A 113002-nucleotide genomic window follows, 5' to 3' on the forward strand; every position below is an offset into this window, starting at 1 on the left:
AGCTCGGGGGTCTCGTCCGACGCGTAGCCGAACATCAGGCCCTGGTCGCCGGCGCCCTGCTTGTCCAGCTCGTCCTCGTCGCCCTCGACCCGCTGCTCGTACGCGGTGTCCACGCCCTGGGCGATGTCCGGGGACTGAGACCCGATGGACACCGACACGCCGCAGGAGGCGCCGTCGAAGCCCTTCTTCGAGGAGTCGTAACCGATCTCGAGGATCTTGTTCCGGACGAGGGTCGGGATGTCCGCCCACGCCTTGGTGGTCACCTCACCGGCGACGTGCACGAGGCCGGTGGTGATCAGCGTCTCGACGGCGACGCGCGAGGTGGGGTCCTCTCGCAGGAGTGCGTCGAGGATGGTGTCGCTGATCTGGTCAGCGATCTTGTCGGGGTGTCCCTCGGTGACGGACTCCGAGGTGAACAGACGACGGGACACAACGCTCCCTGGGGTTGCAGCGGCTGCTGGCTCTTCTCTGTCGGACCGGCAGGGGGCTGCGCCCCAAGACGTTCCGCGGACAGTCTATCGGTCGTGGTCGCGGGATGGACCAGGTGTCTCGCCTGGCGAATGCCCTGAGCGGGTGAATCCGGCCGCTTCACGGCGGGCGAACGCCCTGATGGGGCGTACATCACACGCGTCCCGCTGGATTCACGGTCCTCGTGGGGCCGGATGCGTCAGGTCGTGGCCCGCAGCCTCGGCAGGACCAGGTCCCAGACCGTCTCGGCGAGCGCTTCCTTCGGACCGTACGGCACGGGGGTCTCGGCGCCGTCCGAGGCGAGCACGACGGCCTCGTTCTCCTCGGAGCCGAAGGTCTTGCGCTCCCCCACCTCGTTGACGACGAGGAGGTCGCAGCCCTTGCGGCGGAGCTTCTCCCGGCCGTTGGCGAGGACGTCGTCGGTCTCGGCGGCGAAGCCGACGACCACCTGGCCCGGCAGGGCCCGGTCGGCGGAGAGCTCGGCGAGGATGTCGGGGTTGCGGACGAGCTCGACGGTGGGCGCTCCACCGTCGTCCTTCTTCTTGATCTTCCCGGTGGCGTAGACGGCCGGGCGGAAGTCGGCGACGGCGGCCGCCATGACCACGGCGTCGGCGTCGGCGACGGCCTTGAGCACGGCCTCGCGGAGCTGGAGGGCGGTGCCGACGTGGACGACGTCGACGCCGGCCGGGTCGGGGATGCCGGTGTTGGCCTCGACGAGGGTGACCCGGGCCCCCCGGGCGGCGGCGGCCCGCGCGAGCGCGTACCCCTGCTTCCCCGAGGAGCGGTTGCCCAGGTAGCGGACCGGGTCGAGGGGCTCACGGGTGCCGCCGGCGCTGACCACGACGTGCCGTCCGGCGAGGTCGGGGGCGGCGGTGCCGCCGGTGAGACCCTGCCGATTCAGGATGTGCCGGCAGATCTCGAAGATCTCCGCCGGGTCGGGCAGCCGGCCCTTGCCGGTGTCGACGCCGGTGAGGCGGCCGACGGCGGGCTCGATGACGACGGCGCCGCGCCGGCGCAGGGTGGCCACGTTCTCCTGGGTCGCCGGGTGCTCCCACATCTCGGTGTGCATGGCGGGGGCGAAGACGACGGGACAGCGCGCGGTGAGCAGCGTGTTGGTGAGCAGGTCGTCCGCGAGGCCGTGGGCGGCCTTGGCGAGCATGTCGGCGGTGGCGGGGGCGACCACGACGAGGTCGGCGGCCTGGCCGATCCGGACGTGCGGCACCTCGTGGACGCTCTCCCATACCTCGGTCGAGACGGGGTTGCCGGAGAGCGCGGACCAGGTGGCGGCGCCGACGAAGTGGAGGGCGGAGTCGGTGGGGACGACGCGGACGTCGTGGCCCGACTCGGTGAGCCGTCTGAGCAGCTCGCAGGCCTTGTAGGCGGCGATGCCGCCGCTGACGCCCAGAACGACCTTCGGCTTGGTCACCACTGCCACTCCCCGCACTCGGATGCCTACGACTCCATGAGACACCACAGGCCCGGCGGATGTTCCGCCGGGCCTGTGGTGAAGGAACGTGACGTGCTTACGTGGCCGGGCCCTCGATGGCCTCGGACGTCAGCAGACCCGCGTTGATCTCGCGCAGGGCGATCGAGAGCGGCTTCTCGTGGACGTGGGTGTCGACCAGCGGACCCACGTACTCCAGCAGGCCCTCGCCGAGCTGGGAGTAGTACGCATTGATCTGACGCGCGCGCTTGGCCGCGTAGATCACGAGGCTGTACTTCGAGTCCGTGGCCTCGAGCAGCTCGTCGATCGGCGGGTTGATGATGCCCTCGGGCGCGGTGATGGAAGAGGACACGCTCTACCTTCCGAAGATGGAAAAAGGATCGGACAGCCGAGTGGGTGTCCGGGGGAACAAGTGGATCATTCCCCAGAAGTCAACAGCATCAACGTTAGCAGCTCGCGCGCAACGTCCTCGACGGAGGTGTTGACGAGCGTGGTGTCGAACTCCGACTCGGCGGCCAGCTCGACCTTCGCGGCGGCCAGCCGGCGCTCGATGACCTCGGGGGACTCGGTGCCGCGGCCGGTGAGGCGGCGGACCAGTTCCTCCCAGCTCGGCGGGGCCAGGAAGACCAGCTGGGACTCGGACATCGAGTCCTTCACCTGGCGGGCGCCCTGGAGGTCGATCTCCAGGAGCACGGGCTCGCCGGCGTCGAGGCGGTCGAGGACCGCGCGGCGCGGGGTGCCGTACCGGTTGCCCGCGAACTCGGCCCATTCGAGGAGTTCACCGTTGGCGATCAGCTTGTCGAACTCGTCGTCCGTCACGAAGAAGTAGTGGACGCCGTGCTTCTCGCCGGGGCGGGGCTTCCGTGTCGTCGCCGACACCGAGAGCCAGACCTCGGGGTGGACCTTGCGCATATGAGCGACGACCGTGCTCTTGCCGACCCCTGAGGGGCCGGAGAGCACGGTCAGCCGCGGACGTACCTCTGCTGCCATGCAGCGATTATTCCAGCTTTACCGGGGTGCCCGGGACGCGTGTCCCGGATCGGTGGCCGGACCGGTCGCCGGATCAGGCGCCGGTGCTGCCGAACTCGCGCTCCAGGGAGGCGATCTGGTTGGAGCCGAGACCGCGCACCCGGCGGCTCTCGGAGATGCCGAGCCGCTCCATGATCTGCTTGGCGCGGACCTTGCCCACGCCGGGCAGGGACTCGAGCAGCGCGGAGACCTTCATCTTGCCGATGACGTCGTTCTCCTGGCCGGTCTTGATGACCTCGTGGAGGGAGGCGCCGGAGTGCTTGAGTCGATTCTTGACCTCGGCCCGCTCCCGGCGAGCCGCGGCGGCCTTCTCGAGCGCGGCTGCGCGCTGTTCAGGGGTAAGGGGCGGAAGAGCCACGCCTACGTCACCTCGGATGTCGATCTGTCGGATACGGACCGGTGAGGAACCTCGCGCCCCACACCAGTGGAGCAACGCTCAACGGAGTGGTCGTTGAACGCCTGCTCTGCCCCGGAGACTAGCGGCCGAGGCCGCTCCAGTCAGCGAGAACGAAGGAAAAGTCCTGGTCAGCATCGACCGACCGGGACTTTTCCGGCAAAACGACCCGGTTTTGAGCCAAGATTTCGTCAAGTAGTGAGACGGCCCGGCGGGACGGGTCGTCCCACCGGGCCGAAACAGTGCCGACATCCGGGTCGATCCGCTCCGACCTGCGGAGAGACCGTGATGCTCGTTACCCGCCGACGGCCGCGCGGATCTCGTCCGCGTACCGGTGCGCCGAGTCCCGCAGGGCGCTCGCGTCCGGTCCGTGCCGCAGGACCCCGCGGCTGACGTTCGGGACGACGTTGCCGACGGCCGCGCCGAAGACCGCCGGGAGGTCGGCCGGGGTCGCGCCCTGGGCACCGATGCCGGGAGCCAGGAGGGGACCGTTGATGTCCAGGTCGAACGAGGACAGGTCGCCGAGGGTGGCACCGACGACCGCGCCGAAGGAGCCCATCGGGCTCTCCCCCGCGTTCTCCGCGGCGAGGTGGCCCAGCATGGTCGCGCCGATGGTGCGGCCGTCCGGGTCGTCGGTGCGGACGGCCCGCTGGACCTCCGCGCCCTCCGGGTTGGACGTCAGGGCCAGGACGAAGAGTCCGGCGCCGGACTCGCGCGCCAGGTCCACGGCCGGCTTCAGGGAGCCGTAGCCGAGGTACGGGGAGACCGTGAGCGCGTCGGAGAAGAGCGGGGAGTCCTTGCGCAGGTAGGTCTCGGCGTACGCGGCCATGGTCGAGCCGATGTCGCCGCGCTTGGCGTCCATGACGACCAGGCCGCCCGCCGCGCGCAGATCGGCGGTGGCGCGCTCCAGGACGGCGACACCGCGCGAGCCGAAGCGCTCGAAGAAGGCGGACTGCGGCTTGAAGACGGCCACGGTGTCCGCGAGCGCCTCGACGACGGTGAAGGTGAACCGCTCGAGACCGGCGATGTCGTCGGTCAGGCCCCAGGAGTCGAGCAGCGCCGCGTGCGGATCGATGCCGACGCAGAGCGGGCCGCGCTCGTCCATGGCGGAGCGCAGGCGGGTGCCGAAGGAGAGAGTCATCGGGCGGCCTTTCGGTTGGCTGCGCCGACGGCCTCGGCGAGGGTGGCGTACGGGGAGGCCGCGAGGCGCGCGGCGAGGCCCTTGTGGATCGCGCGGGCGTAGAACGGGCCCTCGTAGATGAAGGCGCTGTAGCCCTGGACCAGGGTGGCGCCGGCCAGGATGCGCTGCCAGGCGTCCTCGGCGTTCTCGATGCCGCCGACGCCCACGAGGACCAGCCGGTCGCCCACGCGCGCGTGGAGGCGCCTGAGGACCGCGAGGGAGCGCTCCTTGACGGGCGCGCCGGACAGGCCGCCGGTCTCCTTGACGAGCGCGGGGTCGGACTTCAGGCCGAGGCCCTCGCGCGCGATGGTGGTGTTGGTGGCGATGATGCCGTCGAGGCCGAGCTCCAGGGCGAGGTCGGCGACCGCGTCGACGTCCTCGTCGGCCAGGTCGGGGGCGATCTTGACGAGGAGGGGGACCCGGCGGTCGGTGACCGTGCGGTCGGCGGCTTCGCGCACGGCCGTGAGGAGCGGTCGCAGGGACTCGGTGGCCTGGAGGTTGCGCAGGCCGGGGGTGTTCGGCGAGGAGACGTTCACGACGAGGTAGTCGGCGTGCGCGGCGAGGCGCTCGGTGGACTTCACGTAGTCGGCGGCGGCGTCGGCCTCGGGGACGACCTTGGTCTTGCCGATGTTGACGCCGACGACGGTGCGGAAGACCGGCGTGCGGGCGGCCAGGCGGGCGGCGACGGCGGCGGAGCCCTCGTTGTTGAAGCCCATGCGGTTGATCAGGGCGCGGTCCGGCACGAGCCGGAAGAGGCGCTTCTTGGGGTTGCCGGGCTGGGCCTCGCCGGTGACCGTGCCGATCTCGATGTGGTCGAAGCCGAGCATCGACATGCCGTCGATGGCGACGGCGTTCTTGTCGAAGCCGGCGGCGAGCCCGAAGGGGCCGTGCATCCGCAGGCCCAGGGCCTCGGTGCGCAGCTCCTTGTACCGGGGCGCGAGGACGGCGGCGGCGAAGGTCCGCAGCACGGGGACGCGGGCGGCCAGCCGGATCCAGCGGAAGGCCAGGTAGTGGGCCTCCTCGGGGTCCATGCGCTTGAAGACGACGTTGAAGAAGAACTTGTACATGTGCTCCGGTCCGGGTCTGCTCATGACGAGGGGGACACCGCAGATCCTGCCGGTGTCCCCCTCCTCTGACGGGCTGCTAGTCGCGGGCCGCGGTCAGGTGTTCCGCGTGCTCCTGGAGCGAGCGGACCCCGACGTCGCCCCGGTTGAGCGCGTCGATGCCCTGGACGGCCGCGGCGAGCGCCTGGACCGTGGTGAGGCACGGGACGCTGCGCGCCACCGCGGCCGTGCGGATCTCGTAGCCGTCGAGGCGGCCGCCGGTGCCGTACGGCGTGTTGACGATCAGGTCGACCTGGCCGTCGTGGATGAGCTGGACGATCGTCTTCTCGCCGTTCGGGCCCTCGCCCTCGCTCAGCTTGCGCACGACCGTGGCGTTGAGGCCGTTGCGCTTGAGGACCTCGGCGGTACCGGAGGTGGCGAGCAGCTCGAAGCCGTGGGCGACCAGCTCGCGCGCCGGGAAGATCATCGAGCGCTTGTCGCGGTTGGCGACCGAGATGAACGCGCGGCCCTTGGTGGGCAGCGGGCCGTAGGCGCCGGCCTGCGACTTGGCGTACGCCGTGCCGAAGACCGCGTCGATGCCCATGACCTCGCCGGTGGAGCGCATCTCCGGGCCGAGGACCGTGTCGACGCCGCGGCCGTGCACGTCGCGGAAGCGCGACCACGGCATCACGGCCTCCTTGACGGAGATCGGCGCGTCGAGCGGCAGGGTGCCGCCGTCGCCGGTCTTCGGCAGCAGGCCCTCGGTCCGCAGCTCGGCGATGGTGGCGCCGAGCGAGATGCGGGCGGCGGCCTTCGCCAGCGGGACGGCGGTCGCCTTCGAGGTGAAGGGGACGGTCCGGGAGGCCCGCGGGTTCGCCTCGAGGACGTAGAGGATGTCGCCGGCCATTGCGAACTGGATGTTGATCAGGCCGCGCACGCCGACGCCCTTGGCGATGGCCTCGGTGGAGGCGCGCAGGCGCTTGATGTCGAAGCCGCCGAGGGTGATCGGAGGCAGGGCGCAGGCCGAGTCGCCGGAGTGGATGCCGGCTTCCTCGATGTGCTCCATGACGCCGCCGAGGTAGAGCTCGTGGCCGTCGTAGAGGGCGTCGACGTCGATCTCGATGGCGTCGTCGAGGAAGCGGTCGACCAGGACCGGCCGGGTGGGGCTGATCTCGGTGGACTCGGCGATGTACGACTCCAGGCGGGTCTCGTCGTAGACGATCTCCATGCCGCGGCCGCCGAGCACGTACGAGGGGCGGACGAGGACCGGGTAGCCGATCTCGTCGGCGATGGCCTTGGCGCCGGCGAAGGTGGTCGCGGTGCCGTGCTTGGGGGCCGGGAGGCCCGCCTCGGCGAGGACCTGGCCGAAGGCGCCGCGGTCCTCGGCGGCGTGGATGGCCTCCGGCGAGGTGCCGACGACCGGTACGCCGTTGTCCTTGAGGGCCTGCGAGAGGCCCAGCGGGGTCTGGCCGCCGAGCTGGACGACGACACCGGCGACGGGGCCGGCGAGGGTCTCCGCGTGGACGATCTCCAGCACGTCCTCGAGCGTCAGCGGCTCGAAGTACAGGCGGTCGGAGGTGTCGTAGTCGGTGGAGACGGTCTCCGGGTTGCAGTTGACCATCACGGTCTCGTAGCCGGCGTCGCTCAGGGCGAAGGAGGCGTGGACGCAGGAGTAGTCGAACTCGATGCCCTGGCCGATGCGGTTCGGGCCGGAGCCCAGGATGATCACCGCGGGCTTGGTGCGGGGCGCGACCTCGGTCTCCTCGTCGTACGAGGAGTAGAAGTACGGCGTCTTGGCGGCGAACTCGGCGGCGCAGGTGTCGACCGTCTTGTAGACCGGGCGGACGCCGAGGGCGTGCCGGACCTCGCGGACGACGTCCTCGCGCAGACCGCGGATCTCGGCGATCTGGGCGTCGGAGAAGCCGTGGCGCTTGGCCTCGGCGAGGAGCTCGGGCTCGAGCTTCTCGGCGGCGGCCAGCTCGTCGGCGATCTCCTTGATGAGGAAGAGCTGGTCGACGAACCACGGGTCGATCCTCGTGGAGTCGAAGACCTCCTCCGGGGTGGCTCCGGCGCGGATGGCCTGCATGACGGTGTTGATGCGGCCGTCGGTCGGGCGGACCGCTTCGCGGAGCAGCTCGGCCTTGTCGCCGGGCTGGCCGACGAAGGTGAACTGCGAGCCCTTCTTCTCCAGGGAGCGCAGGGCCTTCTGGAGGGCCTCGGTGAAGTTGCGGCCGATCGCCATGGCCTCGCCGACCGACTTCATGGTCGTGGTCAGCGTGGAGTCGGCGGAGGGGAACTTCTCGAAGGCGAACCGCGGGGCCTTGACGACGACGTAGTCGAGCGTGGGCTCGAAGGACGCCGGGGTCTTCTCCGTGATGTCGTTCGGGATCTCGTCCAGCGTGTAGCCGACGGCGAGACGGGCCGCGATCTTGGCGATCGGGAAGCCGGTCGCCTTGGAGGCGAGCGCCGAGGAGCGGGAGACGCGCGGGTTCATCTCGATGACGATGATCCGGCCGTCGGCCGGGTCGATCGCGAACTGGATGTTGCAGCCGCCGGTGTCGACGCCGACCTCGCGGATGATCGCGATGCCGATGTCGCGCAGCCGCTGGTACTCGCGGTCGGTGAGGGTCATCGCCGGGGCGACGGTGATCGAGTCACCGGTGTGGACGCCCATCGGGTCGAAGTTCTCGATGGAGCAGACGACCACGACGTTGTCGTTCTTGTCGCGCATCAGCTCCAGCTCGTACTCCTTCCAGCCGAGGATGGACTCCTCCAGGAGCACCTCGGTGGTCGGGGAGAGCGTGAGGCCCTGGCCGGCGATGCGGCGCAGCTCCTCCTCGTCGTGGGCGAAGCCGGAGCCGGCGCCGCCCATGGTGAAGGAGGGGCGGACGACGACGGGGTAGCCGCCGAGGGTGTCGACGCCCTTGATGACGTCGTCCATCGAGTGGCAGATGACCGAGCGGGCGGACTCGCCGTAGCCGATCTTGGCCTTGACGGCCTCGACGACGCCCTTGAAGAGGTCGCGGTCCTCGCCCTTGTTGATGGCCTCGACGTTGGCGCCGATGAGCTCGACGCCGTACTTCTCCAGGACGCCCTGCTCGTGCATGGAGATCGCGGTGTTGAGCGCGGTCTGGCCGCCGAGGGTGGGCAGGAGGGCGTCGGGGCGCTCCTTGGCGATGATCTTCTCAACGAACTCGGGGGTGATCGGCTCGACGTACGTGGCGTCGGCGATCTCCGGGTCGGTCATGATCGTCGCCGGGTTGGAGTTGACCAGGATCACCCGCAGGCCCTCGGCCTTGAGGATGCGGCAGGCCTGGGTTCCGGAGTAGTCGAACTCGGCGGCCTGGCCGATGACGATCGGGCCGGAGCCGATGACCAGGACGGACTGGATATCGGTGCGCTTAGGCACGCTCGGCCTCCATCAGGGATACGAAACGGTCGAAGAGGTACGCGGCGTCGTGCGGGCCCGCGGCCGCCTCGGGGTGGTACTGGACGGAGAAGGCCGGCTGGTCGAGCAGCTGGAGGCCTTCCACGACGTCGTCGTTCAGGCAGACGTGCGAGACCTCGGCACGCCCGAAGGGGGTCTCGGAGACCTTGTCGAGGGGCGCGTCGACGGCGAAGCCGTGGTTGTGCGCGGTGATCTCGACCTTGCCGGTCGTGCGGTCCTGGACCGGCTGGTTGATGCCCCGGTGGCCGTACTTCAGCTTGTAGGTGCCGAAGCCGAGCGCGCGGCCGAGGATCTGGTTGCCGAAGCAGATACCGAAGAGCGGGGTCTTCCGCTCCAGGACGGCCTGCATGAGGGCGACGGGGCCGTCCGCGGTGGCCGGGTCGCCCGGGCCGTTGGAGAAGAACACGCCGTCCGGGGCGACCGCGTACACGTCCTCGACGGTCGCGGTGGCGGGCAGCACGTGGACCTCGATGCCGCGCTCGGCCATCCGGTGCGGGGTCATGCCCTTGATGCCGAGGTCGACCGCGGCGACGGTGAACTTCTTCGTGCCGATCGCGGGGACGACGTAGGTCTCCTTGGTGGCGACCTCGGCGGAGAGGTTCGCGCCCTTCATCTGCGGCTGGGCCTTGACCTTGTCGAGGAGGGCCTCGTCGCGGATGCCGGTCCAGGCGTCGCCGGAGAAGATGCCGACGCGCATGGCGCCGCGCTCGCGCAGGTGGCGGGTGAGGGCGCGGGTGTCGATGCCGGAGATGCCGACGACGCCCTGGCGCTCCAGCTCCTCGTCCAGCGAGCGCCGGGCGCGCCAGTTGGAGGAGACGCGGGCGGGGTCGCGGACGACGTAGCCGGAGACCCAGATCCGCTCGGACTCGGGGTCCTCGTCGTTGACGCCCGTGTTGCCGACGTGCGGGGCGGTCATGACGACGACCTGGCGGTGGTACGACGGGTCGGTGAGGGTCTCCTGGTAGCCGCTCATGCCGGTGGAGAACACGGCCTCGCCGAAGGTCTCCCCCACGGCCCCGTAGGCGCGACCGCGGAAGATGCGGCCGTCCTCCAGGACGAGTACGGCGGGAACCTTGCTGGTTCCCCGGGTGGAGGTCGTCATCGTGCGATGCCTTCCGTCGTGGTGGTCATGGAGTTGATGGCCTCGACCCAGGCGGTGTGTTCGGCCGCCCGGTCGGACCGGAAGCCGGAGTCGAGCAGGGTGCCGCCGTGCGTCCAGGTGACGATCAGCAGGCCGCCCTCGGCGAGGACCTTGCCCGCGATGCCCTTGTCGAGGCGGGCCTCGCGCAGGGCTTCGGCCGGGACGAAGAAGTCGTTCGCCCCGGGGCGTACGACCGCGAGCCCGGCGTCGGTGAGCGTGAGCTCGACGCGGCTGCGGGTGCCGAGCCCGTGGGCCACGATCCGGTCGAGCCACTGCCCGGCGGTCGTGGAGCCGTGGTAGCGCCCGCTGAGAGTCAGTTTCTCCACACCGGCGGCCTCGGGCGCGGTGGGGAGCTCGGGGAGGTCCGACTGGAGGCTGCCGCGCCACTTCCAGCCCTGGCGCATCAGCCAGTACACGAAGGCGATGAAGAGCAGCAGTCCGGCGACCCAGCCGAGCCGTCCGGCCCAGTCGGTCACCTCCGCCGACTTCTGCTCGGCAGCCTCTGCGGCGATTGCGATGAGTGGTGTCACGCCAGCTTCCCGTCCACGACCGTTGCCCGGCCCCGCAGGAAGGTGTGGGTGACGCGTCCCGGCAGCTCACGGCCCTCGTAGGGGGTGTTGCGGCTGCGGGAGGCGAAGTCCGCGGGGTCCACGACACCACGGTAAGCCGGATCGACCAGCGTCAGGTTCGCGGGCTCACCAGCCGAGACGGGTCGTCCGTGGCCGGTGGCCCGTCCGATGCGGGCGGGCGCGAAGGACATCCGGTCGGCGACGCCGGCCCAGTCGAGGAGTCCGGTCTCGACCATCGTCTGCTGGACGACGGAGAGCGCGGTCTCCAGGCCGACCATGCCCATGGCGGCCGCGGCCCACTCGCAGTCCTTGTCCTCGTGGGGGTGCGGGGCGTGGTCGGTGGCGACGATGTCGATCGTGCCGTCGGCCAGCGCCTCGCGGAGCGCGAGGACGTCCTTCTCGGTGCGCAGCGGCGGGTTGACCTTGTAGACCGGGTTGTAGCTCCGGACCATCTCGTCGGTGAGGAGGAGGTGGTGCGGGGTGACCTCGGCGGTGACGTCGATGCCGCGGGACTTGGCCCAGCGGACGATCTCGACGGAGCCTGCGGTGGAGAGGTGGCAGATGTGGACGCGGGAGCCGACGTGCTCGGCGAGGAGGACGTCGCGGGCGATGATCGACTCCTCGGCGACGGCCGGCCAGCCGCCGAGTCCGAGCTCGGCCGAGACGATGCCCTCGTTCATCTGGGCACCCTCGGTGAGGCGGGGCTCCTGGGCGTGCTGGGCGACGACGCCGCCGAAGGCCTTCACGTACTCCAGGGCGCGGCGCATGATCACGGCGTCGTCGACGCACTTGCCGTCGTCCGAGAAGACGGTGACGCCGGCGGCGGAGTCGTGCATGGCGCCGAGCTCGGCGAGCTTCCTGCCCTCCAGGCCGACGGTGACGGCGCCGATGGGCTGCACGTCGCAGTAGCCGGACTCCTTGCCGAGCCGGTAGACCTGCTCGACGACACCGGCGGTGTCGGCGACCGGGTGGGTGTTGGCCATGGCGAAGACGGCCGTGAAGCCGCCGGAGGCGGCGGCGCGGGTGCCGGTGAGGACGGTCTCGGAGTCCTCGCGGCCGGGCTCGCGCAGGTGGGTGTGGAGGTCGACGAGGCCGGGCAGCAGGATCTGGCCGTCGGCCTCGATCACGGTGGCGGCGTCGGCGGACAGGCCGGTGCCGACCTCGGTGATGGTCTCGCCGTCGATCAGCACGTCCTGGACGGCGCCGCCGAGCACCTTCGCACCGCGGATCAGAGTCTTGCCCATGGTTACTTGTTCTCCTCGGTACGGGGGGTGCTGGGGGCGGGGGCGGCGGAGTCGTTGCCGCCGAGCAGCAGGTAGAGGACCGCCATCCGGACGGAGACGCCGTTGGCGACCTGCTCGACGACCGTGCAGCGGTCGGAGTCGGCGACCTCGGCGGTGATCTCCATGCCGCGGACCATGGGGCCGGGGTGCATGACGATGGCGTGCTCGGGCATCTTCGCCATCCGCTCGCCGTCGAGCCCGTACCGGCGGGAGTACTCGCGCTCGGTGGGGAAGAAGGCGGCGTTCATCCGCTCTCGCTGCACACGCAGCATCATGACGGCGTCGGACTTCGGCAGCACGCGGTCGATGTCGTACGAGATCTCGCAGGGCCAGGTCTCGACGCCGACGGGGACCAGGGTGGGCGGGGCCACCAGGGTGACCTCGGCGCCGAGGGTGTGCAGCAGGTCGACGTTGGAGCGGGCGACCCGGCTGTGCAGGACATCGCCGACGAGCGTGATCCGCTTGCCCGCGAGGTCCTGGCCGAGTCCGGCGTCCCGGCCGACCAGGCGGCGGCGCATGGTGAAGGCGTCCAGGAGGGCCTGGGTGGGGTGCTGGTGGGTGCCGTCGCCGGCGTTGATGACGGGGGCGTCGATCCAGCCGGAGGTGGCGAGGCGGTACGGGGCTCCGGAGGCTCCGTGGCGGATGACGACCGCGTCGACGCCCATGGCCTCCAGGGTCTGCGCGGTGTCCTTGAGGGACTCGCCCTTGGAGACGCTGGAGCCCTTGGCCGCGAAGTTGATGACGTCGGCGGAGAGGCGCTTCTCGGCGGCCTCGAAGGAGATCCGGGTCCGGGTGGAGTCCTCGAAGAACAGGTTGCAGATGGTCCGGCCGCGCAGGGTGGGCAGCTTCCGGATGGGCCGGTCGGCCACCCGGGCCATCTCCTCGGCGGTGTCGAGGATCAGGACGGCGTCGTCGCGGGTGAGGTCGGCGGCCGAGATGAGGTGACGCATCATCGGTGTGTCTCTCCGTGGTGGGGAGGTGTGAGGGCATGCGGGGGCGCAGGGGGGTGCCCCGGCCCCGCGGGGGAAAGCCGGTCCGGCTAGGCGGTGGGCCGGGCGCCGAGCAGCACGGTGTCGCGACCGTCCTCCTCGGCGAGCTGGACCTTGACCGTCTCCCGCAGCGACGTGGGGAGGTTCTTGCCGACGTAGTCGGCGCGGATCGGAAGCTCGCGGTGGCCGCGGTCGACGAGGACGGCGAGCTGGACCGCGCGGGGGCGGCCGATGTCGCCGAGGGCGTCGAGGGCGGCGCGGATGGTGCGACCGGAGAAGAGCACGTCGTCGACGAGGACGACGAGGCGGCCGTCGATGCCGTCACCGGGGATCTCGGTGCGGCCGATGGCGCGGGCCGGCTTCATCCGCAGGTCGTCCCGGTACATGGTGATGTCCAGGGATCCGACGGGGATCTTGGCGCCGGTGATCGATTCGAGCTTCTCGGCCAGCCGGCGGGCGAGGAACACACCGCGGGTGGGGATGCCGAGGAGAACCACGTCGTCCGCGCCCTTGGCGCGCTCGACGATCTCGTGAGCGATGCGGGTCAGGACCCGCGCGATGTCGGGGGCCTCGAGAACGGGCCGCGCGTCGTCGCCGTACTTCTGCTGAGTGTCCATGAAGAAACGGACCTCCTTCTCCGCCTCACGGGACGGTTCTTAAAGGACGTCGGATTTGCGACGTCAACGATACCAGGGGCGGGCGGAGCCCTCCCCCGCACCCCTGGCGCCACTCCGGGCACCGTCCCCCGGGAGTGGGCGGTACGGACCATTCGGCTTGACGGGAAAGAGTAACGCTGCGTAACCTCACAGTGAGTTACCAGCCGCGCGGCGCAGCCGCATGTCGTCACAGCGTCCGGGAGCGTTATGTCCAGCGAATACGCAAAGCAGCTCGGGGCCAAACTCCGTGCCATCCGCACCCAGCAGGGTCTCTCCCTCCACGGGGTGGAGGAGAAGTCCCAGGGCCGCTGGAAGGCGGTCGTGGTCGGTTCGTACGAGCGCGGGGACCGCGCGGTGACCGTGCAGCGTCTTGCCGAGCTGGCCGACTTCTACGGGGTGCCGGTGCAGGAGCTCCTGCCGGGCACCACGCCGGGCGGGGCCGCCGAGCCGCCGCCGAAGCTCGTGCTCGACCTGGAGCGCCTCGCGCACGTCCCCCAGGAGAAGGCGGGCCCGCTCCAGCGCTACGCGGCGACGATCCAGTCGCAGCGCGGCGACTACAACGGCAAGGTGCTGTCGATCCGTCAGGACGACCTGCGCACCCTCGCCGTCATCTACGACCAGTCCCCCTCGGTCCTCACCGAGCAGCTCATCAGCTGGGGCGTGCTGGACGCGGACGCGCGCCGCGCGGTCGCCCACGAGGAGAACTGACCCCTTCCGGGGACCCAGCAGAAACGTACCGCCGGGCCCGTGGACGTCATCCGACGTCCACGGGCCCGCGGCCTTTCCCCGGTGCCGCGACCCGCGGTCCCGCCCGCTCTCGCGACGCCGGCCTTCCTCGCGTCCCGCAGGGGTGCCTCCCCCTCACGCGACGCCTCACGCGACGCCTCACGCGAGGCCTCACGCCCGCCCCGTCGCCTGCCGCTCCCGTGACGTCTCCGCCCGCCCCGACGCCTGCCGCCCACGCCGTCGCGAACGCGATGCGCCGGGGACACGGCGAAGGGGCCCGCAGCACGAGTGCTGCGGGCCCCTTCGACTGCCGGTGACGTCATCCGCCTCAGACGTCGGCGTCCCGGCGCAGACGCGGCTTCAAGTCCTTGAAGCGCGCCAGCAGGCCGTTGACGAAGGTCGGGGACTCGTCCGTGGAGAACTCCTTGGCGAGCTGCACCGCCTCGTCGATCGCGACCGCGTCCGGCGTGCCGTCCTCCCAGATCAGCTCGTACGCACCGAGGCGCACGATGTTCCGGTCGGCGACGGGCATCCGGTCGAGGTCCCAGTCCACCGCGTAGGTCGCGATGAGCTCGTCGATCCGGGCCACGTGGGACGCGTAGCCCTCGACCAGCTGCATGGTGAAGTCGTTCACCGGCGGCTGGCGGTCGTCCGACCGCGCGTGCCGGACCTGGTCCGCGAGAACCTCCTGGACGGAGGCACCGCGCTGGTCCGCCTCGAAGAGGATCTGGAAGGCGCGCTTGCGTGCCTTGCTCCGAGCGGCCACGGTTACTTGTTCACCCGGCCGAGGTAGTCGCTGGTGCGGGTGTCGACCTTGACCTTCTCGCCGGTGGTGACGAAGAGCGGGACCTGGATCTCGTGGCCGGTCTCCAGCGTGGCGGGCTTGGTGCCGCCGGTGGAGCGGTCGCCCTGGACGCCCGGGTCGGTGTGCTTGATCGTCAGCTCGACGGCGGCCGGGAGCTCGACGTAGAGCACCGAGCCCTCGTGCTGCGCGACGGAGGCGGTGAAGCCCTCGATGAGGAAGTTGGCGGCGTCGCCGACGGACTTGCGGTCGACCATGAGCTGGTCGTACGTCTGCTCGTCCATGAAGACGAAGTAGTCGCCATCCATGTAGGAGAACTGCATGTCGCGGCGGTCGATGGTGGCCGTCTCGACCTTCACGCCGGCGTTGAAGGTCTTGTCGACGACCTTGCCGGACAGCACGTTCTTGAGCTTGGTGCGCACGAAGGCCGGGCCCTTGCCGGGCTTGACGTGCTGGAACTCGACGACGGACCAGAGCTGGCCCCCGTCGAGCTTGAGCACCATGCCGTTCTTGAGGTCGTTCGTGGAAGCCACGGTTGCGGAATCTCCTGGACTGACGTGGGACCGCGGATGCGTACGCGCCCTACAGCGCGAGCAGCTCCTTGGTCGTGATGGTGAGTAGCTCGGGTCCGCCGTCCGCCTCCTGGCGCACGACGAGCGTGTCATCGATCCGGACCCCGCCCCGTCCCGGGAGGTGAACCCCCGGTTCGACGGTGACCGGCACACAAGCGTCCAGTTTACCCATGGCCGAGGGTGAGAGCTGCGGGTCCTCGTCGATTTCGAGCCCCACCCCGTGCCCGGTGAGGGGTACGGCGGCCTCCCCGTGCCCCGCCGAGTCCAGAATCTGGCGGGCCGCCCGGTCCACGTCACGGTACTCGGCGCCCGGCACGAGAGACTCCCGGCCGGCCCGCTGAGCGGCGAAGACGAGCTCGTACAGCTCGATCTGCCAGTCGGCCGGCGTCGTGCCGATGACGAAGGTGCGGCCGATCTCGCAGCGGTAGCCGCGGTAGTCGGCGCCGAGACAGACGGAGAGGAAATCGCCCTCCTCCACCCGGCGGTCGGACGGCCGGTGGCCCCGGCGGCCGGAGTGCGGGCCGGTCGCCACCGAGGTCGGGAAGGCGGCCCCGTCGGCGCCGTGGTCGACGAGCCGCCGCTCCAGCTCCAGGGCGAGGTGCCGCTCGGTCCGCCCGACCAGGATCGATTCCAGGAGCTCCCCGAGCGCCTGGTCGGCGATCTCGGCGGCAATGCGGAGACAGGCGATCTCGTCCTCGTCCTTCACGATCCTCAGCTGCTCCACGGCGCACGCGAGGTCGGCGAGCCGCAGCCCCGGCACGACGGAGCCCATGGCACGGTGCCGGGTCACGGTCAGATCGTGCTCCTCGACCGCCAGCGCGTCGGCGCCCGCCCGGCGGGCGAGGTCGACCGCGGCGACGGCGGGATCGCCGCCCCCCGCGGGCAGCACCTGCCGGCGGAGGAGTTCGTCGAGCCGCCCGTCGACCGGTTCACCGGTGGGAGCGACCGGGCAGAGCAGCACGTCCGCGTCGGGTGCGGGCCCGACGAGGAGGACCGCGCCCGGGGGCGAACCGCCCGCGAGATAGCGGACGTTGGCAGGGCGGGAGACCAGGGCCGCCGGGCTGCCCGCGGCCGCGCACCGATCGCGCAGCCGTACACGGCGGTCCGCATACACCTCTGACATGCTCCGAGCCTACGAGCAGCGGGGCGCGGCGGCCTGTTCAGGACGGCCGACCGGGCGGGAACCCCGGCCGGGCCGTGATCGACCCGGCCGTGGGGCCGGGTCGGGCCTCCCCCGACCCCGACCCTCACCCCGACCCGACCCTGCCCGGTGTCACCAGGTGGGCGGGCTGGCGATCGCGCGGGCCAGCACGTCGTCGAGGACGCGGGCGGTGGTCTCGACGTCGTACGTGGAGTTGTCGATGATCGGCAGGCCGGAGCCGTACCAGCCGGCCATCCGGCCGTGGATGGCCGCGACCTCCTCGTCCGAGAGGCGCCGGTTGCCGCTGCGCTCGGCGTTGCGCTCCAGCACGATCTCCAGACCGGGCAGGAGCACCACGGGCAGCAGCCCGGGGCCGACGTGGCGCTTCCAGCCGCCGAGGCCGACGACGGGCCGGTCCGGGAAGACGGCGTCGTCGACGATGCAGGAGATGCCGTTGGCGAGGAAGTTGCGCGCGGCGAACCCGCAGGTGCGGCGGGCGAGCCGGTACTGCGCCTCGGAGTGCTCGTTCCACCCGGACTGCGGGTCGGCGAAGCCGGAGCAGACCCACTCGCGGACGTCGTCGAGGCTGATGTGCGCGGTGGGCACCCGGCGGCGCTGCGCCCAGTGCCGGGCGACGGTGGTCTTGCCGGCGCCCGCGGGGCCGATGAGCAGGACGGCGAGGGTCGCGGCACCGGTACCGCCGCCGTGCTCCACGGCGGGTGCGAGCGGCGCGCTCACGGGCGGCAGGGGCACGTGCCCGGTGAAGTCGGCGCGCGGGGGCTGCCCGCCGGGATACTGCGAGCCGCCCGGGTGCTGCGGACCGCCGCCGGAATGCTGCGGTACGGGACCGGGGCCGCCCCAGCCGGGCGTACCGGGCCCGGTGGGGGGCGCGGACCGCGGAGGCGGGGCGGAGTGCGGCGACGCGGCGTGCGGAGGCCGGGGGGCGCCGCTCGGGACGGTCGGGTGCACACCGAGCCGGGGTCCGGCGGGCGGCCCCGGGTAGGGGGCGCCGGGCGGAGGCGGCGGTATCGGCGGCAGCCCTCCCGGGGCAGTGCCGGGCACGCCGCCGGGGCCGCCACCGGCCGTGCCGGGCACGGGTCCGGTCGGCGCTCCGGTGCCTGCTCCGATGCCGGCTCCCGGGCCGGTGCCGTGCCCAGGCGCGGCCCCCGGCGCGGAAGCGGGATCCGGGACGGGTCCCGGGCCGGTACCGGGGTCGGCCGCCCGGCCCGGTCGCTCCGGCGGTGGCAGCGGACCCCCCACTGCGTGCTGCATCCGGTCCCACTCCGTCTCGTACGCCTGTTGTAGCCGGTGTCTCCGGTGCGCCGGAACGTTACCGCCCCCGGCCCCCGCCAGGGGAACGGCCGGGGCCCCTCACTGGTGCCCGGTCAGCCCGTCAGTTCCTCGGCGAGCGCCCGCAGCGCCAGCCGGTAGGACCCGATCCCGAAGCCGGCGACCGTCCCGGTCGCCACGGCCGCGACGACCGAGGTGTGCCGGAACTCCTCCCGGGCGTACGGGTTCGAGATGTGGACCTCGATCAGCGGCGCGGTCCGCTGGGCGGCCGCGTCCCGCATCCCGTACGAGTAGTGCGTGAACGCCCCCGGGTTGATCACCACCGGTACCGCGCGGTCCGCCGCCTCGTGGAGCCAGCGGATCATCTCGCCCTCGTCGTTCGTCTCCCGCACCTCGACGTCGAAGCCGAGCTCCGCGCCGAGGGCCTTGCAGGACTCGACGAGGCCCTTGTAGGAGGTGGCGCCGTAGATGTCGGGCTCACGGGAGCCGAGCCGGCCCAGGTTGGGGCCGTTGAGCACCAGGACGGGACGGGGCTCGCTCACGCGGACACCTCTCCGTACGCCGCGATCAGGACCGCCGGGTCGGGGCCCTCGAGGACGGTCGGCTTGCCGATCCCGTCGAGCACGATGAAGCGCAGCAGGTCACCGCGGGACTTCTTGTCCACCCGCATGGTCTCCAGCAGCTTGGGCCACTGGTCGCCGCGGTAGCTGAGCGGCAGTCCGACGGACTCCAGGATCGCCCGGTGCCGGTCGGCGGTGGCGTCGTCGAGGCGCCCGGCGAGGCGGCCGAGCTCGGCGGCGAAGACCATGCCGACGGAGACGGCGGCGCCGTGGCGCCACTTGTACCGCTCGTTCTTCTCGATGGCGTGGGCGAGGGTGTGGCCGTAGTTGAGGATCTCGCGGCGGCCGGACTCCTTGAGGTCGCCGGAGACGACCTCGGCCTTGACCCTGATCGAGCGGACGAGCAGCTCGGCCGTGTGGGGACCGGCGGGGGTACGGGCCGCCTGCGGGTCCTCCTCGATGAGGTCGAGGATCACCGGGTCGACGATGAAGCCGGCCTTGATGATCTCCGCGAGGCCGCTGACGTAGTCGTTGACCGGCAGCGAGTCGAGCGCGGCCAGGTCGCAGAGGACCCCGGCGGGCGGGTGGAAGGAGCCGACGAGGTTCTTGCCCTCGGCGGTGTTGATGCCCGTCTTGCCGCCGACGGCCGCGTCGACCATCGCGAGGACGGTGGTGGGCACCGCGATCCAGCGGACACCGCGCAGCCAGGTCGCGGCGACGAAGCCGGCCAGGTCGGTGGTGGCACCGCCGCCGACGCCCACGATGACGTCGCTGCGGGTGAAGCCGGTCTGGCCGAGCGCCTTCCAGCAGTAGGCGGCGACCTCGGCGGTCTTCGCCTCCTCGGCGTTCGGCACCTGGATGGCGACCGCCTCGTAGCCCTGGTCGGCGAGGTCCGCGCGGAGCGCCTCCCCGGTGTCGGCGAGCGCCTCCGGGTGGATCACGGCGACCCGCTTGGCCTGGTTGCCGATGAGGGCCGGGAGCTCGCCCAGCAGCTGCCGGCCGACCAGCACCTCGTACGGATCCGTGCCGGCGCTGCCCGCGACGTGGATACGGGTGACTTCCTGGTCCGTCGTCATGCGTCCTTCTTCAGATCCAGTGCCGCGAGGACCGCGTCCGCGACCTCTTCGGGGGTGCGGTCGTCGGTGGTGACGACGGCCCGCGCGACTTCGGTGTATAGATGGCGGCGCGCCTCCATCAGCTCGCGCCACTGACGGCGCGGGTTGACGGCGAGCAGCGGGCGCGCGGTGTTGAGGCCGACGCGCCGGACCGCCTCGTCGACGTCCATCGAGAGGTACGCGACGGGCAGCCCGGCCAGCAGGGCGCGGGTTCCGGCGTCGAGGACGGCGCCTCCGCCGAGGGCGAGGACTCCCCCGTGCCCGGCGAGGGCCGCGGCGACCGCGTCCCGCTCCAGGGCGCGGAAGTGCTCCTCGCCGTCCTCGATGAAGATGTCGGAGATCTCGCGGCCCTCGGCGGCGACGATGTCGGCGTCGGTGTCCCGGTAGGGCGCGCCGAGCCGGTCGGCCAGGAGCGCGCCCACCGTGGACTTGCCGGAGCCCATGGGCCCGACGAGGACGACCAGGGGACCGCCGGTCACCGGATGTGCAGGTTCTCGAGGTACGACCGCACGTTGCGGCGGGTCTCGGGGACGCTGTCGCCGCCGAACTTCTCGACGACGGCGTCCGCGAGGACGAGCGCGACCATGGCCTCGGCGACGATGCCCGCCGCGGGGACGGCGCAGACGTCGGAGCGCTGGTGGTGGGCCTGGGTGGCCTCGCCGGTGGCGACGTCGACGGTGGCGAGGGCGCGGGGCACGGTCGCGATGGGCTTCATCGCGGCACGGACCCGGAGCAGCTCGCCGGTGGTCAGACCGCCCTCGGTGCCGCCGGAACGGCCGGAGGTGCGCCTGATGCCCTCGTCGGTCTTCACGATCTCGTCGTGGGCCTGGGAGCCGGGCACGCGGGCCAGGTCGAAGCCGTCGCCGACCTCGACGCCCTTGATGGCCTGGATGCCCATGAGCGCGGCGGCGAGCCGCGCGTCGAGGCGCCGGTCCCAGTGGACGTGGGAGCCGAGGCCGACGGGCACGCCGTAGGCGAGGACCTCGACGACACCGCCGAGGGTGTCGCCGTCCTTGTGGGCCTGGTCGATCTCGGCGACCATCGCCTTCGACGCGTCGGCGTCGAGGCAGCGGACCGGGTCGGCGTCGAGCTTCTCGACATCGGCGGGGGTCGGGTAGACGCCGTACGGCGCCTTGGCGGCGGCCAGTTCGACGACGTGCGAGACGATCTCGATGCCCGCGGTCTCCTTGATGAAGGAGCGGGCGATCGCGCCGAGGGCGACACGGGCCGCGGTCTCCCGGGCGCTGGCGCGCTCCAGGATCGGCCGGGCCTCGTCGAAGCCGTACTTCTGCATGCCGGCGAGGTCGGCGTGACCGGGACGCGGCCGGGTCAGGGGGGCGTTGCGGCCCGTCTCCTTGAGCTCGGACGGGTCGACCGGGTCGGCCGCCATGACCTTCTCCCACTTGGGCCACTCGGTGTTGCCGACCATGACGGCGATCGGGGAACCGAGGGAGAGCCCGTGCCGGACTCCGCCCAGGAAGGTGATCTCGTCCTGCTCGAACTTCATCCGGGCGCCGCGCCCATAGCCGAGGCGTCGCCGCGCGAGGTGGTCCGCCACCAGCTCAGTGGTGACCGGGACGCCGGCGGGAAGGCCCTCCAGTGTCGCGACCAGCGCGGGTCCGTGGGATTCCCCAGCGGTCAGCCAACGCAACCTGCTCAACGATGCTCCTCATGCTCGCGCCTGGGTACTGCGACGGCGCGACCGGGTGCGCGGCCCTGGCCCGCCATCCCTGATCCTCCCACGTCCGCGGGACGAACCCGTCCTCCGGTCCAGCTGTCGGACGCGAATCGCGCCGTTCCGGACGTTTCCGGGGGTCTCGGCCGACGCTAGCGGGCCGCCAGGGCCTGCTCCCCCGCCGCGCGCATCGCGGCGAGCGGCGCCCTGGGGACGCCGGTCATCTGCTCGACCTGGAGGACGGCCTGGTGGACGAGGAGGTCGAGGCCGCCGACCACCTTGCCGCCGCGGTCGGACCAGGCCGCGGCGAGCGCGGTCGGCCACGGGTCGTACAGGACGTCGAAGAGGGTGCCGACGGCATCGGGGACGGCGCCCGCGAGGGCGTTCGTCGTGCCGGCGGGGGTGGTCGCGATCACCAGCGGGGAGGCGAAGGCCTCCGCCGCGTCGTCCCAGGCGGCGGTCCGGACCTCCACGCCGAGCCGCTCGCCCCAGCCGCGCATCTCCTCGGCCCGCGCCTCACTGCGTACGTACGCGGTGACGGGCCCGTCGCAGATCCGGGCGAGCGCGGCGAGCGCGGAGGAGGCGGTGGCGCCGGCCCCGAGGACCGCCGCCGACTCCACCTTCTCGACGCCCCGCTCGCGCAGGGCGGCGAGCATGCCGGGGATGTCGGTGTTGTCGCCGACCCGGCGGCCGTCCTCGCGGAGGACGACCGTGTTCACGGCCTCGACCGAGGCGGCCGTGTCGCTGATCCCGTCGAGCAGCGGGATGATCGCCCGCTTCAGCGGCATGGTCAGCGACAGTCCGGCCCAGCTGTCGTCCAGCTCGCGGACGAAGCCGGGCAGCCCGGCCTCGTCGACCTCGAAGCGCTCGTACGACCAGTCGTCGAGACCGAGGGCGGCGTACGCGGCCCGGTGCAGGACCGGGGAGAGCGAGTGCGCGATCGGCGAGCCGAGGACGGCCGCGCGGCGGGACAGGGTCATGTTCAGTTCCCCGCGTTGAACTTGTCGACGAGCTTCTGGTGCTCGACGAGCGTCTTGGCGAATTCGGTCTTGCTCATGCCGTCGGTGGCGACGAAGTAGATCCAGCCGTCCTTCGTCGGGTCGAGCATGGCGGCGAGGGCGTCGTTGCCCGGGTTGCTGATCGGACCGGGCGGCAGGCCCTTGTGCTTGTACGTGTTGTACGGGTCGGTGTTGCTGTTCGCCTCCTTCTCGGAGATCTTGATCTCCGACTGACCCTTCAGGTAGTTGAGGGTCGAGTCGAACTGCAGCAGCTGGAACGTCTCGCGGTTGTCCGGCGCCAGGCGGTTGTAGATGACCTCGGCCATCTTGCGGAAGTCGTCGTGCGTCTTGCCCTCCGCCTGGACCAGGCTGGCCACCGTGAGGAGTTCCCACGGCCCCTCGACGCCGAGGCCCTTGGCCTTCGCCGCCAGGTCGAGCTTCGCGTACTCCTGGTTGGCGCGCGCGACCATCTTGCGGAGCGCGTCCTCCGGCTTGCTGCTCTTGGCCACCGGGTAGCTCGCCGGGTAGAGGAACCCTTCCAGCGGGTCCTTGATGTCGGGGTGCTTCTTGGCCCAGTCGGGCAGTCCGAGGCTGTCCGCCTTGGCGCGGGCGACCTCCTTGGCGGTGCCCGGCTTGAGGTCGAGGCGCTTGTCGAGCTGGTCGTACACCCAGGCGTTGCGCTTGCCCTCGGGAATGACGAGGTTGGCCTGGCTGGCCGGGTCGAGCATCATCTTCACCGCGTTCTCGGCCGACATCTCCTTCTTCAGCGTGTACACGCCCGCCTGGATGGAGAGGCCCTTGGAGTTGCGCCCTTGCGCCGAGACGAAGGCGTCGACGCTCTTGACGACGCCCGCCTTCTTGAGGATGTTGCCGATCTCGTTGCCCAGCGCGCCCTTCGGGATCTCGACCTGGACGTCGCCCGAGCCCGTGCCCGCGTAGTCCTCCGCCGCGCCGAACTGGCCCTGCCAGAACTGGTAGCCGAAGTAGCCGACGCCGCCGACGCCGCCCGCGAGGACGAGGGCGACGACGAGGCAGGCCACGCCGTTCTTGCCCTTGCGCTTGTTCGCCTTGCTCCGGCGTTCGCGGTCGCCGCCGCGGGAGCCCCGGCCGCGGCCCGGCTCCTCGTCGTACGCGTCGTCGTCCGGGTCCTCCTCGCCGGTGAAGAAGGGGTGCTTCTCCTCCTCCGGCTCCGGCTGGGCCTCCTCCTCCGGAGCCCAGTCGATCACCGGCTCCGGCGGGTTCTGCCGGCGGCCGGGGGGCTGGGGCGGGGGGTACGCCTCGGGGGTGCCGTACAGGTCGGGGTTCTGGCCGCCGTACGGATCGGCCGGAGGACCGCCGTACGGCATCGCCGCCTGGCCCGTCTCCCAGTTGCCGTCGTACTGCTGTCCGAGGTGCCCGGGCGTGTCGTACCCGCCCTGACCCTGGTCCTGGTACCCCGTCCCGTACTGCTGCGGCTGCTGGTGCTGCTGTTCGTAAGCCTGCTGGTACTGCTGCTGATGCGCAGCGTGCTGCTGAGCCTGCTGCTGGTACTGCGCCTGCGGATCGACGTACCCCTGCGGCTGCTGCTGGTACTGCTGCGCATGCTGCTGCTGGTGGTTCTGCTGGTACGGGTCGCCTTCGTACGCCTGCGGGACCTGACCGGTCTGGCCGCCCTGCCCGTACGGGTCCTGGTAGCCGTGAGCGCCCTGGCCGTACTGGTTTGCCTGCTGCGGGTGCGGGTAGTGCTGCTGCTGGCCCTCCCACCCCTGGTCCCCGTACAACGGGTCCCCGGGGTGCCACGGTTCGGAGCCGGGGCTCCGGCCATACTCAGTCATCGATCCCCAAAACAGCCGCGAGGCTTCCGGACGATCCGCCTCTACGTAGTGCGGCAGCTGTTCGAACACCGCCGCATCGCGCGGAACGTTACCGTATCGCGATCAGATGACCACTTCGACGCCCTCACCGGGCGGATTACCTGATACCCGTTCGGACTCAAGAGCGTTCTGAAGGATGATCACAGCGGCGGCCTGATCGATGACGGACCGCCCCTTCTTGGCCTTCACACCGGAGGCCCGCAGCCCCTGGGTCGCGGTGACCGTGGTCATCCGCTCGTCCACCAGCCGGACCGGCACCGGGGCGATGCCCTTGGCCATCTCCCCCGCGAAGGCACGGACCTTGGTCGCGGCCGGGCCCTCCCGTCCGCTGAGCGAGCGGGGCAGGCCCACGACGACCTCGATCGGCTCGTACTCCTCGACGATCTGGCGGAGCCGCCGGTGGGCGGCCGGGACGTCACGTCCCGGCACGGTCTCCACCGGCGTGGCGAGGACCCCGTCGGGGTCGCACGAGGCGACCCCGATCCGGGCGTCCCCGACATCGACCGCGAGACGGCGGCCGCGACGCATCGTCACGCCGTCTCCACCACGAGACGCTCGACGGCGGCGATGGCCTCGCCGACGGCCTGCGGGTTCGTACCACCGCCCTGGGCGACGTCCGGCTTGCCGCCGCCACCGCCACCGAGGGTCTTGGCGGCCGTGCGGACCAGCTCGCCGGCCTTGAGACCGCGCTCGCGGGCGGCCTCGTTGGTGGCGATGACGGTGAGCGGCTTGCCGTTGGCCGTGGTGAACAGGGCGACGACGGCCGGGCGGTCGGACGGGAAGCGGCCGCGGATGTCGAGGACCAGCTTGCGCAGGTCGTCGGCACCGGTGCCGTCCTGGACCTGGCCGGTGACGAGGGCGAGGCCGCGGATGTCCTGGGCGGAGTCGACGAGACCGGCGGCGGCCTGGAGGACCTTCTCCGCGCGGAACTTCTCGATCTCCTTCTCGGCGTCCTTCAGCTTGCCGAGCATGGCGGAGATCTTCTCGGGAAGCTCCTCCGGACGGCCCTTGACCAGCTCCTGGAGCTGGGCGACGACCGTGTGCTCGCGGGCGAGGAAGTTGTACGCGTCGACACCCACGAGGGCCTCGATGCGGCGCACGCCGGAGCCGATGGACGACTCGCCGAGCAGCTTCACCAGACCCAGCTGGGCGGTGTTGCCGACGTGCGTACCGCCGCACAGCTCCTTGGAGAAGTCGCCGATGGTGACGACGCGGACCTGCTCGCCGTACTTCTCGCCGAACTCGGCGATGGCGCCCTGGCGCTTGGCCTCGTTGATCGGCATGACCTCGGCGTGGACCTCCAGCTCGCGCGAGAGGACCTCGTTGATCTTCTGCTCGACGTCGGTGAGGACGGCGCCGGGGACGGCGTTCGGCGAACCGAAGTCGAAGCGGAAGCGGCCGGGCTGGTTCTCGGAACCGGCCTGGGCGGCCGTCGGGCCGAGGGCGTCGCGCAGCGCCTGGTGGGTGAGGTGGGTGGCCGAGTGGGCGCGGGCGATGGCCCGGCGGCGGCGCACGTCGATGGTGGCGTAGGCGGTGGCGCCCACGGTCACCTCGCCGACCTGCACGGAACCCTTGTGCACGGAGACACCCGGCACGGGCTGCTGGACGTCACGGATCTCGATGACCGCGCCGCTGTGCAGCTTGATCCGGCCCTGGTCGGCGATCTGGCCGCCGCCCTCGGCGTAGAACGGGGTCCGGTCGAGGACGACCTCGACCTCGTCGCCCTCGGAGGCGGCCGGCGAGGAGACGCCGTTGACCAGGAGGCCGACGACGGTGCTCTCGCCCTCGGTGTTGGTGTAGCCGGTGAACTCGGTGGCGCCGTTGCTGTCGGCGATCTCCCGGTACGAGGTCATGTCGGCGTGGCCGGTCTTCTTCGCCTTGGCGTCGGCCTTGGCGCGGTCCCGCTGCTCCTTCATCAGGCGGCGGAAGCCGTCCTCGTCCACGGAGAGGCCCTGCTCGGAGGCCATCTCGAGGGTGAGGTCGATCGGGAAGCCCCAGGTGTCGTGGAGCAGGAACGCCTTGTCGCCGGAGAGGATCGTGCCGCCGGCGGCCTTCGTCTCGGTGACGGCGGTGTCGAGGATGTTGGTGCCGCCCTTGAGGGCCTTGAGGAAGGCGGCCTCTTCGGCGAGGGCGACGGTCTCGATCCGCTTGCGGTCGGTGACCAGCTCCGGGTACTGCTCGCCCATCGTGTCGATCACGGTGTCGACGAGGTCCTGGACGACCGGACCGGTGGCGCCGAGCAGGCGCATGTTGCGGACGGCGCGGCGCATGATGCGGCGCAGCACGTAGCCGCGGCCCTCGTTGCCCGGGGTGACGCCGTCGCCGATGAGCATGACGGAGGTCCGCATGTGGTCGGCGACCACGCGCAGCGAGACGTCGCTGTCGTGGGCCTTGCCGTAGGCGACGCCGGTGAGCTCGGTGGCCTTGTCGATGACGACCTGGAGGGTGTCCGTCTCGTACATGTTCTGGACGCCCTGGAGGATCATCGCCAGGCGCTCGAGACCGAGGCCCGTGTCGATGTTCTTCGACGGCAGCTCGCCGAGGATCGGGAAGTCGTCCTTCCCGGTGCCCTCGCCGCGCTCGTACTGCATGAAGACCAGGTTCCAGATCTCCACGTACCGCTCGTCGTTGACGGCCGGGCCGCCCTCGACGCCGAACTCGGGGCCGCGGTCGTAGTTGATCTCGGAGCACGGGCCGCAGGGGCCGGGGACGCCCATCGACCAGTAGTTGTCCTTCTTGCCGAGGCGCTGGATGCGCTCGGCGGGGACGCCGACGACGTCGCGCCAGATCTGCTCGGCCTCGTCGTCCTCCTGGTAGACGGTGATCCAGAGCTTCTCCGGCTCCAGCCCGTAGCCGCCGTGCTCCACCGGGGTGGTCAGCAGCTCCCAGGCGAGCTTGATGGCGCCTTCCTTGAAGTAGTCGCCGAAGGAGAAGTTGCCGCACATCTGGAAGAACGTGCCGTGGCGGGTGGTCTTGCCGACCTCTTCGATGTCCGGCGTGCGCACGCACTTCTGCACGCTCGACGCGCGCGTGAACGGCGGCTTGACCTCGCCCAGGAAGTAGGGCTTGAAGGGCACCATGCCGGCGGGGACGAGCAGCAGAGTCGGGTCGTCCGCGATGAGCGACGCCGAAGGGACGACGGTGTGCCCGCGCTCCTCGAAGAAGCTCAGCCAGCGGCGGCGGATTTCAGCCGACTCCATCAGTGGTCCTCATTCCGGTTGTACGAGATCGTGGGAGTGGAATACGTGGTCGGGTGCGGGGTGGGGCCGAGCGCCCCCCGGCGGCGCGGCTCAGGAAGCTCCCGGGCCCGGTCCGGGCCCGGCTCGACGGGTGCGTCGAGGCCGAGCGCCTCCTCCAGTTCGGCCTCCCGCTGGACCATGCCCGCCCTCACGTCGAGGGCGAAGTCCTTGAGGCGGTGGCCGGTCTCGATCGCCTTGTTCGCCGCCTGGGAGGCGAGGCTCTCGGGGGTCAGCTGCTTCAGCTTCCGGTTGACCTTGGCGGTGGCCCACACGCCGGCGGCAGCGCCGGCCGTGAACCAGAACGTGCGGCGGAACATCGCGGCTCAGCCCTTCTGCTTCCGGCGTCGCGAGGACGGCACCGTACGGCCGACGATCACAGTGCGGCGCGAGGAGGTCCGCGGCGCGTCCGTGCCGGCCCCGCCCTCCCCGCCGCGTCCGAGCGCCTTGCGCACCCCGTAGCCGAAGGCCGCGACCTTGACGAGCGGGCCGCCGAAGGTGGAGGCGACGGTGGAGGAGAGCGCGGAGGCGTTGGAGGTGACCTCCTGGACGTCCGACGCGATGGCGTCGACCCGGTCGAGCTGGGTCTGGGCCGAGCGGACGGTCGCGGAGGCGTCGGCCAGCAGGGGCACGGCCTGCTCGGTCACGTCCGCCACCATCCGGGTGGTCGCCCTGAGCGTCTGCGCCAGCCTCACCAGAACCACGGCGAGGAAGGAGACCAGGATCGCCCAGAAGACGGCCACCAGGATCCCGGCAACCTCTCCACCGGTCACTCTGCACCGCTCTCTGCTGTCGTTGGGGCCTTACGAAAAGTCGTTCCCCGAGCCTATCGCGCCCGGGCTGTCGCCCCGCACCCGCATTACCGCCTGTGGGGCGGGAGTTACCGGAACCGATTGTACGGAGCGCGCGGGGGTGAGTACGCTCCGTGTCCCATGCGACGGAGCAATCTACCGGCGGAGCTCAACCGGTTCGTCGGAAGGACCACCGAGCAGGCCGCACTGGCGGCGCTCCTCGACACGTCCCGCCTGGTCACGGTCGTGGGGGTGGGCGGGGTCGGCAAGACCCGGCTCGCCCTGAGGGCTGCCGCGGGCGCGCAGAAACGCTACAGCGACGGGGTACGGCTCGCCGGGCTCGCGCCGCTGCGCGATCCGGAGCTGATCGAGTACGCCCTGGTCGAGGCGCTCGACCTGACCGACCACACGCCCCGGCCCCCGCGCGAGGTGCTCGTCGAACACCTCGCCGAACGGCGGACGCTGCTGGTCGTCGACGGTTTCGAGCACCTCGTGGAGCACTGCGCGCCGCTGGTGCGGGAACTCCTGGAGCACGCGCCCGGGCTCACCGTCCTAGCGAGCGGCCGCCGGGCCCTGCGGGTGGCGGGCGAGGTGGTGTTCCCGCTGGCTCCGCTGGGCGAGGCGGACGCGATGACGCTGCTCGCGGAGCGGGCGGCGGAGGCGGGCGCGCCGAGCCTGCCGTGGCCGGGGGCGGAGTCCGGGGGCGGAGGCGCGGGCGGAGCCGGGGACAGCACCGGAGCGGGCGGATCGGGCGGGACCGGAGCCGGGGGCTCGGGTGGCGTCGGTGCCGTCGGTGCCGTCCACCGTGTTCCGACTCCGGCGGGCGCGCCCGTCCGCCCGGGCGCGGCCGCGGCCCGGCCCGGCGTCCCGGGAGTTCCGGCCGGAGGCCCGGCCCGGGGCGGCGGACGGGACGCCGTGCGGGAGCTGTGCCGGCGCCTCGACGGGATTCCGCTCGCCCTCGAACTGGCGGCCGGGCGACTGCCTCTGCTCTCCGTCGAGCAGATGCTGTACCGCCTCGACGACCGCTTCCGGCTCCTCACGGACGGCGCGCGCGGCGCCCTCCCCCGCCATCAGACGCTGCGCACGGCCATCGGCTGGAGCCATGAGCTGTGCACTCCGGAGGAGCGGCTGCTCTGGGCGCGGCTCTCCGTGTTCCCCGGTCCGTTCGACCTGGAGGCGGTGGAGTACGTCTGCGGGGGCCCGGAGCTGCCGCCGGAGCGGATCCTGGACCTGCTCGGCGGGCTGCTCGCGCAGTCGCTGCTCACCCGGGAGGACACCCCGGCCGGTCCCGCGTACCGGATGCTCGACACGGTCTCGGCGTACGGGGCCGAGTGGCTGGCGGCGCTCGACGACACGGAGCGGATGCGGCGGCGGCACCGCGACTGGTACATGGGCCTGGCCACCTGGTGCGAGCTGGAGTGGTTCAGCCCGCGCCAGCCCGAGGTGGCGGCGCTGACGGAGGCGGCGCTGCCGCATCTGCGGGCGGCCCTCGAACTCTGCCTGGAGCTGCCGGAGGACGCGCATCTCGCCCAGCACCTGGCGGGGACGCTCTGGTTCGCGTGGGTGGGCTGCGGGCGCCTCTCGGAGGGCCGGCACTGGCTGGACCGGGCCCTGGCGCTCGAGTCCGGCCGCGAGGAGGCGCGGCTCAAGGCGCTGTGGGTGCTCGGGTACGTGACGGTGCTGCAGGGCGACGGCACGGCGGCGGTGGCGGCGCTCCACGAGTGCGGGGAGCGGGCCAGGTCCTCGCGGAACGCGCTGGCGGAGGCGTACGCGACGCACCGGATGGGCTGTCTCGCGCTGCTCACGGACGACATGCCGCGGGCCGAGGAGCTGATCGGGCGGGCGCTGGAGGCGTACCGGGAGCTCGGTGAGCTGAACAGCAATGTGCTGATGGCGCAGATCGAGCTGGCGATGGCGCGGGCCTTCCTGGGTGACCAGGAGGGGGCGGGTGCCCTCTCCCGGGAGGTCAGGGAGGTCTGCGAGGAGCGGGGCGAGCTCTGGGCGAGGGCGTACGCCCTCTATGTGCTGGGGTATCTGGCGTGGGCCCGGGGCGCGTTCGGGGAGGCGCGGGAGCTGCTCACCGAGTGCGTGTCGATCAACGACAGCTTCCGCGACCTGGTCGGCCTCGTCCTGGCGATCGAGCTGCTGGCCCTGGTGACGGTGAGCGAGGGCGACGCGGCGGAGGCCGCGGTCCTGCAGGGGGCGGCGGTCCCGGTGTGGGACACGGTGGGGGTCCGGCTCTTCGGCTCGGAGGCGTTCGGCGTGCCGAGGGCGCTGTGCGAGCGGCGGGCCGAGGAGGTGCTCGGCGCGGACGCGTACGGCGCCGCGTTCCGGGCCGGCCAGGGGCTCTCGGCCGCGGAGGCGGTGGAGCGCGCGCTCGCGGCGGGCCGGAGTCCGGCCGTCGGCGTCCCGGCGGAGGAGTCCGCGCCGCGTCCGTTCCGTACGGCCGGCGCGGCGGTCCCGGGAACGCGGAAGCCCGCCGGCTCCCCCACCGGCAAGGGCGGGGAAGCGGCGGGCTGAACACCGCGGAGGTGGTACTACGTCCCCCGGCCTGCGCCGGGGGCCCGGATCAGCGGGCGTAGTACTCGACGACCAGCTGCTCGTCGCAGATGACCGGGATCTCCTTGCGGTTCGGGTCGCGGTCGAGGCGGAAGGCCAGGGCCTTCAGGTTGACCTGCAGGTAGCGCGGGGTCTCACCGTCGGCGGCGAAGCCACCCTCACGGGCGACCTCGAACAGCGGCTTGGTGCGGCTGCGCTCGCGGACCATCACGACGTCGTCGGGACGGACGCGGAACGACGGCTTGTCGACCTTGCCGCCGTTGACCTGGATGTGGCCGTGGACGACCATCTGGCGGGCCTGGTAGATGGTGCGGGCGATGCCCGAACGCAGGACCAGGGCGTCGAGGCGACGCTCGAGCTCGACGACCAGCGCCTCGCCCGTCTTGCCTTCGGCCTTCTTGGCGCGGTCGTAGGCGCGCGCCATCTGGCGCTCGCTGATGTCGTACTGGGCGCGCAGACGCTGCTTCTCGAGCAGACGGACCTTGTAGTCCGAGTTCTGCTTGCGGCCACGGCCGTGCTCGCCCGGCGGGTAGGGGCGGGCCTCGAAGTACTTGACAGCCTTCGGGGTCAGCGCGATGCCGAGGGCACGCGACTTCTTGACCTTGGGACGGGACTGGTTCGGCATGAACCAACCTCTCTACTGGTACGAAACGGCTTCACCAGGGTTAGGGGAGGTCGCATCCGCAGCCGGGAAACCCGTCGGGTCCGTACAGGACGGACCGTGCCGGGCAGCCGCTCCCAGGTCTGGGCACATACGTGCAGCACGCGAACGACCCACCGCCGCTCCCGGAAGCCCGGGTGGTGGTGGGTGGCACGCGACACCTTCGAAGGTGCGCGACGCTCCTGGAAACCCCGCCCGAGGGCCGGGTCTCCGGCTGACTGTCCCGTTCTGGTGGTGCCGACCGGAGCCGGACACGGGACGCAGCAATCCGGACCAGTGTACCGGCTCCGCGGGACTCCCTCGCACGCGGTCCCGCGGCCTCAGCGGCAGGTGTCCAGGAGCTCCTGGACCGCCTTCCTCTCCGGCGGGGACACCGTGAGACCGTACTTGGCCTTGATCCCGGTCCAGCGCCGGCCGTACTCGCACCAGTACGCGCTCCGCGGCGGCCGCCACTTGTCCGGGGTCCTGCTGCTCTTGTCCTGGTTCGTCTGCTTGTCGGTGGCGAGCAGCACGTCCAGGTCGTTGGCGTACGTCAGCCGCCGCTCGGGGGTCCACGCCCAGGCGCCGGCGCGCCAGGCCGCGCCGAGCGCGACGACGTGGTCGGTCTGGATCTGCGAGGCCCTGCGGTACGAGTAGGGCAGTGCCTTGCCGGTGTACGGGTCGTGCAGGACGCCGGAGAGGACGACGCACGGGTTCCGGTCGCCGAGCCGGACGTCGTCGAGGTCCCGGTGCAGCACGTCGTCCCGGGTGTCGCAGCCGTTGCGCCCGCCGGGGGCGTCGGTCGCGTCGGACCAGCCGTTCCCGAACTTCGCGCGCTCGTACGCCTGCCAGTTCTCGCCCCAGGCGACCCGGAGGCCGGCCAGCTGAGTCCTCGCCTGTGCCGGGGTGGGCGGGAAGCCCGGGGAGACGAGCGGGCGGGCGGAGGCCGTGGTCCCGGTCTCCTTCGGCCCGGTCCGCAACGGCCCGGTCTCCGCCGCTCGGCCGGGTGCGCACGCGGCGGCGCTCACCGCCAGGACCAGCACGCCTGCTGTACGGATCATGGGGCGAGGCTAGGTCCCCGAGGTGGTGGTCCGGGCGAAGGGCGCGCCTACTCGTCGCCCTTCAGGCGGGTCCTCACCCGCTCCACCACGTCCGCGTACCGCGCCTCCGCGCCGTAGCGCGTCGGTTCGTAGTACTGGCGGCCGTGGATCGTGTCCGGGGCGTACTGCTGGGCCGCGATGCCGCCCGGGACGTCATGGGGGTAGACGTAGCCCTGGGCGTGGCCGAGCTTGGCCGCGCCCTTGTAGTGGCCGTCGCGCAGATGGGCCGGGACCGATCCCGCGAGGCCGTTGCGCACGTCCGCCAGGGCGGCGCCGATCGCGGTGGTCGCCGCGTTCGACTTGGGGGCCAGGGCCAGGGCGATGGTCGCGTGGCTCAGGGTGAGCGCCGCCTCGGGGAAGCCGATCATGGCGACGGCCTGCGCGGCGGCGACGGCGATCGGCAGCGCGTTCGGGTCGGCGAGTCCGATGTCCTCGCTCGCGGAGATCATGAGGCGCCGGGCGATGAACCGGGGGTCCTCCCCCGCCTCGATCATCCGGGCCAGGTAGTGCAGGGCCGCGTCCACGTCCGAGCCGCGGATCGACTTGATGAGCGCGCTGGCCACGTCGTAGTGCTGGTCGCCGTCCCGGTCGTACTTGACGGCCGCGCGGTCGACGGTCTCCTCGACCGTCTCCAGGGTGATCTCCGGCTCGCCCTTGGCGATGGCCGCGCCCGCGGCGGCCTCCAGGGCGGTCAGGGCGCGCCGGGCGTCGCCGCCGGCGACCCGGAGGAGGTGGGCCTCGGCGTCCTCGGGGAGGGTCACCGCCCCGCCGAGTCCGCGCTCGCCGGTGAGCGCCCGGGCCATCAGGCCGCGCAGGTCGTCGTCGGTCAGCGGCTCCAGGGTGAGGAGCAGGGAGCGGGAGAGGAGCGGGGAGATAATCGAGAAGTACGGGTTCTCGGTGGTGGCGGCGATGAGCGTCACCCAGCGGTTCTCGACGGCGGGCAGCAGCGAGTCCTGCTGGGCCTTGGAGAAGCGGTGGATCTCGTCGAGGAAGAGGACGGTCTCCTTGCCGTAGCCGCCGACCGCGCGGCGGGCTCCGTCGATGACGGCGCGGACCTCCTTGACGCCCGCGGTGATCGCCGAGAGCTCCACGAACCGCTTGTTCGTGGCCTTGGAGACCACGTACGCCAGGGTCGTCTTCCCGATGCCGGGCGGGCCCCAGAGGATCACGGAGGAGGCGCCCGCGGGGCCGCCGTCGCCGTCGCCCACGAGGCGGCGCAGCGGCGAGCCGGGCTTGAGCAGGTGCTTCTGCCCCACCACCTCGTCGAGGGTGCGCGGGCGCATCCGGACGGCCAGCGGGCTGCTGGCGGGGTCCTTCTCCTGGCGGTCTTCGGCTGCTGCGGTAAAGAGGTCGGGCTCCACGTCATGAAGCCTAGGACACGCCACCGACAGCGCGGTCCCCGCCGACTGGGCCCGGCGGGCGGTCAGCCGGTCCGGGGGCGGGCGGTCAGCCGGTCCAGAAGTCCCACCAGCGGGTCAGGATCAGCATGCCGATGATCCCGATGTGCAGGACGGGGAGGACCCAGGTGAACTCGTCGAAGAAGGTCCTGAGGCCGCGGGGGGCGGGGATGACGCCGCTGCGGACGTTCTGCGAGGTCACGTACCAGAACATGACGATGGTGGCGACCCAGGCCAGGCAGCACCACAGGCACAGCGAGTTGATCTCGTACAGCGACTGGTACATCAGCCAGGTGCAGAACCCGACGCCGAACAGGGTGCCGGCGTTGAGGCCGAGCCAGTACCAGCGGCGGTAGCGGGCCCCGGCGAGCAGGGCGAGGCCGATGGCGATCACCATGGCGTACGTGACCAGGCCGAGCATCGGGTTCGGGAAGCCGAAGACCGAGGCCTGCTCGCTCTTCATGATGTTGCCGCAGGAGACGATCGGGTTGAGGCTGCACCCGGGGACGAAGTTCGGGTCCTCCAGGAGCTTGAACTTGTCGATCGTGATGACCCAGGCAGCGAGCACCCCGGCCGCTCCGGTGATCACGAGCATCCAGGCGAAGGCCCTGCTCGCCCCGATGGTGCCGTCCTGCCGGCCGGACGCGGCTTCGTCCACCGCTGCCTTCGTCATGTCGCCTGTTCCCTCGCTCGCGAGCCTTGTGGGCACGGCCATTCTGCCGTACGGGGCAGCGCGCCCACCGTTCGCCGGGGATAAGTGAAGCGAACATAAGAACGAAAACAAGTGCGGCCAAGGGCCGGCAAGGGCCGACGAAGGCAAGGGGCCCGGGCCCCTTGCCCGGCGAGCCCGTCGGGCTCGCCGGTACGTCCGTCAGGCCAGCTTGGCCCGTACCGCGTCGAGCAGCGCGTCCACGGCGACCGCCTGCTGCTCGCCGGACTCCATGTCCTTGAGCTGCACGACGCCCTCGGCGAGGTCACGCTCACCGGCGACGACCGCGAGCCGGGCGCCGGAGCGGTTGGCGTCCTTCATCGCGCCCTTGAGGCCCTTCCCGCCGAACGAGAAGTCCGCGGAGACGCCCTCCCGGCGCAGCTCGGTGACCTTGCCGAAGAGGGTCCGCCGCGCCTCCTCGCCGATGGCCACGGCGAAGACGCTGGTGACGGCGGGGAGGTCGAGCTCGATGCCCTCCGCCTCCAGGGCGAGGACCGTGCGGTCCACCCCGAGCGCCCAGCCGACGGACGGCAGCGCGGGGCCGCCGATCATCTCGGAGAGGCCGTCGTAGCGGCCGCCGCCGCCGACCGCCGACTGCGAGCCGAGCCCGCCGTGGACGAACTCGAAGGTCGTGCGGGTGTAGTAGTCCAGGCCGCGCACCAGCTTGGCGTCGTCCTCGAACTCCACGCCCGCCGCGGTGACCAGGGCGCGCACCTCCTCGTGGTACGCCTTGCACGCGTCGCACAGGTAGTCGCCGAGCAGCGGGGCGCCGACGAGCTGCTTCTGCACGGACTCGCGCTTGTCGTCGAGGACGCGCAGCGGGTTGATCTCGGCGCGGCGCAGGGTCTCCTCGTCGAGGTCCAGCCCGCGCAGGAAGCTTTGGAGCGCCTCGCGGTAGACGGGACGGCACTCCTTGTCGCCCAGCGAGTTGAGCAGGATGCGGAAGTTGCGCAGCCCCAGCGAGCGGTACGCCTGGTCGGCCAGGATGATCAGCTCGGCGTCGAGCGCCGGGTCCTCGGCGCCGATCGCCTCGGCGCCCACCTGGGAGAAGTGGCGGTAGCGGCCGGCCTGGGCCCGCTCGTAGCGGTAGTACGAGCCGGAGTACCAGAGCTTCACCGGCAGGTTGCCCTGCTTGTGCAGGTTGGCCTGGAGCGCCGCCCGCAGGACGGACGCGGTGCCCTCGGGACGGAGGGCGAGGTGGTCGTTGCCCTTCGTGGTGAGGGTGTACATCTCCTTGGTCACGATGTCGGTGGACTCGCCGACACCGCGGGAGAACAGCTCGACGTTCTCGAAACCGGGCGTCTCGATGTAGCCGTAGCCGGAGTTCCTCAGCGGCGTGGAGATCGCGTCCCGGACCGCCAGGAAGGTGGCGGAGCGGGGCGGGATCAGGTCGTACGTGCCCTTGGGGGCCTGAAAGGTGCTCACGAAAGTCTCGTCACATTCCTCGTCGGGGAGCCTTCGCGCTCCCGAGGCCGTCGGCCACGTCCCGCAGATAGGGGTTCGTGGCGCGCTCCTGGCCGATGGTCGTCTGGGGACCGTGCCCCGACAGCACCACGGTCGAGTTGTCGAGCGGCAGGCACACACGGGCCAGCGAAGCGAGCATCTCGTCCATGTCACCGCCGGGGAGGTCGGTGCGTCCGACGGAGCCGGCGAACAGCAGGTCCCCGGAGAAGAACACGGAGGGGATCTCCGTGGTCTCCGGCATCCTGAAGGTCACCGACCCCTTGGTATGACCGGGCGCGTGGGCGACGGAGAAGTCCAGACCGGCCAGCTTCAGCTCGGCGCCGTCCGTCAGTTCTCGCACGTCGTCGGGCTCTCCCACGGTCAGCTCGCCCATGAGGGGCATCCCGATGGAGCGGCCGAGGGCCTTCTCCGGGTCGCTCATCATGTAGCGGTCGGACGGGTGGATCCACGCGGGGACGTCATGGGCGCCGCACACCGGGACGACGGAGGCGACGTGGTCGATGTGTCCATGGGTGAGGACGACGGCGACGGGCTTGAGCCGATGCTTCTTCAGCGTCTCCTCGACACCCTCGGCGGCCTGGTGGCCCGGGTCGATGATCACGCACTCCTCGCCTGCGGCGGGGGCGACCAGATAGCAGTTGGTCCCCCAGGCCCCGGCGGGGAACCCGGCAATCAGCACGTTCGTCCTTAGTTGTCGTCCGGCACGGGGGCGCGGAATTCGCGGAACCCGCGGAAAACGCGGAATACGGCAGATCAGAGCCTACCGGCGGTGCCGGTTCCACAGCCAACCCGTATACGGTACGGGCACACCCGGCCAGGACAGGAACACACGAGCGACAGGAGCGGAACCGGTGGTCACCAGCGATCAGCGGCGGCGGCAGCTTGCCAGGGAGAAGTACGCGCGGCAGCAGCAGCGGCGGGAGGAGAACCGGCGCAAGGCGAAGCGCCGCAACACCGTCGTCGCGGCCGCCCTCGCGGTGGTCCTCGCGGCGGGCGCCGCGGTGTACGCCTCCGTGGCCCTGACGGGCGACGACACCAAGGACAACGCGGGCTCCGACAACTCGGCGAGCAGCTCGCCCAGCAGCCCGGCGCCCTCGCAGAGCGAGTCGGCGAGCGCCGAACCGAAGATGTCGGTGGACGCCAAGGCCACGTACGCCATGGCGCTCAAGACGAACGAGGGCGACATCACGATCACCATGGACGCGGCGAAGACCCCGCGCACGGTGAACTCCTTCTCGCACCTCGCCGGGAAGAAGTACTTCGACGGGACGAAGTGCCACCGCCTCACCACCAGCGGCATCTTCGTGCTCCAGTGCGGCGACCCCAAGGGCGACGGCACCGGCGGTCCGGGCTACACCATCCCGGACGAGAACCTGGACGCCCTGGGCAAGGCGGGCGCGGACGGCTCGGTCACCTACCCCGCGGGCACCGTGGCGATGGCGAACACCGGGCAGCCGGGCAGCGGCGGCTCGCAGTTCTTCCTCGTCTACAAGGACACCAAGCTGCCGCCGAGCTACACGCCGTTCGGGAAGATCGACGCGGCCGGCCTCCAGGTGGTCGAGGACGTCGCCGAGGCCGGAGTCGCGGGCGGCGCCGGCGACGGCGCCCCGAAGAAGGCCGTCACCATCGAGAAGGCGACCGTCGCGAAGAAGTGAGCCGGGGGTCCGCACGCACGCGTGACCGCCGAATCTCGGTCGCGCTGAGTGCGGACAGCCGGGCCGCCGTTCGCCTAGATTGGCGTTGTGCAGCGTTGGGCCGTCGGCCGCGCTGCGGAAGGCGGGCGAGGCCCGCCGGGAAACTGTGGACGATGCCCGGGGGGTACGACCCCGCGACGGCATCATGGTGAGGAGGCGCTGTGAGCAGCGACCCGTGGGGCCGCGTCGACGAGACGGGCACCGTGTACGTGCGGACGGCCGAAGGCGAGAAGGTCGTCGGATCGTGGCAGGCCGGCACCCCTGAGGAGGCTCTGGCCTACTTCGAGCGCAAGTACGAGGGCTTGGTGGTCGAGATCGGCCTCCTCGAGAAGCGGGTGAAGACCACCGACCTCTCGGCGAAGGACGCCACCGCGGCGATCGAGCACATCCGCCAGCAGATCGACGAGCACCACGCCGTCGGCGACCTGGCCGCGCTCGCGACCCGTCTCGACAAGCTCGTCGGGACGGTCGACTCGCGCCGCGAGGAGCGCAAGGCCCAGAAGGCCAAGCAGACCGACGAGGCGCGCTCCGCCAAGGATAAGCTCGTCACCGAGGCCGAGGAGCTGGCCCAGAGCGAGCAGTGGCGCTCCGCGGGCGAGCGGCTGCGCGCGCTCGTGGACACCTGGAAGGGCCTGCCCCGGCTCGACCGCAAGTCCGACGACGAGCTGTGGCACCGCTTCTCGCACGCCCGCTCGGCGTTCTCGAAGCGCCGCAAGGCCCACTTCGCCTCGCTCGACGCCCAGCGCGAGGACGCCCGCAAGGCCAAGGAGCGCCTGGTCGCCGAGGCGGAGTCGCTGTCGAACTCCACCGACTGGGGCACCACGGCGGCCCGCTACCGCGACCTGATGACGGAGTGGAAGGCGGCCGGCCGCGCCCAGCGCGAGCACGAGGACGACCTGTGGAACCGCTTCCGCGGCGCCCAGGACGTCTTCTTCGCGGCGCGCGGCGAGGTCTTCGCCGAGCGGGACGCGGAGCAGACCGAGAACCTCAAGCTCAAGGAGGAGCTCGCGACCGAGGCCGAGAAGCTGCTGCCGGTGTCGGACCTGAAGGCGGCGCGTGCCGCCTTCCGCTCCCTCAACGAGCGGTGGGAGGCCGTCGGCCACGTCCCGCGGGACGCCCGTCCCAAGGTCGAGGGCCGGATGCACACGGTGGAGCGGGCCATCCAGGAGGCCGAGGAGACCGAGTGGCGCCGGACGAACCCGGAGGCACGCGCGCGTGCCGCGGGTCTGACCGGTCAGCTCCAGGACGCGGTCGAGAAGCTGCGCAAGCAGATCGACGCGGCCCGCGCCGCCGGCAACGACGCCAAGGCCGACAAGCTCTCCCGTGAGCTGGAGGGCCGCCAGGCCCTGCTCGACCAGGCGATGAAGGGCCTGGAGGAGTTCGGCGGCTGAACCCGGCCGTGACCGTACGAGGAAGGCCCCCCGGCCGAGTGCCGGGGGGCCTTCCTCGTGTCCGCCGTTACGGCCTGCGGGCCGAGGTCACGCGGTAGACGTCGTAGACGCCCTCCACGCCGCGCACGGCCTTCAGGACGTGGCCCAGGTGCTTCGGGTCGCCCATCTCGAAGGTGAAGCGCGAGGTGGCCACCCGGTCGCGGGAGGTCTGGACGGCCGCCGAGAGGATGTTGACGTGCTGGTCCGAGAGGACCCGGGTGACGTCGGAGAGCAGCCGCGAGCGGTCCAGGGCCTCGACCTGGATGGCGACGAGGAAGACCGAGGACTGGGTGGGCGCCCACTCGACCTCGAGGATCCGCTCGGGTTCCCGGGAGAGCGACTCGACGTTGACGCAGTCGCTGCGGTGAACCGATACGCCACTGCCTCGGGTCACGAACCCGATGATCGGGTCGCCGGGCACGGGGGTGCAGCAGCGGGCCAGCTTCACCCAGACGTCATCGACGCCCTTGACGACGACGCCGGGGTCCGCGTTGGAACGACGCTTGGAGCGGCCGCGGGCGGGCGGGGCGACCTCCTCGATGTCCTCGGTGGCCGCCTCCTCGCCGCCGAGCGCCTGCACCAGCTTCTGCACGATGGACTGGGCGGTGACATGGCCCTCGCCGATCGCCGCGTACAGCGAGGAGATGTCGGTGTAGCGCAGCTCGTGGGCGAGGGTGACCAGGGAGTCGCCGGTCAGGATCCGCTGGATCGGCAGGTTCTGCTTGCGCATGGCCCGCGCGATGGCGTCCTTGCCCTGCTCGATGGCCTCGTCCCGGCGCTCCTTGGAGAACCAGGCGCGGATCTTGTTGCGGGCGCGCGGGGACTTGACGAAGCCCAGCCAGTCACGGGAGGGCCCGGCGCCGGCGGCCTTGGAGGTGAAGACCTCGACCAGGTCGCCGTTGTCGAGGGTCGATTCGAGCGGCACGAGCCGCCCGTTGACCCGCGCCCCTATGGTGCGGTGGCCGACCTCGGTGTGGACGGCGTACGAGAAGTCGACGGGGGTCGCGCCGGCGGGCAGCGCGATGACGTCGCCCTTGGGCGTGAAGACGAAGACCTCGTTGCGCGAGAGGTCGAAGCGCAGGGACTCCAGGAACTCGCTGGGGTCCTCGGTCTCCTTCTGCCAGTCGAGGAGCTGGCGCAGCCACGCCATGTCGTTGAGGTGGTCGTCCTTGCCGGCCTTCTTCGGCACGTCGGCGCGGACCTTGGAGGCGCCGGCGACGGCCTCCTGCTTGTACTTCCAGTGCGCGGCGATGCCGTACTCGGCCCGCCGGTGCATGTCGAAGGTGCGGATCTGCAGCTCGACGGGCTTGCCGTTGGGTCCGATGACCGTCGTGTGCAGCGACTGGTACATGTTGAACTTCGGCATCGCGATGTAGTCCTTGAACCGGCCGGGGACCGGGTTCCATCGCGCGTGGACGGTGCCGAGGGCCGCGTAGCAGTCGCGGACGGTGTCCACGAGGACGCGGATGCCCACCAGGTCGTAGATCTCCGCGAAGTCACGGCCGCGGACGATCATCTTCTGGTAGACGCTGTAGTAGTGCTTGGGGCGGCCGGTGACGGTCGCCTTGATGCGGGCCGCGCGCAGGTCCGCCTGGACCTCGTCGGTCACTATGGCGAGGTACTCGTCCCGCTTCGGGGCGCGCTCGGCGACGAGCCGGACGATCTCGTCGTACATCTTGGGGTAGAGGATCGCGAAGGCGAGGTCCTCGAGCTCCCACTTGATGGTGTTCATGCCCAGGCGGTGGGCCAGCGGCGCGTAGATCTCGAGGGTCTCGCGGGCCTTCTTCTCCTGCTTCTCCCGCTTGAGGTAGCGCATGGTGCGCATGTTGTGCAGGCGGTCGGCGAGCTTGATGACCAGGACCCGGGGGTCCTTGGCCATCGCGACGACCATCTTGCGGACGGTCTCGGCCTGCGCGGCCTCGCCGAACCTGACCTTGTCGAGCTTGGTGACGCCGTCGACGAGCAGGGTGACCTGGTCGCCGAAGTCACGGCGCAGGTCCTCCAGGCCGTACTCGGTGTCCTCGACGGTGTCGTGCAGCAGCCCGGCCATCAGGGTCGCCGGGTCCATGCCGAGCTCGGCGAGGATGGTGGTGACGGCGAGCGGGTGCGTGATGTACGGGTCGCCGCTCTTGCGCTTCTGGCCGCGGTGCCAGCGCTCGGCGACCTGGTAGGCCCGCTCGACCTGGCGGAGCGTCGCCGTCTCGATCTTGGGGTCGTTGGAGCGGACGATCCGCAGCAGCGGTTCGAGCACCGGGTTGTACGGGGAGGAGCGCTGGACGCCGAGCCGGGCCAGGCGGGCGCGCACGCGGTTGGACGAGCCGCCCGAGCGGGCGGGCGCCGACGGCGCGGGACGCGTGGGGGCGGGGGCCTCGGGCGCCGGGGGCTTGGGGGCCGGCGTCGCGGAGGCGGCAGGCGCGGGCCCGGTCTCCGCGGGCTTGTTCTGGGGCGTGCCCGCACCCGGCGCGGCCTTGCCGGCCTTCGGGTCGGGCTGCGCGGCGGAGAGTGACTGGGCCTCGTCTGGCAAGAGCGCTCCTCTGGGGTCCCCCCGGACGGGGTCTGGGGGAGGTACCGGGTCCCCCGGTCAGGCCCGGAAAGGCCATCGTATCGAGCCCGGACACGCACTGCTCACGCGGCCGGGGCGGAGTACGGGCCCGACGGCGGGCGCGGCACACCCCCCGGGTTCGCGGACCCGGACACCCTGGAAAACCGACGGGGCGCCCCGGGGATTCCCCGGAGCGCCCCGTGCGGGGGTGAAGCCCGATGTCAGACGGTGATCAGCGCCGTGAGCGGAGCGCCGTTCAGAGCCGGCTCCAGACGGGCGCGGCCCGGGAGGAAGCCGAGCTCCATCAGGACCGCGACGCCCGCCACCTCGGCGCCCGCGCGGCGGATGAGCTCGATCGAGGCCTCGGCCGTCCCGCCGGTGGCGAGGACGTCGTCGATGACCATGACGCGGTCGCCCGCGGCCAGGTCCTCGGCGTGCACCTCGATCTCGGCGGTGCCGTACTCCAGCTCGTACGCCTGGCGGAGCGTCGCCCCGGGGAGCTTGCCGGCCTTGCGGACGGGGACGAATCCCAGTCCCGCGCGGACGGCCACCGGGGCGGCCAGGATGAAGCCGCGCGCCTCGAGACCGACGATCTTCGTCGCACCGTGCGCGGAGCACAGCCCGGCGAGGGCGTCCGTGAGCGCCGTGAACGCCTCCGGGTCCGCGAGCAGCGGCGTGATGTCCTTGAACAGCACGCCCGGCTTCGGGTAGTCCGGTACGTCGCGGATGCGGCTGAGCAGGAGGTCGGTGACGTCCTGGGCCTCGGCGGTCATCCTCGGTGCTCCGAGGAGCGGCCGCGACGGCTCGCCCGCGGGCCGACGACGGCGATCTCGTTGTCGTCGGACCGGTCGTCCGAGCCGTCGTACGACTCGCCCTTGGCGGCCGCACCGGCCCGCTTCGCCATGATGCGCTTCTTGAGCGCCCTGATCGCCGGGTCGCGCTCCTTGAGGTCGGCGACGAGCGGGGTGGCGATGAAGATCGAGGAGTACGCACCGGCGGCGAGGCCGACGAACAGCGACAGCGAGATGTCGTTGAGCATGCCGGCGCCGAGGACGCCGCCACCGATGAAGAGCAGGCCGGCGACCGGCAGCAGCGCGACGACGGTGGTGTTGATCGAACGGACCAGGGTGCCGTTGATCGAGCGGTTGGCCAGCTCGCTGTACGTGAAGCGGGTCTGCTTCGTGATGTCCTTCGTCTGTTCCTTGAGGGAGTCGAAGACGACGACGGTGTCGTACAGCGAATAACCGAGGATCGTCAGCAGACCGATGACCGTGCCGACGGTGACCTCGAAGCCGACCAGCGAGTAGATGCCGACCGTGATCGTGAGGTCGTGGATCAGCGCGATGAGCGCCGCGACCGCCATCCTCCACTCGAAGGCGATGGCCAGGTAGATCACCACGAGGATCATGAAGACCCCCAGACCTGTCCAGGCCTTGGTGGCGATCTGCTCACCCCAGCTGGGACCGACGAGCTCCGCCGCGATCTTGTCCTCGGGGACGTTCAGGTCCTTGGCGAGCTCCGTGCGGACCTTGTCGGACTGCGCGGTGTCGAGGCCGCCGACCTGGATGCGGAGGGAGCCGTTGCCGAGCTGCTGGACGATGGCGTCGTGGCCGGAGGCCTCTTCCGCGTACTCCTGCGCCTGGCTGACGGAGACTTCCGACTTCGGGGTCGTGAAGACGGCGCCGCCCTGGAACTCGATACCCATGTTGAGGCCGCGGACGGCCAGGGCGACGATGGCGGTGATGGTGATCAGGATGGACAGGCCATACCAGATCTTGCGGTTGCCGATGAAGTCGTAGCCGACCTCACCACGGTGGAGCCGGGCGCCGAGATCGCCGAGCTTCGACATCTCACGCCTCCTTCGGGTCGACAGGGCCAGCGGCAGAGGCATTGGCACGACGGGTGCGGCGCAGCGGCGGCTTGGCGCCGAGCCGCTTCGGGTCGAGGCCGGACCAGGCGTGGCCGTCGCCGAAGAACTTGGTCCGCGCGAGGAGCGTCATGACCGGCTTGGTGAAGAGGAACACCACGACGACGTCGAGCAGGGTGGTCAGGCCCAGCGTGAACGCGAAGCCCTGGACCTTGCCGACGGTGACGATGAAGAGCACGGCCGCGGCCAGGAACGACACGAAGTCGGAGACCAGGATGGTGCGGCGGGCGCGCGGCCAGGCGCGCTCCACGGCCGGGCGGAGCGTGCGGCCCTCGCGGAGCTCGTCACGGATGCGCTCGAAGTACACGATGAACGAGTCCGCGGTGATGCCGATGGCGACGATGGCACCGCAGACGGCCGGCAGGTTCAGCGCGAAGCCGATGGTCGGGCCGAGCAGGGCCATGATCACGTAGGTGAGCAGCGCGGAGACGCCGAGGCTCAGGATGGCGATCAGCGACAGGCCGCGGTAGTAGGCCACCAGGTAGATGATGACCAGGCCGAGGCCGATGGCGCCGGCGATCAGACCGGCTTCCAGCTGCTCGCCGCCGAGCGCGGCGGTGACCGTGTCGACGCTCTGCGTCTCGAAGGTCAGGGGCAGGGCACCGTACGACAGGATGTTGCCGAGGTCCTGGGCCGACTGCTGGTTGAAGTTGCCGGAGATCTCGGCGCTGGCGCTCAGCGTCTGGCGCACGGACGGGGCCGAGACGACCTCGCCGTCCAGGACGATCGCGAAGCGGTTCTGCGGGTCGGCCTGCGCCGACAGCTTGCCGGTGATCGCCTGGAACTTCTTGGAGCCCGCGTCCGTGAAGTCCATGGTGACGATCCACATGCCGCGCTGCTGGTCGAGCTGGCCCTTGGCGTCGTCGACGTCACGGCCCTCGACCTCGGCGGGGCCGAGGAGGTACTTCGACCAGACGCCGGGCTCGTCCTCGCCGCACGCGACGGTGGGCTCGGTGGGCTTGACGCCCTGGCCGGCCGCGGTGCGCTGCTTGGGGTCGAGGCAGTTCAGGGAGGTGAACTTCTGCTGGAGCGCCGCGGTGGCGGCGTCCGGCGTCGGGGTCGCCGACGGGGTACCGGTGGCCTTCGGCGTCGTGGACGGCGAGGCGCTGCCGGTCGGCGTCGGGGTGGGGCTCGGGGCCTTGAGGGCCTCGGTGAGCGCGCGGCCCTGGGCGGAGCCGGTGGCCGTCGGGGTGGCCTGCTTCTCGCCCGCGGTCGAGCCGGAGGCGGAGGAGGACGGCTTGGCGGAGGGAGAACCGGAGGAGCCGGCGCTGGGCGCCGCGGCGGGTCCACCGTTCGTCACCGCGAGAACGGGCCGGAAGTAGAGCTGGGCGGTGGTACCGACCTGCTCCCTGGCCTGCTTCTCGTTCGTCCCGCGAGGGATGTTGACGATGATGTTCTCTTTGCCCTGCGTCTGGACCTCGGCCTCGGAGACACCGAGACCGTTGACCCGGCGCTCGATGATGCCGACGGCGGTGTTCATGTTGGTCTCGTTGACCGCCGACTCCTGGCCGGGCTCAGCCTTGGCCTTGAGCGTGATCGACGTACCGCCGGCGAGGTCGATGCCCAGGCGCGGGGTGGTGTGCCCCGACCAGAACATCCCGCCGGTGAGCGCGACCATGGCGATCAGGATGAGTGCCAGGGCGCGGCCCGGCCGGCTCTGTCCCCCCGCCGGCCTTCGGCCCTTCTTCGGTGCTGCCACCTGTCGTATCTCCCTGTCCAACCGTCCCGCGCCGGGTGTGCGCGGGACGGCCACGAAGTGTGTGTGGGGACCTTCCCCCGCAGACGTGGAACCGTTCCGAGAACCGCGCGCGCCGGTGGGCGTGCGCGGTGTCCTCGGCCGCGACTACTTCGCGTCGGTCTCGCCGTCGGCCTTGCCGTCCTTCTGGCCCTCCGCAGCGTCGGTCGCGTCCGACTTCTTCGTCAGATCGGCCTTCGGCGCGTCCTCGACGGTCTCCGTGGCCTCGGCGGCCTCGGTCAGCGACGAGGCGTCGTCCGGGACGACCGCGTCGGAGTCCGAGTCCTCGTCGTCACCGTGGACGATGCGGTTGTACTCGGAGTCCTCGAGGACGGCGCCGATCGCGTTCTTGGCGTAGACGGCGTGCACGCCGGGCGCGACCTCGAGGAGGACGGTCTCGTCGGCGATCTCCTTGACAGTGGCGTACATCCCCCCGATCGTCCGTACACCGGTGCCGGGCTGCATCTCGTTGCGCATCTGCGCCGCCGCCTGCTGCTTCTTCTTGGCAGAGCGGGTCATCAGGAACATGGCCCCGATGAGGACGATGAAGGGGAGGAGGGTCACGATGCTCACGGGACGGGTTTCCTTCGCACGGTCGCGGAGAACCCGCGGCCTGATCTTCGGGGGTGGGCGCGCCGACCAGAAAGGGCGGCATCGGCGGAGTCTAGGCGAGTCCGCATCGACTGAACAACGTCCAGCATCGCACCCCGGTTCCTGTCCGGGCGAGTGTCAGCACCGTCACGCCCCGAAGAGCCCCTGTTGTCCGCTTCCGGCCGCCCCCGGGCCCGCAGCCTGCGGCGGAACCAGTCCCAGGTGCGCCCATGCCGCGGGGGTGGCGACCCGGCCACGGGGCGTGCGGGCCAGCAGTCCCTCCCGTACGAGGAAGGGTTCGGCGACCTCCTCGACGGTCTCGCGCTCCTCCCCCACCGCCACGGCCAGCGTGGAGAGGCCGACCGGGCCGCCGCCGAAGAGCTTGAGCAGGGCCTCGAGGACGGCCCGGTCGAGCCGGTCGAGGCCGCGGCCGTCGACCTCGTACACGCTGAGGGCCGCCTCCGCGATCTCCCGGGTGATGGCTCCGTCGGCCCTGACCTGCGCGTAGTCGCGGACGCGGCGGAGCAGCCGGTTGGCGATACGGGGGGTGCCGCGGGACCGGCCGGCGATCTCGGCGGCGCCCGCCGGGTCGATCTCGACGTCGAGGAGTCCGGCGGAGCGGTGGATCACGCGCTGGAGCTCGGCCGGGTCGTAGAACTCCATGTGGCCGGTGAAGCCGAAGCGGTCGCGCAGCGGCGGCGGCAGGAGTCCGGCCCGGGTGGTGGCGCCGACCAGGGTGAACGGCGGGAGTTCGAGCGGGATGGCGGTGGCACCGGGGCCCTTGCCGACGATCACGTCGACGCGGAAGTCCTCCATCGCCATGTAGAGCATCTCCTCGGCGGGCCGGGACATCCGGTGGATCTCGTCGAGGAAGAGGATCTCGCCCTCCTGGAGGGAGGAGAGGATCGCGGCGAGGTCGCCGGCGTGCTGGATCGCGGGACCCGAGGTGATGCGGATCGGCGCGTTCATCTCGGCGGCGATGATCATGGAGAGGGTGGTCTTGCCGAGGCCGGGGGCGCCGGAGAGCAGCACGTGGTCGGCGGTGGCGCCGCGCTGACGGGCGGCCTTGAGGACCAGGTCGAGCTGCTGGCGGACCTTCTCCTGGCCGACGAACTCGCTGAGGTCCTTGGGCCGGAGAGCCGCCTCGACGGCCTGGTCGTCCCCCTCGGCCGATGCCCCGACGATGCGCGCCTCGTCGTCGCCGGTGGTCTCGTCGTCCCAGTTCACGGTTCTTCTGCCTTCTCGGTGGTGGTGCGGTGGTCGGTGCGGCGGGGTGGGGAAGGCCCCGCCGCCGCGGCGGGGCCCGTCAGCGGGCGCGGTTCAGGGACTGCAGGGCCGCCCGCAGCAGCTGCGGCACCGGCGCCGAGCCGCCCGCGGCGATCGCCTCCTCCGCCTGCGGCGTCACCGCGGCCACGGCCTCCTCCGCCTCGCGCGACGCGTAGCCGAGTCCGATGAGCGCGGCGGAGAGCTGCTCCGTCCACGGCGCGGGTCCGGAGGCCGCCGCCCGCTGGGCGCCGACCATGCCGCTGCTGCCGAGCGGTGCGCCGAGCTTGTCCTTCAGTTCGAGGAGGAGTTTCTGCGCGCCCTTCTTGCCGATGCCGGGGACGGCCATGAGCGCCTTCTCGTCACCGGTGGACACGGCGAGGCGCAGTGCGTCGGGGCTGTGCACCCCGAGCATGGCCTGGGCGAGCCGGGGCCCGACGCCGCTCGCGGTCTGGAGCAGCTCGAAGACCTGCCGCTCGTCGTCGTCCGCGAAGCCGTACAGGGTGAGGGAGTCCTCCCGGACGACCAGGGAGGTGGCGAGCCGGGCGTCCTCGCCGATCCGCAGTCCCGCGAGCGTTCCCGGGGTGCACTGGACGGCCATGCCCACGCCGCCGACCTCGATGACGGCCGTGGTGGGGGCGAGCGCGGCGACCGGGCCGCTGACGAAGGCGATCATCGGGTTCGGCCTTTCACTGCGGCCGCCTGCCGGGCGACCGCCTGCTGGAGACGGTTCTCGGCGACGGCCTGCTGGAGACGGTTCTGGGCGGGGGCGCGCCAGATGTGGCAGATGGCGAGGGCGAGCGCGTCGGCGGCGTCGGCCGGCTTGGGCGGGGCGGAGAGCCGGAGCAGCCGCGTCACCATGGCCCCGACCTGCGCCTTGTCGGCGCGTCCGCTGCCGGTGACGGCGGCCTTGACCTCACTGGGGGTGTGCAGGGCGACGGGGATGCCGCGGCGCGAGGCGCAGAGCATGGCGACGGCGCTCGCCTGGGCGGTGCCCATCACCGTACGGACGTTGTGCTGGCTGAACACCCGCTCCACGGCGACGAGTTCGGGCGAGAAGCGGTCGAGCCACTCCTCGATGCCGCGCTCGATGCCGACGAGGCGCACCCCGATGTCGTCGTCCGCGGCGGTCCGCACCACGCCCACGCCGAGCATGGTGAGGGGCCGTCCGGCGACCCCCTCGACGACGCCGACGCCGCACCGGGTCAGACCCGGGTCCACCCCGAGAACACGCACGCCGCACCCCCTCCTCGCTCACCTGTTTGTGCAGGCTATCCGGTGCCACCGACAACGCCGCGCGAACGACAGCGGGCCGACGGGGGTGTGTCCCCGTCGGCCCGCTGTCCGGCCGTGCCGATCGACGGCCCGGATCAGGCGTCGACCTTCTCCATGACCTCGTCGCTGACGTCGAAGTTGGCGAAGACGTTCTGCACGTCGTCGCTGTCCTCCAGCGCGTCGATCAGCTTGAAGATCTTGCGCGCGCCCTCTTCGTCGAGCTCGACCTGCATGGTCGGGACGAAGCTGGACTCGGCGGAGTCGTAGTCGATACCGGCCTCCTGGAGGGCGGTGCGGACCGCGACCAGGTCGGTGGCCTCGCTGATGATCTCGAAGGACTCACCGAGGTCGTTGACCTCCTCGGCACCGGCCTCGAGCACCGACTCCAGGACGTCGTCCTCGGACAGCTCGCCCTTGGGGAGCACGATGACGCCCTTGCGGTTGAACAGGTACGAGACCGAGCCCGGGTCGGCCATGGAGCCGCCGTTGCGGGTCATGGCCACGCGCACGTCGGAGGCGGCGCGGTTGCGGTTGTCGGTGAGGCACTCGATGAGCACCGCGACACCGTTCGGACCGTAGCCCTCGTACATGATCGTCTCGTAGTCGGCGCCGCCGGCCTCGAGACCCGCACCGCGCTTGAGCGCGGAGTCGATGTTCTTGTTCGGGACCGACTGCTTCTTCGCCTTCTGGACGGCGTCGAACAGCGTCGGGTTGCCGTCCAGGTCGGCGCCGCCCGTGCGGGCCGCGACCTCGATGTTCTTGATCAGCTTCGCGAAGAGCTTGCCGCGCTTGGCGTCGATCACGGCCTTCTTGTGCTTCGTCGTAGCCCATTTAGAGTGGCCGGACATCTGCCTGTCTCCTTCGCGTAACCCATTTCTGAACGAACCCCAGAGATCCTACCGGGATCGGATCAGCGTGCCGCGCGCACCATGTCGACGAACAGGGCGTGAATGCGGTGATCCCCGGTGAGCTCCGGGTGGAACGAGGTCGCGAGGACCCGGCCCTGCCGTACGGCGACGATGTGGCCCTCGTGCTCGGCGAGCACCTCGACCTCGGCGCCGACGGACTCCACCCAGGGGGCCCGGATGAAGACGCCCTCGACGGGGCCGTCCTCGATGCCCGCGACGGTGACGCCGGCCTCGAAGGACTCGTTCTGACGTCCGAAGGCGTTGCGGCGGACGATCATGTCGATGCCGCCGAAGGTCTCCTGGCCCGAACGCGGGTCGAGGATCTTCTCGGCGAGCATGATCAGACCGGCGCAGGTGCCGTAGACCGGCAGGCCGGCGGCTATCCGCTTGCGCAGCGGCTCCGCCATGCCGAACAGCTCGGCCAGCTTGGAGATGGTGGTGGACTCCCCGCCGGGGATGACCAGACCGTCGATCTCGGCCAGCTCTTCGGGGCGCCGGACCGGCCTGGCCACGGCGTCAGCCGCGGCCAGGGCGATCAGGTGCTCCCGTACGTCGCCCTGGAGTGCCAGGACACCGATCACGGGTGTGCTCATGAGTGATTACCAGCCGCGGTTGGCGTAGCGCTCGGACTCGGGGAGGGTGTCGCAGTTGATGCCGACCATGGCCTCGCCCAGGTTGCGGGAGGCGTCCGCGATGATCTTCGGGTCGTCGTAGAAGGTGGTGGCCTTCACGATGGCGGCGGCGCGCTTGGCCGGGTCGCCCGACTTGAAGATGCCGGAGCCGACGAAGACGCCCTCGGCGCCGAGCTGGCGCATGAGCGCGGCGTCGGCGGGGGTGGCGACACCACCGGCGGAGAACAGCACGACCGGCAGCTTGCCGAGCTCGGCGACCTCCTTGACCAGCTCGTACGGGGCGCGCAGGTCCTTGGCGGCGGCGAACAGCTCGTTGTTGTCGAAGCCGCGCAGCCTGGCGATCTCGTTCTTGATCTGGCGCAGGTGGCGGACGGCCTCGACGACGTTGCCGGTGCCGGCCTCACCCTTGGAGCGGATCATGGCCGCGCCCTCGGCGATACGGCGGAGGGCCTCGCCCAGGTTGGTGGCGCCACAGACGAAGGGGGTCGTGAAGGCCCACTTGTCGGAGTGGTTGACCTCGTCGGCCGGGGTGAGGACCTCGGACTCGTCGATGTAGTCGACACCGAGGGACTGCAGGACCTGGGCCTCGACGAAGTGGCCGATGCGGGACTTGGCCATGACCGGGATGGAGACCGCGCCGATGATCTCTTCGATCATGTTCGGGTCCGACATGCGGGCCACGCCGCCGTCCTTGCGGATGTCCGCGGGGACCCGCTCCAGGGCCATGACGGCCACGGCGCCGGCGTCCTCGGCGATCTTCGCCTGCTCGGCGTTGACCACGTCCATGATCACGCCGCCCTTGAGCTGCTCGGCCATGCCGCGCTTCACACGGGCGGTGCCGGTCTCGGGGGACTGGGGGGAAACGGAAGGCGTGGTGGACACGGGTACCTCACTCGTGACAACGGGGGTTGACGACTAGGACGAGGAAACAGTCCACATGCAGTCCACAGCAAGGGCCAATGTGGACCCGGTGGATCGTTTTCGCAGGCTGAGAGCGTCAGGCCGGGCGGTCGGCAAGGGCCACAGGCGCCTCGTCGTCCATTTCGAAGGCCAGCGGGAAGGGCGCGTGGCCCGCGAGCCGGAACCAGCGGACCGTACGGTGGCGGCGCAGGGCACGGGCGGCCCGGACGGCGTCGTTGTGGAAACGGCGGGCCATCGGCACCCGGCGGACGGACGCCGCCAGCTCCTCCGCGGCCTCCTCGCCACCGGGAGCCTCCCGTACGAGCTCCACCTGCTCGGGCTCGCCGAACACCACCCGCAGCGCCTGGCTCAACTCGCTCTCGGCGACCTCCCGGTGGTCCTCCTCCGCCTGCCGCGCCGCGTGCGCGGCCTCGTACAGCACGATCGAGGCGGCCGGGTCGAGGACGCCGGAGGTGGCCAGCTCCTGGGTGACCGAGGCCCGGCGCAGCAACTGCGCGTCCAGGGCCGCGCGGGCGGCGTCGATGCGGGAGTGCAGCCGGTCGAGCCGTCCGGCGGTCCAGCTGAGGTAGACGCCGATGACGATCAGCGCGACGACGGTCCAGATCAGGGTTTCGGTCACGGGCGGAAAGGCTACCGGGGCGCCGGCAGCGCCCCTTCCCAAAGGTCGTGGTCATGGGCGAACAGGACACGCGCGGGCCGGCCCGCGGCGAGTTCGCCGAGCCGGTCCAGCCAGGGCAGGCGGGGCGTGCCGAACTCGTGGGCGAAGTCGTACGCCTGCCCTGCCAGGACGGTCACCCGGTCGCCGTGGTCGAGGAAGAGCGACTGGTGGCCCTCGGTGTGGCCGGGAGTGGGCACGATCCGCACACCCGGAGCGATCTCGTGCTCGCCGTCGAGCTCCACGTACCGGACGCCGGGCAGCAGCGAGTCGATGGTGTGCCCGCCGGCCCGGGCGAGGGCCAGCTCGGCGCGCTGGACGAGGACCGGGGTGTCGGGGAAGCGCTGGTTGCCGCCGATGTGATCGAAGTGCAGATGGCAGTTCACGACGGTGTCCACGTCCCCGGGACCGACGGCGAGCGGCTTGCGGACGGGCCGGTAGTGGGCATCGGTCTCGGCGGAACCGGTGCCCATGCCGGTGTCGAAGAGGAGCGCGCCGCGGGGGTGCCGCACGAGATAGCCGAGCACGGGCTCCACGCGGGGGCGGGGGCCGCCCCACTCGGCGGCGGGGCGGGTGAAGTGCCCGAGATCGAGCGTGTCGACGAGGATCATGAGCGGAGCCTGCCCGGGGGTGGTGGCGGCAACCACGGGCACGGGGAATCGACGCCGCGGCGCACCTCTCCGTGTGGGCAATCGTCCCGCAGGGCGGGACGGGTGGGCACACGGGACGGCGCCCTCGGCGGCGCCTCCGCCCCTTGTGCCTGAACCCGCACCCCAAGTGGCGGTGCACAGGGGTGCGGGTCAGGGCGCGGAAGCCTAGGCCCGGCAAGGGGCGCCGTTCCGTTGTGCCCACCCGTTCCGCCCCAGCGGAACGAATGCCCACAACGGGGTGGGCGGGGTGGGCACCGCCCCAGCGGAGGGACCCGGGCCCGAAGGGCCGGGCTTCCCAGGGCGCCGGCGGGTGCGGCCTCAGCCCGCCGACGGGCGCCGGGCTACAGGCCCAGGCGGGCGCGGAGGCCTACTCGTTCGTCCGTGTCCACCGCCGCCGCCCCGTCCGTCACCGTCTCGTACACCGCCAGGATGTCCGCGCCGACCGTCGTCCAGTCGAAGCGGCGCACGTGCGCCGACCCCCGCGCGCTCAGTTCCGCGCGGCGCTCCTCGTCGCCGAGGAGCCGGATCGCCGCGTCCGCGAGCGCGTCCGCGTCCTCGTTGGTGAAGAGCTCGCCCGCCGCCCCCTGGTCCAGGACCTGCGCGAACGCGTCCAGGTCGGAGGCCAGCACCGGCGCCCCCGCCGACAGCGCCTCGACGAGGATGATGCCGAAGCTCTCACCGCCGGTGTTGGGCGCCACGTACACGTCGACGCTGCGCAGCAGCCGCGCCTTGTCCTCGTCGCTGACCATGCCGAGGAACTCCACCCGGGAGCGCATCTCCCGGGGCAGCGAGGCCACCGCCTCCTCCTCGTCACCGCGCCCGGCGACCAGGAGCCGCGCCCCGGGCCGCTCGGTGAGGATCCTGGGCAGCGCCCGCATGAGGACGGGCAGGCCCTTCCTCGGCTCGTCGATGCGCCCGATGAAGCCGAGCGTCTCGCCCTGCCACTCCTTCTTCGGCTCGGCGCGCGCGAAGAAGTCCACGTCGACCCCGTTGGGGATGACGACGGCGTCGCCGCCGAGGTGCTCGACGAGCGTGCGCCGCGCGTACTCGCTCACGGCGATGCGCGCGCTGATCTTCTCCAGCGCGGGCTGGAGGATCGGGTACGCCGCGATCATGGCCCGCGAGCGCGGGTTCGACGTGTGGAAGGTGGCCACGATCGGCCCCTGCGCCGCCCAGCAGGTCAGCAGCCCGAGGGACGGCGAGGTCGGCTCGTGGATGTGGACGACGTCGAAGGTGCCGTCGTGCAGCCAGCGGCGCACCCGCGCCGCCGAGAGGAAGCCGAAGTTGAGCCGTGCCACCGAGCCGTTGTACGGCACGGGGACGGCCCGGCCGGCCGACACCACGTACGGCGGCAGCGGCGTCTCGTCGTCGGCGGGCGCGAGGACGGAGACCTCGTGGCCGAGCCGGATGAGGTGCTCGGCGAGGTCGCGGATGTGGAACTGGACGCCGCCCGGCACGTCCCACGAGTACGGGCAGACGATCCCGATCTTCACTCGCCGCGCTCCCCGCCCCGCTCGGCGCCCGCGGTCCCGGCGGCGCCGGGCTCCGGGCGTTCCTCCAGGTCGGCGAGCCACAGTCGTTGCAGCATGTGCCAGTCCTCCGGGTGGTCCGCGATGCCGGTGGCGAAGGCGTCGGCCAGCGCCTGTGTCATGACGGACGTCTTCTCGGCCCGCGTACCTGACTCGGGCACGTCGATCGGCGGGTGGATGCGCCCCCGCATGACCGCTGTGTCGTCGTACCAGAGCGTCACCGGCAGGAGCAGCGCGCCGGTCTGCTGGGCGAGGATGGCCGGGCCCGCCGGCATCCGCGCCGTGTCCCCGAAGAAGGTCACCTCGGTGCCGGACGCGGACAGGTCGCGGTCGGCGACCAGGCAGACGAGGCCGCCCGCCCGCAGGCGCCGCGCCAGCGTGCCGAAGGCGGAGCCGCCGGTGTGCGGGAGGACCTCCATGCCGAGGGACTCGCGGTAGGCCACGAAGCGGTCGTACAGCGTCTCCGGCTTGAGCCGTTCCGCGACGGTGGTGAAGGGGACGCCGAGGCAGCGGGTCACCCACACGCCCGCGAGGTCCCAGTTCGCCAGGTGCGGCAGGGCCAGGACGACCCCTCGCCCGGCGGCGAGGCCTTCCTGGAGGTGGTGGACGTCCTGGATGTCTATCCCGCGCTCGACCCGCTCCTTGCTCCAGGTCGGCAGCCGGAAGGACTCCATCCAGTACCGCATGTACGAGCGCATGCCGGCCTTCGACAGCTCGGCGAGCCGCTCGGGTGTGGCGTCCGGCACCACGCGCGCGAGGTTGGACTCGAGGCGCAGGACGCTCTTGCCCCGTCGCTTCCAGGTGAGGTCGGCGATCCGCCGGCCGAGGCCCGCGGCGACCGGCTCGGGCAGCTTCTTGACGGTCGCCCAGCCGGCGCCGTACAGGCCGTCGCTCAGCCGTTCCTTCAGCGTGCTGCCCGCGGGGGACGCGCCGCCCTCGGGCACGGCGCCCGGAGCCGCGCCGCCCTCCGGCGTCCCGGCCGCCGTCGACATGCCGTGCCCGGGCGCACCGCCCTCCCGAGTCCCGCCCTCCGGCGTCCCGGCCTCCGACGTCGCGCCCTCCGGCGTCCCGTCCTCGGGCATGCCGTCCTTCGACGTGCCGTCCTTCAGCGTGCTCACGTCGTCGCCCCGCTCCCGCCGGCCGCGGCGGCGTCAGCCTCGGCCGATTCCCGTCGTACGGTCACGACGCGCTGGCCCAGGGTGACGGCGCTCCCGACGGCCACGATCCACAGCGCGATCGGGAGCAGGATCTCGACCCCGGGGACACCGAACGTGTGCAGCCCGGCGAGGCCGGCCGCGACCAGCGAGATGACCAGGCGCTCGGCGCGCTCGATCAGGCCGTTGACGGCGACGGGCAGGCCGATCGATTCGCCTCGGGCCTTCGTGTACGACACGACCTGACCGCTCGCCAGGCAGAAGATCGCCACGGCGCACAGCACGTTGTCGTCGCCCTTGCCCGCGTACCAGAGCGCGAAGCCGCCGAAGATGGCGCCGTCGGCGACCCGGTCGAGCGTCGAGTCGAGGAAGGCGCCCCAGCGGCTGGAGATCCCCGCCTGCCGGGCCATGTTGCCGTCGACGAGGTCGGAGAAGACGAACAGCGTGATGACGATGGTGCCCCAGAAGAACTCCCCGCGCGGGAAGAAGACCAGTGCACCGGCCATCACTCCCGCCGTGCCGATGAGCGTGACCGCGTCGGGGCTGACGCCCCTGCGGAGCAGAAACGCGGCGAACGGTGTGAGGACACGCGTAAAAAATGCACGCGCGTACTTGTTCAGCATGGCCTTCCCGAGGTTCGGTGGGCCGCGCGGCCCCTACGACCACCGGCTCACCCATCGTAGCCACGCGCGCCCCGGCGCACGGGCGGCACCCGCCCCACCGCGTCCGCGTCCCCCGCGAGGGCCCTCCCCGTGTACGACGTATGGACGCCTCCCCGCGTCGGTGCAAAGCTCGAAGGACCACCGCGGGCACCCGCCGGAGCCGTACCGCGACACACCACTCCCCCGCGCCCGCATCCCGCCGCGAGCAGTCGGGAGGCACACATCATGGGTGACAAGGCGAACACGGCCGCCGGAGCCGCCGGCAGGGCCTTGACGGCCGACCGGCCCACGGCCGTACGGAACGTGGTGCTGGTCGGCCACAGCGGATCGGGCAAGACGACCCTGGTCGAGGCGCTCGCGCAGGCCGCCGGGGCACTCAACCGGGCGGGCCGCGTCGAGGACGGGGGCACCGTCTCCGACTACGACGAGATCGAGCACCGCCAGCATCGCTCCGTACAGCTCTCCCTCGTTCCGCTCGGCTGGGACGGGTACAAGATCAACCTCCTCGACACCCCCGGGTACGCCGACTTCGTCGGGGAGCTGAGGGCCGGTCTGCGCGCGGCGGACGCGGCCCTCTTCGTCGTCTCGGCCGCCCAGGAGGCCGACGCGGTCGCCGCGTCCACCCGGATGATCTGGGAGGAGTGCGCCGCCGTCGGCATGCCCCGCGCCATCGTCGTCACCCACCTGGACACCGCCCGCACCGACTTCGGCGAACTCACCGAGGTCTGCGCCTCGCTCTTCGGCCACGACGACCCGGACGCCGTCCTGCCCCTCTACCTCCCGGTGCGCGGCGAGGAGGGCGCCGACGGGCACGCGCCCGCGACCGGTCTGGTCGGCCTGCTCTCGGAGCGGATCTTCGACTACTCGACGGGGGTACGGCAGGAGAACCCGCCCGACGAGGGACAGCGGGAGCTGATCGCCGAGGCCCGGGCCCGGCTGATCGAGGGGATCATCGCCGAGAGCGAGGACGAGACCCTGATGGACCGCTACCTCGGCGGCGAGCCGATCGACGTGAAGACGCTCGTCGACGACCTGGAGAAGGCCGTCGCCCGGGGCGCCTTCCACCCGGTGCTCGCGGCCGCGCCCGCCGCCGACGGCGGTACGCAGGGCCTGGGCACCGTCGAACTCCTCGAGCTCATCACCGGCGGCTTCCCCTCCCCCCTGGAACACGAACCGCCCGCCGTGACCACCCCGGACGGGCGGCCCCGCCCGCCGATCGCCTGCGACCCCGACGGCCCCCTCGTCGCCGAGGTCGTGAAGACCGCCGCCGACCCCTACGTGGGCCGGGTCTCCCTCGTCCGCGTCTTCTCCGGCACCCTGCGCCCCGACGAGACCGTCCACGTCTCCGGTCACGGCCTCGCCGACCGGGGGCACGAGGACCACGACGTCGACGAGCGGATCGGCGGCCTCACCTCTCCCTTCGGCAAGCAGCAGCGGCCCATGGCGCACTGCATCGCCGGGGACCTGGCCTGTGTGGCCCGGCTGGGCCGCGCCGAGACCGGCGACACGATCTCCGCGAAGGACGATCCGCTGCTGATGGAGCCCTGGAGCATGCCGGAGCCGCTGCTCCCGCTGGCCGTCCAGGCCCACGGCAAGGCCGACGAGGACCGGCTCTCGCAGGGCCTGGCCCGGCTGGTCGCCGAGGACCCCACGCTGCGCCTCGAACACAACCAGGACACCCGGCAGGTGGTCCTGTGGTGCCTGGGCGAGGCCCACCAGGACGTCGTCCTCGAACGCCTCCGCGGCCGGTACGGCGTCCAGGTCGACGCCGTGCCCTACAAGGTGTCGCTGCGCGAGACCTTCGGCGGCGCCTCCGCGGGCCGGGGCCGGCACGTCAAGCAGTCCGGCGGCCACGGCCAGTACGCCATCTGCGAGATCGAGGTGGAGCCGCTCCCGGCGGGCAGCGGCATCGAGTTCGTCGACAAGGTCGTCGGCGGCGCGGTCCCCCGGCAGTTCATCACCTCCGTCGAGAAGGGCGTGCGGGCCCAGGCCGCGCGCGGTGTCGCGGCCGGCTATCCCCTCGTCGACATCCGGGTCACCCTCAGGGACGGCAAGGCCCACTCGGTGGACTCCTCCGACGCCGCGTTCCAGACGGCCGGGGCGCTCGCGCTGCGCGAGGCGGCGGCCGAGGTCGCCGTCCACCTCCTGGAGCCGGTCGCCGAGGTCCAGGTCCTGGTGCCCGACGAGTACGTCGGTCCCGTGATGAGCGATCTGTCGGGTCGCCGGGGCCGGGTCGTCGGCACCGACCAGGCCGGCCCCGGGCGGACCATGGTCCGGGCCGAGGTGCCGGAGATCGAGATCGGGCGGTACGCGATCGACCTGCGCTCCGTGTCGCACGGCACGGGCCGGTTCGACCGCGCGTACGCCCGGCACGAGCCGATGCCCCCGCACCTCGCCGAGAAGGTCCGCGAACAGGCCTGAAAGAGCCCCCGGTTGAGGGGGGGGTGACGGCGGAGCGGCGCGGAGCGGCCGCGGTGGACGTTCGCCCGGCACCGGTCGGGCGAACGTCATTCGGCCTCGACATCCACAGGCGGTGACGCACACGACGGTACCCGGTTACGCTGTGGTGCCCAGCTCAGAAGGTGTGCGGGGCGCGGCAGTTGGGAACAGCCCGCACAGGTAACCGCGGCGATGGGGGCGGCAGTGTCGATCGATGGCTTCGGACCCGGGGCGCAGGTCCCCCTCACGGGTACGGGAGGCGGTACGGGCGCGACGAACGCGCTCGCGTCCGCCGCCTACCGGGACAGCGAACTGAAGACGATTCAGGAAGCGGACAACGAGCTCTACAAGACGACCCTCAAGGCCGGGAAGTGGGAGAAGCTCTTCCGTCCCGACCTGGGTGAGGCCTTCTCCCGGGCGGTCCAGGTCCGCATGCTCGGCGGCGGCCGGGGCGCCCTGATCCAGTCGTTCGGCGCCGAGCCGCAGCCGGTCGTCGAGCACTGCCTCGCGGCCACCCACATCCGCCGGCAGCGGGACACCAAGCTCACTCTGATCACCTTCGTCTGCGGTGTCCTCTTCCTGCCCGGCCTGCTGCTGTGGCTCGGTGTCATCCAGCTGCGCCGGCTTGTCGCCGGCTCCGACAACAAGCGGACGAGCGTCCTCGGCACCGTCCTGCTGTGGGGGGCGGGGATCTTCGCGGCGCTCGTGCTGCTCAAGCTGCCGCTCGACGGGATCCTGCCGAACTACCTGCGCGCCATGCTCGTGGCCCCCGTCATCGGCTGGCTCCTGGCCCGGCGGATCTGCGACCGGTCCGCCGTCGACCTGCGGGAGCGCTGGGCGGGTCTGCTCAGCGGCGGCGGCGCCGGCCCGCAGGTGCCGAAGTCCGTTCCGCAGGACCCCGGCGAGAAGTCGGCCGAGGACCTCCGGCTGAACCTGGAGAAGCTCTCGGCGGAGCAGCAGTCCAACATCGCGTTCTACGCCGGGCCCAAGGGCATCCTCGGGCTGGGCACCCGCTGGGGCAGCTGGACCCTCGCCGAGGAGCTCGTCCCCGTGGCCGGCCGGGAGATCCACGACTTCCGCGCCTGGGACGTCATCCGCAAGATCCACGACCAGCTCACCCTGCTGGAGCGGGGCTCGCTCAAGACCGGCTTCCCGAAGCCGACGGTGAAGCACTGGGTCGTCTCGGCGGTCGGCGAGGGCGCCGACTCCGTCACCCGCCCCGAGGGCGACAACATCGTCCACTTCCAGGTCAAGCCGCACGAGATACAGCGCATCTGCAACGACCAGCAGTTCGGCGCGGGCAATCGCCACTACCTCGGCGTCCAGTTCACCCTCTGGGACGGGAACCTCGTCCTCACGATGATGGTCACGGTGACCTCGCTGCACCACACGCTCAGGATCGAGGTGACCGGGCACGCGCTGGGCCCCGTGCACGGCCTGTTCGGCACGAAGCCCGCGGCCAAGACCAAGGAGGTCTCGAAGACCGTCCGCTTCTGGGAGACGAAGTCGATCCAGCAGCCGCTGCTCACCACCGACGACATCGTCCGGCTGGCGGTGCGCGCCCCGCTCACCTGGTACCCGCCGGTCCTGGAGTTCCTCGGCGGCAAGATGGTCCTGCCCGAGCCCTTCGGCCTGCGGCACGTCTGGGCGGGTCCGCTCTGGAAGAACCGCTTCATGGCCGACGACGCCATAAGGATGGCGACGCCGGTGCTGCGCGCGGTGCACTCCGCGACCCTCAAGTTCCTCGACGAGCACAACGTGGACACCGAGCGCTTCACCAACCGCTCGCTGGTCCTCAGCGGCGGCATCCAGGAGCCCGGCCCCAAGAAGGCCGACGTCTACGACGCGTGACGGACCGTACGCGAGGTCGCGCGCCGCGGCCGTGGCCTCGCGTACGGCGAAGGGCCCGGGCCCTTCGCCGTACGGATCAGACGGTGGCGGGCCAGGCGTCGGCCAGCATCTTCCGGGTGTCCGCGAGGAGCTGCGGCAGCACCTTGGTGTGCCCGACGACCGGCATGAAGTTGGTGTCGCCGCCCCAGCGCGGCACCACGTGCTGGTGCAGGTGGGCGGCGATGCCGGCGCCCGCGACGGCGCCCTGGTTCATGCCGATGTTGAAGCCGTGCGCGCCGGAGGCCGCCCGCAGCGCGACCATGGCGCGCTTGGTGAAGTCGGCGAGCTCCGCCGTCTCCGCCGCGTCCAGATCGGTGTAGTCGGCGACGTGGCGGTAGGGGACGACCATGAGGTGACCGCCGTTGTACGGGTACAGGTTGAGGACCGCGTACACGCTGTCGCCCCGGGCGATCACCAGACCGTCCTCGTCCGACTTCGCCGGGATCGAGCAGAACGGACAGCCGTCCTCGGCGCCCGGCCCGGTCGGCTTGTTCTCGCCCTGGATGTACGCCATCCGGTGAGGCGTCCACAGGCGCTGGAACGCGTCCTGCGTCCCGACTCCGATCTGCTGCTCCGGCTCAGTCGTCATGCTGTGCAGCATATTGCGTCGCCCGTTCGGAACGTGTCGCCGGGGCGGAAGATCCATGCAGCGGCCATGCTGATCCGATGGACGTGAGACCGGAGAAGCAGGAGCGCTGGGACCGTCGCATGGAGAAGCCGCTCGCGGTGGCGGCTCTGCTCTTCCTCGCCGGGTACACGGTGCGGGTGCTCGCCCACGGCATGGACCAGGTCTGGCTGGACCTCTGCCTCGCGGTCACGCTCGGGTCGTGGGGCGTCTTCGTCCTCGACTACGTGGTACGGCTCCGGCTCAGCGGCCTCGGCCCCCTGCGGTTCCTCCGGGCGCATCTCCTGGGCACCGTCGTGCTGCTGCTGCCGCTGCTGCGGCCGCTGCAGATGGTGAAGATCTATGAGCAGATCCAGCGCCGCCACGACAAGCCGCGCCTGACCCTCTACGCCCGCGTCATGGCGTACTCCAGCCTCACGGTCGCGCTGCTCGGCTTCGCGGGCGCGCTCGCCGTCTACCAGCACGAGCGCGGTGTCCCGGGGGCCACGATCCGTACCTTCGGCGACGCCCTGTGGTGGGCCGCCGAGACGCTGACGACGGTGGGATACGGGGACGTGACCCCGGTGACCGCGATGGGCCGGTTCATCGCGGTGGGCATGATGGCGTGCGGAGTCGCCCTGATCGGGGCCGTCACGGGTTCGTTCTCGTCCTGGCTGATCCAGACGTTCAGACGGGAGGACGAGGAGAGGCCCCCGGGCGACAACCCGGGGGCCTCCTGACTCCGTACGACCGGCGGATCAGACCTGGACGCGGTCCTCGACGATCTTGGCGATCTTGGCGATGGCCTCGTCGACGGGGATGCCGTTCTCCTGCGAACCGTCGCGGTAGCGGAAGGAGACGGCGCCGGCGGCCATGTCCTCGTCACCCGCGATGATCATGAACGGGACCTTCTGCTTCTGCGCGTTGCGGATCTTCTTCTGCATCCGGTCCGAGGACGAGTCGACGTCCACCCGCAGACCCTGCTTCTTCGCCTTGGCGGCGAACTCGTGCAGGTAGTCGACGTGCGCGTCGCCGATCGGGATGCCGGTCGCCTGGACGGGGGCCAGCCACGGCGGCATCGCGCCCGCGTAGTGCTCGAGGAGCACGGCGAAGAAGCGCTCGATCGAGCCGAACAGGGCGCGGTGGATCATGACCGGGCGCTGCTTGGTGCCGTCCGGGGCGGTGTACTCCAGGTCGAAGCGCTCCGGCAGGTTGAAGTCGAGCTGCACGGTCGACATCTGCCAGGTGCGGCCGATGGCGTCGCGCGCCTGCACCGAGATCTTCGGGCCGTAGAACGCGGCGCCGCCCGGGTCGGGGGTCAGCGGGAGGCCCTGCTTCTCGGCGACCTGCTGGAGGACCGCGGTGGCCTCCTCCCAGACCTCGTCCGAGCCGACGAACTTCTCCGGGTCCTTGGTGGACAGCTCCAGGTAGAAGTCGGTCAGACCGTAGTCGCGCAGCAGGTTCAGGACGAAGGTGAGGGTCTTGTCGAGCTCCTCCGCCATCTGCTCCTTGGTGCAGTAGATGTGCGCGTCATCCTGGGTGAAGCCGCGGGCCCGGGTCAGGCCGTGCACGACGCCCGACTTCTCGTACCGGTACACGGTGCCGAACTCGAACAGGCGCAGCGGGAGTTCACGGTACGAACGGCCGCGCGCGTCGAAGATCAGGTTGTGCATCGGGCAGTTCATGGGCTTGAGGTAGTAGTCCACGCCCTCGTCGAGCTGCATGGGGGGGTACATGCCCTCGGCGTACCAGTCGAGGTGGCCCGACTTCTCGAACAGCTTGCCCTTGGTGGCGTGCGGCGAGTAGACGAACTCGTAGCCCTCCTCCTCGTGGCGCTTGCGCGAGTAGTCCTCCATGACCCGGCGGATGATGCCGCCCTTGGGGTGGAAGACGGCGAGGCCGGAGCCGATCTCGTCCGGGACGGAGAAGAGGTCGAGCTCGTTGCCCAGCTTGCGGTGGTCGCGCTTCTCGGCCTCGGCGAGGAAGTCGAGGTGGGCCTTCAGCTCGTCCTTCGACGGCCAGGCGGTGCCGTAGATGCGCTGGAGCATCGGGTTCTTCTCGCTGCCGCGCCAGTAGGCGGCGGCGTTGCGCATGAGCTTGAACGCCGGGATGTTCCGGGTGGTGGGCAGGTGGGGACCGCGGCAGAGGTCCTTCCAGCACAGGTCGCCGGTCTTGGCGTCGATGTTGTCGTAGATGGTCAGCTCGCCGCCGCCCACCTCGACGTTCGCGCCGTCGTCGGTCGACGCGGAGCCCTTGATGCCGATGAGCTCCAGCTTGTACGGCTCGTCCGCCAGCTCGGCGCGGGCGTCCTCGTCGGTCACCACGCGGCGGGCGAACCGCTGGCCGCGCTTCTGGATCTCCTGCATCTTCTTCTCGATGACCTTGAGGTCCTCGGGAGTGAAGGGCTTCTCGACGTCGAAGTCGTAGTAGAAGCCGTCCCGGACCGGCGGGCCGATGCCCAGCTTGGCCTCGGGGAAGAGCTCCTGCACGGCCTGGGCCATGACGTGCGCGGTCGAGTGGCGCAGGATGTCGAGACCGTCGGGGGAGGAGATCTCCACGCCCTCGACGACATCGCCGTCGGCGAGCTCGTACGACAGGTCCTTCAGCTCGCCGGCCACGCGGGCGGCGATGATGGTGCGGTCGTCGGCGAACAGGGCGCCGGCGGTGGTGCCCGCGCTCACCGCCCTCTCCTCAGGTTCCGAGGCGGACTGGACGGTCACACGGACTTCAGACACGGGTACTCCGTACATAGGGGCGCAAGCAGACACGAGGTGCCGGCGCCGGCGGTGCGCGACAGGTACGAGGTGCCGCGCACGGCCGATCCTACCGAGGCGGCCGGGCCGCCCGCGAAACGGTTTCCCGCCCGGCGGGCGGCCCGCGGGAGGGTTTCCGGCCCGCCGGCCCCGTCGCGTGCGTCACCCCTCGTCCGGCCCGCACTCCTCGTCGAAGAAGTCCGCGTCCCCCATGTTCCCCTGGAGCGACTTCATCAGCCGGTCCCGTTCCGTCTCGTCGACGTGGACGGGGACGACCCCGGAGGCGTCCGTGAGGCGGCGGAAGCCGCCCCGGCTCTCCAGCCGGCCCACCACCCGGATCGGGAGCCCGACGAGATGGGCGTGCCCGGCGGTGCGGTACGCCTCCTCGTCGAGGCTGACCCGGACGTGCGGGACCTCCGCCCCGCCGAGCACCCGGAGCCGTACGGTCCCCTCGCCGCGCGGCCCGGAGCGGCGCATGCGGACGACGGCTCCGGTCAGCCGGACGGGTACGGAGGGCTCGTCGGTCAGGTAGCGGGCGCCGGCCTCGCGCAGCGCGGGCAGGTCGCCGGGCGAGAACTCGACCGGTTCGGGCCGGGCGGCGCAGCCCGCGGGCGCCCCGGCGGACGGGGCCCACTCCAGGGCGATCCTGGCTCCCTCGGTGCCCCGCACCAGCGCCACGAGCGCCTCGGTGAGTTCGCGGCTGACGCCGGCCTCGACGGCCGTGTCGAAGGCCTCCATGCCGCCGGTGGTCCGCTGGTAGTCGGTGGCCTCCCGGGCCGCGTGGAGGGCGTGGTAGAGCCGGACGGCGATGGGGCGGCCCGGTGCCACGGGCAGGAAGGCGGTGAGCCCGCGCCCGCCGGGTGCCGCGCCGACGACGACGGTCTCCAGGGAGGCCTGGGCGGGGCGCCGGTGCCGGGCCCCGTAGTAGCCGGCCCTGCCCCGTACGGCGAGGGCGCCGGCGAGGAGGAGCTGGCGGGCGGCGGACCTGAGCTGTTCCTGCACGGTCCAGGGGACGGTGCCGGCCGGGCCCGGGGGCACGTCGCGCCACCAGCGGATCTCGTCGCTGGGCACGGCGAGGCCGGTGAGGACCTCGCGGGCGGAGGGCGTGGCGCTGCGGGCGAGGGCGGTGAGCGCCTCGCCGAGCAGGTCCTCGCAGTCCGGGAAGGCACGGCTCTCCGGTACGAGCAGGCTGGTGCCGGTGCCGCTGCCGGGCGGGGTCCAGCGGCTGTAGCGCCCGGCCGCCCCGCCCCGCCGCCGCCAGCCGTGGCGGGCCAGCAGGGCGCCGAGGACGCGCGGGTCGACCCTGCCGGGATCGGGTGTGCCCTGGGTGTCGGCCCAGGGGCCGGTGGGCGGGGCCGGGACCCCGGTCCAGTGCCCGGGGACGTCCCCGGGCACCGGATGGGGGCGGTAGGGCGGAGGAACGGAGACGGGGCCGTGTCCGGCCCCGCTCCCCTCGTCCCCGAACCCCGGTTCGTCGATCGGTCGGTGCATCAAGGTCTCCCTCCCACGCCGACCCGGGTCATGATCTCGCAGAGCGCCCGGTCGTCGAAGATCCGTGCCGTCGGTACGCGCACGGTGGTCCGGCGCTGTCCCGTGACCGGGTGTCCGGCCAGGTTGATCCAGTAGCAGCAGTGCCGCAGGTCGAGCCGGTCGTGGCTCGCTCTCAGCCAGTCCTCCTGTGACCTCGGGACGAGCATCACGACGAGGATCTTGTGCACGGACACCGGGGTCCTGGCGAGCTTCACCAGGTGGTCGTTGTCGAGGGTGAACGAGAAGGTCTTCCCGGGCGGGCGCGGCGGTATCTGGTAGGTGCACTTGAGCTGCACCTTGATGGTGACCTCGTCGTCGACCGTGTGGCCGGGCGAGCCGTGGCTCACGTGCCAGTCGATGCCGTTGTCCGGAAAGGGCTGGGACAGCGAGCAGCCGGCCGCGGCGGCGACGGCGTGCAGGTATCCCACCTGGAGGGTCTCCATGCAGGCGGTGGTGGCGAGTGAGCCGCGCGTCGGTGCCAGCCGCTGGGGCGGCAGCCCTCCCGACTCGGGCTGGGCGAGCGCCATGTCGTTTTCCTTCCCCGTCCCTTCTGTTGTGACCGGTCCGCGTACGACGCAAACAGTCCGGGTATCACCGTTTCGGGGCAGGGGGTCGGCCATCTGCCGCACGTGTGCGAGGAGTTCAGGGATGACGATGCATTGGTACGAAGGGCCCCTGGCCGCTTTCGACACGGAGACCACGGGAGTTGACGTCGAAGGCGACCGGATCGTGTCCGCCGCCCTCGTCGTGCAGGACACGGTGGGGGCGCGGCCGCGGGTGACGCGGTGGCTGGTCAATCCGGGCATACCGGTGCCCGAGGGGGCCACCGCCGTGCACGGGCTGACGGACGATCACCTCCAGCGGAACGGCCGCTGGCCGGCTCCGGTGATGGAGGAGCTGGCGCGGGCGCTGGCGGAGCAGAGCGCGGCGGGGCGTCCGCTGGTGGTGATGAACGCGCCGTTCGACCTGACGATCCTCGACCGCGAGCTGCGCAGGCACCGGGCGTCCTCGCTCGGCGCCTATCTGGGGGCCACCCCGCTGGTCGTCCTCGACCCGCGGGTCCTGGACAAGCACCTGGACCGCTACCGGAAGGGCCGCCGTACGCTCACGGACCTGTGCGCGCACTACGAGGTGGAGCTGGCGGGCGCGCACGACGCGGCGGCGGACGCGACGGCGGCGCTCGATGTCGTACGGGCGGTGGCGCGGCGTTTCTCGTCGCGGCTGGAGCGGCTGACGCCGGCGGAGCTGCACACGCTGCAGGGGGTGTGGCACGCGGCTCAGGCGCGGGGCCTCCAGGCGTGGTTCACCCGGCAGGGGACGCCGGAGACGGTGGACCCGTCGTGGCCGCTGCGGCCGGAGCTGGGCACGGCGGCCTGAACCGGGCCCGGCGGCCCGGAACATGACAGAGGCCGGTCCGTCTTTCGACGGACCGGCCTCTACCCGGTGGGCGATACTGGGATCGAACCAGTGACCCCTTCGGTGTGAACGAAGTGCTCTCCCGCTGAGCTAATCGCCCGGGAACGGGTTGAACCATACAGGCCTTCAAGCCCTTCGTTCAAACCGCCCGCCCGGCGCCGGCGGGCACCCCTCATCGGCGGTCTTCGGGCGGCCCCTTCAGCAGAGCTTCGATCCCCCGCCGCCCTCCCCGCATCATCAGGGCGTGGTTGGCGCGGAAGACGGGCCGCCCGGGGACGGCGAGGGCGCGCAGCAGCCGGGCGCGGACCTCGACCTCCTGCTCGTACAGGGCGTGGGTGCCGGTGCCTTCCGGGGTCACGGTCCAGCGGGCCCAGCCCTCCAGGTCGCCGCCGAGCCCGACCTCCAGGACCCGTGCCGCGGGGTCGCGGCGCAGGGCGCGGGCGGTGACGACGAGGTCGTACGGGAGCAGGGAGCGGAAGCGGGCGGTGCCGGTGGTGTCGTCGACGGAGACGACCTCGCGGACCTGGGGCCACCAGCGCGGGTACTCCTCGGCGCGCTCCAGGACGGCGTAGACGGCGTCGGGCGGGGCGGCGAGCCGCCAGACGCTGCGGAAGCGGTACCGGCACCAGTCCATGCCCCCAGTGTGGACGTACTCAGACGCGCGGGAGCCGGAAGATGAGTATCCGGACGCATTCCCGCCCGGTGTGGCGGGGGCCACACTCCGGTCATGGACAACTCCCTGCCGCCCGCGGACGAGCTCGTGCTCGTCGACCGTGAGCTGGCCCGACTCGACGCCCGCCGGTCCCAGTTGCTGGCTCGGCGGGCCTGGCTGCTCCGGGTGCTGTACGCGCCGACGGCGCCCGCCCCCTTCCCCCCGGCGCCCGGCGCCCGTCCGGCGGCCGCCGGCCCGCGCCCGCCGGTGGCGGACTCGACGCCGCGGAGCGCGCAGAACGTGCTGCTGACGCTCGGCGGCACGCTGCTGACGATCGCGGCGATCGCGTTCACGCTGGTGAGCTGGGGCTCGATGGGGATCGGCGGCCGTTCGGTCGTGCTGTTCGCGGTCACGTCGGCCGCGCTGGCGGTGCCGGTGGCGCTGCTGCGCCGGGGCCTGGCGTCGACGGCCGAGTCGGTGGCGGCGCTGGGTCTGGTGCTGATGGTGCTCGACGCGTACGCGCTGCACCGGGTGGCCCTGCCGGAGACGGACGGCGCGGGGTACACGGCGGTGGCCGCCGCGGTCCTCGCGGGCGTGTGGACGGCGTACGGCTCGGCTCTGTCCCGGCTGCGGATCCCGCTGCCGGCGGCGGTGGTCGCGGGGCAGCTGCCGCTGCCGCTCGGGGTACTCGCGGCCGGGGGCGGCCCGACGGCCTTCGCGTGGGCGGCGCTCGTGACGGCCGCGGCGGACGGCGCGCTGATCCTGTGGACCCGTCCGGCGGCGGTCCGGATCACGGCGGCCGTCGGCGCGACGGGCCTGGGCGGCTGGGCGCTCCTGACGGGCGGCTGGCTCTCGCTGACCTCGCCGTGGAGCGGCGCCGCGCTGCTCCTGGCGTCCGCGGCGCTGACCCTGTACGCGGCCCGGCGGCTGCCCTCCCTCGCGGTGGCGGCCTCGGCCGTCGCCGGCCTCGCGGCGGTCGCGGCGGCGGGCGGTCTGCTCCGCCCGGCCGTCCCTGCGGACTGGACCGTGCCGGTGTACGCCCTGTGCGGCCTGGCTCTGGTGTCGGTGTGGCGTCCGTCCGCGGCCCCGTCGGCTCCGTCCCCGGCCACGTCCCCGGCCGGTGACGACGGAGCCGCCGGGGCGGGCGGGCGACTGCCGGTCGGCGTCCGGCTCGGGCTCGCCTGCGCGGGTGCCGGAGTCGCGGCGCTGGGGGTCGTCTGGGCGCTGCCGCCGGTCGCGGTCGGGCTCCTCGGGCCGATGGCCCGGACGACCGAGGTGTGGTCCGGCGAGCACGCCGACCGGGCGCTGACCTCGTTCCCGGGGACGGCCGTCCTCGTCCTGGCGGCGGCCGCCGCCGTCCTCGCGGCCGTCCCCCGGCTGTGGGCCCGCTGCGTCGCCCTCGCCCTGGTCTGGGCGCTGCTCACGGCGCTGCCGGTCTCCCTCGGCCTGCCGTACGCGGCGACCCTGGCCCTCCAGCTCCTCACGATCGCGGCGGCGCTCGCGTCCGCCGTCCGCCCCGGCCCGCTGACGCGCGGCCTCCGCCGCCCGGAACCGTCCGAAGACCCCGGCACTCCGCAGGCCGAGCCCGCCGCTGCCGCTGGTGCCTCTGGTGCTCCCGGTGCCCCCTGGGGCCCGTGGGCGCCCTCCCGGCCACGTCCTCAGGCTCCCGCCGCGGAGCCCGGGACCGTCCTGGGGTGGCTCGCCTACGCCTGCGGGCTGGTGTCCGTGCCGAGCGCGGTCGCGCTCGCCCTGGACGTGCGGGCGGCCACGTTCGCGGCACTCGGGGCGCTGCTGGTGCTCCTGGCGGGCGTGGCGGTGCTCGGCACCGGGGCGCGCCGGGTGGTCGCCGCCTGCGCCGCGGTGCTCACCGCGACCGGTCTCGTGGTCGCGGTGGCGGCCGCCGCCGGGTGGGAGGACCACTGGACGGCGCTCGCCCTGCTGCTCGTCCCGGGCGCGACGGCCGCGGTCGGCGCGAAGGCCCGCCCGGTGGCCCTGCCGGTCGAGATCACCGGTGCGGTCGTGGCGCTGCCGGCGTTCGCGCTCGCCGCGTCCCGGCCCGCGTTCCTGGCGCTCGCCCTGGCCCTCGGCGGGGTGATCGCGGCGGCCACGGCCGTGCGGCCCGAGCGGCGGCGGTTCGCCTCGTGGACGGCGGCGGTGCTGTTCCTGCTGGCCACCTGGGTGCGGCTCGCGGTGTGGGAGGTGGCGACCCCGGAGGCGTACACCCTGCCGGTGACCGTGCCGGCCCTCGTCGTCGGCTTCCTGCGGCGGCGCCGGGACCGGGACGCCTCGTCCTGGACGGCGTACGGACCGGGTCTCGCGGCGACGCTGCTGCCGAGCCTCCTCGCGGCCTGGACTGACCCGGAGTGGCCGCGGCCGCTGGCCCTGGGGGTCGCCGCCCTGGTCGTGACCCTGCTCGGCGCACGGTTCCGGCTGCAGGCGCTGCTGGTCCTGGGCGGCTCGGTCCTCGCCCTGGACGGGCTGCACGAGCTGGCGCCGTACGTGGTGCAGGCGGTGGGCGCGCTGCCGCGCTGGCTGCCGCCGGCCCTCGCCGGGCTCCTGCTGCTCGCGGTGGGCGCCACGTACGAGCAGCGGCTGCGGGACGCCCGGCGGCTCCGGGACAGGGTCGCCCGGATGCGGTGACGGACGGGGTACGCCGAAGGCCCGAGACGGTGTTCCGTCTCGGGCCTTCGGACCGGGTGGTGGGCGATACTGGGTTCGAACCAGTGACCCCTTCGGTGTGAACGAAGTGCTCTCCCACTGAGCTAATCGCCCCGGTGCACCGCAAACATTACCGCATGTCAGCGGGGCTCCCGCACCATCCCCAGGTCACTCGTCGATCTTCCACGGCATGACGAAGCCGAACTTCCACAGGTAGACGCCGAGCAGGGCGGCGATGATCACCAGCCCGACGGTGGTGAGGATGATGTTCCTGCGGCGGACCTTGGGGTCGAGCGCGCGCTGTGCGGCCTCCGTGACCTTGCGCTTGGTCCAGCGGAGCACCAGCTGCGCCCAGACGAACTCGGTCGCCCAGATCGCCATGCCGCCGAAGATGACCAGCCAGCCGGGACCCGGGAGCGGCAGCATGACCACTCCGGCGCCGACCACGGCGAGTCCCACGATGAAGACGCCGACCTGCCAGCTCAGATGGAGTCCTCGTCGGGACTTGATGAACTCCGGTGCGCGGGATCCCAGTTCGGCTTCCTGGCCGTCTGCGGACTCCCCGGTGCGCTCGTCACTCTCCGCATTCATGGTCCCCAACTTACCGGACGCGGAGCGCTCACCGGAATGGTCGTATTACCGCAGGTCACACGCCCCCGAACGAGCTACCTGAACGATCACAAAACCGACAGAGGGGTTTACAACGGCACCTGAGGTGGCATGTCGATTTCGCCGACGTGCGAATCCCCGAGCGCACACTGAGCGAAAGGCCCTGGCGCTTATGAACACCACGGTCAGCTGCGAGCTGCACCTGCGCCTCGTTGTGTCGAGCGAGTCCTCACTGCCTGTACCCGCGGGCCTGCGGTATGACACGGCCGATCCCTATGCCGTGCACGCCACCTTCCACACCGGAGCCGAGGAGACGGTCGAGTGGGTCTTCGCCCGCGACCTTCTCGCCGAGGGGCTGCACCGGCCCACCGGCACGGGCGACGTCCGCGTCTGGCCGTCCCGGAGTCACGGTCAGGGAGTCGTCTGCATCGCGTTGAGCTCCCCCGAGGGAGAAGCCCTGCTCGAGGCCCCGGCGAGGGCCCTGGAGTCGTTCCTGAAGCGGACCGACGCCGCCGTGCCACCGGGCACCGAGCACCGGCACTTCGATCTCGATACGGAGCTCTCCCACATCCTGGCCGACAGCTGAGCCAGGCCGAGAGCCGCACGGCGCCGTCCGACTCGGGGCGACGGCGCCGCGCGGGCAGCCACATAGGCACGACACCGGCGCTCCCCACCGCGCAGCCGGCGCGGTGGTGGGCGCCGTTGTCCTTTTCCCGGTCGCGCTAAAGTCAGCGCCATTCCGCGGGCGCCCGCCCGCGGCCGGCCAGGGAGCGAATCGTGCTGATCCCCCACGACACCCGGATCGCCCTCGACACAGTCGTCGATCTGATGAACACCGCGCCGCAGGGCGACCGGCCCGACGAGCTCGCGGACATCCCGGGACTGCGGACCTTCGTCCGCGCGCACAAGATCAGCGACGTGGGCGACCTCGGAGCGGCCGATCTGCGGGCCGTGCGCGAGGTGCGCGAGAAGTTCGCGGCGGTCTTCTCCGCGCCTGAGGCCCGGATCGCGGCCCCGCTGATCAACCAGCTGGTGGCGGGTGCGGGGACCACGCCCCAGCTCACCGACCACGACGGCTACGACTGGCACGTGCACTACTTCGCGCCGGGCGCCTCGGTGGCCGACCACCTCGCGGCCGACTGCGGCATGGCGCTGGCGTTCATCGTGGTGGCGGGCGAGCAGGAGCGGCTGCGGCGCTGCGAGGCGCCGGACTGCGGCCGGGCCTTCGTCGACCTCTCCCGCAACCGCTCGCGCCGCTACTGCGACAGCCGCACCTGCGGCAACCGCCTGCACGTGGCCGCGTACCGGGCGCGCCGCAAGGAGGCCGCGGGCTGAGGCACCGGCCGGAGTCACGGCCGGAGCCGGCCTCACCGCCGGGGCCGGCTCCCGGTCCTTCGGCGCGGCCCGCCGCCCGACCGGGCCCTGAGCCGGGGCCGCGCCCCGGGCCGGGGCCGTCACAGGACGAAGAGATCGTGCACGGCGGCCATGAGCAGCAGACAGCCGATCACCCCGAGGAAGATCATCAGCGGGGGCTGGGAGAGCGCGAACAGACAGCCGCGCGGCTCTTCGGCAGGGGCATCGGGGGCGGCGGGGACGGTCTCCCGCGAGGTATCCAGCATCTCGGGGGGATGATCGCGCACGCGGGACCCCGGAAATCCCGGAACACGCCTCACAGCAAGGGGAGTTCACCCCTTCCCGTGGATCGCCGGACGATCACGGCAACGGGAACGGCCAGAAGCGGTCAGATTCCGTGCTTCTTCAGAATCGCCTCGATGTCGCTGAAGTCGTCTCCGGCCGGCGTCACGCCGGTCTGCGGCTTCGCCGTCACGGCACGCGAGGGCGACGACGCCGCCGGGGCCACCGCACCCGGCTCCGCCCCTCCGGTGGTCACCTTGCGGCCGCCCCGGCGCCGCTCCACGGCCCGGGTGGACAGGAAGAGCAGCCAGGCGGCGCCCAGGACACCGAAGCCGGCCCAGGCGACCGGACTGAACGCCGTGTCCACGAGCCATTCGACGGCGCCCGTCATCACCAGACCGATCGGCACCAGGGAGTAGGCGGCGATCCGGGCCGCGGACAGGAATCGCTTCCGGTACGCCGTGATCGCGGCGATGCCCAGGCCCGCCACGGACACCGCGGAGCAGATGGTCTCGGCGAGCATGCGGTCCTCCAGGTCCGGGTGATACGTCCCTTCCATCCTGCACCGGCGAGGCCCTCCGCGGCCATGTCCCGGGCCCGGTCTCAGGGAGATCTCCGGGTCGCCCCGCCCGGATCTCCTCCCCAGGTCCCGGTCGGGAGACGTCGGGAGACACCCGCTCCTCCCTGGTGAGGGAGACTGCTGTCATGAGTGACTCCACCACCGCACCCGCCTCCCCCGTCGTCGTCGAGGCGTGGTTCGACCTCCAGTGCCCCGACTGCTTCCAGGCCCTCGACGACGTCCGCGCGCTCCGCGAGAAGTACGGCGACCGGCTCGACGTACAGCTGCGGCACTTCCCGCTCGCGAAGCACAAGCACGCGTACGCCGCCGCGCAGGCCGCCGAGGAGGCCTTCGAGCAGGGCAAGGGCTGGGCGTACGCGGAGGCGCTGCTCGCCAGGACGGCGGAGCTGGGCGAGCGGGGCGAGCCGGTGCTCATGGAGGTCGCCTCGGAACTCGGCCTGGACGCCGAGGAGTTCGACACGGCGCTGATCGACGGCCGGCACCTCCTGACCGTCGACGCGGACGAGGCCGAGGGCAAGGCGATCAAGGTCACCGGCACCCCGACCTATGTCGTCGACGGCGTGCGGCTGGACGGCGGCCAGAGCCAGGACGGTCTGCGCGGGCGCATCGAGGAGATCGCCGACCGCCTCCTGGCGGGCTGAGGGCCGCGGGCCCGGAGCTCCGGCCGCGGCCCGCCGCCCTCCCCTACCGCAGCGCCTTCGCGCTGTTGACGTAGGTCGTGCGGTAGCCCAGCGACTCGTAGAGCCGGATCGCCGGGGTGTTGCCCGCGAAGACGTGCAGTCCGAGCAGGGTCTCCCCGGCCTCCCGCGCGACCCGCTCGGCGAGCAGCATCAGCGCCCGCCCGTAGCCGTGGCCGCGGTGCGCCTCCTCGACCTCGATGTCGTACACGAAGGCGGCCCGGCGGCCCTCCTCGAGCTCGATCCGGCCGGTCCACAGGAACCCGGCGGGCCGTCCGTCCCGGACGACCACGTGGATCGCGACCCCCGGCGTGGCGAGGCCTTCGGGAAGGTACCGCGCGTGGCTGCTCTCGGCCTTGGCGCGGGCCTGCTCCTCGGGCACCCCGCGGTCGATCCAGCTCCGCGCGAAGCCCTCCTTGGCCCGCGCCTCCCACTCCGTGTACTCGGCCCCGGTCATCGGCCGCACCTCGACGCCCTCCGGCAGGGCCGGCGGCTCGGCGGGCAGCTCCTTGACCATGTTCCGGCTGCGCTCGGTGTAGCCGAGCGAGCGGGCCATCCGCAGCGCCGGTCCGGCGTCGGCGGGCACGGAGACCTGGACCTCGACGCAGCCCCAGCCCCGCAGCACCTCCTCGGAGGCCAGCGCCGCGACCGTGGCGCGGCCCCGCCCCCGGTCCGGCTCGTGGACCCCGAGGCGGCTGATCACGCCGGAGGCGGCGCCGAAGCCGGGGTCGGTGGAGAGGTGCACGGAACCGACGCGGCGGCTGTTCACACACACGTCGTAAGTACGGGAACGGCCGCCGTCGGGCGTCTGCTGAAGCGGCTCGGCCGGCCGCAGGGTGGTGGTCATCAGTCGTGTTCTACCCACCCGGAGGCCGTCCGTCATCAGGTTTTGCGCGAGGCGGCTACCCGAGGCGCGGATCCCGGTCCCGCGCGGCGTGCTCGTCGAAGATCCGCATGGCCTTGGCGGTGACCGGGCCGGGGGCCGGCGACAGCTCGCGTCCGTCGACGCGGTGCACGGCCTGGACGTCGCGGAGCGTCGAGGTCAGGAAGATCTCGTCGGCGCTCTCCAGGACGTCCAGCGGCAGATCGGCCTCCTGCGCACCGGTCCACGCGACGGTCAGGGCGCGGGTGATGCCCGCGAGGCAGCCGGAGGAGACGGGCGGGGTGAGGATCCGGCCGTCGACCACGACGAAGACGTTGGAGCCGGTGCCTTCGCAGAGCTGCCCCACCGTGTTGGCGAAGAGCGCCTCGGAGCCGCCCTGCTCGCGCGCCCGGGCGAGGGCGACCACGTTCTCGGCGTACGAGGTGGTCTTGAGCCCGGTGAGGGCGCCGCGCTCGTTGCGCGTCCAGGGCACGGTGATCACAGCGGTGGAGTCGGCGCGGCGGCCGGTCTCCCCCAGGCCGACGACCAGGCTGGTCCCCGCGTCGCCGCGCTCCGAGCCGAGCGGCGAGAGGCCGCCGGTGTACGTGATGCGGAGCCGGCCGAGTTCCATCGGGTTGGCGTCGAGGACGGCGGCGCAGGCGCGCCGGACCTCGTCGAGGTCCGGGTCGGGCAGGCCGAGGCCGCGGGCGGAGCGGGTGAGGCGCTCCAGGTGGAGGGTGAGGGCGAAGGTCTCGCCGCGTACCGCCTTGACCGTCTCGAAGATGCCGTCGCCGACGGTCAGTCCGTGGTCCAGTACGGAGACCAGGGCGGTCTCCGCGTCGTGCAGCCCGCCGTTGACCCAGATTTTCATCGAGAAGTGGCCTTTCCGCTCGCCTCAAGGGCGCCTGACTCGTAAGCGCCCGACGCTATCGCGACCAGCCGGGACGCCTTCAGCTCGGTCTCCTCCCACTCGCGCTCCGGGTCGGAGCCCCAGGTGATCCCGGCGCCGGTGCCGAAGCGGAGCACGCCTTCGGCGCGGTCGATCCAGAAGGTCCTTATCCCGACGGCCAGCTCCGCCGTGCCCGCGTCGGCGTCGACCCAGCCGACGCCTCCGCAGTACGGGCCGCGGGGGGCGGTCTCCAGGGACTCGATGATCCGCAGCGCGCTCGACTTGGGCGCGCCGGTCACGGAGCCGGGCGGGAAGGCGGCGTCGAGCAGCTCGGGCCAGCCGGCGTCCTCGCGCAGCAGGCCGGTGACCGTGGAGACGAGGTGGACGAGGCCGGGGTGCTCCTCGATCGCGCAGAGGGCGGGGACGGCGACGGATCCGGTCTCGCTGACGCGCCCCAGGTCGTTGCGGACGAGGTCGACGATCATCACGTTCTCCGCGTGGTCCTTGGGGAGGAGGTCGGCGGCGGTGCGGCCGGTCCCCTTGATGGGACCGGAGGAGATCAGCGCCCCCTCCCTGCGGAGGAAGAGCTCGGGAGAGGCGGTGGCGATCTCCACGCCGTGCGCGGGCAGCCGGATCGTCCCGGCGTAGGGGGCGGGGTTGCCCCGGGCGAGGAGAGCGGTGAGGGCGTCGACGTCGGCGGCGGCCGGATCCGGCAGCGGCGCGGTCAGCACCCGGCAGAGGTTCGCCTGGTAGACCTCGCCGCGCGCGATGTGCTCGCGCACGCGCCGGACGCCCGCGGTGTACGCGGTGCGGTCGAGGGAGGACGTCCAGTCACCGGCGGCGGGGCCGCGCCAGCCTCCGGGGACGGGCGCGGGGATGGGGTCGGGCCGCACGTCCCCGAAGCGGGCGCAGGTCAGACGGCCCTCGAAGTCCGCGCAGACGGCCCAGAAGCCGGCGGAGTCCAGGGCTTCGGGGTCGTGGGTGACGTCCCGGAGGTCGGTCGCGAGGAGGCCGCCGAAGCGGGCCAGCGGAGCAAGGTCGTACACGCATCGAGTCTAGGTCCGCCGGAGGAGGGACACCGGGGCACGGGCGCCGGGGCTCCGCGCCACCTCCCGGGCACGGCGAGTGAACGGCACGGGAACCCTCCGGGACGCACCGCCGGGCACCGGGATCGGCGCGCAGGTCAGCACGCTGCGGAAACGCGTTTTTGTGCTGGCCCAGGAATCCGCTAGAGTTCAACACGTCGCCGGGACGCGCAAGCGAAACGGAAACGACAAGCGGACGTGGCTCAGTTGGTAGAGCATCACCTTGCCAAGGTGAGGGTCGCGAGTTCGAATCTCGTCGTCCGCTCGATGTGGGGGATCTTCCCGAACCCCTGTATTCACTCCTGGTGGAGTGGCCGAGAGGCGAGGCAACGGCCTGCAAAGCCGTCTACACGGGTTCAAATCCCGTCTCCACCTCCAAGCGCGATTAGCTCAGCGGGAGAGCGCTTCCCTGACACGGAAGAGGTCACTGGTTCAATCCCAGTATCGCGCACGCAGAACAACCGAAGATCCGGTCCTCACCGACCGTCCCGCGCGATTAGCTCAGCGGGAGAGCGCTTCCCTGACACGGAAGAGGTCACTGGTTCAATCCCAGTATCGCGCACGCAGTACGCAGTACCTTCGGGTACGCCGTGTGCACCACCCGCGCGATTAGCTCAGCGGGAGAGCGCTTCCCTGACACGGAAGAGGTCACTGGTTCAATCCCAGTATCGCGCACCACCGAAGAGCCCCCGGCCGCATCTCGCGGTCGGGGGCTTCTTCATGCGCGAGAGGCTCCGCGTGCACCGGGAGGCCCGGTGCACCGCTCCGTCAGGAGGAGAAGAGCATCCGGCCGAAACCGCGCTGGCGGTAGTGACCGCCGCCGTGGTGGCCGCCGTGGTGCGGGGCACCCCAGGCGGGGGCGGCGGGCTGCGCGGCCGGGTAGGCCTGCGGAGCCGGCGGGGCGGGCGGGGCCTGCTGGACCCACTGGGACTCCAGGCGGGTCAGGGCCTCCAGCTCGCCGTAGTCCAGGAATATCCCGCGGCAGCCGCTGCACTGCTCGATCTGGACGCCGTTGCGGTTGTACGTGTGCATGGCCGCATGGCACTTGGGACACTGCATGGTCGGCTCAACTCCCTGACTTCGCCGTACGAATGGTGGCTTCACCTTACGTGGACGCCGTCGGGGCCGAGTCGGTTCGATGCCCGGCGATACGGGCGCAGGTGTCGATCATCACGTCCTCGACCTCGTCGAGCGGCCGGCCCTCGGCCGTGGACTTGGCGACGGCGAGCGCCGCCGTCTGGACCGTCAGGGCACGGGCGGGCACATCCAGTTGGGCCCAGGGGTCCGCGCCCACGGCCGGGCCGCCGGCCTCCTGGTACGCCCCGAGGAAGCGGGACCAGATCTCCGGCGGCAGGATGCCGGCCGCGAACCAGGCCGCGGGGCGGGCCAGATCCCACGCGGGGTCGCCGAGGCCGGCGTCGTCCGGGTCGATGAGCCGCCAGGGCGCGGAGGGCGGGGTCGGCACGCCCTCGGACTTCGCGGGCTCGGCGGGCTCGGCGGACTCCTCGTCGCGGACCAGTTGGCCCAGGTGGAAGTCGCCGTGGCAGAGGAGCCGGGGGCCGTCCGTCGCGGCGCCGTCGGGGACCGAGCTCCAGGCGGCCAGGACGGTCGCGGCGGCCGGGTGGTCCGGTGCCGTCCGGCGCATCCGGTCCACGGCGAGCGCCGCCTTGGCGGGAGCCCTCATCCCGGGAAGCCGGATCGCCGCCCCGTCGGGAGGCGGGGTGCGGTGGAGCCGGGCGAGGAGCCTCGCGGCCTCCTCCCAGGGAGCGGCGTCGGGGTCCGCCGGGTCGACGGGCGAGCCGTACGGCCACAGGCTGACCGGGCGGCCGTCGAGCTCCCCCGGCGGGGAGACCGTGAGCGGCGGGAGGAAGACCTCGCGGACGTCCGGGTGGGCCGCGAGCGCGATCCGCGCCCGGTGCGCCTCGGGGTCGATGCCGGGGGCGTGCGCCTTGGCGACCAGCCGCCCGTGCCGTACGACCGTCCCGTCGTCCCGGTCCGCCAGCACCCCGACGAGACCGCCCGCGCAGCGGCAGGGCGTGCCGGGACGGTGGGCGGCGGCGTGCGCGTACGCCGCGAGGGCGTCGAGGAGGGGCCGGTCGGGGAGGTCCACGGAGGCGAGCGTACGGGGCGGGTACGGGTCGGGAACGCGCGAGGGCCGGTCAGCTCCCCAGCTGACCGGCCCCACGCTGCCGTCCGCCGCACCCCCGTCCCCACGGGGTTGATGGCCGGATGTCCCGACCCGGGCCGCTCTCCCGGGTCCGGGGCGCTGCTCAGCGCCCCAGCATCACGCCCACGGACGACGCCTGTGTGACCACTGCCTCCCAGCCGCCGAAGACGACCACCAGCAGGGCCGCGAGAGGGAGGACCATGGCGGTGGCCACCAGCGGGTGCCGCCGGCTCGAAGGCTGGGTGCTCGTCCGCGATGCCGTGAGGGCCATGGTTCCTCTCCTGTCGTGTCTGGCGCGGCGGGTGCGTGACCTCGGGGGACGAGTGCTGCACCCGCCGCTTGACCTCAACATTAGGGAGCCGGGGGCGGCGGGACGTCATGCCCGCGTACCGACTTGCGGGCCTCCCGGAGGATGACGACCGGTCGTGCGGCGTACTCCCCTGGGTGGAGACGGGGGTGCGGAAGCCGGGGTCTTCCCTGAGGGGTTCCGGTCGGGGCTCCGGCCGGGCACCCGGGGCGTGACTTCGCTCACTTCCCCGGCCGTCGCGCGAACGCCCTGGTCGGGGGGTGTGGGAGCCGCCTTCCGGGGCATGCCGAGCCCACCTGGGGAGGAGCGTCAACTGGGTTGGCGGGGACGGGGGTTGGGTCGGTCACCGGAGGCGTGTATTCCTCCCGCCCACCCCTCAGCACTGACAATCGATCCCGGCGCGAGGGCGCGGCCTATGAGCGCCTGCGGGCGCCACTACGTAAGCTGTGCCACGTCGAACGGACGAGGGGACGGACATGGCGATGATGCGGCTCCGGCGCGAGGATCCGCGGATCGTCGGGTCGTTCCGGCTCCACCGCAGGCTGGGGGCCGGCGGGATGGGCGTCGTGTACCTGGGTTCCGACCGGCGCGGCCAGCGGGTGGCGCTCAAGGTGATCCGGCCCGATCTCGCCGAGGACCAGGAGTTCCGGTCCCGGTTCGCCCGTGAGGTCTCGGCCGCCCGGCGGATCCGCGGCGGCTGCACGGCCCGGCTGGTCGCCGCCGACCTGGAGGCCGAGCGCCCCTGGTTCGCCACCCAGTACGTGCCCGGCCCCTCGCTGCACGACCGGGTCGCCGAGGAGGGCTCGCTGCGCGCCGCCGACGTGGCCTCGATCGGGGCCGCGCTCTCGGAGGGGCTCGTCGCCGTCCACGAGGCCGGGGTCGTGCACCGGGACCTCAAGCCCTCGAACATCCTGCTCTCCCCCAAGGGCCCCCGGATCATCGACTTCGGCATCGCCTGGGCCACCGGGGCCAGCACCCTGACCCACGTCGGCACCGCCGTCGGCTCCCCCGGCTTCCTCGCGCCCGAACAGGTGCGCGGCGCGGCCGTCACCCCCGCCACCGACGTGTTCTCGCTCGGTGCCACGCTGGCGTACGCGGCGATGGCCGACTCTCCCTTCGGGCACGGCAGTTCCGAGGTCATGCTCTACCGGGTCGTGCACGAGGAGCCGCAGCTGCACGGGGTGCCGGACGCGCTGGCACCGCTCATCCGGGCCTGTCTCGCGAAGGACCCCGAGGACCGTCCCAGCACCCTCCAGCTGTCGATGCGGCTCAAGGAGATCGCAGCGCGCGAGGCGCAGGGGCTGCCGGTCTCCCGGCCGCCCGTGCAGCGGGAACGCACCGAGGAACGCAACACCCTGCGGCCGACCGAGCGCTACACCGACCGGGACGTGCCCGGTCGGGGGCCGGAGCGCGGTGCGGAGCGGGGCACCGACCGGGGTACCGAGCGAGGCGTCGACCGGGGTACGGAGCGCGGCGCCGATCGCGGCACCGAGCGTGGTGGGGAGCGCGGCGGGCGTGGACCCGGTCCGTCGTCCCGGCCCTCCGCCGGGCCCCGGACCGGTGGCCGCCCCGCGACCCGGCCGGGTGCGCGGTCGACGTCCACCGGCCGCCGGCCCGCCAACCCGCGGCTGCTGCGTCAGCGGCTCTTCGTCTTCGTGGTCGTGACGCTCGTGGTGGCCCTGGGCATCGCCGCCGCCCAGGCTCTCCAGGGGTAGATCCCTGGGTCTGGGCCTGGGCGTGGAATGGGCCTGGGCGTGGAATGGGCCTGGGCGTGGACCTGGGCGTGGACTGGACCTGGGCGTGGACCTGGGCGTGGACTGGACCTGGGCGTGGACTGGGCCTGGGCGTGCGCCTGGTGGAGCGTCGGCCTTGGTTCGGGCCTGGCAGAGGTTCTGACCTGTCTCAGGACTCCGGGCGGCCCGTCGCCACCGCGTAGAACGCCACCGCCGCCGCCGCGCCCACGTTCAGCGAGTCGACCCCGTGGGCCATCGGGATGCGAACCCACTCGTCCGCCGCCCGCAGCGCCTGCGTGGACAGACCGTCGCCCTCCGCGCCCAGCATGAGGGCCACCCGCTCCATCCGGTGCGGGGCGGCCTCGTCGATGGACATCGCCTTCTCGGCCGGCGTCAGCGCCAGGAGCTTGAAGCCCGCCTCCCGTACCGTCTCCAGGCCCCGCGGCCAGGTGTCGAGCCGCGCGTACGGCACGGAGAACACCGCCCCCATCGAGACCTTCACCGAGCGCCGGTACAGCGGATCCGCGCAGTCCGGCGACAGCAGCACCGCGTCCATGCCCAGCGCCGCGGCGCTGCGGAAGATCGCGCCGATGTTGGTGTGGTCGTTCACCGACTCCATCACCACCACCCGGCGGGCGCCGGTGAGCAGTTCGGCGGCGTCCGGGAGCGGCTTGCGCTGCATCGAGGCGAGCGCGCCCCGGTGCACGTGGTAGCCCGTGACGCGTTCCGCGAGGTCCGGCTGGATCGCGTACACCGGCGCGGGGACCTCGTCGATGACGTCCCGCATCACGTCGACCCACTTGGCGGAGAGCAGCATCGACCGCATCTCGTAGCCCGCCTGACGGGCCCTGCGGATGACCTTCTCGCCCTCCGCGATGAACAGGCCCTCGGCGGGTTCCCTTCTGCGGCGGAGTTCGACATCGGTCAGACCGGTGTAGTCGCGCAGGCGCGGGTCGTCGGGGTCGTCGATCGTGATGAGTTCGGCCACGAGGTGATACTGCCTTGTCCGGGGTGTGGTGCCAATGTGTGTGCCGCTGTGCGTCGCCCGTCCGCGACCGGTGCTAGGAGACCAGGCGGTCCGGGCCCTCCGTCACGACCTCGCCGATCACGATGACCGCCGGCGGGCGGACCTCCTGCGTCCGCACCGTCTCCGCCACCGTCGCCAGCGTCGCGTCCACCCGGCGCTGGGCCGCCGTCGTGCCCTCCTGGACCAGGGCCAACGGGGTCTCCGGGGCCTTGCCGTGCGCGATCAGGGCCTCCGCGATCTTTCCGATCTTGTCCACGCCCATCAGGATCACCAGCGTGCCCGTGAGCTTCGCCAGCGACGCCCAGTCCACGAGGGAGCGCGGGTCCTCCGGGGCCACATGGCCGCTGACCACGGTGAACTCGTGCGCCACGCCCCGGTGCGTCACCGGGATGCCCGCCGCGCCCGGCACCGAGATGGAGCTGGAGATGCCCGGCACCACCGTGCAGGCGATGCCCTCGGCGGCCAGCGCCTGCGCCTCCTCCATGCCCCGGCCGAAGACGAACGGGTCGCCGCCCTTCAGCCGGACGACGGACCTGCCCGCCTTAGCGTGCTCGATCAGCGCGTTGTTGATGGCCTCTTGCGCCATGAACCGGCCGTACGGGATCTTCGCCGCGTCGATCACCTCGACGTGCGGGGGCAGTTCGTCCAGCAGGTCGCGGGGGCCCAGGCGGTCCGCGATCACCACGTCCGCCTCCGTCAGCAGACGGCGGCCCCGGACCGTGATCAGGTCCGGGTCGCCCGGGCCGCCGCCGACCAAGGCCACGAACGGGGTGCGCGCGCGGTGCTGCGGGGCCGCGATCGAACCGTCCCGGAGGCCCTCGACGATCGCGTCGCGGACGGCCGCCGAGCGGCGCGGGTCGTGGCCGGTGAGCACCGCGACGGTCACGCCCTCGCTGCGGCCCGTCGCCGGGGTCCAGGCGGTGGCCGCCTCGGCGTCGTCGGAGCGCACGCACCAGGTCCGGGACCGCTCGGCCTCCGCGGAGGCGGCGGCGTTCGTGGCGGCGTCGGTGGTCGCGACCAGGACGTACCAGGCGTCGGCGAGGTCGCCCTCCTCGTACCTGCGCTTGATCCAGGTGATCTCGCCCGTCTCCGCCATCACGTCCACGGACGGGGTCGCGGAGGGGGAGATCAGGGTGATCTCGGCGCCCGCGGCGATCAGGGCGGGGAGGCGTCGCTGGGCGACCTGACCGCCGCCCAGGACGACCACGCGGCGGCCGGCCAGGCGCAGGCCCACCGGGTAGGCGGGGTGCGTCGTCGGCTGGGCGGTGTGATCGGCGTGCTCGGCGTGCTCGGCCATGGGTGAGCGGCTCCTCGGAGGGCGGGTGCTGGCCGCTGCTGCGATGAAGCGGCTGGTGGGCGGCGGCGGGGCGCCTGCGACCAGGATATCTGTGGCGGGGGCACGTCACGCTGTGACGGATCTCCCCGCCGTGGAGGGTGACGTGGGGGCCGCTCCGGAACAGGGTTCGGGACTGCATGATTTACGGCGCCCCGGGCCCTGAGAACGCTAAGCCTGTTTTCGCGCCACAAATCACGCTTTACGTCCCGAACCCTGTTCCTGCGCGGCCCCCACTCCCGTACGTGGGTGGGGGCCGCGCCGGTGGTGCTACTTCTCGGTGACGCCCGCCGAGTCGAACGTGGCCACCTCGTGCATCGCGCGGGCCGCGCTCTGCACCAGCGGGAGGGCGAGCAGCGCGCCCGTGCCCTCGCCGAGGCGGAGGTCCAGGTCGACCAGGGGGCGCAGGCCCAGCTTGTTGAGCGCGGCCACGTGGCCCGGCTCGGCGCTGCGGTGTCCGGCGATGCAGGCCGCGAGCGACTCCGGTGCGATCGCGCGGGCCACCAGGGCCGCCGCGCCGGTGGACACGCCGTCGAGGATCACCGGGGTACGCAGGGAGGCCGCGCCCAGGATCAGGCCGACGAGGGCCGCGTGCTCCAGGCCGCCGACCGCCGACAGGACGCCGATCGGGTCCGCCGGGTCCGGCTTGTGCAGGTCGAGGGCGCGTCGGACGACGTCCACCTTGCGGGCGTGCGTCTCGTCGTTGATGCCCGTGCCCCGGCCGGTGACCTCCGTCGGGTCGACGCCCGTGTAGACCGAGATCAGGGCGGCGGACGCGGTGGTGTTCGCGATGCCCATCTCGCCCGTGAGCAGCGCCTTGTTGCCGGCCGCGACGAGGTCGCGGGCCGTTTCGATGCCCACCTCGATCGCCGCCAGCACCTCGTCGCGGGTCATCGCGGGACCCGTGGTGAAGTCGGCGGTGCCGGGGCGGACCTTGCGCGGCAGGAGGCCGGGGGTGGCCGGGAGTTCGGACGCCACGCCCACGTCGATGACGCAGACCTCGGCGCCCACCTGGTTGGCGAAGGCGTTGCAGACCGCTCCCCCGCCGAGGAAGTTGGCCACCATCTGGCCGGTGACCTCCTGCGGCCAGGGCGTCACGCCCTGGGCGTGGACGCCGTGGTCGCCCGCGAAGATCGCGACGGCGGCCGGCTCCGGGATCGGCGGCGGGCAGACCCGGGAGAGTCCCGAGAGCTGTGCCGCGATGATCTCCAGCATGCCGAGCGCGCCGGCCGGCTTGGTCATCCGCTTCTGGCGCTCCCAGGCCTCGCCGAGCGCCTTCGCGTCCAGCGGGCGGATGTTGGCGATGGTCTCCTGGAGGAGGTCGTGCGGCTCCTCGCCGGGCAGGGCGCGGCGGCCGTACGTCTCCTCGTGGACGACCCAGGCCAGCGGGCGGCGCTTGGACCAGCCCGCCTGCATCAGCTCGGGCTCCTCGGGGAACTCGTCGACGTAACCCACGCAGAGGTACGCGACCACTTCGAGGTGCTCGGGGAGGCCCAGGGTGCGGACCATCTCGCGCTCGTCGAAGAAGCTGACCCAGCCGACGCCGAGGCCCTCGGCCCGGGCGGCGAGCCAGAGGTTCTCGACGGCGAGCGCCGAGGAGTACGGGGCCATCTGCGGCTGGGTGTAGCGGCCGAGGGTGTGGCGGCCGCCGCGGGTCGGGTCGGCCGTCACGACGATGTTGACCGGGGTGTCGAGGATGGCCTCGATCTTCAGTTCCTTGAACTGCTTCGCCCGGGCCTTCGGCAGCGACTTGGCGTAGGCCTCGCGCTGCCGCTGGGCCAGCTCGTGCATCGTCTGCCGGGTCTCGGCGGAGCGGATGACGACGAAGTCCCAGGGCTGCGAGTGGCCGACGCTGGGCGCCGTGTGGGCCGCCTCCAGGACGCGGAGCAGCACCTCGTGCGGGATCGGGTCGGAGCGAAAGCCGTTGCGGATGTCGCGGCGCTCGCGCATCACACGGAGGACGGCCTCGCGCTCGGCGTCGTCGTAGCCGGGGGCGGGGGCCGACTCGGCCTCCTCCGCCGCGACGGGGGCCGTCTCCGGCTGCTCCTCGGGGGCGGCCTCTGCGGGCACGTCGGCGTCTGCGGGCAGCTCGGCCTCCGCGGGCAGCTCGGCCTCCGCGGGCAGTTCGGGGGCGACGGTCTGCTCGGCGGCGACCGGCTCGACGGGGGCCTCCTCTGCGGCGACCTGCTCCTCGGCCTCCACCGGCTCCTCGGCCTGCGGGGCCGCCTCGGCTTCGGGCGCCGTCCCGGTCCCGGCCTCCGGGGCCTGCTCGGGCAGGGCCTCGGGGGCCTCGGGGGTCTCAGGGGCCTCGTCCGGGACGAAGGGGATCTCCTCGGCGACCGCCTCGACGGGGGCCTCCTCGGGGAGCTGCTCCTCCGCGGGCTGCTCCTCCGCCACGGCGACCGGCTCGGCCGGGGCCTCGGCGACGGCTTCCGCGACCGGCTCCGGGTGCTCCTCGGGCTGCGGCTCGGGCTCCGGGGCCTGCTCGGCCTCGGGGGCGGCCGTTTCGGGCTCCTCCACCGGTGCCGGCTGGGGGGCTTCCGCGGTCGGCTCGCCCTCGCGCGGGGCGGGGACGACGGCGTGGACCTCGGGCGCCTCCGCCGGGGCCTCCGGTGCGGTCTCCTCGACGGCCACCGGGGCCTCGGCCTCCGCCGGCTCCTCCTGCGCGGGGGTCGGCTCCGGGGCCGGGGCGAGGTGGGGGGTCGTCGGGACGTTGCCGTCGACCTGGACGAACTGCCCGCTCTGCGGGACGACCGTTTCTGCGGGGAGCTCCGGGGCCTGCGGGGCCTCGGGCGCCTGCGGCTGCGCGGCCCACGGCTCGGCGCCCTGCGGCGCGAGCTGCTGGTCCTGCGCGATCTCGAAGTACTCGGGGCCGCTGGTCGGCGGTCCCGGGTTCCGTACGGGCACGGGCGCGGGGGCGGTGGCCACGAGCGGCTCGGGCGTGGGAACCGGAACGGGCTGCGGGGCCGGTGCGGGCGCGGCGGCGGGGCCGCGGTCGGCCAGCGAGCGCACGACGCCGCCGGCCTCGGGCACGGGCGGGCCCATGTGCAGCGGGCGGCGGGCCGCCTGCGGGGCCGGGGCCGGCGGGGGCACCCGGACTCCGCTCAGGTCGACGGAGCCGGAGTCGCGGCCGGCGGCCTCGTGCGCGCCGGTGTCGAGGATGCCGGGCTCGTAGCCGTGCTGGGGCGCCTGCTCCTGCGGGGCCGCGGGGACGCCGTGCGCCGGGGTACCGGTCGGCTGGTCCAGCGGGATGCCGTGGGCGGGCGTGCCCGTCGGCTGGTCCACCGGAATGCCGTGCGCGGGGGTGCCGCCGAACTGGTCCACCGGGACGCCGTGCGCCGGGGTGCCGAGCGGCTGGTCCGTGGGGACGCCGTGCGCGGGGGTGCCGGTCGGCTGGTCCAGGGGGAGGCCCTGCGGCGGGGTCTGGTGCTGCGGGGCCGTGAGGACGTCGGCGAGGGCGACGGAGTCCAGCGGGGCCGTGAGCGGGTCCGGCAGCGGGTCGGTGAGCGGGTCGCCGACCACGGCCGGCGCCTCGGCGGCCGGCGGGTGCACGCCCTGGTGCGGGACCACGGGAGCCTGCGGCGGCACGGCGACGAGGGGCGCGGGCGCGACGCCCGGCGGGTGCTCGCTCCAGGCGCCCTGGGCGCCCGGCATCAGCAGCAGGTCGTCGTCCTCGGTGGTGTGCCCGGAGGGGTCCAGGAAGGTGTACGCGCCCGGTGCGGGGATGCCCGGCTGCTCGACCATGCCTGCGTTCTCCGGCAGTCCCTCGCCCGGGACCTGGCCGGTGTCCGTCATGCGTACCCCTCGCCCATCGCTTGTGTTCTTTCAGACCTGCGCCCGTCGACAAGAACGAGCGCGCGCGCCGCGCGGCACGAAGGACACGCGGACATCCCTCACATTGTCGCGGCCTCGGGCCCTCGTGGCAGGGAGATTTGCCACGGTGCGCTGTGGACTGCGCCACGTCGCGCGGTCCCCCCTTGTCGCGTACCACGTCAGCGGCGCAAGGCGGCCGCCCGTTCCGGACATTGACCCGGGGGTCCCCCGAAGAATCGAACATCCGGACGCGGTACAACAATCGGCCAGCCTACCTGCACCGACGGGCGGCGTGGTCACGGGTGGGGGGTGCCGGATCTAGGTGTGGGGGGTGTCGGTCCTGCGGCCCGCGAGCAGGAAGACGACCGAACGCTCGCGCTCCGACCAGTCGTGCGGGTCGAGTCCGACGGTCTGGAGGAGCAGGCTCTCCACGCGGTAGCCGCCGTCGGCGAGGGCGGCGCCGATCGCCTCTGCCTCGTCCCTGGTGGAGGCGTGGGCGACGATGCGTTCCGGCCGTCGGTCGGTGCAGGCGGTGACGACGGCGACGCCGCCGGCGCCGATGCGGACGACATCGGGTTCGGGCAGGCTCTCCAGGACGTGCGGGGCGCGGCCGCGCACGGTCTGGAGGGGTACGCCGTGGCGGCGGGCGGCCTGCTCGGTGCGGGCGCAGGCCGCCGGGTCGAGGTCCACGGCGATGACGGCGGCGCCGAAGCGGGCCGCCTCGACGGCGAAGGCGCCGCCCGCGCAGCCGATGTCCCAGACGAGGTCGCCGGTGCGGGGGCCGAGGCGGGCGAGCTGGGCGGCGCGCAGGGAGGGGTCCTCGCCCGCCCGGGCCGGTGCGCCGTCCGCGGCGGGGTCGTACTCCTCGGCGGGCAGGCCCCAGCCGCGGACCGTGGGCGCCGCCGCGTCCAGGCCCATCAGCCAGGGGGCGGAGGGGGCTCCGCCCGAGGTGCCGCCGATGACGAGGACGACGTTCGGGTCGCGCCAGGTGTGGTCGGCGGCCTTGTCGGAGGTGAGGACGGAGACCTGTTCCCGCTCGGTGCCGAGCTCCTCGCAGACGACGAAGGTGCGGTGGACGCCGTCGAGCAGCAGGGCGAGTTCGGCGGGTCCCGCGCCGGGCGAGGTGAGGACGGCGACCTTGGGGTGCGCGCGGCAGACGTTGACGGCGCGGCGCAGGGTGCGCTGCTGGGCGACGACGATCCGGGCGTCCTCCCAGGGCATGCCGGCGCGGGCGAACGCGGCGGCGACGGAGGAGACGGCGGGGACGACCTCGACCTCGAGCCCGTGCTCGGGGGCGCGCAGGGTGCGGACGACGCCGAAGAAGCCGGGGTCGCCGTCGGCGAGGACGACGGCGGTGCCGCGGTGGCCGGCGATGCGGCGGGCGGCGAGGTCGACGCTGCCGAGGCGGATGCGTTCGGCGCCGGGCGGGACCTCGGGCAGTGCCAGATGGTGGGCGGCGCCCGCCACCAGGGTGGCGGCGGAGAGCGCGGACCGGGCCGCCGCGGTGAGGGGCGAGCCGTCCCAGCCGATCACCGTGACCCGGTCGGCCATTCGTCGTCTCCTGGTGTCGTCGCAGGTCGGGTGGGTGAGCGTACCCCGGGCCGGGTGGGGCGCGGGGCTCAGCTCCAGTCGGTGTACGAGGAGTACCCGGCCTCGGCCATCTGGTCGGCGACGTCGTCGAGGTCCTCGGGGAGGAGGCCCCAGACGATGAAGTCGGTGCGCAGCTCGGTCCAGCTGCCGTCCTCGGTGCGGGTGCGGGCTATGCAGGCGTTGCGGAGGACGCCTTCGCTGATGCAGCCGATCTTCTGGGCGACCTGCTGGGAGGCGGTGTTGTCGGCGGCGGTGCGCAGTTCGATGCGCTCGAACTTCTGGTCGCCGAAGAGCCACTGGGCGGTGGCGAGGGCGGCTTCGGAGGCGTACCCCTCGCCGCGGGCCCAGGGGGCGACGATGTAGGAGAGTTCGGTCGAGCGGACCCGCCAGTCGGTCTTGCCCAGCTGGACGATGCCGACCAGGCGCTGGGTGAGGAACTCGGTGACGGCGAGGTCGATGCCCCGGCCCGCGGCGCGTTCGGCGGGCGCGTACTCGGTGATCCAGCGGCGGGCGGCCGCGTCGGTGAAGGGCTGGGGCACGGCGGTCCAGGCGCCGACGAGTTCGTCGTTCATCATCTCGGCGAGGGCGGGGGCGTCCCCCTCTTCGAGCGCGCGCAGCACCAACCGGTCCGTGTTGATGGAGATGTCCGGAAAGGTGGTAGTCATGCGCAGCTCCATGCCGTGGACCGTCCGAATCGACCGTGAACGCACAGCATGCAGCATGCGGGCGCCGGTGCGCATGGCCGGGTCGGTGTCGGGCGGGGGTGCGGCGAAGGCCCCGCGCACCGGACGGGATGCGGGGGCCTTCTCCTCAAGGACTGTACGGGGGAACCGGTCTGACGGTCCCTCGGACGCGGGGGCCTACTGGGGGGTGCCGAAGGCCGGGATGACCGAGCCCTTGTAGGTGTCCTCGATGTACTTCTTCACCTCGGGCGAGTTGAGGAGCTTGGCGAGCTTCTGCACGCGGGCGTCCTTCTCGTTGCCCTCCTTGACGGCGAGGAAGTTGGCGTACGGGTTGCCGTCCGCCTTCTCCAGGGCGATGGCGTCCTTGGCCGGCGAGAGCTTGGCCTCGATGGCGTAGTTGCCGTTGATGACGGCGGCGTCGACGTCGTTCAGGGCGCGGGGCACGGTGGCGGCCTCCAGCTCCTTGAACTCCAGGCCCTTCTTGTCGGTGATGTCGGAGAGCTTGGCGTTGGTGCCGACGCCCGGCTTGATGGTGATCAGGCCGTTCTCGGCGAGCAGCTGGAGCGCGCGGCCGCCGTTGGTGGTGTCGTTCGGGACGGCGATGGTCTGGCCCGCCTTGATGTCCTTCACCGACTTGATGTTCTTGGAGTAGAGGCCCAGCGGCTCCAGGTGGACGTTGACCACCGGGACGATGGTGGTGCCGTTCTTCTTGTTGAAGTCGTCGAGGTACGGCTTGTGCTGGAAGAAGTTGGCGTCGACCTGGCCGGACTGGGTGGCGGTGTTCGGCAGGACGTAGTCCGTGAACTCCTTCACCTCCAGCTTCAGGCCGGCCTTCTCGGCCAGGTTGTCCTTGACGTAGTTGAGGATGTCGGCGTGCGGCGTCGGGGACGCGGCGACGACGAGCGCCTTGCCGGAGTCGCCGGAGCCGGCCGAGTCCTTGGACCCGGGGTCCGAGGAGGTGCCGCAGGCGCTGAGGCCGAGGGCGAGGGCGGCGGTGGCGGCGATACCAGCGGTGATCTTGATGTTCTTACGCACGAAGAGTGCCTCTTTCCGGTGGTGCGGTGGTCGCCTGGACAACAAGTCCGGGCTGTTCTTCGAAGGGCGAAGTCTGGGGTGGCCGGGGAGCCGTCAGGCGGTGCGGCCCCGGCGGGCGAGGAGTCGCACGACTCCGTCGCCGATGAGCTGGACGACGGTCACGATCAGGACCAGGACGACGACGGTGACCAGCATGAACGTGGTGTCGAAGCGCTGGTATCCGTAGGTGACGGCCTTGGAGCCGAGGCCCTCGCCGCCGACCGCGCCGGCCATCGCCGAGTAGCCGATGAGGACGATGACCGTGGTGGTGACGCCCGAGACCAGCGAGGGCAGGGCCTGCGGGAGCAGCACCTTGCGGACGATGGTGGGGATGCCGCCGCCCATGGCCTGGACGGCCTCGACGAGCCCGTGGTCGACCTCGCGGATGGAGGTCTCGACGAGGCGCGCGAAGAAGGGGATGGCGCCGATGGCGAGCGGCACGATCATGGCGGTGGGGCCGATGAAGGTGCCGACGACCAGGGTGGTGAAGGGGATCAGGGCGATCAGCAGGATGATGAACGGCAGCGAACGCCCGATGTTCACGATCGCACCGACGACCTTGTTGACCGGCAGGTTCTGCAGCAGTCCGCCCTTGTCCGTGAGGACGAGGAGGATGCCGAGCGGCAGGCCGCCGAGCACGGTGACGACGGTGGCCCACAGGACCATGTAGAGGGTGTCGACGGTGCCCTGCTCCAGCAGTGGCTGCATCTCGGACCAGGTCACTTGGCACCTTCCTTCACGAGCAGGGTCGCCGCGTCCTGGACAACCGTTTCTTCGGTGAGCGTCTCCTCGACGACCTCGACCTGGAGGCCCTGCTCGCGCAGGAAGCCGACCGGGACGACGTTGTCCTCGTACCGCCCGGGCAGTTCGATCCGCATCCGGCCGATCTGCCGGCCGCCGACGGTGTCCATCGCCGCCCCGAGGATCGAGATGTCGATGTTGTACGTACGGGAGAGCTGCGAGATCACCGGCTGGGTGGCGGCGTCGCCGTGGAAGGTGACGTCGACGACCGTGCGGTCGGGGCCGGTGTGGGTGCCGCTGACCGGGAACAGCTCGGCGGCCAGCTGGGAGCCGGGGGTGGCGAGCAGTTCGCTGACGGTGCCGGACTCGACGATCCGCCCCTTCTGCATCAGCGCGGCCGAGTCGCAGATCGTCTTGACGACGTCCATCTCGTGCGTGATGAGCAGGACGGTGAGGCCGAGCTGCTGGTTGAGGTCGCGCAGCAGCTGGAGGATGGAGCGGGTGGTCTCCGGGTCGAGGGCGCTGGTGGCCTCGTCGGAGAGCAGGACCTTGGGCTCGCCGGCCAGGGCGCGGGCGATGCCGACGCGCTGCTTCTGGCCGCCGGAGAGCTGGCCCGGGTAGGACTTGGCCTTGTCGGCGAGGCCGACCAGGTCGAGGAGTTCGAGGGCGCGGCGGGAGCGCTCTGCTCCAGAGACGCCGAGGATCTCCAGGGGAAGCTCGATGTTGTCCTTCACCGTGCGGGAGGACAGCAGGTTGAAGTGCTGGAAGACCATGCCGATGCTGCTGCGCGCCCGGCGCAGGTCCTTGCCGGCGCGGCGGCCCCTGCCCGCGAGGGCGGTGAGGTCCACGCCGTCGACGGTCACGGTGCCGGAGGTGGGGCGCTCCAGGAGGTTGACGCAGCGGATGAGCGAGGACTTGCCGGCGCCGCTCTGGCCGATCACGCCGAATACCTCGCCCTCGCGGACGTGGAGGTCGACACCGTCCAGAGCGGTGACCTGGCGGCCGCGCGACTCGTAGACCTTGGTCAGGCCCGAAGTGGTGATCACAGGGGGGTTTCCGTCACTGTCGAGTGCGCGACGCGGGGTCCGTCGTGCACGGGGCATTCGTCTTCGGACAGTCAGGCGCACGGGGGCCGGTCCGGCGGGTGGCCGGGAGTCTCGGCGGTGCGCGGGGCGGGCACGTCCCCACACCGGAAGGCGGGAGGAACGGCACGGCCGTCGGTCTCGCTTCGGGGCGCGGGACTCAGGCGGGGGCCCTCAGATGGCGCACATTCGACACATACAACGAGCACCGGGCGTCGGGATCGCCTCGGTCGCAAGGATGCGGCTGCTCGTCGTGGTCATGTCTGCAAGTAAAGCATGCGCAGGTGCGAAGGAAAGGGGGCTGTCCGAATAGCGGACGTCATTGAGACGCCATGCGGACACTCCGGAGGCCTGCGTTCCGGGTCTTCTCCCCGCGTGGCCTGCGGGGACGGGCGCCTTTCACCGGGGTCCGCGGGGGACGCGGCGGGCACGTCACGGGCGCCGGCTGTGGCCAAGGCCACGGTCCGCGCGCGGGACCGCGGCGGCGGCGCGGGGGGCGAGCGCATCGGGCCATTCGCACCGTAATACCCTCGGGCGCATGCTTGACGCCCTGACGGTCGCGGTCTCCGTGGCCGCGCTCGCCCTCGCCGCCTGGTGCGGCTTCGCCGCCTTCCGCGACCAGTCGACCAAGGACTGGCACTTCATCGGCATGGCCGTGGTGACCTTCCTCGTCCTGGTCCAGCTGATCGTCGGGATCGTGCAGCTGGCGCGGGGCGAGAAGGCGGAGGAGGGCGCGACGATCTTCGTCGCCTATCTGCTCGGGGCGCTGTGCGCGGTGCCCATCGCCGGCTTCATGTCGCTCGCGGAGCGCAGCCGGTGGGGCTCGGCCACGGTGGCCGCCGGCGCGGTCGTCCTGGCCGTGCTCGAAGTGCGTCTCTACGACATCTGGACGGTGGGCTGACCATGACCGAGACGCAGGAGAAGGCCGCACCGGGCACGAAGGCCCGTCTCGTCACGGGTCCCGGCATCCTGCTGGTCTGGCTCTACGGCGTGATGTCGGTCGGCGCGGTCTCGCGCTCGATCTACCAGATCGCCACCGAGTTCGACCGGGCGCCGCTCGCGTACACGCTGTCGGCGGTGGCCGCCGTCGTCTACGCCTTCATCACCTACACGCTGGTGCGGGGCGGGGAGAAGGCCCGCAGGGCGGCGCTGGTGTGCTGCGCCGCCGAGCTCACGGGCGTACTGATCGTGGGGACCTGGACGCTGGTCGAGCCGTCCGCCTTCCCGGACGCGACGGTCTGGTCGGACTACGGCTTCGGCTACCTCTTCATTCCGGTCCTGCTGCCGCTGAGCGGCATCTGGTGGCTGCGCCGGGCGCGTACCGCGACGGCCGCCTGAGTCAGGCCGCGGCCTTCTCCAGGGTCACCAGGGTGAGTCGGGGGCCGAGCTCGCGGGTGGAGACCTGCGCGTAGCCCTTGCTGCGGTAGAGGCGCAGGTTGCCCTCGCTGCGGTGGCCGGTGAAGAGCTGGAAGCGCTTGGGCGACGGAGCCGGCTGCGCGGCCGTCTCCGCCGTCTCGGCGAAGTGGCGCTCGATGCCGTCGAGAAGGCGGCCGCCGAGGCCGTGCCGCCGCATCCGCGGGTGCACGATGAGCTTGGCGATCCGTACCGTGCCGTCCTCGTCGATCCGGGCCCGCACGGAGGCGACGACCTCGTCGCCGAGCCGGGCCACCAGCCCGTAGCCCTCGTCCAGTTCGGCGCGCAGGGCGTCGAGCGACTGGGTGAGCGGTTCGATGGACCAGTCCCCGTAGAGCTCCGCCTCGCTCTGGTAGCAGAGGTACTGCAGCTTCAGGATGTGCTCCGCGTCCGCCGCGTCCGCCGCTGAGATGGTCACACTCAGGCCCATGTGTGCACGCCTCCCGCTCATCTGTCGATCATCGGTTTACCGCACACTTCCCCGTCGGCCGGGGGCGGGAACCTCTGCCGCCAGCATTCTGCGCAGGCATCCCAGGCAACGGGAACGCATCGGCCCCAGACTGCCCTGTGAGATACCCAACTCTCCTGCGATTTCGCGGTACGTGGGGTCCTCGGGATCGAGCATCGCGGTCAGCACCCGGGGGCAGCGGCCGGGTGTCCTGGTGACGGCAGCGCGCAGGGTGCGGCGGCCCTCGGCGGCCATCAGCGAGGACTCCGGGGAGCCCTGGGGTTCGGAGGTGCCCGGGTCGTGGCCGGGTTCGTCGCGGTAGGGGCGTTCGCGGTCGCTCGTCCTGCGGGCCCGGCGGGCCTCCGCGCGGACGGCGCGGCGCAGCCATTCGGCGGGGCGCTCGGGGGCGCTTCCGGTGTCGCGGAGCTGTTCCAGGAGGCGGAGCCAGACGGCCTGTTCCAGGTCGCTCGGCTCGACGCCGGCAGCCGGCGCCTCGGCGTCCGACTCGGCGGCGAGCAGCGGGGCGAGGGAGGCGAGGAGCCCGGGGGTGGCGTCCGGGGCCGCATCGGACGCGGCGGACGCGGTGTCCGGGCCGGAGGCGTAGGGGGTGCGGGGCGCCGCGTCGGACGCGGTGCGCCCGGCGGACCCGGGGGCGGTCGCGAAGGCGGTCACGGGGGTGGTGGTCACGGGGGTCGTCATGCACCGCACCATGCCGAGGCACGCGGGCGTGGTTGCGGTTCGGGCCCCAAACCACCCGGGAGGAGGGTGTGCGGGTCCGATCGGCGGACCCGCACGGTCCTCGCGTACGTGGCGGTCAGTCGCGGGCGGTGACGTCCGCCGCGCCCAGCAGGGCGGTGTCCGGGTTGTCGGAGAAGATGCCGTCGATCCCCGTCTCCAGGTAGCGCTTCAGGGCCCCGAAGGAGTCCCCGTATGCCGTCGGGTCCGTGCCCCGGCGGAAGTCCGCGGGGAGGAAGGAGTTCTCGTTGCGGTGGGTGTACGGGTGGAGGATCAGTCCCTGGGCGTGCGCGTCGCGGACCAGGGTGGTCGGGTCGCCGAGGCGGCCGCTCGCGTCCTTCGGGATCACCAGGTCGAGCGTGGGGCCGATGCCCTTGGCGTACGAGGCGATCCAGCGCAGGCCCTCGGGCGTGACCAGGTCGGCGACCGTCCGCGGGTCCCCGGCCTGGACGAAGTCCCAGGGGCGGCTGGTCGCCCCGGAGAGCAGGACCACGCCGGGCGCGTCGACCAGTTTCGCCAGCCGCTGGATGCTGGTCGGCTCGAACGACTGCAGGAAGACCGGGGAGTCGGCGCGGTGGCGGCCGTACCGGCGGAGCAGCTTGGCGAGGCGCTCCTCCAGGCCGAGGCCGAGGGAGCGGAAGTAGGTGGGGTGCTTGGTCTCGACGTGGAGCCAGATCTCGCGGCCCCGGCGGCGGCCCTCCTCCTCGGCCCAGCGCAGCACCTCCTCGAAGGTGGGGACCGGCCAGCGGCCGTCGTAGAGGGTGTTCTCCTGGCGGACGGCCGGAATGCGCTCCTTGGCGCGGAGCGTCCTGAGCTCGGCGAGCGTGAAGTCCTCGGTGAACCAGCCGGTGAGGGAGACGCCGTCGACGCTCTTGGTGGTCCTGCGGGACGCGAACTCGGGGTGGTCGGCGACGTCGGTGGTGCCGGCGATGTCGTTCTCGTGGCGGCAGACCAGGTGTCCGTCCTTGGTGGGGACGAGGTCCTGCTCGATGACGTGGGCGCCGAGGTCCAGGGCGTGGCGGTAGGAGCCGAGGGTGTGCTCGGGGCGGTAGCCGCTGGCGCCCCGGTGGGCGATGACGGTGGGGACGGGGAGGGAGCGGTACCCGCGGCCGTGACCGTGGCCCCGGCCCGCCGCGGCGGACGGCACCTCGGCGGTCCCGGACGCCGCCGCCTGCGCCGTACCGCCGCCGGCGAGGGCCGTGGAGGCGCCGAGGACGGTGGCGCCCGCCGCTCCGAGAACCGTGCGCCGGGCCGGGATCCGGCGTTCGCCCTGGGTCATGTGGTGTCCTCCTGTGTCATGTCCCGCTCCTGTCGACGGGTGCTCCCGACGCTAGGCACCGGGGCCCTACGGGCGGCAGACCTACGCCGAACATGGCGGAAACACACGTCAACACTGCGTATCCACTCGGTGAACCCGATGTGCGCACGGACGTGACCCGCGAGTATCGTCGCCAGCTGCACCGTCGGCTCGGCCGACCCGCATCCCACCGGAGGAACCGTTGTCCCGTCTCGCGATCATCAAGGCAGTGCTCGGGCCGGTCATGCGCCTGATGTTCCGCCCCCGCGTGGAGGGCGCCGAGAACATCCCGGGGACCGGTCCCGTCATCCTCGCGGGCAACCACCTGACCTTCATCGACTCGATGATCATGCCGATCTGCCTGGACCGCCCGGTCTACTTCATCGGCAAGGACGAGTACGTGACGGGCAAGGGACTCAAGGGCCGGGCGATGGCCTGGTTCTTCACCAGCGTCGGCATGATCCCGGTGGACCGGGACGGCGGCCGCGGTGGCGTGGCGGCCCTGATGACCGGCCGCCGGATCCTGGAGGAGGGCAAGATCTTCTCGATCTACCCGGAGGGCACCCGCTCCCCCGACGGCCGTCTGTACCGGGGCCGTACGGGCATCGCGCGGCTCACCCTGATGACGGGCGCGCCGGTGATCCCGTTCGCGATGATCGGCACCGACAAGATCCAGCCGGGCGGCGCGGGCTTCCCCCGCCCGGGCCGGGTCACGGTCCGCTTCGGCGAGGCGATGGAGTTCTCGCGGTACGACGGGATGGACCGCGACCGCTATGTGCTGCGGGCGGTGACGGACTCGGTGATGGCCGAGGTCATGCGTCTGTCCGGTCAGGAGTACGTGGACATGTACGCCACGAAGGCGAAGGCCGCGTAAGCCCACGGGCCGCGCGACCCCCGGGGCCACGCGGTCCCCGCGGACGGCCGCCCGGCCCCGCCTCCACGTGACGGTGCCCCGTACGGCCTCCTGGCCGTACGGGGCACCGTCGTGTCACGCCCGGCGTCCGGGCTCGACGCCGTCCTTCACACCGGGCGTCAGTGCTCGACGCCGTCCTCCAGCTTCTGGCCCTTGAGCAGGAACCAGGCCGCGACCGCCGTCGCCAGGAGGACCGCCGCGCCGACGCCGGCCGCGATCCGCAGACCGTCCACGAAGGCCTCCTGGGCGGCCGACACCAGGGCCGTCGCCGTGTCCGGGGCGAGGGCGCCCGAGGCCTCGACCGCGCCGCCGAGGGATTCATGGGCGGCGGACGCGATGTCGGAGGGGACGCCGGCCGGGGTGGCGAAGCCCCGGTAGACGCCGGTCACGATCGAGCCGAGGACGGCGATGCCGAGCGCTGCGCCCAGTTCGTACGCGGTCTCGGAGACCGCCGACGCGGAGCCGGCCTGGTCCTTCGGGACGCTGGACAGGATCACGTCGGCCGTGACGGTGAAGGCGAATCCGGCGCCCACACCGACCACGAGCAGGGCGGCGCCGAGCATCGGGTAGCCGGTGTTCTGGTCGAGCGTCGTCAGGACCGCGAGCGAGAGGCCGACCGCCGCGAGACCGCCGGCCACCACGGACCGCACCGAGAACCGGCGGGCCACCAGACCGGCGATCAGACCGGCCGTGACCGCGCCGACCGCCGCCGGGAGTTCGGCGAGTCCGGCCTCCAGGGGCTGCCGGCCCTGCACCAGCTGGAAGAACTGGGACAGGAAGAACACCAGGCCGGAGAGGCCGAGGATGGTCAGCAGGTCGGCGAGAACGGCGCCCGAGAAGCCGCGGTGGCGGAACAGGCGCATGTCCAGGAGCGGCGCGGGCAGCGTCAGCTGCCGGCGGACGAACCAGGTCAGGGCACCGGCACCGGCCAGGGCGGCGACGCCCGCGTCCGCGGAGAGGCCGTGCGAGGCCAGTTCCTTGATCGCGTAGACGATGCCGATCAGGCCGACGAGGGAGAGGGCGACGCTCGGCAGGTCCCAGGGGCCCGGGTTCGGGTTCTTGGACTCCGGGATCAGCTTGATGCCGACGAAGACGAGGACCGCCATGACGGGCAGGTTGATCAGGAAGACCGAGCCCCACCAGAAGTGCTCCAGGAGGAAGCCTCCGACGACCGGTCCGACGGCGGCGCCGGCCGAGGCCATGGCACCCCAGATGCCGATGGCGAGGCTGCGCTCGCGCGGATCGTGGAAGAGGTTCCGGATGAGCGCCAGAGTGGACGGCATCAGGGTCGCGCCGGCGACGCCCAGCAGGGCGCGCGCCACGATCATCATCTCGGGGCTGGTCGCGTAGGCGTTGAGCACGGAGACGGCGCCGAAGGCGGTGGCACCGATCAGGAGCAGCTTCTTGCGGCCGATGCGGTCGCCGAGGCTGCCCATGGAGACCAGGAGTCCGGCGATGACGAAGGAGTAGACGTCGCCGATCCAGAGGAGCTGGGTACCCGAGGGCTCCAGGTCCTCGGAGAGGAAGGGGGTGGCGAGTCCCAGCACCGTGGCGTCGACCGCCACGAGGAGGACGGCCAGGACGAGAACGGAGAGGGCGAGCCACCGGCCGGGGCGGCGCACGCCCTCGGTATGGCCTGTGGTCTTGAGGGTGCTGACGGTCACTTCTCCACGCTCCTGCGCGCTCCGCCGAGCAGCAGCTCGACGATCATGTACTGAAAGTCCTTGGCGGCGACCCGGCCGTCCTGCACGGCCCAGGCGCCGGAACCGACGAGCCCGTAGAAGGCCTCGGTGAGCCAGGCGGGGGTCAGGTCGATCCGGAAGACGCCGTTCTCCTGGCCGCGCCGGAAGAGCGCGGAGACGCGGGCGTCGATGCGCGCCCAGCCCTCGTTCTGCTGGTCGCCCTCGAAGAGCTGGTTCTCGGTGACGAGGAAGGACAGCAGGGGGGCGAGGTGCTCCACCTCGGCGACGATCCGGCGCACCGCCTCGTCCTCGGGGCCCGCCTCGGGCTCGGCCCGTTCGAGCGCGGCCTCGATCTCCTGCAGTCCGTGCTCTTCGAGCGCCCGTACGAGCGCGTCCCGTCCGGCGAAGTGCCGGTGCAGGGTGGCACGGCCGATCCCGGCGGCCCGGGCGACCTCGTCCATCGTGGCGGTCGCCTTGCGGGAGAGCAGGGCGGCGGCTGCGTGGAGCACCTGGGTGCGATCGACTGACATGAGACGACCATACACCGAATGAGACGTTCATGTCTCATTCAATAATTCGACGCCTCACCCGGGGCGGGAACGGAATGCTGTGAACATGACCAAGCCACTGCTGCTGATCGACGTCGACGGGCCGCTGAACCCCTATGCGGCGCAGCGCGAACGGCGCCCCGAGGGGTATACGACCCACCGGATGCGGCCGGGCGGCTGGTTCGATACGAAGCCCCTGCGGGTGTGGCTGAATCCGGCGCACGGGGACGAGCTGCGCGCGCTGGCGGAGGCGTACGAGCTGGTCTGGGCGACGACCTGGAAGGGCGAGGCGAACGACTGGATCGGACCGCATCTGGGGCTGCCCGGCCTGCCGTTCATCGACTGGCCCCAGATGCACGGAAAGGCCCCTCGCGGGACCTTCTGGAAGACGCAGTACATCCTGGAGTACGCGGCGGGGCGGCCGTTCGCCTGGGTCGACGACGACATCACCCGGTACGACCGGGAGTTCGTGGAGCACAACCACCTCGCCGCCGCCCTGCTGCTGCACGTCGACCCCCGGCTGGGACTGCTCCGGCCGGACTTCGACGCGCTCGCGGACTGGGCGGCGGCGCTGTGACGCACTGAGGGGGCGGGTTACCTCTTCTTGGCGGCGGCCCAGGCGTGCTGGATCACCAGGTCGGCCTTGACCTCGACGAGCTGGACGGCGACCGCCGAGGGGGCGGTGCCGCCGCGGCCGCTGCGGGAGGCGAGGGCGCCGGGGACGTTGAGGACCGTGCGGACCTCGGGGGTGAGGTGCTCGGAGATCTTGGCGAACTGCTCGTCCGTCAGCTCGTCCAGCTCCTTGCCCTCGGACTCGGCGACCTTCACGCACTCGCCGGCCACCTCGTGCGCCACCCGGAACGGCACGCCCTGCTTGACGAGCCACTCCGCGATGTCCGTGGCGAGCGAGAAGCCGGCCGGGGCGAGCTCCTCCATCCGCTCCCGGTTGACGGTGAGCGTGGCCATCATGCCGGTGAAGGCGGGCAGCAGGACCTCGAGCTGGTCGCAGGAGTCGAAGACCGGCTCCTTGTCCTCCTGGAGGTCGCGGTTGTAGGCGAGGGGGAGCGCCTTGAGCGTGGCGAGGAGGCCGGTGAGGTTGCCGACGAGGCGACCGGACTTGCCCCGGGCGAGCTCGGCGATGTCCGGGTTCTTCTTCTGCGGCATGATCGACGAGCCGGTGGAGAAGGCGTCGTGGAGGGTGACGAAGGAGAACTCCTTCGTGTTCCAGATGATGATCTCCTCCGCGATCCGCGACACGTTGATGCCGATCATCGCGGTGATGAAGGCGAACTCGGCGACGAAGTCGCGGGAGGCCGTGCCGTCGATCGAGTTGCCGACCGAACCGCGCTCGAAGCCCAGGTCCTTGGCTACCGCCTCCGGGTCGAGCCCGAGGGAGGAGCCGGCCAGGGCGCCGGAGCCGTACGGGGAGACGGCCGTCCGGGTGTCCCACTGCCGCAGCCGCTCGGCGTCCCGGGAGAGGGACTGGGCGTGGGCCAGGACGTGGTGGGCGAAGAGCACCGGCTGGGCGTGCTGGAGGTGCGTACGGCCGGGCATGGCGACGTCGGCGTGCGCCTCGGCGAGGCCGACGAGGGCGTCCTGGAGGTCGGCGACGAGGCCGCCGATGATCCGGGCGTGGTCCCGCAGGTACATCCGGAAGAGGGTGGCGACCTGGTCGTTGCGGGACCGGCCGGCGCGCAGCTTGCCGCCGAGGTCCGGGCCGACGCGCTCCAGGAGGCCGCGCTCCAGGGCGGTGTGGACGTCCTCGTCGGCGACGGTGCCGACGAGGGTGCCGTCGGCGACGTCCGCCTCCAGCCGGTCGAGACCGGCGAGCATGCGGGTCAGCTCGTCCTCGGTGAGCAGTCCGGCCTTGTGCAGCACGCGCGCGTGGGCGCGGGAACCGGCGATGTCGTACGGCGCGAGGCGCCAGTCGAAGTGGACCGACGCGGACAACTTCGCCAGGGCCTCGGCGGGCCCGTCGGCGAACCGTCCGCCCCAGAGCCGGACGTCACCGTTGTTGCTGCTCACAGCTGCTGCTCCTCGGGAGAATGGGTACTGCCGCCACCGCCCCGCCCCTCGAAGGGGACGGGCCGCGACCTGTTCAACGGGGGCGGGTCACGCCAGGTTCGGCGGCGGGGCCGACAGCCTCCTGCCGTAGGCATAACTATGCAAGCCACCGTATGGATTGTCAACGCGCTGCTTGGGCCCCCGGAATCCGGAGGCGCCGGTCGCCGCCCCGGACCTAGGCTCCGCGCATGCACACCAGCGCGTTCGACGAGATCCTGCACCGGGTCGCCCAGGTGCTCGCCGGGGGCGGGGAGGGCGACGCGGACGCGTGGACCGCGCTCGACGAGGACATCCGCAGTGCGCTCCGGTACGGCGGTCTTCCGGCCGCGCCCGCCTGGTTCCCCGACGGCCCCACCCGGTTTCCCGGCGACCCCACCCGGTTCCCCGGCGGCGACGGGACCGACCGGCCCGGCGTCGAGCTGCTCGCCGTCGCCCTGTGCGGCTCCGACGGCCGGATCCGGGAGGCCGCCCTGGCGTACGCGGGCGACACACCCGCCCTCCTGCCCCTGGTCGCGATCCGGTGCGCCGACTGGGCCGGGCCGGTGCGGGAGCGGGCGCGGGCCGTCCTGCGCGCGGAGCTGTCGGGTCCGGACAGCCGGCCGTCCGAGGCGCTCGGCGCCCTCGCCCCCGTGATCCTCCGGGTCGCCGGCCGGCGGCACGGCGACGCCGCGCGCGAACTGCTCGTCCAGGTCCTGCGCGAAGGACCGGAGACCGGCGTGACCGTTCTGCGGGCGAGCCGGGACCGGAGGGTCCGGCGGCTCGCCCACCGGATCGCCGTCGACCGCGGCCTCCTCTCGCCCGCGCAGCTCGCCGCGACCGCGGTCGCGGACCCCGACGTGGTCGTCCAGGACCTGTGCGCGGACGCGGTGCTCGCCGCTGTCGGGGCGGACGGCGGAACGGCCGGCGGCGCGCCCCTCACCCGCCTGCTGGGCGCCCGGCAGGGCCGGATTCGGGCGGCGGGCGTCACGGGGCTGCGGAAGGCGGGCCGGGCCGAGGAGGCCGAACCGTTCCTGTACGACCGCTCCGCGCTGGTGCGCGCCTGCGCCCGCTGGGTGCTGCGGCAGACGGGAACCGAACCGCTGCCGCTCTACCGGGCCGCCTGCGCGGCCGGCGACGGCATGCCCGACCACGCGCCGACGGGTCTCGCCGAGTGCGGTGACCGGGCGACGGACGCGCCGGTGCTCTGGGAGTTCACCGGCGACGAGCGGCCCCGGGTGCGGGCCGCCGCCGTGGCGGGGCTGCGGGTGCTGGACGCCGTGCGGCCCGGCCGGCTCGCGCCCCTGCTCGACGACAGCTCCCCGCGGGTCGTCCGCGAGACCAGGAAGGCGCTGCGGCCCTGGGCCGACCACTTCCCGGTCGCCGGCCCGCCACGCCCCGCCGCCGTCGCTCCTTCCCCGCGGGTCGAGGGGGACACGTCGACGCCCCCTCCGGAGGCAGGAGGGGCCCCGCGACGGGACACGGCCTCCCCCGAGGCTCCGGGGGCACGCGGGCGGATGCGTCGGATGCTCGGCTTCCGAGGGGTGTTCCCCCGTCCCCGCTGACCCAGCATGAGACGGGACCGCCCGGGACCGTGCGGACGGAGCAGTATGGACGGCATGGGAAAAACATATGAGCGCATCGACGGGCGTCTTCGGGCCTTCATCGAGGACCAGCCCGTCTTCTTCACCGCGACCGCTCCCCTCTCCGGCGACGGGCACGTCAACCTCAGCCCCAAGGGCCGCCGGGGCACCCTCGTGGTGCTCGACGAACTGACCCTCGCGTACGTCGACTTCGGGGGCAGCAGCGCCGAGACCGTCGCCCATCTGCGGGAGCCGGGGAACGGGCGGATCACCCTCATGTGGACCGCGTTCTCCGGACCGCCGACCGTCGTGCGGGTGCACGGCACCGGCGAGGCCGTGCTGCGGGACGATCCGCGCTGGGGCGAACTGTTCGCGCGGTTCCCGGCCGAGGCCGTCGAGGGCCAGGGCAGCGCGCGGGCGATCGTCCTCGTCCACGCGCGGCGGGTCAGCGACGCCTGCGGGTACGCCGTACCGCTGATGGAGTACCAGGAGGACCGGGGCCTGCACGCCGAGTACTTCAACCGGAAGACCGACGACGAGTTCAACGCGTACTGCGAGCGCAAGGACCACATCGCGACCAGCCTCGACGGGCTGCCCGCGCTGCCGCTCCCCCTGCCGCCGCTGCCGCAGACCGCCGGATAGCCGGATGGCCGCGCCCCGCGCGCGTACCTCCGGACAACCCCGTCCCGCGCGCGCGTACCGCCGGTCAGCCGCGCCACGCGCGCGGGGAGGCTCGGCGCGGCCCCAGGGGGTGTCCTGCCGGGCGGGCCGGGCTCGCGCACCTAGCCTCTCGCCCATGCGCACCGCACTCCCCCGCACCCTGCTCGTCCTCGGCGCCGTCCTGATGTCCCTCGGCGCCGCGCCCGGTCCCGTGCCGCTGCCCGCGCGCATGGCGGACACCGGCGGCGGCTCCCAGCTGATCACCGCGGAGGCCGCCGGGACCGGCTCCACCACGGGCACCCTGACCTGGTGGGACCGGCGCGGCGGCCGGTGGGTGAAGGCGGGGTCGGCGCCCGCCCGGTTCGGCGAGAAGGGGCTCGTCGAGGGCACGCGGCGGCGGCAGGGTACGAACACCACCCCCACCGGGCTCTACCGGCTGCCGTACGCCTTCGGGATCGAGCCCGCGCCGCCAGGGACCTCATTCCGCTACGCGCGTGTGACGCCGCGCTCCTGGTGGTGCCAGGACAACGACTCCCGCGCGTACAACCGCTGGGTCGAGGGGCTGCCGCGGGACTGCCGGGCCGCCGAGGCCGAGCACCTGGTCACGTACCGGCGCCCGTACGCGCACGGGCTCGTCATCGGGTTCAACTACGACCGGCCGGTCCGCGGGCGCGGGGCCGGCATCTTCCTGCACGTCAACGGGCGCGGGGCGACCGCGGGTTGCGTCTCCGTCCCGGCGGACGCGATGCGCGCGGTGCTCGCCTGGGCCGATCCCGCGCGCCGGCCGCACATCGCCGTCGGCACCCGGGGCGGCGGGCCGACGGCGATCACGCGCTACTGAGGCGCGGCCGCTTCCGCTACTTCTGCGCCAGCTTCAGCAGGTGGTCCGCGAGTGCCTGGCCTCCCGCCGGGTCGCGGCTGATGAGCAGCAGGGTGTCGTCGCCCGCGATCGTACCGAGGATCGCGTGGAGTTCGGCCTGGTCGATGGCCGACGCGAGGAACTGGGCGGCGCCCGGCGGGGTCCGCAGGACCACCAGGTTGGCGGACGCCTCCGCGGAGATCAGCAGTTCGCCGGAGAGGCGCCGCATGCGCTCCTCCTTCGCGGACTCGCCGAGCGGGGCCTGCGGGGTGCGGAAGCCGCCCTCGCTGGGCACCGCGTAGATCAGCTCGCCGCCGGTGTTGCGGATCTTCACCGCGCCCAGCTCGTCGAGGTCGCGGGAGAGCGTCGCCTGGGTGACGCTCAGCCCGTCGTCCGCGAGGAGCTTGGCGAGCTGGCTCTGCGAGCGCACCGGCTGCCGGTTGAGGATGTCGACGATCCTGCGGTGGCGAGCGGTGCGGGTCTGCGGAACCGACGGCCCTCCGTGCTCGTTCTCCTGCGCGTCGGTCATCGTCGTCTCATTCTCCGGTTCGTCCTTGCCCGTTCGCCACGTCGAGGACTCCGGGCAGGGCCTGGAGGAAGGCGTCCGCCTCGGCGTCGGTGAGGACCAGCGGAGGCATGATCCGTACGACATCGGGGGCGGGCGCGTTCACCAGGAGGCCGGCGTCCTGAGCCGCCTGCTGCACCTGAGGTGCGAGGGACTCCGTGAGCACGATACCCAGCAGGAGGCCCGCACCACGGACGTGGGAGACCAGCGGGTGCCCGAGACCCTCGATTCCCTGCCTCAGCCGCTCCCCGACCGCCTTCACGTGGTCGAGGGCGGCGTCGGCGCCGAGGGTGTCGAGGACGGCGATGCCGGCGGCGCAGGCCACCGGGTTCCCGCCGAAGGTGGTGCCGTGGTGACCGGGCCCGAAGAGGTCCGCGGCGGGGCCGAACGCGACGGTCGCACCGATCGGGAGACCGCCGCCGAGGCCCTTGGCGAGGGTCACGACATCGGGCTCGACGCCCTCGTGGGCCTGGTACTCGAACCAGTGGCCGCAGCGGCCGATGCCCGTCTGCACCTCGTCGAGGACGAGGAGGGTGCCGGTGGCCCGGGTGATCTCCCGGGCCGCCTTCAGGTAGCCGGCGGGCGGGACGACGACGCCGTTCTCGCCCTGGATCGGCTCGATGACCACGAGGGCGGTGTCCTCGGTGACGGCGGCGCGGAGCGCTTCCACGTCTCCGTACGGCACATGTGTCACGTCGCCGGGCAGCGGCAGGAACGGGGTCTGCTTGGCGGGCTGGCCGGTGAGGGCGAGCGAGCCCATGGTCCGGCCGTGGAATCCGCCCTGGGTGGCGACCATGTGGGACCGGCCGGTGAGCCGGCCGATCTTGAAGGCGCCTTCGACGGCCTCGGCGCCCGAGTTGCAGAAGAAGACCTTGCCGGGCCGGCCGAAGAGCGCGAGCAGCTTCTCGGCGAGGGCGACGGGCGGTTCGGCGACGAAGAGGTTGGAGACGTGGCCGAGGGTCTGGATCTGCCGGGTGACGGCCTCGACGATCGCCGGGTGGCCGTGGCCCAGGGCGTTCACGGCGATGCCGCCGACGAAGTCCAGGTACTCGTTGCCGTCGGCGTCCCAGACCTTGGCGCCCTCACCGCGGACGAGGGGCAGCCGGGGGGTGCCGTAGTTGTTCATCAGCGCGCCCTGCCACCGCTGGGTCAGCCGCTCGTTGCCGGGCTGCGTGGTGCCGCTCATCAGTCCCCCTGTCCGTCCGGCACGACCATCGTGCCGATGCCCTCGTCGGTGAAGATCTCCAGCAGGATCGAGTGCTGGACGCGGCCGTCGATCACGCGGGCCGTGGTGACCCCGTTCCGTACGGCGTGCAGGCAGCCCTCCATCTTGGGGACCATGCCGCTGGAGAGCTCGGGCAGCAGCTTCTCCAGCTGGCTCGCGGTGAGCCGGCTGATGACCTCGTCGCTGTGGGGCCAGTCCTCGTAGAGGCCCTCGACGTCGGTCAGGACCATCAGCGTCTCGGCGCCCAGCGCCGCAGCGAGTGCCGCAGCCGCCGTATCAGCATTGACGTTGTAGACATGTCCGTCGTCCTGGGAGCGGGCGATGGAGGAGATGACCGGGATCCGGCCGTCCTCCAGGAGCGCCTGGATGGCGCCGGTGTCGATGGCGGTGATCTCACCGACCCGGCCGATGTCGATCTGCTCGCCGCCCACGACCGGCCGGTGCCGGGTGGCGGTGATGGTGTGGGCGTCCTCGCCGGTGAGGCCGACGGCGAGCGGGCCGTGCTGGTTGAGCAGCCCGACGAGCTCGCGCTGGACCTGTCCGGCGAGGACCATCCGTACGACGTCCATGGCGTCCTCGGTGGTGACCCGGAGGCCCGCCTTGAACTCGCTGACGATGCCGTGCCGGTCGAGGGCGGCGCTGATCTGGGGGCCGCCGCCGTGCACGACGACCGGCTTGAGGCCGGCCTGGCGGAGGAAGACGACGTCCTGGGCGAAGGCGGCCTTCAGGTCCTCGTCGATCATGGCGTTGCCGCCGAACTTGATGACGACCGTCTTGCCGTTGTGCCGGGTGAGCCAGGGCAGGGCCTCGATGAGGATCTCGGCCTTGGGGAGCGCCGTGTGCTTCCGGGTCGTGCTCTCGGGGGCCTGGGGCGTCTCGGGGTTCTGGGGGGCCTGGTGGGCCTGGGGGTCGCTCATGACGAGTACGCGCTGTTCTCGTGGACGTAGTCGGCGGTGAGGTCGTTCGCCCAGATGACGGCGGACTCGGTGCCGGCGGCGAGGTCGGCGGTGACGGTGACCTCCCGGTAGCGCATGTCGACGAGGTCGCGGTCCTCGCCGACGGAGCCGTTCTTGCAGACCCAGACGCCGTTGATGGCGACGTTGAGCTCGTCGGGCTCGAAGGCCGCCGCCGTCGTGCCGATGGCGGAGAGCACCCGGCCCCAGTTGGGGTCCTCGCCGTGGATGGCGCACTTGAGGAGGTTGTTGCGGGCGATGGAGCGGCCCACCTCGACGGCGTCGTCCTCGGTCGCGGCGTTGATCACCTCGATGCGGATGTCCTTGCTGGCGCCCTCGGCGTCGCCGATGAGCTGGCGGGCGAGGTCGTCGCAGACCTCCCGCACGGCCGCGGTGAACGCTTCCTGCTCCGGCGTCACGCCGGAGGAGCCGGAGGCGAGGAGGAGGACGGTGTCGTTGGTGGACATGCAGCCGTCGGAGTCGACCCGGTCGAAGGTGACGCGCGTGGCACCCCGCAGGGCGCTGTCCAGGCCCGCGCTGTCGACGTCCGCGTCGGTGGTGAGGACGACGAGCATGGTGGCGAGGCCGGGGGCGAGCATGCCGGCGCCCTTGGCCATGCCGCCGACCGTCCAGGCGCCGCCGGGGCCGTCCTTCGTCACCACGGAGGTCTTGTGGACGGTGTCGGTGGTCTTGATGGCGATGGCGGCCTTCTCGCCGCCGTGCTCGGACAGCTCGGCCGCGGCCTTCTCGACGCCGGGGAGGAGCTTGTCCATGGGGAGCAGGATGCCGATGAGGCCGGTGGAGGCGACGGCGATCTCGCCCGCGCCGACGTCCGTGCCCTGGGCGCTGAGGACCTCGGCGACCTTCTCGGCGGTGGCGTGGGTGTCCTGGAAGCCCTGGGGGCCGGTGCAGGCGTTGGCGCCACCGGAGTTGAGGACGACGGCGGTCAGTTCGCCGTCGGCGAGGACCTGCTGGGACCAGACGACGGGGGCGGCCTTGACGCGGTTGGAGGTGAAGACTCCCGCGGCGGCACGGCGGGGGCCGGTGTTGACCACGAGGGCCAGGTCCGGGTTGCCGTTCCCCTTGATCCCGGCGGCGATGCCCGCCGCCGTGAATCCCTTCGCTGCGGTGACACTCACGGCGCCACTCCAATCGTGGAAAGTCCGGTGCTCTCGGCGTACCCGAGGGCGATGTTCATGCTCTGCACCGCGCCGCCGGCGGTGCCCTTGGTGAGATTGTCGATGGCACTGATCGCGATGATCCGGTTCGCCGCCGCGTCGAAGGCGACCTGCACCTGAACGGCGTTGGAACCGTAGACGGACGCCGTCGCCGGCCACTGCCCCTCCGGGAGCAGATGGACGAACGGCTCGTCCGCGAAGGCCTTCTCGTACGCGGCCCGGACGGTCTCGGCGGTGACGCCCGGCTTCGCGGTGGCGGTGCAGGTGGCGAGGATGCCGCGCGGCATCGGCGCCAGGGTCGGCGTGAAGGAGACGGTGACCCGCTCCCCCGCCGGTCCGCTGAGGTTCTGGATCATCTCGGGGGTGTGCCGGTGGCCGCCGCCGACGCCGTACGGCGACATGCTGCCCATGACCTCGCTGCCGAGCAGGTGCGGCTTGGCCGCCTTGCCGGCGCCGGAGGTGCCGGAGGCCGCGACGATCACGGCCTCGGGCTCGGCCAGCCCGTTCTCGTACGCGGGGAAGAGCGCGAGCGAGACGGCGGTCGGGTAGCAGCCGGGCACGGCGACCCGCTTGGAGCCCTGGAGGGCGGCACGGGCGCCCGGAAGCTCCGGGAGGCCGTAGGGCCAGGTGCCGGCGTGCGGGGAGCCGTAGTACGTCTCCCAGTCGGCCGACTCCTTGAGCCGGAAGTCGGCGCCCATGTCGACGACGAGGACGTCCGGGCCGAGCTGCTCGGCCACGGCCGCGGACTGGCCGTGCGGCAGCGCGAGGAACACGACGTCGTGGCCGGCGAGCTCGTCGGCCGTGGTGGGCACGAGGAGGCGGTCGGCGAGCGGCAGCAGGTGGGGCTGCAGCGCCCCGAGCCGCTGGCCGGCGTTGGAGTGGCCCGTCAGGGCGCCGATCTCCACGTGGGGGTGGGCGAGAAGGAGGCGCAGGAGCTCTCCGCCCGCGTATCCGCTCGCACCCGCCACTGCTACTCGTACCGTCATCGAAACCCTCCTCATGGATGGCATGACTATACGTAGCCCGGCAGTTTTATGCAACGACACTCCGCACCCCGAGGTATTCCTTGACGAGAATATTCTCGGTGGAGAATACTTGCACTCATGGACGACGCAGACCCGCTCCTCATCGCATTGGCCGACCCGGCGCGCTGGCGCCTCGTGCGCCTGCTGGCCGAGCGGCCCCGACCCGTCGGCGTCCTCGCCCAGCTGGCCGAGGCGCGCCAGCCGCAGACGACCAAGCACCTGCAGACGCTCGAGCGGGCCGGGGTCGTCACCTCCCAGCGCTCCGGGCAGCGCCGGGTCTACGCTCTCCGGTCCGGCCCGCTGCGGGAGCTGGCGGCGGCGCTCGGGCGGCTCGCCGACACCGCGGACCGCCAGGGCGGGTCGCGCGAGACGTACGAGCGCTACGGGCTCAGCCTCGCGAGCGAACGACGCGCGGCGGAGGGACCCGGCTGGGCGGACGAGCGCTCCTTCCGGTTCCACCGGTCACTGGCCGGTGACCCCGTCGCGGTCTGGCGCCACCTGACCGAGACCGCCCTGCTCGCCCACTGGTGGACGCCCGACGACCTGCGCGTCTCGGACCTCGTCTTCGAGGCCCGGCCGGGCGGGCACATCGTCCTGGAGTACCGCGACGTGGAGGACACCGGAATCACCGGAGACGCAGGAGGCGCAGGAGGCGTAGGAGACGCGGGAGACGCGGGAGACACCGAGGGCCCCGGGGGCTCCGGGAGTTCCGGGGAGTCCGGGAGCTCCGACCCGGTCGTCGGGCGCGGGGACGGCGTCGTCGACGTCGCCCGCCCCGGCGAGCGGCTCGCGTACCGGCTCTCGCCCCGGCTCCCCGACGGCGGCGCCGCCTTCACGGCCCACGTCGACTTCGACCTCCGGCCGACCGGCACCGGCACGGACCTCGACGTCCACTACCTCATCGCCGACAGCACCGTGGAATCCGCCGACTTCGTCGCGGGCATCGAGATCGGCTTCGGCCAGTGCCTCGACAAGCTCGCCACCGCGCTCGACGCGGCCCATGACACCCCTCCCGACGCGACCCGCCCCTCCGCCCGCACCGAAGGAAAGCAGGTACAGCCATGACCAAGCCCACGCCCACTTCCACGCCCACGCCCACGCCCACCGGACGCAAGGTGACCGCCAACATCGCCCTCACCCTCGACGGGCGCTACAACGGCCCCGGCGGGCCGGGGGACATCTCCGCGATCCTTCCGTACGCCACCACCGAGGTCGCCCGCGACCACCTCGGCCGCATCTGGGAGAACGCGACGACCGCACTGCTCGGCCGCGTCAACGCCGAGGGCTTCCTGGGGTACTGGCCGGCGGTCGCGGCCGACGAGGGCGCCGACCCGCGCGACCGCGGCTACGCGAAGTGGCTCGTGGACACGGAGAAGGTGGTCCTGTCGACCACCCTCACCGCGTCCCCGTGGGAACGCGCCCGCGTGGTGAACGCCCCGGCCGCCGAGGTCGTCGCCGAGCTCAGGAGCCGCGGCGAGGGCGACATCCTGGTCAACACCAGCCCGAGCATCACCAAGGCGCTCCTCGCCGCGGACCTGGTGGACCGGCTGTACCTGCTGATCTGCCCGGAGATCGCCGGGGACGGGGACCGGCTGTTCGACGACGGCCTGCCCGGTTCGCGGTGGCGGCTCACCCGCCGGGAGACCGGCGAGCTCGGCGAGATGGCGCTGGTCTACGACCGGGTGCGCTGAGCGCCACGACCGCGCATGCTGATCGTGGACCGCGCATGCCGATCGCTGCGGAGGGCCGGAAGGGAAGGGGTGATTCCCTCCTCCCTCACCGGCACCCCTTTGCATGACCATGCGAGATGATGCATACTCTTCCTATGTCCAAGGTCCTCACCTCCCTGCCCGCCGGCGAGCGCGTCGGCATCGCCTTCTCCGGCGGCCTCGACACCTCCGTCGCGGTCGCATGGATGCGCGACAAGGGCGCCATCCCCTGCACCTACACCGCCGACATCGGTCAGTACGACGAGCCCGACATCGCCTCGGTGCCCGGCCGTGCCAAGACCTACGGTGCCGAGATCGCGCGCCTGGTCGACTGCCGCGCCGCGCTGGTCGAGGAGGGGCTCGCCGCACTCACCTGCGGGGCGTTCCACATCCGCTCCGGCGGCCGCGCGTACTTCAACACCACGCCGCTCGGCCGTGCCGTCACCGGCACCCTCCTCGTGCGGGCGATGCTCGAGGACAACGTCCAGATCTGGGGCGACGGCTCGACCTTCAAGGGCAACGACATCGAGCGGTTCTACCGCTACGGCCTGCTCGCCAACCCGCACCTGCGGATCTACAAGCCCTGGCTGGACGCCGACTTCGTGACGGAGCTCGGCGGCCGCAAGGAGATGTCGGAGTGGCTGGTCGCCCACGACCTGCCGTACCGCGACAGCACGGAGAAGGCGTACTCCACCGACGCCAACATCTGGGGCGCCACCCACGAGGCCAAGACGCTGGAGCACCTCGACACCGGCGTGGAGACCGTCGAGCCGATCATGGGCGTCCGCTTCTGGGACCCGTCGGTCGAGATCGACACCGAGGACGTCACGATCGGCTTCGCGCAGGGCCGGCCGGTGTCCATCAACGGCAAGGAGTTCGCCTCCGCCGTCGACCTCGTCATGGAGGCCAACGCCATCGGCGGCCGCCACGGCATGGGCATGTCGGACCAGATCGAGAACCGGATCATCGAGGCCAAGAGCCGCGGCATCTACGAGGCGCCCGGCATGGCCCTGCTGCACGCCGCGTACGAGCGGCTGGTCAACGCCATCCACAACGAGGACACCCTCGCCCAGTACCACAACGAGGGACGGCGTCTCGGCCGGCTGATGTACGAGGGCCGGTGGCTCGACCCGCAGGCGCTGATGGTCCGCGAGTCCCTCCAGCGCTGGGTCGGCGCCGCCGTCACCGGCGAGGTGACGCTGCGGCTGCGGCGCGGCGAGGACTACTCGATCCTCGACACGACGGGCCCGGCGTTCAGCTACCACCCGGACAAGCTCTCCATGGAGCGCACCGAGGACTCGGCCTTCGGACCGGTGGACCGGATCGGCCAGCTCACCATGCGGAACCTCGACATCGCCGACTCCCGCGCCAAGCTGGAGCAGTACGCGGGCCTCGGCCTGCTCGGCACCGGCAGCCCCGCGATCGGCGCCGCCCAGGCGGCCGCGACCGGCCTGATCGGCACCCTGACGGAGCTCCCCGAGGGCGGCGCGGAAGCCATCGCGTCCCGCGGCGAGGCCACCGACGAGGACGAGATGCTGGACCGCGCCGCGATGGAGTTCGGCACCGACTGACCCGGCACCGCCCCGAAGACCCACCTCCGTCGAGCACCACGCGCTCGACACCCCGGAAGGCCGGCTCGACGTCCCCCGCGTCGAGCCGGCCTTTCCGTTCGCCCCGAGCCCTTGCCTCCCCCGCCCTCCTGCGGAAACAATGCGCGGCGCTCCACTTGTGGAGATGACATGATCAGTACAGGGCGAGGCCGTGAAGACCGGTCCGCCCGGGGGGAGTACGGAATGACAGAGACGGCTCACGCTGTCGCGACGGCGGTACGGGACTGCCCGGAGTGCGGCGCCTCCGTGGCGGACGGCGGGCGGTACGTCACCTGGTGCGCGGCCTGCGACTGGAACGTGGACCCCGAGGTGCGGGACGAGGAGCCGCCGGGGCGCGTCGAACGGCTGCGACGGCGCCTGGCCCGGCGGGGCGGCGAGCAACTCCTCGCTGAGCTCACGGAGACCGAGGACCGCGGGACGTCCGGCGACGCCGACGGGGCCGGCCCGCCCGGAGGCCGCGGGGGGCGGCGCGGGGCGGCGGGCGGCCTCGCCGTGGGACTCGCCGTGGCCGTGCACGGCGTGACCCTCGCGCTGCTTGTGGGCGGCCTGTGGCTGGTCGTCGCGGGATGGGGCGAGGGCTTCCTTCCCGCCTTCGGAGCCCTGGGGATCGGCCTGGCCGTCGTCCTGCGGCCGCGGTTCCACCGACTCCCGAAGGGCGAAACCCACCGCCCGGTCCTGCGCAGGCCCGACGCGCCCCGCCTCTTCGCCCTCCTCGACGAGGTCGCGCAGAGCGTCGGCACGACGGGCGTGGACACCGTGGTGATCGACGCCGACACCAACGCGTCGGTGAGCACGTACGGCGTGCGGCAGCGGCGCGTGCTCCACATCGGCCTCGGCCTGTGGGAGATCCTGACCCCGCAGGAGCGCATCGCGCTCCTCGGCCACGAGTT

At 72.3% G+C, this 113002-nt stretch carries 106 protein-coding genes and 7 tRNA genes (1 of these 113 cut by a window edge); 29 read left to right on the forward strand and 84 right to left on the reverse strand.

What is annotated here, in order from left to right; genetic code table 11:
• The 13 genes from AMK27_RS28995 to pyrR all read right to left on the reverse strand — a co-directional run.
• The coding region (locus AMK27_RS28995) for an S-adenosylmethionine synthetase N-terminal domain-containing protein (protein WP_274535752.1) at nt 1-431 on the reverse strand (431 nt) is incomplete at its 3' end.
• Between the two features lie 236 nt (nt 432-667).
• On the reverse strand, nt 668-1894 hold the full coding sequence (gene coaBC, locus AMK27_RS29000) for a bifunctional phosphopantothenoylcysteine decarboxylase/phosphopantothenate--cysteine ligase CoaBC (RefSeq protein WP_073915431.1): 1227 nt from the start codon (nt 1892-1894) through the stop codon (nt 668-670).
• Nucleotides 1895-1991: 97 nt separating this feature from the next.
• Nucleotides 1992-2264, reverse strand: a complete 273-nt coding sequence (gene rpoZ / locus AMK27_RS29005; protein ID WP_030316319.1) for a DNA-directed RNA polymerase subunit omega — start codon at nt 2262-2264, stop codon at nt 1992-1994.
• Between the two features lie 65 nt (nt 2265-2329).
• Nucleotides 2330-2902: a guanylate kinase gene (gene gmk / locus AMK27_RS29010; RefSeq protein WP_073914561.1), complete on the reverse strand. Its 573-nt coding sequence runs from the start codon at nt 2900-2902 to the stop codon at nt 2330-2332.
• A gap of 73 nt (nt 2903-2975) precedes the next feature.
• Nucleotides 2976-3299, reverse strand: coding sequence for an integration host factor (locus AMK27_RS29015; RefSeq protein ID WP_030204477.1), 324 nt, complete (start codon nt 3297-3299; stop codon nt 2976-2978).
• A gap of 331 nt (nt 3300-3630) precedes the next feature.
• Nucleotides 3631-4476: an orotidine-5'-phosphate decarboxylase gene (gene pyrF / locus AMK27_RS29020; RefSeq protein ID WP_073914565.1), complete on the reverse strand. Its 846-nt coding sequence runs from the start codon at nt 4474-4476 to the stop codon at nt 3631-3633.
• Nucleotides 4473-5582 (reverse strand): quinone-dependent dihydroorotate dehydrogenase, encoded by a 1110-nt coding sequence (locus AMK27_RS29025; protein WP_073914569.1) that lies wholly within the window; start codon nt 5580-5582, stop codon nt 4473-4475. Before AMK27_RS29025 ends, pyrF begins: the two co-directional genes overlap by 4 nt.
• Before the next feature lie 76 nt (nt 5583-5658).
• Nucleotides 5659-8967, reverse strand: a complete 3309-nt coding sequence (carB, locus tag AMK27_RS29030; protein WP_073914574.1) for a carbamoyl-phosphate synthase large subunit — start codon at nt 8965-8967, stop codon at nt 5659-5661.
• Nucleotides 8960-10108, reverse strand: a complete 1149-nt coding sequence (gene carA, locus AMK27_RS29035; RefSeq protein ID WP_073914578.1) for a glutamine-hydrolyzing carbamoyl-phosphate synthase small subunit — start codon at nt 10106-10108, stop codon at nt 8960-8962. The genes carB and carA overlap by 8 nt, the downstream gene beginning before the upstream one ends.
• On the reverse strand, nt 10105-10677 hold the full coding sequence (locus tag AMK27_RS29040) for a PH-like domain-containing protein (protein WP_073914621.1): 573 nt from the start codon (nt 10675-10677) through the stop codon (nt 10105-10107). The genes carA and AMK27_RS29040 overlap by 4 nt, the downstream gene beginning before the upstream one ends.
• Entirely contained in the window at nt 10674-11960 is a 1287-nt protein-coding gene (locus AMK27_RS29045; RefSeq protein ID WP_073914623.1) for a dihydroorotase, read from the reverse strand. Before AMK27_RS29045 ends, AMK27_RS29040 begins: the two co-directional genes overlap by 4 nt.
• A 2-nt stretch (nt 11961-11962) precedes the next feature.
• Entirely contained in the window at nt 11963-12952 is a 990-nt protein-coding gene (locus AMK27_RS29050) for an aspartate carbamoyltransferase catalytic subunit (protein WP_073914625.1), read from the reverse strand.
• 86 nt (nt 12953-13038) lie between these two features.
• On the reverse strand, nt 13039-13605 hold the full coding sequence (gene pyrR / locus AMK27_RS29055; RefSeq protein ID WP_073914627.1) for a bifunctional pyr operon transcriptional regulator/uracil phosphoribosyltransferase PyrR: 567 nt from the start codon (nt 13603-13605) through the stop codon (nt 13039-13041).
• Between the two features lie 246 nt (nt 13606-13851).
• On the opposite strand from pyrR, the gene bldD reads away from it, so the two are divergent.
• The gene (gene bldD, locus AMK27_RS29060) at nt 13852-14352 is read left to right on the forward strand and encodes a transcriptional regulator BldD (RefSeq protein WP_015032294.1); all 501 of its coding nucleotides are present in this window, start codon (nt 13852-13854) and stop codon (nt 14350-14352) included.
• Between the two features lie 346 nt (nt 14353-14698).
• Here bldD and nusB read toward each other — a convergent pair whose 3' ends face one another.
• From nusB to AMK27_RS29135, 14 genes are all read right to left on the reverse strand, one after another.
• Nucleotides 14699-15136: a transcription antitermination factor NusB gene (gene nusB, locus AMK27_RS29065; protein ID WP_030316299.1), complete on the reverse strand. Its 438-nt coding sequence runs from the start codon at nt 15134-15136 to the stop codon at nt 14699-14701.
• A gap of 2 nt (nt 15137-15138) precedes the next feature.
• On the reverse strand, nt 15139-15705 hold the full coding sequence (gene efp / locus AMK27_RS29070) for an elongation factor P (protein WP_073914630.1): 567 nt from the start codon (nt 15703-15705) through the stop codon (nt 15139-15141).
• Nucleotides 15706-15754: 49 nt separating this feature from the next.
• A complete protein-coding gene (locus tag AMK27_RS29075; protein WP_073914631.1) occupies nt 15755-16867 on the reverse strand; it encodes an aminopeptidase P family protein in 1113 nt (370 codons plus the stop codon).
• Nucleotides 16868-17017: 150 nt separating this feature from the next.
• A complete protein-coding gene (locus AMK27_RS29080; RefSeq protein ID WP_241847640.1) occupies nt 17018-17947 on the reverse strand; it encodes an AAA family ATPase in 930 nt (309 codons plus the stop codon).
• A gap of 323 nt (nt 17948-18270) precedes the next feature.
• Complete coding sequence (aroQ, locus tag AMK27_RS29085; protein WP_073914634.1) at nt 18271-18717, reverse strand: type II 3-dehydroquinate dehydratase; 447 nt, start codon at nt 18715-18717, stop codon at nt 18271-18273.
• Nucleotides 18714-19811, reverse strand: coding sequence for a 3-dehydroquinate synthase (gene aroB / locus AMK27_RS29090; RefSeq protein ID WP_073914636.1), 1098 nt, complete (start codon nt 19809-19811; stop codon nt 18714-18716). Before aroB ends, aroQ begins: the two co-directional genes overlap by 4 nt.
• The gene (locus tag AMK27_RS29095) at nt 19808-20329 is read right to left on the reverse strand and encodes a shikimate kinase (RefSeq protein WP_073914638.1); all 522 of its coding nucleotides are present in this window, start codon (nt 20327-20329) and stop codon (nt 19808-19810) included. Before AMK27_RS29095 ends, aroB begins: the two co-directional genes overlap by 4 nt.
• Nucleotides 20326-21510, reverse strand: a complete 1185-nt coding sequence (gene aroC, locus AMK27_RS29100) for a chorismate synthase (protein WP_073914641.1) — start codon at nt 21508-21510, stop codon at nt 20326-20328. The genes AMK27_RS29095 and aroC overlap by 4 nt, the downstream gene beginning before the upstream one ends.
• A 167-nt stretch (nt 21511-21677) precedes the next feature.
• A complete protein-coding gene (locus AMK27_RS29105; protein WP_073914645.1) occupies nt 21678-22505 on the reverse strand; it encodes a shikimate dehydrogenase in 828 nt (275 codons plus the stop codon).
• A 2-nt stretch (nt 22506-22507) separates the two neighbouring features.
• Nucleotides 22508-24337, reverse strand: coding sequence for an endolytic transglycosylase MltG (gene mltG / locus AMK27_RS29110; RefSeq protein ID WP_073914649.1), 1830 nt, complete (start codon nt 24335-24337; stop codon nt 22508-22510).
• Nucleotides 24338-24439: 102 nt separating this feature from the next.
• Nucleotides 24440-24904, reverse strand: a complete 465-nt coding sequence (gene ruvX / locus AMK27_RS29120) for a Holliday junction resolvase RuvX (RefSeq protein ID WP_073914653.1) — start codon at nt 24902-24904, stop codon at nt 24440-24442.
• A gap of 2 nt (nt 24905-24906) precedes the next feature.
• Nucleotides 24907-27576: an alanine--tRNA ligase gene (alaS, locus tag AMK27_RS29125; protein WP_073914657.1), complete on the reverse strand. Its 2670-nt coding sequence runs from the start codon at nt 27574-27576 to the stop codon at nt 24907-24909.
• A complete protein-coding gene (locus tag AMK27_RS29130) occupies nt 27576-27932 on the reverse strand; it encodes a DUF6167 family protein (RefSeq protein ID WP_073914662.1) in 357 nt (118 codons plus the stop codon). The genes alaS and AMK27_RS29130 overlap by 1 nt, the downstream gene beginning before the upstream one ends.
• A 6-nt stretch (nt 27933-27938) precedes the next feature.
• Complete coding sequence (locus AMK27_RS29135) at nt 27939-28385, reverse strand: DUF948 domain-containing protein (protein WP_073914666.1); 447 nt, start codon at nt 28383-28385, stop codon at nt 27939-27941.
• A gap of 159 nt (nt 28386-28544) precedes the next feature.
• Between AMK27_RS29135 and AMK27_RS29140 the strand changes: the two genes are divergently transcribed.
• Nucleotides 28545-30923, forward strand: a complete 2379-nt coding sequence (locus tag AMK27_RS29140; protein WP_198955953.1) for an ATP-binding protein — start codon at nt 28545-28547, stop codon at nt 30921-30923.
• A 49-nt stretch (nt 30924-30972) separates the two neighbouring features.
• Here AMK27_RS29140 and rpsD read toward each other — a convergent pair whose 3' ends face one another.
• The 6 genes from rpsD to AMK27_RS29170 form a co-directional block, all read right to left on the reverse strand.
• On the reverse strand, nt 30973-31587 hold the full coding sequence (gene rpsD, locus AMK27_RS29145) for a 30S ribosomal protein S4 (protein ID WP_024758279.1): 615 nt from the start codon (nt 31585-31587) through the stop codon (nt 30973-30975).
• Between the two features lie 356 nt (nt 31588-31943).
• Entirely contained in the window at nt 31944-32663 is a 720-nt protein-coding gene (locus AMK27_RS29150) for an HNH endonuclease family protein (protein ID WP_079188631.1), read from the reverse strand.
• Nucleotides 32664-32710: 47 nt separating this feature from the next.
• The gene (locus AMK27_RS29155; RefSeq protein ID WP_073914671.1) at nt 32711-34063 is read right to left on the reverse strand and encodes a replication-associated recombination protein A; all 1353 of its coding nucleotides are present in this window, start codon (nt 34061-34063) and stop codon (nt 32711-32713) included.
• An 85-nt stretch (nt 34064-34148) separates the two neighbouring features.
• Complete coding sequence (locus tag AMK27_RS29160; protein WP_073914674.1) at nt 34149-34772, reverse strand: vitamin K epoxide reductase family protein; 624 nt, start codon at nt 34770-34772, stop codon at nt 34149-34151.
• A 198-nt stretch (nt 34773-34970) separates the two neighbouring features.
• The gene (gene hisS / locus AMK27_RS29165; RefSeq protein ID WP_073914677.1) at nt 34971-36233 is read right to left on the reverse strand and encodes a histidine--tRNA ligase; all 1263 of its coding nucleotides are present in this window, start codon (nt 36231-36233) and stop codon (nt 34971-34973) included.
• Nucleotides 36234-36243: 10 nt separating this feature from the next.
• Nucleotides 36244-36951 carry an MBL fold metallo-hydrolase gene (locus tag AMK27_RS29170; RefSeq protein WP_073914680.1) on the reverse strand — a complete coding sequence of 236 codons (708 nt, stop codon included), beginning with the start codon at nt 36949-36951 and terminating at the stop codon, nt 36244-36246.
• A 172-nt stretch (nt 36952-37123) separates the two neighbouring features.
• On the opposite strand from AMK27_RS29170, the gene AMK27_RS29175 reads away from it, so the two are divergent.
• Both AMK27_RS29175 and AMK27_RS29180 read left to right on the forward strand, forming a co-directional pair.
• On the forward strand, nt 37124-37927 hold the full coding sequence (locus AMK27_RS29175) for a peptidylprolyl isomerase (protein WP_073914683.1): 804 nt from the start codon (nt 37124-37126) through the stop codon (nt 37925-37927).
• 200 nt (nt 37928-38127) lie between these two features.
• Nucleotides 38128-39357 (forward strand): DUF349 domain-containing protein, encoded by a 1230-nt coding sequence (locus AMK27_RS29180; RefSeq protein WP_073914686.1) that lies wholly within the window; start codon nt 38128-38130, stop codon nt 39355-39357.
• 67 nt (nt 39358-39424) lie between these two features.
• Here AMK27_RS29180 and AMK27_RS29185 read toward each other — a convergent pair whose 3' ends face one another.
• From AMK27_RS29185 to pgsA, 16 genes are all read right to left on the reverse strand, one after another.
• On the reverse strand, nt 39425-41920 hold the full coding sequence (locus tag AMK27_RS29185) for a RelA/SpoT family protein (RefSeq protein WP_073914689.1): 2496 nt from the start codon (nt 41918-41920) through the stop codon (nt 39425-39427).
• Nucleotides 41921-42159: 239 nt separating this feature from the next.
• A complete protein-coding gene (locus AMK27_RS29190) occupies nt 42160-42711 on the reverse strand; it encodes an adenine phosphoribosyltransferase (protein WP_073914692.1) in 552 nt (183 codons plus the stop codon).
• A complete protein-coding gene (secF, locus tag AMK27_RS29195) occupies nt 42708-43787 on the reverse strand; it encodes a protein translocase subunit SecF (RefSeq protein WP_073914695.1) in 1080 nt (359 codons plus the stop codon). The genes AMK27_RS29190 and secF overlap by 4 nt, the downstream gene beginning before the upstream one ends.
• 1 nt (nt 43788) lies before the next feature.
• On the reverse strand, nt 43789-45564 hold the full coding sequence (gene secD / locus AMK27_RS29200) for a protein translocase subunit SecD (protein ID WP_073914698.1): 1776 nt from the start codon (nt 45562-45564) through the stop codon (nt 43789-43791).
• Nucleotides 45565-45708: 144 nt separating this feature from the next.
• Nucleotides 45709-46173: a preprotein translocase subunit YajC gene (gene yajC, locus AMK27_RS29205; RefSeq protein WP_073914701.1), complete on the reverse strand. Its 465-nt coding sequence runs from the start codon at nt 46171-46173 to the stop codon at nt 45709-45711.
• 165 nt (nt 46174-46338) lie between these two features.
• Complete coding sequence (ruvB, locus tag AMK27_RS29210) at nt 46339-47418, reverse strand: Holliday junction branch migration DNA helicase RuvB (RefSeq protein WP_073914704.1); 1080 nt, start codon at nt 47416-47418, stop codon at nt 46339-46341.
• Nucleotides 47419-47497: 79 nt separating this feature from the next.
• Nucleotides 47498-48130, reverse strand: coding sequence for a Holliday junction branch migration protein RuvA (gene ruvA, locus AMK27_RS29215; protein WP_073914707.1), 633 nt, complete (start codon nt 48128-48130; stop codon nt 47498-47500).
• Nucleotides 48127-48690 (reverse strand): crossover junction endodeoxyribonuclease RuvC, encoded by a 564-nt coding sequence (gene ruvC, locus AMK27_RS29220; protein ID WP_073914711.1) that lies wholly within the window; start codon nt 48688-48690, stop codon nt 48127-48129. The genes ruvA and ruvC overlap by 4 nt, the downstream gene beginning before the upstream one ends.
• A gap of 134 nt (nt 48691-48824) precedes the next feature.
• Entirely contained in the window at nt 48825-49577 is a 753-nt protein-coding gene (locus tag AMK27_RS29225; protein WP_055602342.1) for a YebC/PmpR family DNA-binding transcriptional regulator, read from the reverse strand.
• A gap of 62 nt (nt 49578-49639) precedes the next feature.
• Nucleotides 49640-50230: a pyridoxal 5'-phosphate synthase glutaminase subunit PdxT gene (gene pdxT, locus AMK27_RS29230; RefSeq protein WP_073914715.1), complete on the reverse strand. Its 591-nt coding sequence runs from the start codon at nt 50228-50230 to the stop codon at nt 49640-49642.
• A gap of 6 nt (nt 50231-50236) precedes the next feature.
• Nucleotides 50237-51151: a pyridoxal 5'-phosphate synthase lyase subunit PdxS gene (pdxS, locus tag AMK27_RS29235; RefSeq protein WP_030204560.1), complete on the reverse strand. Its 915-nt coding sequence runs from the start codon at nt 51149-51151 to the stop codon at nt 50237-50239.
• A 115-nt stretch (nt 51152-51266) separates the two neighbouring features.
• Nucleotides 51267-51809: a hypothetical protein gene (locus tag AMK27_RS29240; RefSeq protein ID WP_073914719.1), complete on the reverse strand. Its 543-nt coding sequence runs from the start codon at nt 51807-51809 to the stop codon at nt 51267-51269.
• Nucleotides 51810-51820: 11 nt separating this feature from the next.
• Entirely contained in the window at nt 51821-52456 is a 636-nt protein-coding gene (locus AMK27_RS29245; protein WP_073915437.1) for an N-acyl homoserine lactonase family protein, read from the reverse strand.
• Nucleotides 52457-52836: 380 nt separating this feature from the next.
• On the reverse strand, nt 52837-53988 hold the full coding sequence (locus tag AMK27_RS29250) for a glycosyltransferase family 4 protein (protein WP_073914723.1): 1152 nt from the start codon (nt 53986-53988) through the stop codon (nt 52837-52839).
• Nucleotides 53985-54932, reverse strand: coding sequence for a phosphatidylinositol mannoside acyltransferase (locus AMK27_RS29255; protein ID WP_073915440.1), 948 nt, complete (start codon nt 54930-54932; stop codon nt 53985-53987). The genes AMK27_RS29250 and AMK27_RS29255 overlap by 4 nt, the downstream gene beginning before the upstream one ends.
• Before the next feature lie 206 nt (nt 54933-55138).
• Nucleotides 55139-55801 (reverse strand): phosphatidylinositol phosphate synthase, encoded by a 663-nt coding sequence (gene pgsA / locus AMK27_RS29260; RefSeq protein WP_073914727.1) that lies wholly within the window; start codon nt 55799-55801, stop codon nt 55139-55141.
• A 264-nt stretch (nt 55802-56065) separates the two neighbouring features.
• Here pgsA and AMK27_RS29265 point away from each other — a divergent pair, with 264 nt between their 5' ends.
• The gene (locus AMK27_RS29265; RefSeq protein WP_073914732.1) at nt 56066-58261 is read left to right on the forward strand and encodes an elongation factor G-like protein EF-G2; all 2196 of its coding nucleotides are present in this window, start codon (nt 56066-56068) and stop codon (nt 58259-58261) included.
• A gap of 210 nt (nt 58262-58471) precedes the next feature.
• Nucleotides 58472-60130, forward strand: coding sequence for a hypothetical protein (locus AMK27_RS29270; protein ID WP_198955954.1), 1659 nt, complete (start codon nt 58472-58474; stop codon nt 60128-60130).
• 76 nt (nt 60131-60206) lie between these two features.
• Here AMK27_RS29270 and AMK27_RS29275 read toward each other — a convergent pair whose 3' ends face one another.
• Nucleotides 60207-60770, reverse strand: coding sequence for an HIT family protein (locus tag AMK27_RS29275; RefSeq protein ID WP_073914740.1), 564 nt, complete (start codon nt 60768-60770; stop codon nt 60207-60209).
• A 65-nt stretch (nt 60771-60835) separates the two neighbouring features.
• Here AMK27_RS29275 and AMK27_RS29280 point away from each other — a divergent pair, with 65 nt between their 5' ends.
• The gene (locus tag AMK27_RS29280; protein ID WP_073914744.1) at nt 60836-61513 is read left to right on the forward strand and encodes a potassium channel family protein; all 678 of its coding nucleotides are present in this window, start codon (nt 60836-60838) and stop codon (nt 61511-61513) included.
• Between the two features lie 18 nt (nt 61514-61531).
• Here the strand turns inward: AMK27_RS29280 and thrS are convergent, their stop codons facing one another.
• From thrS to AMK27_RS29295, 3 genes are all read right to left on the reverse strand, one after another.
• Nucleotides 61532-63508 (reverse strand): threonine--tRNA ligase, encoded by a 1977-nt coding sequence (gene thrS, locus AMK27_RS29285; RefSeq protein ID WP_073914748.1) that lies wholly within the window; start codon nt 63506-63508, stop codon nt 61532-61534.
• A gap of 180 nt (nt 63509-63688) precedes the next feature.
• Nucleotides 63689-65017: a hypothetical protein gene (locus tag AMK27_RS29290; RefSeq protein ID WP_073914752.1), complete on the reverse strand. Its 1329-nt coding sequence runs from the start codon at nt 65015-65017 to the stop codon at nt 63689-63691.
• Complete coding sequence (locus tag AMK27_RS29295; RefSeq protein ID WP_073914755.1) at nt 65017-65583, reverse strand: DUF4365 domain-containing protein; 567 nt, start codon at nt 65581-65583, stop codon at nt 65017-65019. The genes AMK27_RS29290 and AMK27_RS29295 overlap by 1 nt, the downstream gene beginning before the upstream one ends.
• A 121-nt stretch (nt 65584-65704) precedes the next feature.
• On the opposite strand from AMK27_RS29295, the gene AMK27_RS29300 reads away from it, so the two are divergent.
• The gene (locus tag AMK27_RS29300; RefSeq protein WP_073914759.1) at nt 65705-66433 is read left to right on the forward strand and encodes a 3'-5' exonuclease; all 729 of its coding nucleotides are present in this window, start codon (nt 65705-65707) and stop codon (nt 66431-66433) included.
• A gap of 67 nt (nt 66434-66500) precedes the next feature.
• Here AMK27_RS29300 and AMK27_RS29305 read toward each other — a convergent pair.
• Nucleotides 66501-66572, reverse strand: a tRNA-Val gene (locus AMK27_RS29305).
• Between the two features lie 72 nt (nt 66573-66644).
• Entirely contained in the window at nt 66645-67106 is a 462-nt protein-coding gene (locus tag AMK27_RS29310; protein ID WP_073914763.1) for an SRPBCC family protein, read from the reverse strand.
• 93 nt (nt 67107-67199) lie between these two features.
• Here AMK27_RS29310 and AMK27_RS29315 point away from each other — a divergent pair, with 93 nt between their 5' ends.
• Nucleotides 67200-69764, forward strand: a complete 2565-nt coding sequence (locus AMK27_RS29315; protein ID WP_073914767.1) for an SCO7613 C-terminal domain-containing membrane protein — start codon at nt 67200-67202, stop codon at nt 69762-69764.
• Between the two features lie 57 nt (nt 69765-69821).
• Here the strand turns inward: AMK27_RS29315 and AMK27_RS29320 are convergent.
• Nucleotides 69822-69896 (reverse strand) — tRNA-Val (locus AMK27_RS29320).
• A gap of 54 nt (nt 69897-69950) precedes the next feature.
• A complete protein-coding gene (locus AMK27_RS29325; RefSeq protein WP_073914771.1) occupies nt 69951-70373 on the reverse strand; it encodes a TIGR02611 family protein in 423 nt (140 codons plus the stop codon).
• A 190-nt stretch (nt 70374-70563) separates the two neighbouring features.
• Between AMK27_RS29325 and AMK27_RS29330 the strand changes: the two genes are divergently transcribed.
• A complete protein-coding gene (locus tag AMK27_RS29330; RefSeq protein WP_015032345.1) occupies nt 70564-70977 on the forward strand; it encodes an SsgA family sporulation/cell division regulator in 414 nt (137 codons plus the stop codon).
• Nucleotides 70978-71168: 191 nt separating this feature from the next.
• Entirely contained in the window at nt 71169-71726 is a 558-nt protein-coding gene (locus tag AMK27_RS29335) for a CGNR zinc finger domain-containing protein (protein ID WP_073914775.1), read from the forward strand.
• A 119-nt stretch (nt 71727-71845) separates the two neighbouring features.
• Here AMK27_RS29335 and AMK27_RS43090 read toward each other — a convergent pair whose 3' ends face one another.
• Nucleotides 71846-72010: a hypothetical protein gene (locus AMK27_RS43090; RefSeq protein ID WP_167346850.1), complete on the reverse strand. Its 165-nt coding sequence runs from the start codon at nt 72008-72010 to the stop codon at nt 71846-71848.
• Nucleotides 72011-72132: 122 nt separating this feature from the next.
• A complete protein-coding gene (locus tag AMK27_RS29345; RefSeq protein ID WP_073914782.1) occupies nt 72133-72585 on the reverse strand; it encodes a hypothetical protein in 453 nt (150 codons plus the stop codon).
• Nucleotides 72586-72731: 146 nt separating this feature from the next.
• On the opposite strand from AMK27_RS29345, the gene AMK27_RS29350 reads away from it, so the two are divergent.
• Nucleotides 72732-73247 carry a DsbA family protein gene (locus tag AMK27_RS29350; RefSeq protein WP_073914786.1) on the forward strand — a complete coding sequence of 172 codons (516 nt, stop codon included), beginning with the start codon at nt 72732-72734 and terminating at the stop codon, nt 73245-73247.
• Between the two features lie 43 nt (nt 73248-73290).
• Here AMK27_RS29350 and AMK27_RS29355 read toward each other — a convergent pair whose 3' ends face one another.
• The 3 genes from AMK27_RS29355 to AMK27_RS29365 are packed head-to-tail and all read right to left on the reverse strand — an operon-like array spanning nt 73291 to nt 76080.
• Entirely contained in the window at nt 73291-74130 is an 840-nt protein-coding gene (locus tag AMK27_RS29355; protein ID WP_073914790.1) for a GNAT family N-acetyltransferase, read from the reverse strand.
• A gap of 55 nt (nt 74131-74185) precedes the next feature.
• Entirely contained in the window at nt 74186-75016 is an 831-nt protein-coding gene (locus AMK27_RS29360) for an aminotransferase class IV (protein WP_073914795.1), read from the reverse strand.
• The gene (locus AMK27_RS29365) at nt 75013-76080 is read right to left on the reverse strand and encodes a chorismate-binding protein (RefSeq protein WP_073914799.1); all 1068 of its coding nucleotides are present in this window, start codon (nt 76078-76080) and stop codon (nt 75013-75015) included. The genes AMK27_RS29360 and AMK27_RS29365 overlap by 4 nt, the downstream gene beginning before the upstream one ends.
• A 231-nt stretch (nt 76081-76311) precedes the next feature.
• Between AMK27_RS29365 and AMK27_RS29370 the strand changes: the two genes are divergently transcribed.
• From AMK27_RS29370 to AMK27_RS29390, 5 genes are all read left to right on the forward strand, one after another.
• Nucleotides 76312-76384 (forward strand) — tRNA-Gly (locus tag AMK27_RS29370).
• A gap of 39 nt (nt 76385-76423) precedes the next feature.
• Nucleotides 76424-76497 (forward strand) — tRNA-Cys (locus AMK27_RS29375).
• Between the two features lies 1 nt (nt 76498).
• Nucleotides 76499-76570, forward strand: a tRNA-Val gene (locus tag AMK27_RS29380).
• A 39-nt stretch (nt 76571-76609) separates the two neighbouring features.
• A tRNA-Val gene (locus AMK27_RS29385) sits at nt 76610-76681 on the forward strand.
• 41 nt (nt 76682-76722) lie between these two features.
• A tRNA-Val gene (locus AMK27_RS29390) sits at nt 76723-76797 on the forward strand.
• A 90-nt stretch (nt 76798-76887) separates the two neighbouring features.
• Here the strand turns inward: AMK27_RS29390 and AMK27_RS29395 are convergent.
• From AMK27_RS29395 to AMK27_RS43095, 3 genes are all read right to left on the reverse strand, one after another.
• Nucleotides 76888-77178 carry a TFIIB-type zinc ribbon-containing protein gene (locus AMK27_RS29395; protein WP_015032353.1) on the reverse strand — a complete coding sequence of 97 codons (291 nt, stop codon included), beginning with the start codon at nt 77176-77178 and terminating at the stop codon, nt 76888-76890.
• Between the two features lie 46 nt (nt 77179-77224).
• Nucleotides 77225-78229 (reverse strand): phosphotransferase family protein, encoded by a 1005-nt coding sequence (locus AMK27_RS29400; protein ID WP_073915444.1) that lies wholly within the window; start codon nt 78227-78229, stop codon nt 77225-77227.
• A 160-nt stretch (nt 78230-78389) separates the two neighbouring features.
• Nucleotides 78390-78557 (reverse strand): hypothetical protein, encoded by a 168-nt coding sequence (locus tag AMK27_RS43095; protein WP_198955955.1) that lies wholly within the window; start codon nt 78555-78557, stop codon nt 78390-78392.
• A gap of 512 nt (nt 78558-79069) precedes the next feature.
• Here AMK27_RS43095 and AMK27_RS29405 point away from each other — a divergent pair.
• Complete coding sequence (locus tag AMK27_RS29405) at nt 79070-80308, forward strand: serine/threonine-protein kinase (protein ID WP_073914803.1); 1239 nt, start codon at nt 79070-79072, stop codon at nt 80306-80308.
• 187 nt (nt 80309-80495) lie between these two features.
• On the opposite strand, the gene AMK27_RS29410 is transcribed toward AMK27_RS29405, so the two are convergent.
• From AMK27_RS29410 to AMK27_RS29445, 8 genes are all read right to left on the reverse strand, one after another.
• On the reverse strand, nt 80496-81314 hold the full coding sequence (locus AMK27_RS29410; protein ID WP_073914807.1) for a TrmH family RNA methyltransferase: 819 nt from the start codon (nt 81312-81314) through the stop codon (nt 80496-80498).
• Nucleotides 81315-81387: 73 nt separating this feature from the next.
• Nucleotides 81388-82650 (reverse strand): uroporphyrinogen-III C-methyltransferase, encoded by a 1263-nt coding sequence (gene cobA / locus AMK27_RS29415; protein WP_073914811.1) that lies wholly within the window; start codon nt 82648-82650, stop codon nt 81388-81390.
• Between the two features lie 306 nt (nt 82651-82956).
• Nucleotides 82957-86481 (reverse strand): nicotinate-nucleotide--dimethylbenzimidazole phosphoribosyltransferase, encoded by a 3525-nt coding sequence (cobT, locus tag AMK27_RS29420; protein ID WP_073914814.1) that lies wholly within the window; start codon nt 86479-86481, stop codon nt 82957-82959.
• Between the two features lie 336 nt (nt 86482-86817).
• Nucleotides 86818-88050: a precorrin-6y C5,15-methyltransferase (decarboxylating) subunit CbiE gene (cbiE, locus tag AMK27_RS29425; protein WP_073914817.1), complete on the reverse strand. Its 1233-nt coding sequence runs from the start codon at nt 88048-88050 to the stop codon at nt 86818-86820.
• Between the two features lie 68 nt (nt 88051-88118).
• Complete coding sequence (locus tag AMK27_RS29430) at nt 88119-88754, reverse strand: GNAT family N-acetyltransferase (RefSeq protein WP_073915447.1); 636 nt, start codon at nt 88752-88754, stop codon at nt 88119-88121.
• Between the two features lie 195 nt (nt 88755-88949).
• The gene (locus tag AMK27_RS29435; RefSeq protein ID WP_073914821.1) at nt 88950-89807 is read right to left on the reverse strand and encodes a MetQ/NlpA family ABC transporter substrate-binding protein; all 858 of its coding nucleotides are present in this window, start codon (nt 89805-89807) and stop codon (nt 88950-88952) included.
• Between the two features lie 93 nt (nt 89808-89900).
• Entirely contained in the window at nt 89901-90569 is a 669-nt protein-coding gene (locus AMK27_RS29440) for a methionine ABC transporter permease (protein ID WP_055602364.1), read from the reverse strand.
• Nucleotides 90566-91633: a methionine ABC transporter ATP-binding protein gene (locus AMK27_RS29445; protein ID WP_073914824.1), complete on the reverse strand. Its 1068-nt coding sequence runs from the start codon at nt 91631-91633 to the stop codon at nt 90566-90568. The genes AMK27_RS29440 and AMK27_RS29445 overlap by 4 nt, the downstream gene beginning before the upstream one ends.
• Before the next feature lie 574 nt (nt 91634-92207).
• Here AMK27_RS29445 and AMK27_RS29450 point away from each other — a divergent pair.
• Both AMK27_RS29450 and AMK27_RS29455 read left to right on the forward strand, forming a co-directional pair.
• Nucleotides 92208-92570, forward strand: coding sequence for a hypothetical protein (locus AMK27_RS29450; RefSeq protein WP_073914828.1), 363 nt, complete (start codon nt 92208-92210; stop codon nt 92568-92570).
• A gap of 2 nt (nt 92571-92572) precedes the next feature.
• Entirely contained in the window at nt 92573-93007 is a 435-nt protein-coding gene (locus tag AMK27_RS29455) for a hypothetical protein (protein WP_073914831.1), read from the forward strand.
• A 1-nt stretch (nt 93008) separates the two neighbouring features.
• Here AMK27_RS29455 and AMK27_RS29460 read toward each other — a convergent pair whose 3' ends face one another.
• The 3 genes from AMK27_RS29460 to AMK27_RS29470 form a co-directional block, all read right to left on the reverse strand.
• Nucleotides 93009-93512, reverse strand: coding sequence for a GNAT family N-acetyltransferase (locus AMK27_RS29460; RefSeq protein WP_073914835.1), 504 nt, complete (start codon nt 93510-93512; stop codon nt 93009-93011).
• 36 nt (nt 93513-93548) lie between these two features.
• Nucleotides 93549-94229: a sigma-70 family RNA polymerase sigma factor gene (locus AMK27_RS29465; protein WP_073914838.1), complete on the reverse strand. Its 681-nt coding sequence runs from the start codon at nt 94227-94229 to the stop codon at nt 93549-93551.
• Nucleotides 94230-94344: 115 nt separating this feature from the next.
• Complete coding sequence (locus tag AMK27_RS29470; protein ID WP_073914842.1) at nt 94345-95544, reverse strand: glycerophosphodiester phosphodiesterase; 1200 nt, start codon at nt 95542-95544, stop codon at nt 94345-94347.
• A gap of 220 nt (nt 95545-95764) precedes the next feature.
• On the opposite strand from AMK27_RS29470, the gene AMK27_RS29475 reads away from it, so the two are divergent.
• Nucleotides 95765-96436: a lysophospholipid acyltransferase family protein gene (locus AMK27_RS29475; protein ID WP_073914845.1), complete on the forward strand. Its 672-nt coding sequence runs from the start codon at nt 95765-95767 to the stop codon at nt 96434-96436.
• Nucleotides 96437-96594: 158 nt separating this feature from the next.
• Here AMK27_RS29475 and AMK27_RS29480 read toward each other — a convergent pair whose 3' ends face one another.
• A complete protein-coding gene (locus AMK27_RS29480; protein ID WP_073914849.1) occupies nt 96595-98139 on the reverse strand; it encodes an MFS transporter in 1545 nt (514 codons plus the stop codon).
• Nucleotides 98136-98687, reverse strand: coding sequence for a TetR/AcrR family transcriptional regulator (locus tag AMK27_RS29485; protein ID WP_073914853.1), 552 nt, complete (start codon nt 98685-98687; stop codon nt 98136-98138). The genes AMK27_RS29480 and AMK27_RS29485 overlap by 4 nt, the downstream gene beginning before the upstream one ends.
• 85 nt (nt 98688-98772) lie before the next feature.
• On the opposite strand from AMK27_RS29485, the gene AMK27_RS29490 reads away from it, so the two are divergent.
• Entirely contained in the window at nt 98773-99282 is a 510-nt protein-coding gene (locus AMK27_RS29490; protein ID WP_073915449.1) for an HAD domain-containing protein, read from the forward strand.
• Between the two features lie 17 nt (nt 99283-99299).
• Here the strand turns inward: AMK27_RS29490 and argH are convergent, their stop codons facing one another.
• Complete coding sequence (gene argH / locus AMK27_RS29495) at nt 99300-100730, reverse strand: argininosuccinate lyase (protein WP_073914858.1); 1431 nt, start codon at nt 100728-100730, stop codon at nt 99300-99302.
• A gap of 227 nt (nt 100731-100957) precedes the next feature.
• On the opposite strand from argH, the gene AMK27_RS29500 reads away from it, so the two are divergent.
• The 3 genes from AMK27_RS29500 (at nt 100958) to AMK27_RS29510 (ending at nt 103829) form a co-directional block, all read left to right on the forward strand.
• Nucleotides 100958-102310 carry a hypothetical protein gene (locus tag AMK27_RS29500; RefSeq protein ID WP_073914862.1) on the forward strand — a complete coding sequence of 451 codons (1353 nt, stop codon included), beginning with the start codon at nt 100958-100960 and terminating at the stop codon, nt 102308-102310.
• A gap of 54 nt (nt 102311-102364) precedes the next feature.
• The gene (locus tag AMK27_RS29505) at nt 102365-102970 is read left to right on the forward strand and encodes a pyridoxamine 5'-phosphate oxidase family protein (RefSeq protein WP_073915452.1); all 606 of its coding nucleotides are present in this window, start codon (nt 102365-102367) and stop codon (nt 102968-102970) included.
• Nucleotides 102971-103124: 154 nt separating this feature from the next.
• The gene (locus tag AMK27_RS29510) at nt 103125-103829 is read left to right on the forward strand and encodes a L,D-transpeptidase family protein (protein ID WP_073914865.1); all 705 of its coding nucleotides are present in this window, start codon (nt 103125-103127) and stop codon (nt 103827-103829) included.
• 16 nt (nt 103830-103845) lie between these two features.
• Here AMK27_RS29510 and AMK27_RS29515 read toward each other — a convergent pair whose 3' ends face one another.
• Genes AMK27_RS29515 through argC form a run of 5 tightly spaced genes read right to left on the reverse strand, consistent with a single transcriptional unit; the run spans nt 103846 to nt 108754 of the window.
• Entirely contained in the window at nt 103846-104376 is a 531-nt protein-coding gene (locus AMK27_RS29515) for an arginine repressor (RefSeq protein ID WP_030316147.1), read from the reverse strand.
• A 7-nt stretch (nt 104377-104383) separates the two neighbouring features.
• Nucleotides 104384-105598, reverse strand: a complete 1215-nt coding sequence (locus AMK27_RS29520) for an acetylornithine transaminase (RefSeq protein ID WP_073914869.1) — start codon at nt 105596-105598, stop codon at nt 104384-104386.
• Nucleotides 105598-106554 carry an acetylglutamate kinase gene (argB, locus tag AMK27_RS29525; protein WP_073914872.1) on the reverse strand — a complete coding sequence of 319 codons (957 nt, stop codon included), beginning with the start codon at nt 106552-106554 and terminating at the stop codon, nt 105598-105600. The genes AMK27_RS29520 and argB overlap by 1 nt, the downstream gene beginning before the upstream one ends.
• Nucleotides 106551-107729 (reverse strand): bifunctional glutamate N-acetyltransferase/amino-acid acetyltransferase ArgJ, encoded by a 1179-nt coding sequence (gene argJ, locus AMK27_RS29530; protein WP_073914875.1) that lies wholly within the window; start codon nt 107727-107729, stop codon nt 106551-106553. The genes argB and argJ overlap by 4 nt, the downstream gene beginning before the upstream one ends.
• On the reverse strand, nt 107726-108754 hold the full coding sequence (argC, locus tag AMK27_RS29535) for an N-acetyl-gamma-glutamyl-phosphate reductase (RefSeq protein WP_073914879.1): 1029 nt from the start codon (nt 108752-108754) through the stop codon (nt 107726-107728). The genes argJ and argC overlap by 4 nt, the downstream gene beginning before the upstream one ends.
• Before the next feature lie 117 nt (nt 108755-108871).
• Here argC and AMK27_RS29540 point away from each other — a divergent pair, with 117 nt between their 5' ends.
• The 4 genes from AMK27_RS29540 to AMK27_RS29555 form a co-directional block, all read left to right on the forward strand.
• Nucleotides 108872-109858: a metalloregulator ArsR/SmtB family transcription factor gene (locus AMK27_RS29540; RefSeq protein ID WP_073914882.1), complete on the forward strand. Its 987-nt coding sequence runs from the start codon at nt 108872-108874 to the stop codon at nt 109856-109858.
• Nucleotides 109855-110484, forward strand: a complete 630-nt coding sequence (locus AMK27_RS29545) for a dihydrofolate reductase family protein (protein ID WP_073914885.1) — start codon at nt 109855-109857, stop codon at nt 110482-110484. Before AMK27_RS29540 ends, AMK27_RS29545 begins: the two co-directional genes overlap by 4 nt.
• 134 nt (nt 110485-110618) lie before the next feature.
• On the forward strand, nt 110619-112073 hold the full coding sequence (gene argG, locus AMK27_RS29550) for an argininosuccinate synthase (RefSeq protein ID WP_030316137.1): 1455 nt from the start codon (nt 110619-110621) through the stop codon (nt 112071-112073).
• A 222-nt stretch (nt 112074-112295) separates the two neighbouring features.
• Nucleotides 112296-113002, forward strand: partial view of a M48 family metallopeptidase gene (locus tag AMK27_RS29555; RefSeq protein ID WP_073914888.1) — the 5' portion only. The gene runs 631 nt beyond the window's last position; the window shows 707 of its 1338 coding nt (coding positions 1-707); the start codon lies at nt 112296-112298; its stop codon lies beyond the right edge, outside the window.

Source organism: Streptomyces sp. CB02009 (genome assembly GCF_001905825.1).
GTDB lineage: Bacteria > Actinomycetota > Actinomycetes > Streptomycetales > Streptomycetaceae > Streptomyces.

Bases quoted from the DNA above. Each gene is read 5' to 3' on its own strand.
- gmk (WP_073914561.1), bottom strand. From the start codon at position 2,902: ATGGCAGCAGAGGTACGTCCGCGGCTGACCGTGCTCTCCGGCCCCTCA.
- pyrF (WP_073914565.1), bottom strand. From the start codon at position 4,476: ATGACTCTCTCCTTCGGCACCCGCCTGCGCTCCGCCATGGACGAGCGC.
- AMK27_RS29025 (WP_073914569.1), bottom strand. From the start codon at position 5,582: ATGTACAAGTTCTTCTTCAACGTCGTCTTCAAGCGCATGGACCCCGAG.
- carA (WP_073914578.1), bottom strand. From the start codon at position 10,108: ATGACGACCTCCACCCGGGGAACCAGCAAGGTTCCCGCCGTACTCGTC.
- AMK27_RS29045 (WP_073914623.1), bottom strand. From the start codon at position 11,960: ATGGGCAAGACTCTGATCCGCGGTGCGAAGGTGCTCGGCGGCGCCGTC.
- AMK27_RS29050 (WP_073914625.1), bottom strand. From the start codon at position 12,952: ATGATGCGTCACCTCATCTCGGCCGCCGACCTCACCCGCGACGACGCC.
- pyrR (WP_073914627.1), bottom strand. From the start codon at position 13,605: ATGGACACTCAGCAGAAGTACGGCGACGACGCGCGGCCCGTTCTCGAG.
- bldD (WP_015032294.1), top strand. From the start codon at position 13,852: ATGTCCAGCGAATACGCAAAGCAGCTCGGGGCCAAACTCCGTGCCATC.
- AMK27_RS29075 (WP_073914631.1), bottom strand. From the start codon at position 16,867: ATGTCAGAGGTGTATGCGGACCGCCGTGTACGGCTGCGCGATCGGTGC.
- aroB (WP_073914636.1), bottom strand. From the start codon at position 19,811: ATGACGACGGACCAGGAAGTCACCCGTATCCACGTCGCGGGCAGCGCC.
- AMK27_RS29105 (WP_073914645.1), bottom strand. From the start codon at position 22,505: ATGACCCTGTCCCGCCGCGCGGCCGTCCTCGGCTCGCCGATCGCGCAC.
- mltG (WP_073914649.1), bottom strand. From the start codon at position 24,337: ATGACTGAGTATGGCCGGAGCCCCGGCTCCGAACCGTGGCACCCCGGG.
- ruvX (WP_073914653.1), bottom strand. From the start codon at position 24,904: ATGCGTCGCGGCCGCCGTCTCGCGGTCGATGTCGGGGACGCCCGGATC.
- alaS (WP_073914657.1), bottom strand. From the start codon at position 27,576: ATGGAGTCGGCTGAAATCCGCCGCCGCTGGCTGAGCTTCTTCGAGGAG.
- AMK27_RS29130 (WP_073914662.1), bottom strand. From the start codon at position 27,932: ATGTTCCGCCGCACGTTCTGGTTCACGGCCGGCGCTGCCGCCGGCGTG.
- AMK27_RS29140 (WP_198955953.1), top strand. From the start codon at position 28,545: ATGCGACGGAGCAATCTACCGGCGGAGCTCAACCGGTTCGTCGGAAGG.
- rpsD (WP_024758279.1), bottom strand. From the start codon at position 31,587: ATGCCGAACCAGTCCCGTCCCAAGGTCAAGAAGTCGCGTGCCCTCGGC.
- AMK27_RS29150 (WP_079188631.1), bottom strand. From the start codon at position 32,663: ATGATCCGTACAGCAGGCGTGCTGGTCCTGGCGGTGAGCGCCGCCGCG.
- AMK27_RS29160 (WP_073914674.1), bottom strand. From the start codon at position 34,772: ATGACGAAGGCAGCGGTGGACGAAGCCGCGTCCGGCCGGCAGGACGGC.
- AMK27_RS29190 (WP_073914692.1), bottom strand. From the start codon at position 42,711: ATGACCGCCGAGGCCCAGGACGTCACCGACCTCCTGCTCAGCCGCATC.
- secF (WP_073914695.1), bottom strand. From the start codon at position 43,787: ATGTCGAAGCTCGGCGATCTCGGCGCCCGGCTCCACCGTGGTGAGGTC.
- ruvA (WP_073914707.1), bottom strand. From the start codon at position 48,130: ATGATCGCCTTCGTCAGCGGCCCGGTCGCCGCGCTCGCCCCCACCACG.
- AMK27_RS29225 (WP_055602342.1), bottom strand. From the start codon at position 49,577: ATGTCCGGCCACTCTAAATGGGCTACGACGAAGCACAAGAAGGCCGTG.
- pdxT (WP_073914715.1), bottom strand. From the start codon at position 50,230: ATGAGCACACCCGTGATCGGTGTCCTGGCACTCCAGGGCGACGTACGG.
- AMK27_RS29245 (WP_073915437.1), bottom strand. From the start codon at position 52,456: ATGATCCTCGTCGACACGCTCGATCTCGGGCACTTCACCCGCCCCGCC.
- pgsA (WP_073914727.1), bottom strand. From the start codon at position 55,801: ATGCTGAACAAGTACGCGCGTGCATTTTTTACGCGTGTCCTCACACCG.
- AMK27_RS29265 (WP_073914732.1), top strand. From the start codon at position 56,066: ATGGGTGACAAGGCGAACACGGCCGCCGGAGCCGCCGGCAGGGCCTTG.
- AMK27_RS29270 (WP_198955954.1), top strand. From the start codon at position 58,472: ATGGGGGCGGCAGTGTCGATCGATGGCTTCGGACCCGGGGCGCAGGTC.
- AMK27_RS29275 (WP_073914740.1), bottom strand. From the start codon at position 60,770: ATGCTGCACAGCATGACGACTGAGCCGGAGCAGCAGATCGGAGTCGGG.
- AMK27_RS29280 (WP_073914744.1), top strand. From the start codon at position 60,836: ATGGACGTGAGACCGGAGAAGCAGGAGCGCTGGGACCGTCGCATGGAG.
- AMK27_RS29290 (WP_073914752.1), bottom strand. From the start codon at position 65,017: ATGCACCGACCGATCGACGAACCGGGGTTCGGGGACGAGGGGAGCGGG.
- AMK27_RS29295 (WP_073914755.1), bottom strand. From the start codon at position 65,583: ATGGCGCTCGCCCAGCCCGAGTCGGGAGGGCTGCCGCCCCAGCGGCTG.
- AMK27_RS29300 (WP_073914759.1), top strand. From the start codon at position 65,705: ATGACGATGCATTGGTACGAAGGGCCCCTGGCCGCTTTCGACACGGAG.
- AMK27_RS29310 (WP_073914763.1), bottom strand. From the start codon at position 67,106: ATGGACTGGTGCCGGTACCGCTTCCGCAGCGTCTGGCGGCTCGCCGCC.
- AMK27_RS29315 (WP_073914767.1), top strand. From the start codon at position 67,200: ATGGACAACTCCCTGCCGCCCGCGGACGAGCTCGTGCTCGTCGACCGT.
- AMK27_RS29325 (WP_073914771.1), bottom strand. From the start codon at position 70,373: ATGAATGCGGAGAGTGACGAGCGCACCGGGGAGTCCGCAGACGGCCAG.
- AMK27_RS29330 (WP_015032345.1), top strand. From the start codon at position 70,564: ATGAACACCACGGTCAGCTGCGAGCTGCACCTGCGCCTCGTTGTGTCG.
- AMK27_RS43090 (WP_167346850.1), bottom strand. From the start codon at position 72,010: ATGCTGGATACCTCGCGGGAGACCGTCCCCGCCGCCCCCGATGCCCCT.
- AMK27_RS29345 (WP_073914782.1), bottom strand. From the start codon at position 72,585: ATGGAAGGGACGTATCACCCGGACCTGGAGGACCGCATGCTCGCCGAG.
- AMK27_RS29350 (WP_073914786.1), top strand. From the start codon at position 72,732: ATGAGTGACTCCACCACCGCACCCGCCTCCCCCGTCGTCGTCGAGGCG.
- AMK27_RS29355 (WP_073914790.1), bottom strand. From the start codon at position 74,130: ATGACCACCACCCTGCGGCCGGCCGAGCCGCTTCAGCAGACGCCCGAC.
- AMK27_RS29360 (WP_073914795.1), bottom strand. From the start codon at position 75,016: ATGAAAATCTGGGTCAACGGCGGGCTGCACGACGCGGAGACCGCCCTG.
- AMK27_RS29395 (WP_015032353.1), bottom strand. From the start codon at position 77,178: ATGCAGTGTCCCAAGTGCCATGCGGCCATGCACACGTACAACCGCAAC.
- AMK27_RS43095 (WP_198955955.1), bottom strand. From the start codon at position 78,557: ATGGCCCTCACGGCATCGCGGACGAGCACCCAGCCTTCGAGCCGGCGG.
- AMK27_RS29405 (WP_073914803.1), top strand. From the start codon at position 79,070: ATGGCGATGATGCGGCTCCGGCGCGAGGATCCGCGGATCGTCGGGTCG.
- cobA (WP_073914811.1), bottom strand. From the start codon at position 82,650: ATGGCCGAGCACGCCGAGCACGCCGATCACACCGCCCAGCCGACGACG.
- cobT (WP_073914814.1), bottom strand. From the start codon at position 86,481: ATGACGGACACCGGCCAGGTCCCGGGCGAGGGACTGCCGGAGAACGCA.
- cbiE (WP_073914817.1), bottom strand. From the start codon at position 88,050: ATGGCCGACCGGGTCACGGTGATCGGCTGGGACGGCTCGCCCCTCACC.
- AMK27_RS29430 (WP_073915447.1), bottom strand. From the start codon at position 88,754: ATGACTACCACCTTTCCGGACATCTCCATCAACACGGACCGGTTGGTG.
- AMK27_RS29450 (WP_073914828.1), top strand. From the start codon at position 92,208: ATGCTTGACGCCCTGACGGTCGCGGTCTCCGTGGCCGCGCTCGCCCTC.
- AMK27_RS29455 (WP_073914831.1), top strand. From the start codon at position 92,573: ATGACCGAGACGCAGGAGAAGGCCGCACCGGGCACGAAGGCCCGTCTC.
- AMK27_RS29460 (WP_073914835.1), bottom strand. From the start codon at position 93,512: ATGGGCCTGAGTGTGACCATCTCAGCGGCGGACGCGGCGGACGCGGAG.
- AMK27_RS29465 (WP_073914838.1), bottom strand. From the start codon at position 94,229: ATGACGACCCCCGTGACCACCACCCCCGTGACCGCCTTCGCGACCGCC.
- AMK27_RS29470 (WP_073914842.1), bottom strand. From the start codon at position 95,544: ATGACCCAGGGCGAACGCCGGATCCCGGCCCGGCGCACGGTTCTCGGA.
- AMK27_RS29485 (WP_073914853.1), bottom strand. From the start codon at position 98,687: ATGTCAGTCGATCGCACCCAGGTGCTCCACGCAGCCGCCGCCCTGCTC.
- AMK27_RS29490 (WP_073915449.1), top strand. From the start codon at position 98,773: ATGACCAAGCCACTGCTGCTGATCGACGTCGACGGGCCGCTGAACCCC.
- AMK27_RS29500 (WP_073914862.1), top strand. From the start codon at position 100,958: ATGCACACCAGCGCGTTCGACGAGATCCTGCACCGGGTCGCCCAGGTG.
- AMK27_RS29505 (WP_073915452.1), top strand. From the start codon at position 102,365: ATGGGAAAAACATATGAGCGCATCGACGGGCGTCTTCGGGCCTTCATC.
- AMK27_RS29510 (WP_073914865.1), top strand. From the start codon at position 103,125: ATGCGCACCGCACTCCCCCGCACCCTGCTCGTCCTCGGCGCCGTCCTG.
- AMK27_RS29515 (WP_030316147.1), bottom strand. From the start codon at position 104,376: ATGACCGACGCGCAGGAGAACGAGCACGGAGGGCCGTCGGTTCCGCAG.
- AMK27_RS29520 (WP_073914869.1), bottom strand. From the start codon at position 105,598: ATGAGCGGCACCACGCAGCCCGGCAACGAGCGGCTGACCCAGCGGTGG.
- argB (WP_073914872.1), bottom strand. From the start codon at position 106,554: ATGAGCGACCCCCAGGCCCACCAGGCCCCCCAGAACCCCGAGACGCCC.
- argC (WP_073914879.1), bottom strand. From the start codon at position 108,754: ATGACGGTACGAGTAGCAGTGGCGGGTGCGAGCGGATACGCGGGCGGA.
- AMK27_RS29540 (WP_073914882.1), top strand. From the start codon at position 108,872: ATGGACGACGCAGACCCGCTCCTCATCGCATTGGCCGACCCGGCGCGC.
- AMK27_RS29545 (WP_073914885.1), top strand. From the start codon at position 109,855: ATGACCAAGCCCACGCCCACTTCCACGCCCACGCCCACGCCCACCGGA.
- argG (WP_030316137.1), top strand. From the start codon at position 110,619: ATGTCCAAGGTCCTCACCTCCCTGCCCGCCGGCGAGCGCGTCGGCATC.